Annotated in this window: 93 protein-coding genes and 2 pseudogenes (1 of these 95 running past the window's edge); 50 read left to right on the top strand and 45 right to left on the bottom strand. The window is 73.9% G+C overall.

The features are described from left to right. Positions 1-1265, bottom strand: partial view of a GNAT family N-acetyltransferase gene (locus ACZ6ZI_RS29955; RefSeq protein ID WP_469525947.1) — the 5' portion only. The gene continues 607 nt to the left of window position 1, outside the view; 1265 of the gene's 1872 nt are visible here — the first part of the coding sequence; its start codon is at positions 1263-1265; the stop codon falls past the left edge of the window. A gap of 115 nt (positions 1266-1380) precedes the next feature. Here ACZ6ZI_RS29955 and ACZ6ZI_RS29950 point away from each other — a divergent pair, with 115 nt between their 5' ends. Continuing rightward, on the top strand, positions 1381-1803 hold the full coding sequence (locus ACZ6ZI_RS29950) for a DUF350 domain-containing protein (protein WP_363064095.1): 423 nt from the start codon (positions 1381-1383) through the stop codon (positions 1801-1803). Positions 1804-1902: 99 nt separating this feature from the next. On the opposite strand, the gene ACZ6ZI_RS29945 is transcribed toward ACZ6ZI_RS29950, so the two are convergent. Continuing rightward, the gene (locus tag ACZ6ZI_RS29945) at positions 1903-3141 is read right to left on the bottom strand and encodes an acyltransferase family protein (protein ID WP_469525945.1); all 1239 of its coding nucleotides are present in this window, start codon (positions 3139-3141) and stop codon (positions 1903-1905) included. Beyond that, positions 3138-4190: an alpha/beta hydrolase gene (locus ACZ6ZI_RS29940; protein ID WP_469525944.1), complete on the bottom strand. Its 1053-nt coding sequence runs from the start codon at positions 4188-4190 to the stop codon at positions 3138-3140. The genes ACZ6ZI_RS29945 and ACZ6ZI_RS29940 overlap by 4 nt, the downstream gene beginning before the upstream one ends. A gap of 184 nt (positions 4191-4374) precedes the next feature. Here ACZ6ZI_RS29940 and ACZ6ZI_RS29935 point away from each other — a divergent pair. After that, positions 4375-4737 (top strand): annotated as a pseudogene (locus ACZ6ZI_RS29935) (tyrosine-type recombinase/integrase); the annotation flags it as partial. Between the two features lie 145 nt (positions 4738-4882). Here ACZ6ZI_RS29935 and ACZ6ZI_RS29930 read toward each other — a convergent pair. The 3 genes from ACZ6ZI_RS29930 to ACZ6ZI_RS29920 form a co-directional block, all read right to left on the bottom strand. After that, positions 4883-5311 carry a hypothetical protein gene (locus ACZ6ZI_RS29930; protein ID WP_469525941.1) on the bottom strand — a complete coding sequence of 143 codons (429 nt, stop codon included), beginning with the start codon at positions 5309-5311 and terminating at the stop codon, positions 4883-4885. 555 nt (positions 5312-5866) lie between these two features. After that, positions 5867-6337 (bottom strand): NUDIX domain-containing protein, encoded by a 471-nt coding sequence (locus ACZ6ZI_RS29925; RefSeq protein WP_385860431.1) that lies wholly within the window; start codon positions 6335-6337, stop codon positions 5867-5869. A 2-nt stretch (positions 6338-6339) separates the two neighbouring features. Continuing rightward, positions 6340-7086: a helix-turn-helix domain-containing protein gene (locus ACZ6ZI_RS29920; RefSeq protein WP_469525940.1), complete on the bottom strand. Its 747-nt coding sequence runs from the start codon at positions 7084-7086 to the stop codon at positions 6340-6342. A gap of 258 nt (positions 7087-7344) precedes the next feature. Between ACZ6ZI_RS29920 and ACZ6ZI_RS29915 the strand changes: the two genes are divergently transcribed. Both ACZ6ZI_RS29915 and ACZ6ZI_RS29910 read left to right on the top strand, forming a co-directional pair. Continuing rightward, positions 7345-7587, top strand: a complete 243-nt coding sequence (locus tag ACZ6ZI_RS29915) for a hypothetical protein (RefSeq protein WP_385860429.1) — start codon at positions 7345-7347, stop codon at positions 7585-7587. Further along, positions 7575-7820 carry a DUF7848 domain-containing protein gene (locus ACZ6ZI_RS29910; RefSeq protein WP_469525938.1) on the top strand — a complete coding sequence of 82 codons (246 nt, stop codon included), beginning with the start codon at positions 7575-7577 and terminating at the stop codon, positions 7818-7820. Before ACZ6ZI_RS29915 ends, ACZ6ZI_RS29910 begins: the two co-directional genes overlap by 13 nt. Before the next feature lie 633 nt (positions 7821-8453). On the opposite strand, the gene ACZ6ZI_RS29905 is transcribed toward ACZ6ZI_RS29910, so the two are convergent. Then, positions 8454-8882, bottom strand: coding sequence for a winged helix-turn-helix domain-containing protein (locus ACZ6ZI_RS29905; protein ID WP_469525936.1), 429 nt, complete (start codon positions 8880-8882; stop codon positions 8454-8456). 307 nt (positions 8883-9189) lie between these two features. Between ACZ6ZI_RS29905 and ACZ6ZI_RS29900 the strand changes: the two genes are divergently transcribed. Genes ACZ6ZI_RS29900 through ACZ6ZI_RS29890 form a run of 3 tightly spaced genes read left to right on the top strand, consistent with a single transcriptional unit; the run spans position 9190 to position 12412 of the window. After that, positions 9190-10944: a replication initiator gene (locus tag ACZ6ZI_RS29900; protein WP_469526162.1), complete on the top strand. Its 1755-nt coding sequence runs from the start codon at positions 9190-9192 to the stop codon at positions 10942-10944. Next, a complete protein-coding gene (locus ACZ6ZI_RS29895; RefSeq protein ID WP_469525933.1) occupies positions 10941-11132 on the top strand; it encodes a helix-turn-helix domain-containing protein in 192 nt (63 codons plus the stop codon). The genes ACZ6ZI_RS29900 and ACZ6ZI_RS29895 overlap by 4 nt, the downstream gene beginning before the upstream one ends. Then, positions 11132-12412, top strand: coding sequence for a tyrosine-type recombinase/integrase (locus tag ACZ6ZI_RS29890; protein WP_469525931.1), 1281 nt, complete (start codon positions 11132-11134; stop codon positions 12410-12412). Before ACZ6ZI_RS29895 ends, ACZ6ZI_RS29890 begins: the two co-directional genes overlap by 1 nt. Positions 12413-12589: 177 nt before the next feature. Here the strand turns inward: ACZ6ZI_RS29890 and ACZ6ZI_RS29885 are convergent, their stop codons facing one another. After that, entirely contained in the window at positions 12590-13111 is a 522-nt protein-coding gene (locus tag ACZ6ZI_RS29885) for a DUF4259 domain-containing protein (RefSeq protein ID WP_469525929.1), read from the bottom strand. 6 nt (positions 13112-13117) lie between these two features. Beyond that, the gene (locus ACZ6ZI_RS29880; protein WP_469525927.1) at positions 13118-20461 is read right to left on the bottom strand and encodes a polymorphic toxin-type HINT domain-containing protein; all 7344 of its coding nucleotides are present in this window, start codon (positions 20459-20461) and stop codon (positions 13118-13120) included. A 576-nt stretch (positions 20462-21037) separates the two neighbouring features. Here ACZ6ZI_RS29880 and ACZ6ZI_RS29875 point away from each other — a divergent pair. Next, positions 21038-24070, top strand: coding sequence for a DNRLRE domain-containing protein (locus ACZ6ZI_RS29875; protein ID WP_469525924.1), 3033 nt, complete (start codon positions 21038-21040; stop codon positions 24068-24070). Between the two features lie 201 nt (positions 24071-24271). On the opposite strand, the gene ACZ6ZI_RS29870 is transcribed toward ACZ6ZI_RS29875, so the two are convergent. The 3 genes from ACZ6ZI_RS29870 to ACZ6ZI_RS29860 all read right to left on the bottom strand — a co-directional run bounded on the left by ACZ6ZI_RS29870 (position 24272) and on the right by ACZ6ZI_RS29860 (position 27417). Beyond that, positions 24272-25012: a class I SAM-dependent DNA methyltransferase gene (locus tag ACZ6ZI_RS29870; RefSeq protein WP_469525921.1), complete on the bottom strand. Its 741-nt coding sequence runs from the start codon at positions 25010-25012 to the stop codon at positions 24272-24274. A 174-nt stretch (positions 25013-25186) separates the two neighbouring features. Beyond that, positions 25187-25867: a response regulator transcription factor gene (locus ACZ6ZI_RS29865; RefSeq protein WP_363060237.1), complete on the bottom strand. Its 681-nt coding sequence runs from the start codon at positions 25865-25867 to the stop codon at positions 25187-25189. Further along, a complete protein-coding gene (locus tag ACZ6ZI_RS29860) occupies positions 25864-27417 on the bottom strand; it encodes a sensor histidine kinase (RefSeq protein WP_469525918.1) in 1554 nt (517 codons plus the stop codon). The genes ACZ6ZI_RS29865 and ACZ6ZI_RS29860 overlap by 4 nt, the downstream gene beginning before the upstream one ends. An 81-nt stretch (positions 27418-27498) precedes the next feature. On the opposite strand from ACZ6ZI_RS29860, the gene ACZ6ZI_RS29855 reads away from it, so the two are divergent. Both ACZ6ZI_RS29855 and ACZ6ZI_RS29850 read left to right on the top strand, forming a co-directional pair. Beyond that, entirely contained in the window at positions 27499-28446 is a 948-nt protein-coding gene (locus ACZ6ZI_RS29855; protein WP_469525916.1) for an AEC family transporter, read from the top strand. A gap of 83 nt (positions 28447-28529) precedes the next feature. After that, positions 28530-28925 (top strand): hypothetical protein, encoded by a 396-nt coding sequence (locus ACZ6ZI_RS29850; protein ID WP_363060243.1) that lies wholly within the window; start codon positions 28530-28532, stop codon positions 28923-28925. Here the strand turns inward: ACZ6ZI_RS29850 and ACZ6ZI_RS29845 are convergent. From ACZ6ZI_RS29845 to ACZ6ZI_RS29830, 4 genes are all read right to left on the bottom strand, one after another. Continuing rightward, positions 28879-30351: a hypothetical protein gene (locus ACZ6ZI_RS29845; RefSeq protein ID WP_469525914.1), complete on the bottom strand. Its 1473-nt coding sequence runs from the start codon at positions 30349-30351 to the stop codon at positions 28879-28881. The genes ACZ6ZI_RS29850 and ACZ6ZI_RS29845 overlap by 47 nt on opposite strands. Before the next feature lie 254 nt (positions 30352-30605). Next, complete coding sequence (locus ACZ6ZI_RS29840) at positions 30606-32159, bottom strand: FAD-binding oxidoreductase (protein WP_469525912.1); 1554 nt, start codon at positions 32157-32159, stop codon at positions 30606-30608. A 175-nt stretch (positions 32160-32334) separates the two neighbouring features. Beyond that, positions 32335-32988 (bottom strand): class I SAM-dependent DNA methyltransferase, encoded by a 654-nt coding sequence (locus ACZ6ZI_RS29835; protein ID WP_469525911.1) that lies wholly within the window; start codon positions 32986-32988, stop codon positions 32335-32337. Positions 32989-33021: 33 nt separating this feature from the next. After that, complete coding sequence (locus ACZ6ZI_RS29830; RefSeq protein WP_469526158.1) at positions 33022-34608, bottom strand: IucA/IucC family protein; 1587 nt, start codon at positions 34606-34608, stop codon at positions 33022-33024. Positions 34609-34718: 110 nt separating this feature from the next. On the opposite strand from ACZ6ZI_RS29830, the gene ACZ6ZI_RS29825 reads away from it, so the two are divergent. Beyond that, positions 34719-36278 (top strand): IucA/IucC family protein, encoded by a 1560-nt coding sequence (locus ACZ6ZI_RS29825; protein ID WP_469525908.1) that lies wholly within the window; start codon positions 34719-34721, stop codon positions 36276-36278. 177 nt (positions 36279-36455) lie between these two features. Beyond that, complete coding sequence (locus ACZ6ZI_RS29820) at positions 36456-37223, top strand: GntR family transcriptional regulator (protein ID WP_469525906.1); 768 nt, start codon at positions 36456-36458, stop codon at positions 37221-37223. A 186-nt stretch (positions 37224-37409) separates the two neighbouring features. On the opposite strand, the pseudogene ACZ6ZI_RS29815 reads toward ACZ6ZI_RS29820, so the two are convergent. Next, a pseudogene (locus ACZ6ZI_RS29815) lies at positions 37410-37691 on the bottom strand (MarR family transcriptional regulator); the annotation flags it as partial. Between the two features lie 145 nt (positions 37692-37836). Here ACZ6ZI_RS29815 and ACZ6ZI_RS29810 point away from each other — a divergent pair. From ACZ6ZI_RS29810 to ACZ6ZI_RS29800, 3 genes are all read left to right on the top strand, one after another. Continuing rightward, positions 37837-38787, top strand: coding sequence for a SigB/SigF/SigG family RNA polymerase sigma factor (locus ACZ6ZI_RS29810; RefSeq protein WP_469525903.1), 951 nt, complete (start codon positions 37837-37839; stop codon positions 38785-38787). 176 nt (positions 38788-38963) lie between these two features. Further along, a complete protein-coding gene (locus ACZ6ZI_RS29805; protein WP_469526156.1) occupies positions 38964-40103 on the top strand; it encodes a quaternary amine ABC transporter ATP-binding protein in 1140 nt (379 codons plus the stop codon). Next, on the top strand, positions 40103-41899 hold the full coding sequence (locus tag ACZ6ZI_RS29800; RefSeq protein ID WP_363060259.1) for an ABC transporter permease/substrate binding protein: 1797 nt from the start codon (positions 40103-40105) through the stop codon (positions 41897-41899). The genes ACZ6ZI_RS29805 and ACZ6ZI_RS29800 overlap by 1 nt, the downstream gene beginning before the upstream one ends. A 118-nt stretch (positions 41900-42017) precedes the next feature. On the opposite strand, the gene ACZ6ZI_RS29795 is transcribed toward ACZ6ZI_RS29800, so the two are convergent. Then, complete coding sequence (locus tag ACZ6ZI_RS29795) at positions 42018-44255, bottom strand: MMPL family transporter (protein ID WP_469525900.1); 2238 nt, start codon at positions 44253-44255, stop codon at positions 42018-42020. A gap of 276 nt (positions 44256-44531) precedes the next feature. Here ACZ6ZI_RS29795 and ACZ6ZI_RS29790 point away from each other — a divergent pair, with 276 nt between their 5' ends. The 4 genes from ACZ6ZI_RS29790 to ACZ6ZI_RS29775 all read left to right on the top strand — a co-directional run bounded on the left by ACZ6ZI_RS29790 (position 44532) and on the right by ACZ6ZI_RS29775 (position 47231). Further along, complete coding sequence (locus tag ACZ6ZI_RS29790) at positions 44532-45710, top strand: sensor histidine kinase (protein WP_469525898.1); 1179 nt, start codon at positions 44532-44534, stop codon at positions 45708-45710. Then, the gene (locus ACZ6ZI_RS29785; RefSeq protein ID WP_469525895.1) at positions 45707-46378 is read left to right on the top strand and encodes a response regulator; all 672 of its coding nucleotides are present in this window, start codon (positions 45707-45709) and stop codon (positions 46376-46378) included. Before ACZ6ZI_RS29790 ends, ACZ6ZI_RS29785 begins: the two co-directional genes overlap by 4 nt. Before the next feature lie 141 nt (positions 46379-46519). Beyond that, on the top strand, positions 46520-46747 hold the full coding sequence (locus ACZ6ZI_RS29780; protein WP_363060267.1) for a hypothetical protein: 228 nt from the start codon (positions 46520-46522) through the stop codon (positions 46745-46747). A 136-nt stretch (positions 46748-46883) separates the two neighbouring features. After that, positions 46884-47231 carry a hypothetical protein gene (locus ACZ6ZI_RS29775; protein WP_469525892.1) on the top strand — a complete coding sequence of 116 codons (348 nt, stop codon included), beginning with the start codon at positions 46884-46886 and terminating at the stop codon, positions 47229-47231. 41 nt (positions 47232-47272) lie between these two features. Here ACZ6ZI_RS29775 and ACZ6ZI_RS29770 read toward each other — a convergent pair whose 3' ends face one another. Together ACZ6ZI_RS29770 and ACZ6ZI_RS29765 are read right to left on the bottom strand one after the other, a co-directional pair. Continuing rightward, entirely contained in the window at positions 47273-48010 is a 738-nt protein-coding gene (locus ACZ6ZI_RS29770; RefSeq protein WP_469525891.1) for a hypothetical protein, read from the bottom strand. A gap of 82 nt (positions 48011-48092) precedes the next feature. Then, complete coding sequence (locus ACZ6ZI_RS29765) at positions 48093-49409, bottom strand: MFS transporter (protein ID WP_469525890.1); 1317 nt, start codon at positions 49407-49409, stop codon at positions 48093-48095. 114 nt (positions 49410-49523) lie between these two features. On the opposite strand from ACZ6ZI_RS29765, the gene ACZ6ZI_RS29760 reads away from it, so the two are divergent. From ACZ6ZI_RS29760 to ACZ6ZI_RS29745, 4 genes are all read left to right on the top strand, one after another. Beyond that, complete coding sequence (locus ACZ6ZI_RS29760; protein WP_469525887.1) at positions 49524-50603, top strand: AI-2E family transporter; 1080 nt, start codon at positions 49524-49526, stop codon at positions 50601-50603. Positions 50604-50749: 146 nt separating this feature from the next. Then, a complete protein-coding gene (locus tag ACZ6ZI_RS29755; protein WP_363060276.1) occupies positions 50750-50995 on the top strand; it encodes a DUF6158 family protein in 246 nt (81 codons plus the stop codon). 171 nt (positions 50996-51166) lie between these two features. Continuing rightward, complete coding sequence (locus ACZ6ZI_RS29750) at positions 51167-51748, top strand: TetR/AcrR family transcriptional regulator (protein WP_469526154.1); 582 nt, start codon at positions 51167-51169, stop codon at positions 51746-51748. A 46-nt stretch (positions 51749-51794) separates the two neighbouring features. After that, the gene (locus ACZ6ZI_RS29745) at positions 51795-53321 is read left to right on the top strand and encodes an MFS transporter (RefSeq protein ID WP_469525884.1); all 1527 of its coding nucleotides are present in this window, start codon (positions 51795-51797) and stop codon (positions 53319-53321) included. A 57-nt stretch (positions 53322-53378) separates the two neighbouring features. Here ACZ6ZI_RS29745 and ACZ6ZI_RS29740 read toward each other — a convergent pair whose 3' ends face one another. Continuing rightward, the gene (locus ACZ6ZI_RS29740) at positions 53379-54767 is read right to left on the bottom strand and encodes a helix-turn-helix domain-containing protein (RefSeq protein WP_469525882.1); all 1389 of its coding nucleotides are present in this window, start codon (positions 54765-54767) and stop codon (positions 53379-53381) included. Positions 54768-54918: 151 nt separating this feature from the next. Here ACZ6ZI_RS29740 and ACZ6ZI_RS29735 point away from each other — a divergent pair, with 151 nt between their 5' ends. Further along, entirely contained in the window at positions 54919-56289 is a 1371-nt protein-coding gene (locus ACZ6ZI_RS29735) for a M64 family metallopeptidase (protein ID WP_469525881.1), read from the top strand. A gap of 37 nt (positions 56290-56326) precedes the next feature. On the opposite strand, the gene ACZ6ZI_RS29730 is transcribed toward ACZ6ZI_RS29735, so the two are convergent. After that, a complete protein-coding gene (locus ACZ6ZI_RS29730) occupies positions 56327-58018 on the bottom strand; it encodes a carboxylesterase/lipase family protein (RefSeq protein ID WP_469525880.1) in 1692 nt (563 codons plus the stop codon). A gap of 243 nt (positions 58019-58261) precedes the next feature. On the opposite strand from ACZ6ZI_RS29730, the gene ACZ6ZI_RS29725 reads away from it, so the two are divergent. Further along, positions 58262-59737 (top strand): hypothetical protein, encoded by a 1476-nt coding sequence (locus ACZ6ZI_RS29725; protein WP_469525878.1) that lies wholly within the window; start codon positions 58262-58264, stop codon positions 59735-59737. Between the two features lie 81 nt (positions 59738-59818). On the opposite strand, the gene ACZ6ZI_RS29720 is transcribed toward ACZ6ZI_RS29725, so the two are convergent. Genes ACZ6ZI_RS29720 through ACZ6ZI_RS29710 form a run of 3 tightly spaced genes read right to left on the bottom strand, consistent with a single transcriptional unit; the run spans position 59819 to position 62516 of the window. Further along, positions 59819-60850, bottom strand: coding sequence for an NAD(P)/FAD-dependent oxidoreductase (locus ACZ6ZI_RS29720; RefSeq protein ID WP_469525876.1), 1032 nt, complete (start codon positions 60848-60850; stop codon positions 59819-59821). Further along, a complete protein-coding gene (locus ACZ6ZI_RS29715; RefSeq protein WP_469526151.1) occupies positions 60847-61398 on the bottom strand; it encodes an isoprenylcysteine carboxyl methyltransferase family protein in 552 nt (183 codons plus the stop codon). Before ACZ6ZI_RS29715 ends, ACZ6ZI_RS29720 begins: the two co-directional genes overlap by 4 nt. A gap of 56 nt (positions 61399-61454) precedes the next feature. Next, positions 61455-62516 (bottom strand): type III polyketide synthase, encoded by a 1062-nt coding sequence (locus ACZ6ZI_RS29710; protein ID WP_469525874.1) that lies wholly within the window; start codon positions 62514-62516, stop codon positions 61455-61457. An 88-nt stretch (positions 62517-62604) separates the two neighbouring features. On the opposite strand from ACZ6ZI_RS29710, the gene ACZ6ZI_RS29705 reads away from it, so the two are divergent. After that, positions 62605-63495, top strand: a complete 891-nt coding sequence (locus ACZ6ZI_RS29705; protein WP_469525871.1) for a UbiA family prenyltransferase — start codon at positions 62605-62607, stop codon at positions 63493-63495. 53 nt (positions 63496-63548) lie between these two features. On the opposite strand, the gene ACZ6ZI_RS29700 is transcribed toward ACZ6ZI_RS29705, so the two are convergent. The 3 genes from ACZ6ZI_RS29700 to ACZ6ZI_RS29690 all read right to left on the bottom strand — a co-directional run bounded on the left by ACZ6ZI_RS29700 (position 63549) and on the right by ACZ6ZI_RS29690 (position 66085). Further along, positions 63549-64592 (bottom strand): PHP domain-containing protein, encoded by a 1044-nt coding sequence (locus ACZ6ZI_RS29700; protein ID WP_469525868.1) that lies wholly within the window; start codon positions 64590-64592, stop codon positions 63549-63551. A 69-nt stretch (positions 64593-64661) separates the two neighbouring features. Further along, positions 64662-65411 (bottom strand): VOC family protein, encoded by a 750-nt coding sequence (locus ACZ6ZI_RS29695; protein ID WP_469526150.1) that lies wholly within the window; start codon positions 65409-65411, stop codon positions 64662-64664. Between the two features lie 104 nt (positions 65412-65515). After that, on the bottom strand, positions 65516-66085 hold the full coding sequence (locus ACZ6ZI_RS29690) for an HPP family protein (RefSeq protein WP_469525867.1): 570 nt from the start codon (positions 66083-66085) through the stop codon (positions 65516-65518). 276 nt (positions 66086-66361) lie between these two features. On the opposite strand from ACZ6ZI_RS29690, the gene ACZ6ZI_RS29685 reads away from it, so the two are divergent. The 11 genes from ACZ6ZI_RS29685 to sigJ all read left to right on the top strand — a co-directional run bounded on the left by ACZ6ZI_RS29685 (position 66362) and on the right by sigJ (position 76770). Further along, positions 66362-66916, top strand: a complete 555-nt coding sequence (locus ACZ6ZI_RS29685; RefSeq protein WP_469525864.1) for a cupin domain-containing protein — start codon at positions 66362-66364, stop codon at positions 66914-66916. Positions 66917-67203: 287 nt separating this feature from the next. Further along, positions 67204-68169, top strand: coding sequence for an isopenicillin N synthase family dioxygenase (locus tag ACZ6ZI_RS29680; protein ID WP_469525861.1), 966 nt, complete (start codon positions 67204-67206; stop codon positions 68167-68169). 81 nt (positions 68170-68250) lie between these two features. Next, positions 68251-68784 carry a GNAT family N-acetyltransferase gene (locus tag ACZ6ZI_RS29675; protein ID WP_469525860.1) on the top strand — a complete coding sequence of 178 codons (534 nt, stop codon included), beginning with the start codon at positions 68251-68253 and terminating at the stop codon, positions 68782-68784. Between the two features lie 189 nt (positions 68785-68973). Then, entirely contained in the window at positions 68974-69594 is a 621-nt protein-coding gene (locus tag ACZ6ZI_RS29670; RefSeq protein WP_469525856.1) for an ankyrin repeat domain-containing protein, read from the top strand. Beyond that, the gene (locus ACZ6ZI_RS29665) at positions 69591-70724 is read left to right on the top strand and encodes a YncE family protein (protein ID WP_469525854.1); all 1134 of its coding nucleotides are present in this window, start codon (positions 69591-69593) and stop codon (positions 70722-70724) included. Before ACZ6ZI_RS29670 ends, ACZ6ZI_RS29665 begins: the two co-directional genes overlap by 4 nt. 139 nt (positions 70725-70863) lie before the next feature. After that, positions 70864-72225, top strand: a complete 1362-nt coding sequence (locus ACZ6ZI_RS29660) for an FAD-dependent oxidoreductase (RefSeq protein ID WP_363060308.1) — start codon at positions 70864-70866, stop codon at positions 72223-72225. A 208-nt stretch (positions 72226-72433) separates the two neighbouring features. Further along, the gene (locus ACZ6ZI_RS29655; RefSeq protein ID WP_469525851.1) at positions 72434-73096 is read left to right on the top strand and encodes an NADPH-dependent F420 reductase; all 663 of its coding nucleotides are present in this window, start codon (positions 72434-72436) and stop codon (positions 73094-73096) included. Positions 73097-73317: 221 nt separating this feature from the next. Beyond that, positions 73318-73521: a cold-shock protein gene (locus ACZ6ZI_RS29650; RefSeq protein WP_007268031.1), complete on the top strand. Its 204-nt coding sequence runs from the start codon at positions 73318-73320 to the stop codon at positions 73519-73521. Positions 73522-73670: 149 nt separating this feature from the next. Next, positions 73671-75119, top strand: coding sequence for a VWA domain-containing protein (locus ACZ6ZI_RS29645; RefSeq protein ID WP_469525848.1), 1449 nt, complete (start codon positions 73671-73673; stop codon positions 75117-75119). 82 nt (positions 75120-75201) lie between these two features. Further along, positions 75202-75846 (top strand): HutD/Ves family protein, encoded by a 645-nt coding sequence (locus ACZ6ZI_RS29640; RefSeq protein ID WP_469525847.1) that lies wholly within the window; start codon positions 75202-75204, stop codon positions 75844-75846. Between the two features lie 123 nt (positions 75847-75969). Next, complete coding sequence (sigJ, locus tag ACZ6ZI_RS29635) at positions 75970-76770, top strand: RNA polymerase sigma factor SigJ (protein WP_469526148.1); 801 nt, start codon at positions 75970-75972, stop codon at positions 76768-76770. Position 76771: 1 nt separating this feature from the next. Here sigJ and ACZ6ZI_RS29630 read toward each other — a convergent pair whose 3' ends face one another. From ACZ6ZI_RS29630 to ACZ6ZI_RS29620, 3 genes are all read right to left on the bottom strand, one after another. Further along, positions 76772-78028: a hypothetical protein gene (locus tag ACZ6ZI_RS29630; protein ID WP_469525844.1), complete on the bottom strand. Its 1257-nt coding sequence runs from the start codon at positions 78026-78028 to the stop codon at positions 76772-76774. Between the two features lie 101 nt (positions 78029-78129). Beyond that, the gene (locus ACZ6ZI_RS29625; RefSeq protein ID WP_469525841.1) at positions 78130-78723 is read right to left on the bottom strand and encodes a YdeI/OmpD-associated family protein; all 594 of its coding nucleotides are present in this window, start codon (positions 78721-78723) and stop codon (positions 78130-78132) included. A 47-nt stretch (positions 78724-78770) separates the two neighbouring features. Then, the gene (locus tag ACZ6ZI_RS29620; RefSeq protein ID WP_469525839.1) at positions 78771-79004 is read right to left on the bottom strand and encodes a DUF6296 family protein; all 234 of its coding nucleotides are present in this window, start codon (positions 79002-79004) and stop codon (positions 78771-78773) included. Positions 79005-79136: 132 nt separating this feature from the next. On the opposite strand from ACZ6ZI_RS29620, the gene ACZ6ZI_RS29615 reads away from it, so the two are divergent. After that, positions 79137-79547: an MmpS family transport accessory protein gene (locus ACZ6ZI_RS29615; RefSeq protein ID WP_363060324.1), complete on the top strand. Its 411-nt coding sequence runs from the start codon at positions 79137-79139 to the stop codon at positions 79545-79547. 8 nt (positions 79548-79555) lie between these two features. Here ACZ6ZI_RS29615 and ACZ6ZI_RS29610 read toward each other — a convergent pair whose 3' ends face one another. Then, a complete protein-coding gene (locus ACZ6ZI_RS29610; RefSeq protein ID WP_469525837.1) occupies positions 79556-80998 on the bottom strand; it encodes an MFS transporter in 1443 nt (480 codons plus the stop codon). A gap of 85 nt (positions 80999-81083) precedes the next feature. Then, entirely contained in the window at positions 81084-82091 is a 1008-nt protein-coding gene (locus ACZ6ZI_RS29605) for a LysR substrate-binding domain-containing protein (protein ID WP_469525835.1), read from the bottom strand. A gap of 124 nt (positions 82092-82215) precedes the next feature. Here ACZ6ZI_RS29605 and ACZ6ZI_RS29600 point away from each other — a divergent pair, with 124 nt between their 5' ends. Together ACZ6ZI_RS29600 and cynS are read left to right on the top strand one after the other, a co-directional pair. Next, positions 82216-82824 carry a carbonic anhydrase gene (locus tag ACZ6ZI_RS29600; protein ID WP_469526146.1) on the top strand — a complete coding sequence of 203 codons (609 nt, stop codon included), beginning with the start codon at positions 82216-82218 and terminating at the stop codon, positions 82822-82824. A 30-nt stretch (positions 82825-82854) separates the two neighbouring features. Then, positions 82855-83325, top strand: a complete 471-nt coding sequence (cynS, locus tag ACZ6ZI_RS29595) for a cyanase (protein WP_469525833.1) — start codon at positions 82855-82857, stop codon at positions 83323-83325. Positions 83326-83367: 42 nt separating this feature from the next. Here cynS and ACZ6ZI_RS29590 read toward each other — a convergent pair whose 3' ends face one another. After that, positions 83368-84645: an amidohydrolase gene (locus ACZ6ZI_RS29590; RefSeq protein WP_469525830.1), complete on the bottom strand. Its 1278-nt coding sequence runs from the start codon at positions 84643-84645 to the stop codon at positions 83368-83370. Positions 84646-84874: 229 nt separating this feature from the next. Here ACZ6ZI_RS29590 and ACZ6ZI_RS29585 point away from each other — a divergent pair, with 229 nt between their 5' ends. After that, positions 84875-85048 (top strand): thiazolylpeptide-type bacteriocin, encoded by a 174-nt coding sequence (locus ACZ6ZI_RS29585; RefSeq protein ID WP_007268044.1) that lies wholly within the window; start codon positions 84875-84877, stop codon positions 85046-85048. A 124-nt stretch (positions 85049-85172) separates the two neighbouring features. Here the strand turns inward: ACZ6ZI_RS29585 and ACZ6ZI_RS29580 are convergent, their stop codons facing one another. The 11 genes from ACZ6ZI_RS29580 to ACZ6ZI_RS29530 all read right to left on the bottom strand — a co-directional run bounded on the left by ACZ6ZI_RS29580 (position 85173) and on the right by ACZ6ZI_RS29530 (position 103116). Continuing rightward, positions 85173-87140 carry a TOMM precursor leader peptide-binding protein gene (locus tag ACZ6ZI_RS29580; RefSeq protein WP_469525827.1) on the bottom strand — a complete coding sequence of 656 codons (1968 nt, stop codon included), beginning with the start codon at positions 87138-87140 and terminating at the stop codon, positions 85173-85175. Next, positions 87137-87892 carry an ABC transporter permease gene (locus ACZ6ZI_RS29575; protein ID WP_363060336.1) on the bottom strand — a complete coding sequence of 252 codons (756 nt, stop codon included), beginning with the start codon at positions 87890-87892 and terminating at the stop codon, positions 87137-87139. The genes ACZ6ZI_RS29580 and ACZ6ZI_RS29575 overlap by 4 nt, the downstream gene beginning before the upstream one ends. Then, the gene (locus tag ACZ6ZI_RS29570) at positions 87889-88881 is read right to left on the bottom strand and encodes an ABC transporter ATP-binding protein (protein ID WP_469525825.1); all 993 of its coding nucleotides are present in this window, start codon (positions 88879-88881) and stop codon (positions 87889-87891) included. The genes ACZ6ZI_RS29575 and ACZ6ZI_RS29570 overlap by 4 nt, the downstream gene beginning before the upstream one ends. 126 nt (positions 88882-89007) lie before the next feature. Next, positions 89008-90096, bottom strand: coding sequence for a peptidase M50 (locus tag ACZ6ZI_RS29565; protein ID WP_469526144.1), 1089 nt, complete (start codon positions 90094-90096; stop codon positions 89008-89010). Between the two features lie 8 nt (positions 90097-90104). Further along, positions 90105-91238 carry a lantibiotic dehydratase C-terminal domain-containing protein gene (locus tag ACZ6ZI_RS29560; protein ID WP_469525824.1) on the bottom strand — a complete coding sequence of 378 codons (1134 nt, stop codon included), beginning with the start codon at positions 91236-91238 and terminating at the stop codon, positions 90105-90107. Then, positions 91226-94147 (bottom strand): lantibiotic dehydratase, encoded by a 2922-nt coding sequence (locus ACZ6ZI_RS29555; protein ID WP_469525822.1) that lies wholly within the window; start codon positions 94145-94147, stop codon positions 91226-91228. Before ACZ6ZI_RS29555 ends, ACZ6ZI_RS29560 begins: the two co-directional genes overlap by 13 nt. Before the next feature lie 29 nt (positions 94148-94176). After that, positions 94177-95805: a nitroreductase family protein gene (locus tag ACZ6ZI_RS29550; protein ID WP_469525820.1), complete on the bottom strand. Its 1629-nt coding sequence runs from the start codon at positions 95803-95805 to the stop codon at positions 94177-94179. 42 nt (positions 95806-95847) lie between these two features. Then, positions 95848-97791 (bottom strand): TOMM precursor leader peptide-binding protein, encoded by a 1944-nt coding sequence (locus tag ACZ6ZI_RS29545; RefSeq protein WP_469525817.1) that lies wholly within the window; start codon positions 97789-97791, stop codon positions 95848-95850. After that, complete coding sequence (locus tag ACZ6ZI_RS29540) at positions 97781-100006, bottom strand: TOMM precursor leader peptide-binding protein (protein ID WP_469525815.1); 2226 nt, start codon at positions 100004-100006, stop codon at positions 97781-97783. Before ACZ6ZI_RS29540 ends, ACZ6ZI_RS29545 begins: the two co-directional genes overlap by 11 nt. Before the next feature lie 262 nt (positions 100007-100268). Continuing rightward, positions 100269-102032: an AfsR/SARP family transcriptional regulator gene (locus ACZ6ZI_RS29535; RefSeq protein ID WP_469525814.1), complete on the bottom strand. Its 1764-nt coding sequence runs from the start codon at positions 102030-102032 to the stop codon at positions 100269-100271. A 463-nt stretch (positions 102033-102495) separates the two neighbouring features. Then, positions 102496-103116, bottom strand: coding sequence for an L-threonylcarbamoyladenylate synthase (locus tag ACZ6ZI_RS29530; protein WP_363060352.1), 621 nt, complete (start codon positions 103114-103116; stop codon positions 102496-102498). A 153-nt stretch (positions 103117-103269) separates the two neighbouring features. On the opposite strand from ACZ6ZI_RS29530, the gene ACZ6ZI_RS29525 reads away from it, so the two are divergent. From ACZ6ZI_RS29525 to ACZ6ZI_RS29485, 9 genes are all read left to right on the top strand, one after another. Next, positions 103270-104811, top strand: coding sequence for a L,D-transpeptidase (locus ACZ6ZI_RS29525; protein WP_469525811.1), 1542 nt, complete (start codon positions 103270-103272; stop codon positions 104809-104811). A gap of 133 nt (positions 104812-104944) precedes the next feature. After that, complete coding sequence (locus ACZ6ZI_RS29520) at positions 104945-106285, top strand: MFS transporter (protein ID WP_469525809.1); 1341 nt, start codon at positions 104945-104947, stop codon at positions 106283-106285. Beyond that, complete coding sequence (locus ACZ6ZI_RS29515) at positions 106282-107460, top strand: anhydro-N-acetylmuramic acid kinase (RefSeq protein ID WP_469525806.1); 1179 nt, start codon at positions 106282-106284, stop codon at positions 107458-107460. Before ACZ6ZI_RS29520 ends, ACZ6ZI_RS29515 begins: the two co-directional genes overlap by 4 nt. 119 nt (positions 107461-107579) lie before the next feature. Continuing rightward, positions 107580-108248: a response regulator gene (locus tag ACZ6ZI_RS29510; RefSeq protein WP_469525804.1), complete on the top strand. Its 669-nt coding sequence runs from the start codon at positions 107580-107582 to the stop codon at positions 108246-108248. Between the two features lie 200 nt (positions 108249-108448). After that, complete coding sequence (locus ACZ6ZI_RS29505) at positions 108449-110503, top strand: sensor histidine kinase (RefSeq protein WP_469525802.1); 2055 nt, start codon at positions 108449-108451, stop codon at positions 110501-110503. Between the two features lie 97 nt (positions 110504-110600). After that, positions 110601-110864: a hypothetical protein gene (locus ACZ6ZI_RS29500; RefSeq protein WP_469525799.1), complete on the top strand. Its 264-nt coding sequence runs from the start codon at positions 110601-110603 to the stop codon at positions 110862-110864. 243 nt (positions 110865-111107) lie between these two features. Further along, on the top strand, positions 111108-112580 hold the full coding sequence (locus tag ACZ6ZI_RS29495) for a multicopper oxidase family protein (protein ID WP_469525798.1): 1473 nt from the start codon (positions 111108-111110) through the stop codon (positions 112578-112580). A 42-nt stretch (positions 112581-112622) separates the two neighbouring features. Continuing rightward, positions 112623-113549, top strand: coding sequence for a zinc-binding dehydrogenase (locus ACZ6ZI_RS29490; protein WP_469525797.1), 927 nt, complete (start codon positions 112623-112625; stop codon positions 113547-113549). Positions 113550-113708: 159 nt separating this feature from the next. After that, positions 113709-115226 carry an alpha/beta hydrolase gene (locus ACZ6ZI_RS29485; RefSeq protein WP_469525794.1) on the top strand — a complete coding sequence of 506 codons (1518 nt, stop codon included), beginning with the start codon at positions 113709-113711 and terminating at the stop codon, positions 115224-115226. Positions 115227-115343 lie beyond the last annotated feature (117 nt).

The raw sequence follows: 115343 nt of genomic DNA, 5'->3' as shown, positions 1-115343 counted from the left end.
GACCCGTCCACGAACCCGTCGTACGTCAGGTCCCGGGGCCCGTCCGCCCCGTCCGCCGGGCCCTCCACGTACTCCTCCACCAGCAGCGGGCCGCGCGGCAGTCGGCGCACCACCGCGCGGGCCCCGCCCGCCGCCCGTACCTCGGCCGCGCTCCACACGCTGGTGCCCGAACCCCCCACCCCGTGCTCCGACTTGAGGACGGTGCCGGCACCGGCCCGGGTGCGCGCGGCCAGCATCCGCGCGGCGGAGCGGCGGCCGGGAACCCGCCACTGCCCGGGCAACACGATCCGGGGGTGTCCGCCGCCCGCCAGGATCCGGGCGAACAGGGCGTGCGCCGCCGACTTCGACTCGTACCGCAGCTCCTCGGGCCGCCAGGGCAGGCCCGCCAGCCGGGCGAAGGCCTCGGTGCGCCCCCACGGCACGAGGGGCAGCCCGCGCTCCGTGACCCGCCCGACCAGCGCCGGCCGGGCCGCGATCCGCTCCGACAGGCCCGGCCCCGGGCCCGCGAGGCCGTCGTAGACCTCCACCGCGGGATCCCAGCCCAGCCGGCGGCCGACGAACTCCGCCCAGCCGGCCGGCACCGGTCGGGGCAGCAACAGGGCCGCCGGACGGGGGCTGTAGAAGGCGGCCAGGCAGGCGTAGTCGTGCGCCGGTCGCTGCCCGGCGTCCAGGGAGGGGTCGGCGAACTGGGCGTTGAACTCCCCGACGTTGCCCACGTGGACGGCGGGCGTCCCGCCCGTCCAGGCCCGCGCCCAGTCGGCCAACGGCGCCGGGGCCACCTCGAAGCGGACCAGGCCGGGCGGAGAGCCCGTGGCGCCGCGCGCGCCCATCGCCCGGTAGAAGCCCGCCGCGTACGGGTCGGAGTCGATCAGCAGCCTGTCGACCCCCAGCGCGACGGCCCGGCGCACCGCGTCCAGGTACAGCAGACGCCCCACGCCCCGGTCCATCGCGTCCGGTTCCACGAACAGCGACCCGAGCCGCGCGACCCGCCCGCCCCCCGACCCCGGACGCTCACCCTCGTCCTGCGGCTCGTCCTGCGGCTCGTCCTGCGGCTCGTCCTCCAGGGAGGCGAGCCCGAGGAGGCGACCGCGCACGTCCTCGGCCACCACGATCCGCCGGGCCGCCACCTCCTCCGCCCGGACGCGCAGCTGCGGCGCGCACGCCGCGAGGAAGGCCGCGTCGTAACCCCAGGACGCCTTGGACCGCATCACCAACGCCGTCAGCGCGCCGGCCTCCGCCGGCAGCGCGGCCCTGACCTTTGCCATTTCCTGACCTCCCCATGGTCCCGGACCAGGGCGTGCGATAGATTCGGCCTCCCCACGGCCCCTTTGGCCGGTCCTGGTCCATCCCTATCCCACCCACGCGGAGACAGGCTTCTCAATGAGCGACATCGTCAACGGACTTGGCCGCACCAGCGCCTACGGAGCCCTCGGACTCGTGCTGCTCGTCCTCGGCATCGTCCTGGTGGACGTGCTGACGCCCGGGAAGCTCCCCAAGCAGATCTGGGAAGAGCGCAACCGCAACGCGGCCCTGATGCTCAGCTCGGCGCTCCTCGGCATCGGCGGCATCGTCTTCACCTCGATCTGGACCACGTACGACGACTTCGGCAAGGGCCTGCTGTCCACCGCGGCCTTCGGCGTCCTCGGCCTCGTCCTGATGGCGGTGGCCTTCCTCGTGCTGGACCTGGTGACCCCGGGCAAGCTCGGGGCCATCGTCGTCGACCCCGAGCCGCACCCGGCCGTCTGGGTCACCGCGGCCTGCAACCTCGCCGTGGCGGCGATCGTCGCCGCGTCCATCGCCTGACCCGGCGCCCCTCCACGACGTGAGCGTGGCCCCCACCCTTCGGTGGGGGCCACGCTCACGTCGTTCCCGGGCCGGGTCGGTCGTCGTGCCCGCCCGCGCTCAGGCCAGACCCAGCGCGAAGGCCGTGAAGCCGACCGCCAGCAGGCCCGCCGCGGCGCGCCGGACCGCCGAAGGGCGCCGCCCCGGCCGCGCCGGATGCTCGAACCGCCGGGTGTGGCGGGCCAGGAGCACCAGCAGCCCCGCGAACACCGGCAGCCACGCCAACCGCGCCCCCAGCCAGAGGAGCGTCTCGGGCGCCGTCGTCAGGCCCGCCACCTCGCCCGCGAACGAGGCCGGTACGGCCGCGGCGAGCATCGCGCTCTGGTGCCAGCACAGGATCGTCATCGCCGACAGGTTGACCACCACCACCGGCGCCCACAGCGCCGGTCGGGCCAGCAGGGCGCCCAGACGGTCCCGCAGCAGGATCGCCGCCCCCGACTGGGCCGCGGCCAGCGCCAACACCAGCAGCGACGGCGGGTGCGAGTTGGTCCGCGCCTCGCCCGGCACGCCGACCATCGACGCCGGGTAGTGGAACACCAGCAGCAGCGCCGCGAAGAGCACCGACCCGCCCACCAGCAGCAGCCACGCCCCGCGCCGCCCGATCCGCCGCTCGCCCCAGTCCACGCCCAGCTGGTACGCGAACAGCCAACCCGGCAGGACGTTCAGCAGGGACAGCCACGAGGGGACCCCGCCGGCCAGGGGGCCGTAGCGCAGGAAGTCCACCACCGCGACCGACGCGAGCAGCGGAACCGCCGCCCAACCGCCCAGCCGGCGCGAGGCCCGCACGCAGTACGGGGTCAGCGCCGTCACCACCACGTACACCCCGACGAACCACAGCGGCTGGACCACCAGCTTCGCCCCGGTCCGCAACGTCGCCTCGGGCACCCCCGCCGCGTACAGCACGGGAGCCGCCAGCGCCCACACCACCGTCACCCCGAGCACCGGACGCCCCAGTCGGACCACGCGCCCCTTCAGCCAGGCTGCCGTCGATCCGGAACGCCGCCGGTAGGACAACACCGACGCGTGGCCGCCGACCAGGAAGAAGACGCCGAGCATCTGCAACAGCCAGCTCGCCGGGGCGAGCCCGCCGAAGGTCGACAGCGGACTGGCGTTGTGCAGCCCGCCTTCGGCGTCGAGCGTGAAGCCGCCCAGCATCCAGTGCCCGAGCGGTACGGCGACCAGCGCGAGCGCGCGCAGCCCGTCGAGGGCCCGGTCGCGGTGCGCGGGGGTCTTGCGGTCGACGCGCTCGGCGCCCGCGCGCAGTCGGGTCAGGGCGCTCCGCTCGGTCAGGGTGCTCATCGGACCTCGCCCCCCTCGCCCTTCGCGATCGCGGCGAACGCCCCGAGGGACCGGGTGCCGGGCGTGAAGTAGCCGGTGTGGCCCGGGACGTCGGAGGCGGGCACCCGACGTGCGCCGAAGGCGGGGGAGGTCGGGTCGGCGCCGTGGCCGAGCCCGGCGAACCGTACGTTCGGGACGTCCGCGATCCAGTCGGAGGGGCCGCGGGCCGCCCAGACCCGGGCGCGGGTGTCCAGCCCGGCCACGCTGCGCGCCCGCATCCCGGGGGAGCCGAACACGACGAGGTCGGTGGCGTCGAGGTGCCGGGCCGCGAGCCCGCAGACCACCGAGCCGTAGCTGTGGCAGAACAGGACCGGATCGGGGGCGCCGACCGCGTCGAGCCCGGCCGTGAACCGGGCCAGTCGCACCGCGCCCGCCTCGGCCAGCCGGCCGGTCGCCGCGTCCACCCCGACCCCCATCGGGGTGGTGTACCCCGTCCACGCCACGACGGCCGTCCCCTCGCCGGCCGCGGCCAGCAACGAGCGGGCCATCCCGGCCGGACCGGTGTGCGGCGCCCGCGCGGCGTCGTGCGTCCCCGCGTCGTTGTCCGAACCCGGCACGATCACCGACACGTGCGCGGCGCGCTCCGGGTCGCCGAAGACCTCCGCCACCTGACCGCGCCCGCGCGGGTCGAAGGCGAGGATCAGCCGCCCCGGAGCGGCGAGCGAGGCGTAGCGCGCCTCGCCGGTGGCGAGGACGGCGATCCGGTTGGCCTCGTACCGCAGGGCGAGGGGAGCGCCGTCCAGATTGCCCACCACCGAGGGGTGCGCCAGGAGCAGCTCCCGCCGGGTCGCCGCGTCCAGACCGGCGAAGAACCGGGCCACCTCGTGCGGGTCCGCCCGCTCCGGATCGGGCAGCGCCCGCCCGGCCTGCGTCGCCGCCCGCCAGGCGGCGGCCCCCGGCGGCGGCCCCGTGACCGGTTGCTGCGCGTTCCCCGAGGCCCAGCCCGCCGTCCCCGCCACGACGGCCACCGCCAGCGCGGCCGTGACCATCGTCCTCCCGAAGCGGCGCATGCCCCTTCCCCTCTCCTCGTGACCCGTCCCGTGACGAGGAGGAAGGTAGAAAGGAGGCACCCGCCGGCACGTCGCACCGGGGAGCCAACCCGGATGTCATACCCCAGTAGGGGGTGGAGGAGACGGCGCCCTTCTTTGCCGTCAGGAGGCGCTCAAAGCAGCCCCTTCAGTGAGCCCTCTGAAGCAGCACAGCGGGCACGTATTCACCACACCCCAGGGAAGACCGCTCGACCCGGTCAACCTCACACGAACCTTCACCACGCTCCTACGCCGTGCCGACGTCGGCCGCATCCGCATCCGCTTCCGCGACCTCCGCCACTCCACCGCCACCCTGCTCCTCGAACAGGGCGTCGAACTTGTTGTGATCAAGGAACTCCTCGGCCACGCCCACATCGGCGTCACCGCCGGCGTCTACGCCCACGTCCGACTCCGGCTCCAGCGCGACGCCATCGACACCCTCAGCACGGCGCTCCGCGGCCCGGCAACCACCGAGACGGCCCACGGCGACGGCGGCGAACCGCCACCGTGCGCCTCAGTCGTCCGCTGACGTTGCCGTCAACTACTGCCGTCACAGCACGCAGAAGCCCCGCCAGGACGCACCCGGCGGGGCTTCGAATTTGCTACTGCATTGCTGCGAGAGGGGGTTGATGCTCACGGCACCGTCGGTGGCGAGTCCCGGAACTATTCCCCGATCAGGATGAATTTCCCCTCAGGTCGGACGCGACCCTCCTGGCCGCCTCGAGCGGACCAGAGAGCAGCTTCTTTCGTTTTCCCCATCCCTCTGCCCTGGTGATGGCCTCATCGAGAAGGTCAAGCAGTTCTGCTCGCGCATCCCCCTCGGGATGCCTTGGGAGTGCTACCTGAACAACCAGCGATCGAAACTCCTCCAGGAATGACCCAACTCTGACGCCGGAGAATTTCGGACCGTAGGTTTCTCCTGGGGTGAAGAAGGTAACCGTCAGGTTGAACGGAATATCAGACGGTGTATCGATGCCTGACGGCGCCCCCCTAAGGGAGTCGAGTGCAGAGGTCCACCGCTTGTCCTCAAGCCCTCCACCGATGATTGACTTCAGAGACAGGGCGACGAGAGGCGCGTTCGCTCCTCCATCAATTTCTGACATCACAACCCCAGATCCAATTTTCCGGCATGCGATTCCTTATTGAATGGTCCAGGCCAACGCTGTACGATCCACTTCTCCAGATCAAGCATATTTGAGCGTGATCCGCTAGTCAGAACGTGCATGCGATCTGCGCCCATCGCAGCCATATCCCTCGCCGAATACCGACCTGCCGGGTCTTGGGTGATACCGGTCTTAAGGTAACCCCCACTTGCGTCCTCCAGAACGTACAGGTAGTTCGTCGCGGTACTGTTGCGCGAGTTTCCGTGAGTGGATGGAGCTGGCGTCGGCCGCGGGTTGAGACTGGGACCCATCTGGCCGTTGGCCAGCCTGGGCTGAGCCCCAGTAGCGCAAGCGCAAGCAGTCGAGTGACCTGCGGTGCTGCCTCCGCAGTTGTGAACGAGCACTGGCGTGGCGCCAGCCAGCACATAGTACGTGTGCTGCGCGGCCCCCTCTACCTGCTTCTTCGCAGGTCAAGTGCAGTTTGCTGGTCCGGTGACGTGCGTGGGTGTCCGTGGTTGTGTGGGGTTGTTGCCGTCGCTACTGCCGTCAGACGGTTCAGCCGAGGTACGGCTTCTCGCGGTGTTCCAGGAAGTGCTGGAGCCTGAGCCGTTGGGTGTGGTGCATCGGCAACTGCTCGATCTCTTCGGGCGGTACGAATCGGAGTTCGGTGGATTCGTCGGAGATCTCCAGTTGGCCGCCGGTGATGCGGGCGGTGAAGCAGACATTGAACTGGCGGCGGACCTCGCCGTCGGTGTAGGCAATGATGTGTTTCGGGTCGGTGTAGGTGCCGACCAAGCCGTTGATCTCGACGTCGAGGCCGGTCTCTTCCTTGACTTCGCGGATGGCGGTGCCTGGCAGGGAGTCGGTGAGGTCCATGCCGCCGCCGGGCAGCGCCCATAGGTCGTTGTCGCGGCGGCGCTGGAGGAGGACGCGGCCGTGGTCGTCGGTGACGACGGCGGATGCGGCGACGACCATGCTGTTCGGCTTGGGTGCGGTGGGGTCGTCGTAGTACTCGGTGCGGGCCACGGTCAGCCTTCCTCTCGTACGGGCGTCGCCGTCGCCCACACCGCGTCGAAGCTCTCGGCGTAGGTGTCGAACATGCCACCTGTCTCGTGTCGGCGAAGATGCCACACCGGAGCGGCGTAGGCGTTGACGCCCCAGACGTGTGCGTTGACGAGTTGCTGGTCGTCGGCGCGGTAGAGGGAGTTATAGAGCGTGGTGCCATGGGTGCGGACTTCGATGCCGGGGGTATTGGCAAGTGGCCTGTAGTGCATGAGTGCGAGGCGGCAGCGGGATTCGATGCCGTGGCCGAAGCGCTCCTCCTGGCCACGGGCTTGGACGTTGTCGCTGTCGGCGTCTCCGATCGCGATGCGGACGGTGCAGCCTTCGGCGGCGCGTTCGGCGAGGAGTTCGTTCAGCCGCGGGTACGCCTCGTGGAGGAAGACGGCCGCGTAAACGAGGATGTCGATCCGTTCCCGGGCCTGGGCCATCAGGTCGGTGAACGCCGAGACGGGGATGTCGGCCCGCTGTTCGTAGAGCGCGACCAGTTCGGGGCTGATGGCGCGGGCGGGGCGGGCTTGGCGGAGCGCCGGCCAGAGTGCGTGCACGTCTTCTCCCAGGGCCTTGGCCGCCTGGAGGGCTGTGGCACGGCGTGGGGTGCGCCCGAGGTTCACCCAGCGCTCGACCGACTTGGGGTCGACCTCAACCTCCTGGGCAAGGGTCGCGTACGTCCAGCCTCCGGCCGCCATGACGGCTCGTAGTCTCTCGTTCGGCATGAGTCTCCCCCTTCGTCTGAGGACGGCACCAGGGACGTTCTACAGGGTGCGGGACGTCCCGGAGTGGGGTTTGGTGGAGGTTCCTTCGTCCCGGTGACCGGCGTGAGGATCGGTGCCGACCCTGTGGCACCGACGGGCCCGGGGGCACGCATCCACGCCGCCGAGGAGCGTCACCGTGCGAAAGAGCACCACCTCATGTGTTCCCGCCCTGCGACTGGACGCCCGGTCGCGCACCGCCTCGCCGCCGGGGTGGTCACGATGACGGCCCGCAACCCTGATGCGGTCGAGCACACCGCCTCGCCCGGTGTGGGCGCCGTGATGGTCGACCGGCGGAACGGCAAGGTGGGCGTGGTGATGGGGCATGTGGGGCCGTACGTGCAACTTCGGCCACCGCGCGGTGGCCGGGAGTGGGACGTGCCTCCCGACGAGGTACGTGCGCCCACTCCGACGGAGGAGTTGAGCGCGAAGGTGGCCGTGGCCAACCGGAGGTGGGGACGGTGACCCCGCGCTCGGTCCTGCGGTACGAGACCTGGACGCTCCAGCCCGACCGCGAGCCGGACGCGGAGCCGGTCCTGTACTCGATGCAGTGCGCCGTGGACGGCGAGACGTCGCCGACGAGCGAGGACTTCGCCGAACCGCAGAACTGGGTGCTGCGGCACTGCGGCCAGAACCCGTCCCACCACACCTACCGGGAGATCATCAGCCGGCCCTGGCGGGCCTGGCGGCAGATGTGACCCGTCCTGCTCGCCCAGGCGCCGCCCCGCGCTGACCCACCCGACTCCCGTCCCTGCCGGGCGCGACCGATCGAGGCTCCCCCGTCCTCATCAGCCCGGCAGGGGCGGGCCTTTACGTGCGGGCCGTACTCATGGCGATGGTGTTCTGGCCGCCGAGTAGCCGAGGGGAATTGAGGCAGGCCGGGCGCCTTCCGGTGGCTCGGCGGTCGGCCGCCGGGTGGGGCCCTCGGTCAGCGTGCGGCGGGACTCGGGCAGTCTGGCAGCGCGGGAGCTGGGCCGGGAGCTTTGCTCCCCGCCGAAGGCGACGTCGGCCACCGCCCTCGGTGAGCCCGGCGACGGATGCTGAGGGTCGGCCCCCTGGTCGGCCCTTGCCTGCGATCCGGCCGTAGGACGGTCGTAGGCGATAGCTTGCTCCGCCAGGAGCCCAGTTACGGTCAGCCCGGCGATCAGCCGGTTGCCGCTCCCGCAGCCATGGATCACCCTGGCTGCCGGGGCGGCTCGCCACCTGTAGCGCAGACCGGCCGAGTGAACGGCGGGGCCGCCGGCGACGGCGGCCAGCTCCGGCGGGCGGGGCCCGCCTTGAACCTCGTAGAGAAAATCTGAACGCATGCCCCAGGCCACCTGGCGTGCAAGTCAGTCGCTCTGATCTCCGTCGCCCGCTTCCAGAACTGCGACGCGGGCGCGGAGCTCGGCGATCTGCTCAACCGCCTCGGCCAGCGCCCGCTCTAGCGCCTCGACGCGGGCCGCCATCCCGCGTGCGGGTGCGGTCACCTCCGGGTGATCGTGGTCATCCGCGTCGGCCTGGTCGTAGTGGGCGACGAAGGCACCCTTGCCGGGGCGCGAAACCGCCCAGCCGTCCTGCTTCAGCAGGGCCATGGCCTTCTGCACAGTGAGGCTGGAGGCCCCGAACTCCCGCATCAACGCGGTCTGCGTCGGCAGCGCGTCCCCCGGCTTCAACCGTCCGGAGCGGATCTGCTCCCGCAGGGTCTCGGCGATGACCTCGAACGTCAGCGGTACCCCGCCGGCCGCCGGCCTGCGCCGCGTCGTCACCACGCCTGCCACCCCCGCACTCCGTGCCCTTTACCAGCTATTTCCGGCCCGTCCAAGCCGGGAAACCGGCCCCACACTACCCGCGTCCCGCACCCCACAGAAAGGAATGAGGAGGGATGCACTTGAATGCGCCCGTGGGGCGATGTTAACGTCACGCACCCGCCGGTGATCACCACCGCGCCAGCGCCGACTGGGCCCCGCCGGCCCCGGCCTCCACGCCCAACTTCGAGGCGCCCCGTTCCCTGTGAGCCGATCACTTCGGCCTGCCCACCGTCACGTCGTGCTGCTTTCACACTCCCGCCGAAAGGCCCTGTTCCGCATGCCCTCACAGCCCCAATTCCCGTACCCCGCAATCGTTCCGACCGCTTCGCGCCCGTCGCAGGCGTCCACCACGCCGAGCGGCTCGGCGGACGTCACCACCCCGGCGGCAGGGCGGTCGGCGCTGGAGCGCCGCGCCAGGCTCACCGCCAGGCTGGCGAAGCTCGCCGCCACCGGCCACCTCGCGCCCCTCGCACGGCAGATATGCGGACTCGGCGGCTGCGCGCACCCGATCCGCCTCACCGGGCACCGAACCCGGCTGGACAGCGCGACCGGCGAGGTCCTCGACCACTTCGACTCCAGTCGGCTCCCGGCGGGCGAACTGCTGGTCCGTTGCGGCAACCGCCGGGCCACCCGCTGCCCCGCCTGCTCCACCGTCTACCGCTACGACACCTACCAGCTCATCGCCGCCGGCCTGCGCGGCGGCAAGACCGTCCCGGCAAGCGTCGCCGTGCACCCGCGCGTGTTCGCCACCCTCACCGCACCCGGCTTCGGCCCCGTCTACAACCAACCCGACGCCACCGGCCGCTGCCACTGCGGCCAGGTCCACCCCGACGACGACCCACTCCTCGGCACCCCACTCGACCCCGACCGCTACGACTACGCGGGCGCAGTCCTATGGAACGCGCACGCCCCGGCCCTGTGGGCCCGCTTCACCACCCACCTACGACGCGAGATCGCCAAAGCCGCCGGGCTCACCCAGCGCAGCCTGCGCCACCACGCGACGCTGTCGTACGCCAAGGTCGCCGAGTACCAGAAGCGCGGCCAGGTCCACTTCCACGCCGTCATCCGCCTCGACGGACTCACCGGCCCCACCAGCACCCCGCCCGCCTGGGCCACCACCGAGCTCCTCAACCAGGCCGTCCGCGCCGCCGCCACACGCACCCGCGTCCACCACGAGGGCGAACCGCCGAAGCAACCGCAGCCCGCCGGGGACGTCCACGCGTTCCAGCCCCAAGACTCAGACCGGGCACGGCGGTTGGTGTTCCGGTTCGGGCGGCAGATCGACGTCCGGGCGATCCGCAGCGCGGACTTCACCGGAGACAGCCCGGTCACCGACGGGCACGTCGCCGCCTACATCGCCAAGTACGCCACCAAGGGAGCCGAGACCACCACCGGCACCCTCGACCGCCGACTCCGCCTCCTCGCCGAACTCGCCCAGTACGACATCACCGACCACGCCCGCCGCATGATCCACACCGCCTGGCACCTCGCCACCCAAGCCCAGCACGCCCACCTCCGCCTGCGCCAATGGGCCCACATGCTCGGCTTCCGAGGCCACTTCTCCACCCGCACCCGCCGCTACTCCACCACCCTCGCCCATCTCCGAGCCGCACGCACCGCCTGGCGAACTGACCGACCCGACCCCCAGACCCCAGCCACGGGTGGGACGCAGGCCGGCCAGACGGACGGCACTCGGGTCAGTGACCGCGCCGGACACTCCACTGACCTGGCCGCAGGTCACCGACCCGGTCACGGTCATTTCACAGGCCACCGTCCCGGTCACCGTGATATCGCCGCACGGCCCGACGGTTCGGACACGACGCTGGTCATCTCCCACTGGCAGTACGCCGGAACCGGCCTCCTGCCCGAACTCGAACACCTCGCCGACCTCCTGGCCGCGAAACGGCAGACCCGACCCGAGCAACCGCCCCGAACCCGACCCTCGGAACACGCCGGTGACCGCGCCGGTCACCCGGTCGGTCACTCCACTGATCGGCTGACCAGTGCTGTCCGGGCAGGGGCCGTCGCGTGACCGCCGGCACGGAACTGCTCACCGTCCCCCAGGTCATGGCCCGCCTCCAGATCGGCCGCTCCGCCGTCTACGACCTCCTCCGCACCCGCCAGCTCGCCTCGATCACCCTCGGCCGCGCCCGCCGCATCCCCACGCACGCTCTGACCGACTTCATCCGCACTCGCCTCGACCAGGAAGCCGCCGCCTGATGACCACGCCCCGCGACACCCCCGCCTCCCGCCGCACCCGCGCCAACGGCGACGGAACCGTCTACCAGCGCAAGGACGGACGCTGGGAGGCCGCCGGATACGTCCTCGCCGCGGGCAACACCCGCAAACGCATCCGCGTCTACGGCACCACCCGCAAAGACGCCCTGGCCAAGCTGACCGAGAAGATCGCCGCCAGCAACCTTGGCCTGCCCATCGCAGCGGCCGAAAGCACGGTCAGCGCGTACCTGACGTACTGGCTGAACGGCGTCGCCGTCCACCAGGTGCGCGAGAACACTCACACCCGCTACGCCGCCTGCGTCCGCCTCCACCTCATCCCCGGCCTCGGGGCCAAGATGCTTGCCCGGCTCACCGCCCGCGACGTACGCACCTTCCTCGACGGACTCCGCGCCACCTGCCAGTGCTGCGCCCAGGGAAGGGACACGGCACGGAGGCAGTGCTGCGCCATCGACCGGTGCTGTGACAAGCGGCTCTCCCCGCTGACCGTGACCTACGTCCACTCAGTCCTCAAGTCCGCCCTGGAGCATGCCGTCCGCGAAGACGACCTGCCCCGCAACATCGCCCGGAACGTCAAAACCATCTCGCCCCGCCCCCGGCGCTTCCATCCCTTCACGGCCAGCGAGGCCCGGCAGTTCCTCCAGGCAGCCAGCAGTAACCGGCTCCACGCGCTGTACGAACTCGCCCTACGCACCGGACTCCGCAAAGGCGAACTCCTCGGCCTCCGCTGGGAAGACCTCGACCTCAACAGCGGCACCGCCAGCATCCGCCACTCGCTCCAGCGCACCCGCACCGGCGGCCTCACCCACCTACCCACCAAGACCCAGGCATCTGAGCGCCGTATCGCGCTCCCGACCGAATGCCTCCACTCCCTCAAGAAGCACCAGGAACGGCAGGACAAGGAGCGAGAGACCGCTGAGTCAGCCTGGCAGGAGAGCGGCCTCGTCTTCACCACCCCGACCGGCGGGCCTCTCGACCCGGCCAACCTCACCCGCCGCTTCCGCAGCTTCCTCAATCGGGCTGGACTCCGCCGCATCCGCTTCCACGACCTCCGACACTCAACCGCCACCCTGCTCCTGGAACAGGGCGTCGACCTCGTCGTGATCAAGGAACTCCTCGGCCACGCCCACATCGGCGTCACCGCTGGCGTCTACGCCCACGTCCGACTCCGCCTTCAGCGCCAAGCCATCGACACCCTGAACGACGCCCTCGGCCCGGCCGACGGCGGCCCTGACGACCCACCCGCCACAGCCGCCGTCCGCTGACGTTGCCGTCACCGTTGCCGTCAAACGACCCGAGGGTCCCCTCCGCGCAGGAGCGCGGAGGGGACCCTCGCATTTGCCGGACTATCGAATTCTCCATGATCAGATGACGTGACGACGTCACGGCTCACGCCTTCATGACCCTTCATTCAGCTGATTCAGATAGCCACCTTGAAGGTATTACCAAAGACCTTCCTGGATGGATTCATCCTCATGCGCAGCTCGTCTAGCCCTCTGTGGCCCTTGCTTTTGACCTTCGGCGCCTGGAGCGGAGAGGGGAGCCCCTGCAGCACTTTCTCTGTCAAGCACTGCTTTCAGCCTTCGGAGCATTGCAAGCCATTCAGCGCCTTCCTCCTCCACGCTCCAGTCGTCCCGCAAGTCATTGCTTGTGACGAGTAGGCGAGAAATCGCTTCGAGCGCCAGGGGTACCAGCTCTTTCGGAATCTGCGGAATCTCACCATTCGGCCCCCACGTCGCAGATTGAAATTCATCGCCGCCCTCAACCCCTCGGACTGTCAACGCAGCGGCAGCGATTGCCAGCTCTGCTCTTCCGCCATCGATATGCGGGCTGCCGTCGCCCGCCACCGAGGCAAGGGCAGCTCGGATCGCCTGAATCCGCCTAGACAGCGGAGTGGCATCCAAATCGCCAGCAAAGTCCGCGGCGCCATCGTTATCGAATGGCCCGTATCCCCATTTCCCCATATCGCCCTACTCGAACGGGAGCTCAGGCTGAGTCGCCTGGCGCTTGTTGTAGAGGTTTCGACCAAACCCCTCAATGCCACTACTGAGCTTAAAGCCCATTTTTTCGAACTGAACCTTCATGATGTGCTCTCGGATCCTGAGAGCGTTGTCATCTCCGCACACATGGATGCAAATGACAGGCCCATCCTTGTCTCGCCTGCCCAAGTCTGCGTGCTTGTTCAGTCGAACGTTAAAGTTGTTGGTCTTGCCGATATAAACGTGGCCAGGCTTCGACTTGTCGTCGAATATGTAGACGCCTTGATTCTTGTTGCAATTGTGGACCAGGACCGGAGTGGCCCCCGCCAGCACATAGTACGTGTGGAGGTCGGCCACTGTCAGGTTATAAGTGTCCTGTATTGTCCCATAAAGGTGCGTGCGCTTGACGGTGGCAGTGGTGCCCTGATCCGTGCGGAGGGATTCCCCCGGGCGGAGGTCGCGGGCTTCGATCCAAGCGTGCTTCGTCTCGGACCAGATGATGTGGTGGTCCGTTGCGGTGATGGTGCCACTGTCATCACCTGCTTCGATCTCGATGTCGACGTACTTCTTATCGTCCTCAGTGAAAATCGTCGCGGTGACGGTTTTCGCCAGGGTAGCCCCGGTCTCGGGGTCCGTGGCGATGACCTCGTCGCCGCTTCGGATGTCCTCAATGGGCTTGCTGGTGCCGTCCGCCAGGAGGACCTTGGTGCCGGGGGTGAAGCTGTCACAGGGCTTGAGCACCTTGCCGGCGGCCTTGCCTTCGCCGGCCGCGAGCTTGGCACCCTTGCCGACCATTCCCATCGGCACCGGGGCGAACCAAGAAGCAAGCTCGTAGTGCTTGTCCTTGGTGTCTACACCGAAGTGTTCCATCAATCGGTCGTAGGCCTCATCCGGTGACGGGATCCCGACGAGCGAGAGAGCCTGCGCGACAGGCCGCGGCATGGTTATGGACACCAGGTCCGCAACACCCTTGCCCAAACCCGCCACCATGAATGTGGCGGTCTTTTTGATGTTGTGGGCCGTGACGTACTTGATGTTGTGGTTGCTTAGGATCTGCTTCGTGATCCTGGTCGGGGACCAGTTGTCGCCGTTCCCGTTGTTGCCGCGGTAGTCCGGAGACGGGGCATGGGTCTCGTAGTACCGGCGCTGGTGTGACGGCGGCATATACGTGATCTCATGCGAATTCGATGCGGTGATGACCGTATGGCCGTTGCAGTTGTAGAGCGTTCCGCATTCTTCGGTGCGCAGGCCTGTGGGGTCCCAGTTGACGACCGGGTTTCCGCTGGCGTAGGTGTACCCGTTCATCTGGAGCGGGTCGGTGATGTCGATGATCGGGTCGACCGAGATGAAGCGGCCCGTGGTGGGCTCGTACTCCCGGGCACCGATGTGGGTGAGTGCCGTGTTGGTGTCGTCGATGCCGCTGCCGAGGAAGGAGCGATCGCCCGGCCAGCTGCCTGGCTGCGCGCCACGAGGGTTGCCGTACGGGTCCGACTTGCGTCGGGTGACTGTCTGGCCGGTGTTCTGGTCGACAGTGGTCGTCGCGGTGCCGTGGTGGTCGGAGAGTTGAACGCTGAGCTGGTGGTTGGTGGCCTTCCCGCTGGTCTGACGGACCGTGGTGGCGCCGGGGCCGCTGTAGTAGCGGACGGCGTTGAGTGCCTGGCCGGCCTTGTTGACGGTGACCTGAGTGCCACCGAGGTAAAGGGTGCGGGAGCTGCCGGTCTCCTCGATGAGCCGGTTTCCGGCGGCGTCGTAAAGGTAGGTGGTGGTGTTGTCGAATGTGAACTGCTGTGGGCCTGTCGCGTTGCAGGACCACAGCTGGAGGTCACTGCCGTCGGCAGCGTTGTTGGGCACGTCGACGCACTGGTTGGTGGCCGGGTTGTTCAGGGACTTGTCCCCGGCGCGGTAGACGAACTTCTGCTTGTCACCGCCGTCGCAGGTGGCCAGGACCAGTTTGGTGCCGCTGGTGGTGAGGCACTTGTCCAGGGCGCGGACGGTGTCGCCGGTCAGGCGCCACTGCTGGGCGCGGGTTTCGTTGCAGGGGTGGATCTGGACGGGGGTGCCGTCGTTGGTCCCGGAGCTCTCGACGTCGGCGCACTTGCCGGAGGCTCCGATGAGGGAGACGGCTCCGATGCCGGGGCTGGTGGCCGAGGTGACCTTGCCGCGGCGGTCCCAGTTCAGGGTCTGGGTGTCGCCGTCGATGCGCCGGCTCTTGGTGTTGCCGGCAGCGTCGTATTCATAGGTGGACAGGGAGTTGATGGTGGAGCCCGGCTTGCGGGTGGTCTTCTCCACCTTGGCCAGGGCGTGGGGCTGGGTCTTGAGGGGCGGCTGCGCACCGTTGGCGCCGATGGTGACGCCGTAGGTGTAGGTGGTTTCGTCGTCCAGTGCGCCGTTGGTCAGGTCGCGGTTGATCAGCTTGGTGCGGTTGCCGATGTTGTCGAACTGGTATTCCTGCCAGAAGCCGTCGCCGTCCGGGCCGGGTGTGACGTCGGTGAGGCTGGGGCCGGTGCAGGCCGCCGTTTTGCCGGTCCAGGCCTTGGTGAGTTGGCCTATCGGGTCGTAGGCGAAGCACTGGCGGTCCACTCGGTCGCCGGGCTGGCTGTCGGCGATGGAGGTGATGTTGCCAGCGGGGTCGTAGGTGTAGGAGACATCACTGATGCGGTTGGGAGCTGTTTCGCGGTCGCTGAGTTGGTTGGTGACCTGGCCGGTGTTCGGGTTGTAGTGGGTGGTGGTCCAGACCCGGTTGGGTGCGTTGCCGGTGGCCGTGCGCAGGATTTCGCCGAACGGGCTGTACTTGACGTCGGCGTTGTACCAGGCCAGGCCCGAGAGGCTCTTGGGCATGCCGTCGGCGTCGTAGCGGGTGACGAGTCTTTCCGCGGCCAGGCCGCCGGGGGTGGCGGGGAGGGTCGTGGATTGGACCTTGCCGGTCGGGGTGTAGGTGGTGGTCGAGGTGTAGGTGCCGGAAAGGCCCTTGGTGGCGGGGACGTCCGGGATCGTGATCTTCGATCCGGTGGGACGGTACTCGGCGTCGTAGCCGGTGATTTCGCTCTTGTAGGGCGCGCCGGCTTCGTAGCGGGTGGAGGAGACGGGCAGGCCCTTGGCGTTCGGCAGGGTGTCGAACACGAAGGACGCCACAAGCGGACCGTCGGCGGCGTTGTCACGCAGCTCGGTGGTTCGGCCGAGGGCGTCGTAGGTCGTGAACTGGGCGCGGCCCGAGGAGTCGGTGGTGGAGGTCCGCTGGTTGAGGTTGTCGTAGGTGAAGGTCGCCTTCCCCATGTCGGGGTCGTCGGACCAGGTCATGCGGCCGCGGGCGTCGTAGCCGTAGGTCCAGGCGTTGCCGGCGGGGTCCGTGACCTTGGAGAGGTTTCCCCGCTCGTCGTAGGCGTACGAGGTTTTGGTGGAAGTGGTCAGGTCGGTCGCCGTGAAGTTGGTGACCTCGGTGGTGCGGTTCAGGGCGTCGGTGCGGGCTTCAGTCGCGCGGCTGCCCTGGAGGGGGGTGGATCCGTCGGGGGACATGGCGGAGCGGGTACGGGTCCAGTCGCCGCCGTACTCCGTTGTCGTGGCGGTCTTCGCCACGCCGCCCTGAAGACTCGTGGTGCGGATGGTGCGGCCCAGGCCGTCGTAGGCGGTCTCGGTGGCGTTGGGGACCTGGAAGAGGCTTTCCGGGACGAAGACGGTCGTGCCCGGCTTGCCTTCCGCGAGGTATCCGTTGTTGGTCCGGCGTACGCTGCCGTCGGGGTTGTAGAAGGTGTCCGTGATGAGTCGGCCGCCTCCCAGGGCGTCCGCCTGCGTCTGGCGCGGGCGAAGCAGGCCGTCGTAGAGGGTGACGGATGTGTTGTAGGTGCCGTCGTCCTTGAGAGTTTTGGTCGTGACGGTAGGCGCTTCGTGCTCGGACACTCGATAGGTGAAGGTCCGGGCCGGTTTGTCCGTCGTCTTCTGGGACGGGGTCCAGGTCGCGGTGAGTCGACCGACGTTGTCGTAGGTGGAAACGATCTTGCGACCGTTGATGTCGGTCGTCTCCAGGGCACTTCCACGAGCAGGATCAATCTTGGTCGATCCGGTCTGCCCCAAGGGGTTGGACTCTGTCAGGGAGAAAGCAACGCCGGTGGCGGGGCTGAAGGTCGTGGAGGTGGCCTTGCCCGCCGCGTCGAAGCTCTTCGTACGTCGGCCCAGGGAGTCGTACTCGACTCGGCCGGAGGTCACCCACCCGGTGCCCGCCGCGTCGATGGTGTCGATCTGCAGGGCCAAACCGAGGGTGGGCGCGGTCCCGAAGGCGTTGAGTGCGTCGTAGGAGGTGCGTACGTCCTGAAGGACGGCGCCGGTCGACGCGTGGGCGCAGTCCCCGGTGGTCTTGCGGACGCGCTGGGGCAGACCTACAAGGTTCTTCGCGGGGTTGTGGACGTAGCTGGTCGTGGTGCAACTCTGCTGGACGGTCGTCCACGCGGTTCCGTTGTGGGACAGCACGTCCGTCTGTTGGGTGAGCGGCAGCCCGTTCGCCGGGTCGTAACTGCCGACCGTGCGGATCATGCGGGACTTGCCGCCACTGACGGCCTGGATCTCGTCCGTCCGCGCGGTGCCGCCGCGGTGTGCGTCCAAGGGGGTGGTTCCGTCGCGGGTCCGTGAGGCGGTCTTCTGGCTCCAGGGCCAGGTCAGCACTCGGGAGACGACCGCCCCGCCCGCCTTGGTGTAGGTGAGCGTCTCGGCGACCAGACCTTGGTATTGGGGGAGGTCCTCGCCCAATTCCTCCACACCTGCGGAGTCCTTGACGATCGCCTTAGGCCGGCCTGCATCCGCCGACATTCCGCGGAAGTAGCGGTGACGTGACTGGGATTCCTCTGTCGCGTCGCTCTTGCCGGTGTTGGCCGTGGCACCCCGCTTGGTGACGACGCTCGCGTAGCCGCGCCACTGGCTGTAGGTTCGCAGTTCGGGCTTGGTGAACTCGTCGGTGTCCTTGGCCCAGGCGGCGTCGCCCTCGTAGGTGTACGACGTGATGACATCGGTCTGTCGGGCGACGCGGTCCTTGTCTACGACTTTGTCGACGACATACTTGTTGAACCACTCCAGCGGCGGCTTCTCCAGATCAGAGTCCGGAGACCAATGAACCGGGAAGCAGCGAGTGGTGTTCTCCTCCGGTTTGGGGTGCGTGCTGCCGACCGCGCATGGCGCCGAGTAGTCGACGTACGTCTCGCCGCCAGTTTCGGTGCGGATGGTCTCCACACGCAGACGGTCGAAGTCGGGTGTCGCGTCATTGGGTCCCGTCGCGACACGGTTGGGCATGTCCTGGACGTTCGCGAGGAAGGCGACGGGCGGCAACGGGGTCGATTCCTGGTTGCCGGCGTCGTCCTTGCCCGTGCCGTAGCCCGTGCGGGTGATGGACTCCAGCCACAGCGGCGGATGGGTGTCCGTGCGCTGCTTGGGGAACGACTGGGTGAGGCTCCACCGGTCCACCAAGGAAAGGGCGGTGGAGCCCTCGGTGCGCTGGCCGTACGTGGTCACCGAGGTCAGGCGCTTGCGCGTCCAGAAGGTCGGCGAACCGACATAGCAGTCCTTGGCGTCCGCCTTGCAGTGCAGGGTGGAAGGCGTATCCCACCAGGGCTGCTTGCCCCCGTAGTTGTTGCCCTCGAACTCGGCGTCCGAGCACTGCGTGGTGCCTTCCTTGATGCAGCGCTCGGCGACCGTGAATTCGACCTTGCCCGCCGGCGCGCCGGCGAGGTTGTCGCTGCGCAGCCCGTAGCTGATCTGCGTCGGATGTCCGCCTCGGGTGTAGGCGACCTTCTCCTTGAACTTCTCGTTCTTGGCGTAGCGGTTGGTCTCCTTCGCCCAGTCGATGACCATCGCGTTGCCGTGGACGTCCTCGACGTAGTCGAGGTTCCAGCGCCAGGCCTGGTCACAGGACGAGGCCGCGTACGAGGTCTGGTAGCAGGGCTCGCCGGGGTGGTTGCCGAAGACGGGCACGGTGAAGACGGAGTTGGTGACCGCGCGGGTTCCGGTGCCGTCCACGTCGTGCCGACCGAAGTGGTAGCGGGTTCCATCACGCGTGGTGACGACCCAGTACTCGCCGTCCTTGGCACCGTTGGCGATCGACGAGTCGGTCTTGCGCTCGACCTTGGACCCGTTGTCCGATGCGGGTACCCACTGGCCGCTGGCCGCGTCGTGGACCAGCTCGGTGGTGCCTCCCGCCAGGGAGAGGGTCAGGCTGTCGCCGGCCCAGCACAGGTCGCCCTTCTTCTTGTCCCCGCTGTTGTCGTTGTTCGGCTTGGCGGGAGTGGCCTTTCGGTCATCGGCGCACGAACGATAACGGCGCTCGATGAACCCGGGGTCGTAGCCCCAGCCGTCGCCGATCCAGGATGCCTGGCCGTTGCTGACGGACGTCTTGCCGTCGACGGCCTGGGACGAGTACGAGAACGCGATGGATGGGGTCGGCCCAGCAGGAGCCGCGGGGAGGGTCAGGGGGTAGGTCCACGAGAAGCCGCCACTGCTGCCTCCCGCGCTCCAGCTGCCCGATGCGGCCAAGGGGGTCGCCTTGTACGTACCGCCTGCGCCCGAGGCGCCGTCGGAGGCGGCCAGGACCATCGGGCCGCCGCCTCCGACGGCCATGGTGCGCAGGCCCTGGCCCGGTGCGGTGGCCGGGTCGACGGTGGCGCGGACGGTACCGGTGGCGGGGTCGTTGGTGCTGGGGACGTCCTTGGAGACGGTGCACTCGGGAAGGTTGGGCGTCTCCAGGAAGCAGGCAGGGAGCTGCTTGAGTTCCAGGCGGGTGGCCCACTCGGTGCCGTAGAGGTCCTTGAACTGCTTGTAGTCCAGCTGGACGTCGACCGGTGTCGCGGCGGCGTCGGCCGGCGGGGTGACCTTGATGAGGGCGCCGTCGACGTTCGCGGCCTCGGTCACCGCGCGGTTCTCGACGCCGACCGTCCAGGTGCCGGAAGGCTCCGGCGGTGTCGGGTTCTCCGGGGTCGGCGAGGCCTTGCCGATGCTGACGGGCAGCGTGCCCGCCTGCTTCAGTTGGTCGCCGGCCAGCGGTACGGGGACGCTGCCCGCGGCCGGGGGCGTCACCTTCGTCGGTTCGTACTCCGGCGGCGACTGGACGGGAGCACCGGCCCAGCCTTCGAGTTTGGCCGCCTCGACCTTGTCGAGTTTGGCCTTCATGTCCTGCTGAAGACCGGGCAGCTGTACACCGTCCCGGGAGCCAGGCGGTGCGGCCCAGGCCTGGATGGGCAGGAGTGATGCGATCAGCGCCACCGAGACGGTGACGCCGGTGCGCCCGGCGAGGCGCGCGCGTTTCTCGCGCGACCTTCTGTTTCCGGGCAGGTGGAAATGATGCGCCGAGAACGGCGACATGTGGACCCCCCACGCTCTGCCCACGGTGATGACACACGTGTGGCAGGGAACTGACAAATAGTGCGCTGATTCTGCGGCCTGCGGCGGGCGAAATCCAGAGTCCGCTATCCGGTGTGGAATAAATCACTTACCGTCTGCATAGCTTATGACAAAAGGAATATAAAGGACCGATGGATGGTGTTGCCGCAGGTGACGTCGACCACGCGATGCGTCATGATCTGCTCGCACATTCCATGCGCGAACGCCGGTCGGGGAGCCGGTTCTTCGCGCTGCCCGACTGACGGGCTCATTTGCCTGCGAACACCCAGGGGTGGCGAAAAAACGCTCCCGAGGGGGGAGAGAAACATCGTGTCCGAAAACGAATCCTCGGAAGAGCATTCGCAACAGCCCTTCGAAAAACCTCCTGTTGACGCGGAAAGCGCTCCGCGCCGCTGGTACCGGCGACGCCGGGCCCTGGGTGGCGTCGCCGCTCTGCTCGCGGTTTCCGTAGCGGTTCCCGTCGCGCTCACCCAAGGCGGCGGTCGTACGTCGGCCGAGACCCGTCCCGCGCCCAAGGCGGATACGCCGCAGGGTCCGGTGAACGCCACCGAGGCGCGTCGGCAGGCGAAGGAGAGCGGTCGCGACGTCGAGGTGACCTCGGAGGCGAGCGCGCACACCACGACCTGGGCGCAGCCGAACGGTGTGTTCAAGTTGCGGGTGTCGAGCGTGGCGACCCGTGCGAAGGTCGGTGGTGAGTGGAAGCCGATCGACACCACCCTGGAGCGGGTGGAGGGTGGTTTCGCGCCGAGGGCCGTGAACGGGCGCGTGGTGTTCAGCGCGGGCACCCAGGCGCAGTCCGCCGCCGTCGGTGGGGGTGGGGAGCGGGCTTCTCGGGGCGTTTCTCGCGTGGCGCTGGTGCGTCCGGCCGCGGTGAAGGCGGATGGTCCGGTACCGCAGTGGAGTGATCTCGTACGGCTGAATCTGGACGGTCACGACCTCGTCGTGGGCTGGCCCGGGCCGCTGCCCGCGCCGGTGATTTCCGGCCCGCGGGCGCTGTACGAGAACGTCCGCCCGGGCATCGACCTGGTGATGACCGCTCAGGACGGCGGATACACGCACGTCCTGGTCGTCAAGGACAAGCAGGCGGCCTCCGATCCGCTGCTCGGCCGGTTGGACTACCGCCTCTCCTCCCCGGACCTGACGTTCCACCTCGACGGAGAGTCCCGTTCCGTCAGTGCCCGCGACGCCAAGGGTGAGGAGGTCGCCGGCTCCCCGACCCCGTACATGTGGGACTCGGCGGGCAAGGTCGCCGTCACCGAGGGCGAGCCACAGGCGAAGCCGGCGCCGGAGGCGAAGGACCACCCCACCCTGGCGCTGCCCGGTCTCAACGGGGCGGAGGGCAACCACGCGAAGGCGGCCGGGGCCGAGCTGTCTGCCGAGAACGTCCTGACCGTCAAGCCGAACACGCAGCTGCTGGAGGACGCGGACACTGTCTACCCCGTCTTCATCGACCCCTCCTTCAAGGGTCACAAGCAGAACTGGACCACCCTCTACAAGACGGAGGGCGGCTCGAGCTTCTGGAACGGGCAGAACTACAACAGCGGCTCCGGCACGCCCGAGGCGCGCGTGGGCTACGAGACGACGACGTACGGCACCTCACGGTCGGCGTTCATCTTCGACTTCGGCAGCCAGATCCACGGGACGCAGATCCGCTCGGCGCATCTGCGTGCCCTGCAGACCTACAACTGGGGGTGCGAGGCACGGCCGTTCGACGTCTACCACACTCCGTTGATCACCAGTTCCAGCACGTGGAACAACACCGGCGGCTTCTGGGGCAAGCGGATCGCCGGCGCGACCACCAATCACGGTTCCAAGAGCGCCTGCCCCGACGCCTGGGTCGGCATCGACATCAAGTCCACCGTCGAGGAGGGCGCCCGCGGCGCCTGGCAGAACCTGACCCTGGGCTTCCGTTCCCCCAACGAGAGCGACCCCAGCTACTGGAAGAAGTTCCAGGCGAACGGCGAGAGCGCCCCGTACATCGAGGTCGAGTACAACAAGGCCCCCGACGAGCCCACCCTGGCAGGCATGGACACCGTCCCCGGTGGTCTGTGCGTGACCGACGCCCCGTTCAACAAGGTCGGCAAGTCCGACGTCATGTTCGAGGTCCAGGGCCGCGACGGCGACGGCAACCTGCGCGCCGTCCAGATGCGGATGTGGCGCGTACGGGACGGCAAGGTCCTCTTCGACCAGGAGGTGACCCCCGATAGCTACGGCGTCGCCCGCACCACCCTGAAGTGGGAGCTGTTCACCGCGAACGACGCCTACTCGTGGGCGGCCGTCAGCATCGACCACGACGGCGCCCGCTCGCCCGAGGGCCCGGCCGGCACCGACAAGCCGTGCACCTTCACCGTCGACCACACCCAGCCCACCGCGCCGACCATACGCTCCGAGGACTTCCCCGCCCCCGGCCCCGACGGGGCGGAGTGGAGCAGGAACACCCTCGGGCCCGGCAAGATCACCGTCATCGCGGGCGGCACCAACCCGGCCGACATCCGCGAGTTCCAGTGGTCGCTGAACCACCCCGTCTACGACCAGAAGGCCGTCCCCGCCGCGGGCCAGGACACCGTCACCGTCGACGTGAACCCCGACAACGCGGGCCCGAACATCTTCTACGTCCGCATCGTCAACAAGGCCGGCAACGTCTCGGTCCCCTTCACCTACACCTTCTACGTCCGTCCCCGCCCCGGCCTCGACGGCGCGGGTGACGTCACCGGAGACGGCAAGGCCGACATCCTCGCCGTCGACGGCGCGGGCGACCTGCGCGTCTACCCCGCCGACGCCGTCGGCGACGTCGACGCCTGGATGCCCGCCGCCACCGACAACGGCAAGCCCGCCCCGGCCGGCTACTTCAAGGACGTCAACGGCCGCAGCGCCCTCATCTCGCACTCCACCGACTGGTACCCCGGTGACGGCATCACCGACCTGATCGCCCGCATGCCCGACGGCAAGCTGTACGTCTACCAGGGCGACGGCAACGGCCGCTTCGACATCAGCCGCCGCACCGAGGTCCTCCTGCCGGCAGGCGCGCCCGACCCGGCGACGTTCACGCAGATCGTGGTCGTCCAGGACGTCAACGGAGACAACTCCGAGGAACTCTTCGCCACCGCCGGCGACGCCCTGTGGGTCCTGACCGGCTACAGCGGCGCCACCATCACCGAAGCACGCCAGCTCTCCGCCACCAGCTGGACCTCACGCGACATCGTCAACGTCCGCGACATCACCGGCGACGCAGTACCCGACCTCCTCTTCCGCGACGACTCCAGCCCCGAACGCGGCCTGGCCCTGCGCCGAGGCAAGCCCGGCGCGAACGGTGGCGTCGACCTCAACTCCATCGCCCTCGCCGTCAACTCCGCCGACGGCAAGGACCTCACCTACGCCACCACCGGCTGGGACAGCGCCACCTGGCCCCTCCTGCGCGGCACCCCCGACGTCAACAACGACGGCATCCCCGACATGTACCTGACCCGCAACGACGGCACCCTGCACCTCTACCACGGAGGCCGCAGCACCATCGCCAACGGCTGGCGCGTCGAGGAAGACGACTGGAAGACCTTCCGCACCATCGGATAACCACCACTCCACAAGGCGTTGCCCGGCCCCGAATCACCGCGGCCGGGCAACGTCGTCCATCGGGCACGATCTGCCGCTCGGTGGTGACAGCTCACAGCCCACACAGCGGACCGTGGTGGTGACGTACGCGAACCGGGTCCCCGCCGCAACCCTCGTCCCACTCGGGTAGGGGGTGGAGGAGACGGCGCCCTTCCTCCGGTCTCAGGCCGGCTTGCGCCACACGGAGACGTGCTTGGCGCTGTCCTGGGTGAAGGGGGACCCGTCCCAGTCCGCGACGCGACGTTCGAGCGCGAGCCCGGCGAGCCGCGCCATCAGGTCGAGTTCGGCCGGCCAGGCGTACCGGTGCCGGGAGTTCTCACGGCGGTAGCGGCCGTCGTCGCCGTCGCGCGTGAAGTGGTGCGAGACGAGCACCTGCTCGACGAGGTCGAAGGTGTCGAAGCCGAGATGCCGCTCGGAGACGTCGAACGGCACCGCGACCTGGCCGGGCGGCAGGAACCGCAGCGGCGGCACGCCCAGCTCGACGACGAACCGGCCGCCGGGTTCCAGATGCCGTGCGGCGTTGCGGAAGCACTCGACCTGCTCGTCCTGCGTGAGCAGGTTCGTGATGGTGTTGTAGACGAGGTAGACCAGGCCGAAGGCGCCGGGAACCACGGTGGTGGCCATGTCCCCGATGACCACCGGGAGGACGCCTTCGTCGACCTTGCGCCGCAGCACCGCCGCCATGTGCTCGGACAGTTCGATGCCCACCACCGGCACGCCGCGTTCCCGGAGCGGGATCCCCACCCGTCCCGTTCCGATGGCGAACTCCAGCGCCCGGCCGTCTCCGGCGAGCTCGGTGAGGAAGTCGAGGGTCGGTCCGAGAACGGCGGCCGAGGAGGCCTCGGCCTCCTCGGCGTCGTAGCGGTCGGCGGTCGCGCGGGTCCACAGTTCACTGCTCGTCACGGGTGGACACTCTGCCCGGTCCCGAGTCGCGCTGTCGACGCGATTCTGGTGCTCCGCGGCTCGGCGCGCACCGCCCGCGACCCGGTGTCGCCTTCGGGCGATCGGGAGCCGGCGCCGGACGGGCCCCGACCTCCGGCCGGCGAACCGGGCGGTGGCGATGGTGGTGGCGATGGGTCAGGGGGTGTCGCCCGGGCGGACCAGGCCCGCCTCGTACGCGAAGATCACCGCCTGTGCCCGGTCGCGCAGGTCCAGCTTCCCCAGCACCCGGCCGATGTGCGTCTTCACCGTCTGCTCCGCCAGCACCAGGTGGGCGGCGATCTCCTGGTTCGACAGGCCGCGCGCGATCAGTTCGAGGACCTCGGTCTCGCGGGGCGTCAGCCCGTTCAGGCGCAGCGAGGGGTCCTTGCGCGGCGCCGGACGCTGCCGCACGAAGTCCGCGATCAGCCGGCGGGTCACCGACGGGGCCAGCAGCGCCTCGCCGGACGCGACGATCCGCACGGCGGCGATCAGGTCGGCCGGCGGGGCGTCCTTGAGGAGGAACCCCGAGGCGCCGGCGCGCAGCGCCTCGTAGACGTAGTCGTCGATGTCGAAGGTGGTCAGCATCAGCACCTTCGGCCGGTGCACCACCCCCGGCGGCGGGTCGAGCAGCTCGCGCGCCGCCGAGAGGCCGTCGAGCTCGGGCATCCGTACGTCCATCAACACCACGTCCGGGTGCGCGGTCCGCGAGACCCGCACCCCCTCGCGGCCGTCGGGGGCCTCGCCCACCACGTCGATGTCCGGCTGCGCCGACAGCAGGGCGGCGAACCCCGCCCGCACCATGGCCTGGTCGTCGACGATGATCACGCGGATGGTCAACTCGGTTCCTCGCTCGGGTCGGTGTGCGGGCCAAGGTCCCCGGCGGCCGTGTCCAGGGGCAGTCGGGCCGCCACCCGGAAGCCGCCGTCCGGCAGCGGTCCGGTGTCCAGCGTCCCGCCGGTCAACCGTACGCGTTCGCGCATGCCCACCAGACCGTGCCCGGTCCCCGAGGCCTCCAAGGCCACCACCTCGTCCCGCGCGGGTCCGTTGACCACCAGCACGAGGACCTCCGCCTCCTCGACGGAACGCGTCACCAACACCCGCGTCCGGGCCCCCGGCGCGTGGCGCACCACGTTCGCCAACGCCTCCTGCACGATCCGGTACGCCGACAGGTCCACGGCCGGGGGCACCCCGTCCGCGACCCCCGCCGCCAGGGACGACTCCACCGGCAGCCCCGCCCGTACGGTCGCCTCCACCAGTTGCTGGATCCGGTCGATGCCCGGCTGCGGGGCCCGTTCGCCCGACCCGCCGTCCGCGGCGTCGGACCCGTCGCCGCGCAGCACCGTCAGCAGCCGCCGCATCTCCGCCAGGGACTCGCGCGCGCTCGCCGCGATGGCCGCGAACTCCTCCCGCACCGGCTCCTCCATGCCCGGCAGCCGGTACGGCGCGGAGTCGGCCTGCACCGTGATCACGGACATGTGGTGCGCCACGACGTCGTGCAACTCCCGGGCGATGCGCGCCCGTTCCTCCAACAGGGTGCGCCGCGCCCGTTCCGCCTCGCTGATGCCGCGCTGCTCGACGACGCGCTGGCGGGCGTCGCCCAGACCCCGCAGCGCACCCGTCAACGCCAGGAGCGCGCCGCTCAGCACGAACAGCAGCGCCACGGTGTTGGTCACCCCGGCGGGTTGGAAGAAGCCCAGGACCACGCCGACGGCGCCGGTGGCCAGCCACACCCGCACGAGGGTGCCGATGGACTCGCGCAGCCCCAGACAGATCATCAGCACCTGGTAGCCGACGACCACCATCGGGGTCCACGGCCAGGCGTGGTCGGCCGTCCGGTCCGCGCCGGTCAGCAGCACCGCCCCGAGCACGTCGGCGCCGAGCACCATCGCCCAGGCCGGCACGGGCCGGGTGACGGCCAGCAGCAGCGGCACCGTCTGGGCCACGCCCAGGGCGCCGGCCCAGCCGCCGCCCAGGCCGTAGTCGTCGGTCAGCACCGCGATCGTGACCGGAAGCAGCGTCACGACGAAGAGGGCGACCACCGCGAACGGCAGCAGCCGCTGCCAACGCTTGGGAGCCCGGGCCAACAGCGGCTCCCCGGGCCGGCCGGGCGAGCGCAGCGCGATGGCGAGCTGGGCGAGGGTCCCGGGGCGCTCCGAGGCGTCCGGGCGTTCCGGCCCGGTCCGCCGCTTCGGTCGCTTCGGTCGCGTCGCCCCGGTCGGCCGTTTCGGCCGCCCGGCCCGGTCCGCCGCCCGGTCCGCCGCCCGGTCCGCCGCCCGGGCCTCGCCGGGCTCACCGGCCTCGCCGGGCTCGTCGGAGGCAGGCGCCGCGCGGGACAGACGCGCCCGCAGGGAGGTACGGGTCCGGGAGGCACGCGCTTTCAGGCTCATGATCGGTCCAGCCTATGCGCCGGACGCCCGTTCGCGGCGGACGGATAGGCTGCACGCGGTCGATCAGGGGAGCGGGTACGCATGGGCGGGGCGGCGGCACTCGAGAAGCTGGTGCCGGTCCTGCTGGCGTTCGGCGGCGGCGTCCTGCTCGCCCGCCGCAAGGCCGTCCCGGCCGAGGCCTCCAAGGCCTTCGCCGACTACGCCTTCCTCTTCGCCGTCCCCTGCTACCTCTTCGGCAACATCTACACCGCCGACCTCGGCGCCCTCTTCGACTGGCGCGCCGTCGGCGGCTACGCGGCCGCCGCCGGCCTCGCCGTGCTCCTGGTGGCCCTCGGCGCCGCCGTCCACGGGGTGCGCGACCCCCGGGCCGTCGCCCTGCGCGTGATGGCGGGCGTCCAGGTGAACACCGCCTACTTCGCCGTCCCCGTCTTCATCACCGTCTTCGGCACGGCCGCCCCGATCTTCCCGATCCTGCTGTTCCAGGTCTGCGTCCTGTCCCTCGTCGTCATCGCCGTGATGGAACTGGGCCGCGCCGGCCCCGCCCCGGGCGGGCCCGCCGCCCGCCTCGGCCGGGCCCTGCGCTCCTCCCTCGCCACCCCGCTCGTCCTCGCCTGCAACGCGGGCATCCTGCTCAACCTCCTGACGGTGCCCGTCCCGTCGGTGGCGCTCGACGCCGCCGCCTTCGTCGGCGACAGCGCCTCGCCCGTCGCCCTGTTCGCCCTCGGGCTGCACCTCGGCGCCGTGGGCCTGCGCCTGCGGGGAACCACCCGCGAGGAGATGGCCCTGATCGCCTTCAAGTGCGTGGCCTTCCCGCTGTTGGCCTGGGTCGTGTGCGGGCCCCTGCTCGGCGTCCGGGGCCACTGGCTCGCCTACCTCGTCCTGATCGCGGCCATGCCGACCCCGCAGAACCTGTTCGTCTTCGCCCAGCGCTACGACGTCGGCGTCGACCTCTCCGCGTCGATCGTGATCAAGAGTTCGCTGGTGTCCCTCCTGCTGCTCCCGCTGTGGTTGCAGACCGTGGCGGGGTGAGCCCGCGCGCACGCCCGCGGGACGGCGCGGCGATTCACGGCCCCGGCTCGTTCCTCCGGCGGGCCCCGCTCGTTGACCGGGGCATGGAGCTGCTGCCGACCATCGCGGCGCCGGGCGTCGCCGAACGGGCCGACGCCTCGGCCGACGCCGCCTGCCACCTCTACGACGCCGTCGTGCCCTGGGGCGGCGGCCGCCCCGGCGGGTGGAGCCGTACCGCCGCCGAGGACGCCGCCGAGTCGATCGAGACCACCGCGCACGCCCTCGCCCACATCCACCCCCGCGCCGAGGTCATCCTCGCCCCCGTCCACGCGGCGCTGGCCGATCTGCGCCGCCAGCTGGAGCTCTCGCCACCCGACCCGCTGACCGTCGACGAACTCCCGACGACCCCGCGCACGGTGGGCAACCCGCGCCGCACCCGCTGGGTGCGCGTGCTCACCCCACCCGCGCCCCGGCGACCGCAGCCTGATACAGCTTCCTGACCTCGGCTCCGAAGTAGGAGCTGTACGAGGTGTCCGGCGTCGGCCCGCCGGTCTTCCAGCCCCCGATGACGCCGACGACGTCCCCCGTCCCGCGCTTCGCGTCGTAGCGGACCAGGAAGGGCCCGCCGCTGGTGCCGCCCGGGTAGCCGGTGCAGTTGATGCGCAGGAACGATCCGGGACTCTTCACGTCCTTGCTGGTGAACTTGGTCGTCCGGTTCACGCAGATCCGGGGACGGGCCGCGGAGGACGGGTATCCGATCAGGGTGACCTGCGGGTGCGCGAACGTCGCCCCGGTGACGAGCCGGTTGCCGCCGACGACCTTCTCGACGGCCTTGCCGGAAGAGTTCGGGCCGACCCGCGCGAACGCCACGTCCAGGGTGGCCGCCTTCTCGGCCCCCTGGGTGCGGTACCGCTGGTGGATCCACACCCTGGAGCGGCCGGCGGCGTCGCGCAGCACCGGGAAGAGGCCGTAGGGCTGGGGTTTGGCCCGCGTGTAGCGCGGTACGAAGGCGATCTGACGGGTGTTCGCGCCCAGGAGGCAGTGCGCGGCGCTGATCACCAGGTCGCGGCCGGCGGAGGACACCACGCTCGCGGTGCAGAAATAGGCGCCGGACCCCTTCATCACGAACATCCGGCCTACGGCCGGGACCCCGCCGAAGTCGCGACCGGTGCCCGCGGACGCGGGGAGCGCCGGCGGGCGTACCGGTCGGGGGGCGGGCGACGGGACGCCGGGAGGGGTGGGGGCCGTGCCGGGGGCCGGCGGGGCCGTCGGGGGAGCCGGGACGCCGGGGACCGTGGGTCCGGCGTGGGGCGCGGGGTCGGTCGTCCCCGTCGGGGGCGCGGGGCTCGCGGGGAGGGGGGCGAGGGCGGCGGCCTCGGTGGGCGGCGTCGTGAGCGGGGGCACGGCGGCCGGCCCGGTGCCGGGGCCCGTGCCGGGGCCCGCAGCGGGGGGTGGGGCGGCGGCCGGGGTCGGCGACGACCGCGGTCCGGCCGCCGGGTCCGCCGCCGGGTCCGCCGCCGGGTCCGCCGCCGGGTCCGTGGCGGGCGGCGGGGCGGCCGCCGGGAGGGCCCCCGCGGCCGGGTCCGGGGCGGCGGCGGGATCCGCGGCGGGATCCGCGTCGGGGACGGCTCCCGCGCCCGGTGCGGCGTCCGGGACCGCTCCCGCGGCGGGCGCGGCGACCGGCTCCGGGGCGGGCCCCGCCTGCGCGTCCGCCGCCGGTACGGGCACCGACGCGGGGGTCGGCGGGTCGGGGAGCGGGATCGCGGCGGCCATCCGCTCCGGCGTCCAGAACGCGGCGGCCTCCCGCGCGGTCCAGTGCTCGACGGCCGCCTCCGCACCGCTCGCCCGCGCGACGGGCAGGGAGCCGCCCGGCAGCAGCAGCGCGGTGGCGGCCACGGCGGCCGCCACCATCGACGTGGGTCGCATGTCTGGCTCCAGTTCGGGTCGGGGGACTGGGTCGTGTCTCTTCCGGATCAGATCGGGCCCGCGAGGCCCTGCGCCGTGCCGCGCAGGGCCTCGCAGGCCCGACACCGCGCCGCGCGGCGTCCTCGTCGGTCGCCCGCGCTCCTCGGCGGCGGCCTCCTCGGCAGCGGCGGCCTCGGCGGCGGCCTCCTCGGCCCGCCGGTTCGCCCCGAGGCCCGAGGCCCGAGGCCCGTACGGCCCCGTTCGACGGCCACGGCCTAGACGGCCTGGGGAAAGCGGAAGAGCCGGTCGGGGTCGTGGGTCCGACGGACCTCCTCCAGCCGGGCGAGGTTCGGCCCGTAGTAGGCCTCGCGCCAGCCGGTGAGCAGCGGGTCGGCGTAGTTCTGGTAGGCGCTGCCGCCCGCCCAGGGCCGCAGATCCCGCCAGAGCCCGTCCAACCAGGCCCTGTGCCGGGCCACGTCCGGGGCCGGCGCCGACTCCGGCCAGTAGACGAGGTACTGGGCCAGGAAGGCGCTGTCGCGGTGCGCGAACGCGGTGGCCGTCGCGGGCACCCGGTTCACGGCGCCCCCGCACACCCCGTCGAACTGCACCACCCCGCGCCCGCCGCGCGGTACGGCCCGGGCGTGCCGCGCGACGGCGTCCAGCACGACCTCGATCGCGGCGTCCGGCAACCCGCCCCCGCCCCAGAAGTCGCTGCGCGCGGCGTAGGAGTCACGGGTCAGGGTGCCCCGCGGATCACGGCCGGGCAGGCGCCCCGGCAGCCGACAGGCGGCGGAGTCCGAGCCGGAGCAGCCCGCCATGGCCCGGACGGTGTCCCCGTAGCCGCGTACGACGACCCACGCGTCCCGGGGCTCGCGGGCCACCAGCCCGGTCAGCCGGGCCAGTTCCCGCTCCAGCTCCCCGCGCCCGTCCAGGGACAGGACGCGGACGGCCGGGACCGCGCCCGCGCCCCGCCCCCGCCCCTGCCCGGAGCCGGAGCCGGAGCCGGACTCGGAGGTGAACTCCACCTGGCTCCAGAACGGGTCCGGCAGCCCGGCCAGCCACCGCTGCCAGCCGCGCAGCACCGCCGGGGAGTCGCCGCCGGACCAGTGCAGCTCCGCGAACGCGGCCTCGGACACCGGGTGGGTACGGAAGCGGAACTCCGTCACCACCCCGAAGTTGCCGCCCCCGCCACCGCGCAGCGCCCAGTACAGGGCGGGGTCGTGGCCCGCGTCGACCTCGCGCACCACCGCGTCGGCGGTGACCACGCGGGCGCCGGTGAGCCGGTCGGAGGTGGTCCCGTGGGCCCGGGAGGCGATCCCGAGGCCGCCGCCGAGGGCCAACCCGGCGATGCCGACCGAGGGGCACAGCCCGGCGGGCAGGCCCAGGCCGCGTCCGGCGAGGGCCCCGTGCACGTCGGCCAACCGGGCCCCCGCGCCGACCCGTACGCCGTCCCCCTCGACCGTCACCCCGGCCATGGCCCCGGTGTCGATCACGAGCCCGGCCTCCACGGTGGACCAGCCCGGGTAGCTGTGGCCGCCGCCGCGCGGAACGACGGGGACGGCGGCGCGGCGGGCGAACTCCAGGCAGACGGCCACGTCCCCGGCGTGCGCGGGATAGGCCACGGCCCCGGGCCGGACGGAGTCGTAGCGGGGCTGGAAGAGCCTGCGGGCCTCCGGGTAGTCCCGGTCGGCCGGGAGCACGACGCGGCCGTCGACCGCGCGGGCGAGCGCGCCGAAGTCGGCGGCGGAGCGGGCGCGCGCCCCGGTGGTGAGCAGGGCGGCGGCGCCCGCTCCGGCTCCGGCGAGGAACCTGCGGCGGGGAAGGCTCATCCTTCCTTCCTGCCACCGCCCGGCCCGATCCCGGCGAAGGCGGGCCCGCCCGCGCCCCGCTGCCCCCCGAACGGCGCACGCCTCGAACGGGTAGGTCCTCGAACGCGCAAGCCTCGAACGGTCGTGCCTCCGAACGGCGCGCCCCCCGTCCGGGCCCGGTCCGCCCCGGCCCCGCCTACGGCGCGGGCGGTTTGCGGACCATCAGGAACCCCCGCGGGTGCGGTTCGTCGCCCAGCGGCCGGCGGACCAGGCGGGCCACCTCCGTCAGGCCCGTCCGCTCCAGCAGCGCGGCCATCCGGTCGGGCGGGGTGGCGTACACGTCGAGGTCGACCGGACGGCCGTAGGCGTGCTCCAGCCTGCGCCGGCCCTCGCCGGCCTCGAAGGCGATCAGCGCGTGCCCGTCGGGCCGCAGGACGCGGGCGAACTCGGCGAAGAGGCCCGGCAGGTCCCCCGGCGGGGTGTGCGCGGTGGAGTGCCAGGCCACGACCCCGCCGAGCACCCCGTCCGCCATGTCCAGCGGTGCCATCCGGCCCACCTCGAACCGCAGTCCGGGATGGTCGCGCCGGGCCACCGCGACCATGGCGGGCGACAGGTCCACGCCGAAGGCGCGTACGCCGAGGCCGGCCAGGTGGGCCGTCACCCTGCCGGGGCCGCAGCCCAGGTCGGCCACCGCCCCGCCGCCGGCGCCGCGTACGGACTCGGCGAACGCGCCCAGCATCGCCCGCTCCAGCGGTCTGGCCGCCAGTTCCCCGCTCAGCTGACGGGCGTAGTCGAGGGCGACGGCGTCGTAGGAGGCCCGGACGGCGCTCAGGCGCGAGGTCTCTGTCATGCCCCTGAACAGTAGCCCGCCCGACGGGCCGGCTCACCCCCCGATTCGGCCTCCTGTCGACGGACGGGGCAGGTCGGCCCACTGGTCGCCCGGCACACCCGGACTCAGCCGCATCAGCGTCAGCGCCTTCACCGGGAGGGGGCCGCGGCGCAGCGCCGCGAGGTCGGCGGTGGGCGCGAGGCCGTCCAGCGCCGCCTCCAGGTCCCCGGCGAAGGCCGCCGAGGAACCGGCGGTCGAGGCGAGCGCGCCGGCCGCCAGCGAACCGAAGAGCTTGCGCCGCAGCACGGTCTCGTCGTCGGTGACCAGCCGGCCCGTCAGGGGCGGGACCGCCAGACCGTGCCGGGCCAGGCGGGCCGGGCTGATCCGGATGTCGGCGAGGTCCCGGTAGACCAGCCGCACGGGCCGGCCGTCGGGGTCCAGGACCACCAGCAGGTTCTGCCCGTGCGCCTCCAGGGCCACCCCGAGGTCCAGCACCCGCAGGCACACGGACAGGGCGAGCCGGGCGAACTCGGCCCGCCAGGACGCCGACCGGGCCGCCTCCGTACCGGCCAGCGCCGCCACCGGCACCACCCGCTCGCCCGGGCCCGCGTACGCCTCCGGCGCCTCGCGCAGCACCGCCGCCAGGTCGGGGCTGTGCGCGGTGACCGCGCCCAGGGTGCGGGTGATGTGCAGGCGGCCCTCCAGCCGCTCGCCCAGCGACTGCGCGAAGGCCGAGACCACGGCCGCCGTTTCGATGGAGTAGCCGGAGATGTCCCGGACGGAGGAGGTCAGCCGGGTGCTGAGCGCCGTCTTCACGTGGGGGCCGCCGGCGACGGGGGCGAGGGTGCGCAGCGCCATCAGCGGGTGCGCCGCGATCCCCTCCCGGCCCCGGTCGCCTCCGACGGCCTCGCCCTTGAGGACGTGCTCGGCCTGCCAGGGGTGCACGGGGATCAGGATCCGGTCCCCTGCGCGCAGCCGGTCCGGCCAGTCCCCGCCGACCAGGCACTCCCGGGCGGCGACGGACACCGTGGGCAGGGTCACGACCGGCCGGTGCTCCGGCGCGTACGCCAACTGCTCGGCCACGGAGAAGCCGGGACGGGAGCGGCAGTTGGGGTGGTAGGGATGGCCGTCCACCACCCGCTGCTCCCACTCCCGGGTGGTGTCCGGTTCCCGACCCGACTCCCGCGCGTCCGGGGCGTACGCGCCCGCGCGCGAGAGCGCGAGGGAGGCGGTGCTGTCGTCCAACTCGGCGGCGAAGGCCGCGCCGTGGGGCACGCCGAGCGCCTCCACGAGACGGGCCGCCCGCCGGTGCGTCCGGCCGTCGAGCGACACCTCGCGCACGTACGCGTCGGTCGCGTACGGGTCCGCGGCGGGTCCCTCCAGCCGGCGGCCGTCGGCGAGCGAGAGGGTGAGCGTGCCGGGCCCGTGCTCCCGGCGCGCGATCCACGGCAACGGTTCGAAGGCCAGCGCCCGCCACAGCCGGGTCAGCACGGCGGCCCGCGCGCCGTCCAGGCGGGCCTCGTAGGCCGCTGTGAGCGCGGGCCGTACGTCGGCCAGCGCGACGGCGACGGCCTCCTCGGCCGCGGTGACGGGGCGGTGGCCGGCGGGGCCGGAGTCGGGGGCGTGCGTGCTGCCGTCCAGGGTCCCATTCCTTTCGGATCGCTTTGCCTGATGACCTGATGATCAGGTCATCATCGCGGATACTGAAGATCACGACCGGTGGTCCGCCTCACGCGCCTCCGGCACTCCGGATGGACCGAATGGAACCAGTGCACCCCCTCGCCGACGCCGATGCCCACGCCGCCGCCCCCCTGCTGAACTGCCTGTTGAGGGAGGCCGCGGACCCCGAGGACGGGCGGACGTACCGACTGCGCGGCAGCGGTCGTCTGCTGCGGGTCGGCGGTGGGCGCCGCCCGGCGGACCCGCGGCTGCGGGCGGAGGACGGGAGCTGGCACGGGCTCGACCACGCCGGGCTGGTCGCCCTGGTCCACGACGAGCTGCTGCGGTACACCGGCGTCCCCAACGACGAACTGCCCGGCGAGATCACCGACAGCCGCGACGTCGTGGCCGCGCTGCTGGCCGCGCGGGCCGCCGCCACGCCGCCCGCCGACCCGTACGTCCTGTCCGAGCAGGCCCTGGTGATGGGGCATCCGCACCACCCGGCGCCCAAGGCCCGGGGCGCCGAACCCGCCAAGAGCTGGCTCCCGTACGCCCCGGAGGCCCACGCCCGCTTCCCGCTGGAGCTGCTCGCGCTGCGCGAGGACCAGGTCGTGGAGGAGGGCGGCCCGGCCGTCGCCGACGCCGTCGACGCGCTCGCCGGCATCCTCGGCGGCCCCCGCCCGCCCGCCGGGTACGTCCTGCTGCCCGCCCACCCCTGGCAGCTCGACCTGGTCGCCGGACGGCCGCGACTGCGCGGGGCCTTCGCGGACGGCCGCCTCAAGCGGCTGGGCCCGACCCGGCTCCCGGTGTGGCCGACGGCCTCCGTGCGCACCGTGTACGCGGCGGACGGCGGCGCCGACCTGTTCGCGAAGTTCAGCCTCGACGTCCGCATCACCAACGACGTCCGCCGGCTGTGGCGCCACGACCTGGAGCGGTTGCGCCGCGTCGACTCCGCCGTCGTGGCGGGCTTCGCGGACCTGCGGCGGCGCACCGGGTCGCCGGCGGCGTGGCTCTCGGACCGGGGCTACCGCACCGCGGGCTTCGCCTTCGAGGAACTGGCCGTCCTGGTCCGCGACGGCCTGCGCGAGGGGACCGTACCCGGGTCGGGGCCGTTGCTCTGCGCGGCGCTCGCCGAGGGCTTCCCCGGCAGTCCGTTGGAGCGGGCGGCCGACCCGGCCGCCTGGTGGCGGGCGTACCTGGGCCACGTCGTCCCTCCGGTCCTGGACCTGTTCGCGCGGCACGGCGTGGTGCTGGAGGCCCACCTCCAGAACTGCCTGGTCGCCGTCGACGACCGGGGGACGCCGGTGCAGGCCCTCTTCCGCGACGCGGAGGGGGTGAAACTTCCCGGGGACAGTACGCGCGAGGCCGCCTGGCGGCGGTTGGTGTACTGCCTGGTCGTCAACCACCTGATGGAGGTCGCGGGCGCCCTGGCGCAGTGGCACCCGCGGACGGCCGCTTCCGTGTGGCCCGCCGTGCGCGAGGAGTTCCTGCGCTACGACCGCGAGCACGGCCTGCCGGAGGTGGCCGCCCTGTTGTCCGCCCCGTCCCTTCCGGCCAAGACGAACCTGTTGCTGCGGTGGACCCGCGCGGACGGGGCAGACGCCCGCTACCTGCCGCTGCCCAACCCGCTGCGCGGCCCGGACGCCCTGTGACCCGGCCCGTCCCGGTGGGGGACGGGCGGGACGGGCGGGGGAGGGGTGACGCGGACGGGAACGGGATTTGGCCAAGGTTCCCCAGGTCCGGGCCGACGCCGTGTCGAAAGGTATAGACCAATGCTAGGTTGGTCGGGCAGACCGCGCAGTCCTTGACCACCCGTCAGAGGAGAAGCCATGCCCTCCCCTTCGCGGGGCGGCGGCCCGGCCGCCATGCCCAAGTACCAGCGGATCGCCGCGGCGCTACGGGAAGAACTCGACCACGCCGCACACGCCTGTGACGGCCGACTCCCCTCGGAGCGCACGCTGGCCGCCCGTTACGGGGTCAACCGGCAGACCGTCCGCGCGGCCCTCCAGCAACTGCGCGCCGACGGCCTCATCGTCACCGGCCGCCGCGGCACCCGCGCGGTCGCCGCAGAGGAGGCGCCGCGCCGTTCGCCGAGCGCGTCCGACGGCACCGTCCCGTACGCGGCGCCGGCCGTGCCCATCCGCTCCCGGCTCGCCCTCGTCACGGTGCCGCCCTCGCTCGCCACCCTGCTCGGCATGAGCGGCGGGGCGGTGACCCTGGTCCACCACCAGCGGGCGTACGGCCCGGCCGGCGAGACGCTCCAGCACGCGGTGACGTACCTCTGCCCGCGCGTGGTCCGGGGGGCGCCGGAGCTGGCGCCCTACCTCGACCGCGCCGCGGCGGCCCGGGACGAGGACCTGCGGCCGCTGCACCGCTGGCTGGAGCGGGCGACCGCGCGCGGTCGCACCGCCGAGACCATCACGATGACCCGCACGAGCCACCCCGCCGCGCCGGCCCCCGCCTGCGGACTGTCCGTACGCCGCACCCTGCACGACGTCTCCGGCAGGCTGCTCGCCGTCACGGACCTGGCCTTCCCCACCTGGGACCGGCTCACCTTCCACCGCGAACCGGCCACGATCGGGTTCCGCGTCACCTGAGGCACGGCGCGCGCGGACCTACGCCGACGGCTCGACGAGGGGGGCGGCGACCGGGGCGCCGGTCGGGACCTCCGGCGCCGGCGCGGCCTCCTGAGCCTGTGGCGCCTCCTGCGTATGCGGCGCGTGTGGCGCGTACGGCGCCGGTGGCGCCGAGCCGGCCGGCTGTTCGGCGGCGGGCGCGCCGGTGAGCAGGGCCAGGAGGCCGGCCACCTGGACGCCCGCCTCGGCGGGGTGACGGAACACGGCGCCGGGGGAGATCTCGTAGCGGTTGCGCCGGCCGTCGCGCACGCGCCGCAGGTAGCCGTCCGTCTCCAGGTCGGCCACGATCGTCTGGACCGTCCGTTCGGTGAGTCCGCACACCACCGCGACGTCCCTCAGCCGCACGGCGGGGTCGCGCGCGATCGTCACCAGAACGCGTGCGTGGTTAGTCAGAAATGTCCAGTTCTGTCTGCGTGGTGTGCTCCCCATGCGGACATCCTGCGTCATGTGATTCCTGTGACACAAGACGTGAAATCCATTTCCTGTATTTCTTGACGTACGCGCGGAAGGGGTACAGAGTCGACCGGAGTCAAGGTCCCGCGCCGCAAGCCGACCAGCCCAAGGAGCGAACCCCATGCCGGTACCCGCCCCCCTGTCCCATACCGTCGACCCCGACACCCGTGACACCGCCGACCCCCGCGTCGCCGCCCTGCCCGCCCCCCGCCGCGCCGCCGAGGCCGCGGCCCACCGGGCCGGCCTGCCGCGGATCGACGAGCCCCGGGAAGTGGCCCCCGCGGACGCCCGCGAGCTGTCGAAGGTCTTCTTCCTGCGCCTGCGCGCACTCGACGAGGGCACTCCGGAGTACCAGTACGTCCGCAACACGCTCATCGAGATGAACGCCTCGCTCGTCCAGTTCGCCGTGCGCCGCTTCCGCGCCCGCGGCGAGGCCGGGGACATCGAGGACATCGTCCAGGTCGGCACCATCGGCCTGATCAAGGCCATCGACCGGTTCGACCCGGCCCGCGAGAACGAGTTCTCCACCCTCGCCATGCCGTACATCACCGGCGAGATCAAGCGCCACTTCCGTGACACCACCTGGGCCGTGCGCGTCCCGCGACGGCTCCAGGAACTGCGCATCGACATCGCCAAGGCGAAGGAGGAGCTGACCGTCCGGCTCGACCGCTCGCCCACCGTCGCCGACCTCGCCGCGCACCTCGACCTCACCGACGAGGAGGTCGTGGAGGGCCTCGTCGCCGCCAACGGGCACACCAGCGGCTCCCTCGACGCCCCGCACGGCGAACAGGGCGACGGCCGTGCCGAAGGTCACACCCTCGCCGAGGTCATGGGCGAGGAGGAGCCCGCCCTGGAGCTGGTCGAGGACGTCCAGACCCTCGCCCCGCTGCTGGAACGGCTCACCGACCGCGAGCGGCACATGCTCTCGATGCGCTTCGGCGAGGAGCTGACCCAGGCCCAGATCGGCGCCGTCCTCGGCATCTCCCAGATGCAGGTCTCGCGCCTGCTCACCCGCCTCCTCGCCCACCTGCGGGCCTCGATGCTGGACGACGGCCCGCCGCTCTCCGCGTGAGGTGGGTCACCTCGCCGTTTGCCCGCGCGAAGGCCGGGCATGCGGGCCGCTGGAGCGGAACCGCGTACTCCGCAGGCCGACAGGCCGCGGACGCGGCACGACGGGCGGATCCCGTCCCGCTCCGCGGACCGCCGCCCCGGCGGCGGCCCGGACCCGGTACGACCCGCGAGGTGCATGTGTCCACGCTCCAGGCCGAACACGTCTACAAGGTGTTCGGAAGACGACCCGACCGGCTGCGGGACGCGGTCCGCGCGCTCGAAGGCGGCAAGAGCCGCGACGAGCTGCGCGAGGAGGGGACGACGGCGGCCGTCATCGACGCCTCCTTCCGCGTCGAGCCCGGCCGGATCTTCGTCGTCATGGGGCTGTCGGGCTCCGGCAAGTCCACCCTCCTGCGCATGCTCAACGGACTCCTCGAACCCACCTCCGGCCGCGTCCTCTTCGACGGGGAGGACCTCACGACCCTGAGCGCGCGCGAACTGCGCCGCGTACGGTCCACCCGGATCTCCATGGTGTTCCAGCACTTCGCGCTGTTCCCGCACCGCGACGTCCTGGCCAACGCCGCCTACGGTCTGGAGGTCCAGGGCGTCCCCCGGGCCGAGCGCGAACGCCGGGCCGCCGAGGCGCTGGCGCTGTGCGGGCTCGGCGGCTGGGAGAACTCCTGGCCCGACGAACTCTCCGGCGGCATGCAGCAGCGCGTGGGACTCGCCCGCGCCCTGGCCACCGACGCGGACCTGCTCCTCATGGACGAGTCCTTCAGCGCCCTGGACCCGCTGATCCGCCGCGACATGCAGGACCAGCTCCTCGAACTCCAGCGGACCCTGCGCAAGACCATCGTCTTCATCACCCACGACCTCGGCGAGGCCATGCGCCTGGGCGACACCGTCGCCGTCATGCGCGACGGCCGCGTCGTCCAGCAGGGCACCCCCGAGGAGATCCTCACCCGCCCCGCCGACGACTACGTCGCCTCCTTCGTCCAGGACGTCGACCGCTCGCGGGTCCTCACCGCCGACGCGGTCATGGACGAGGCCCCCGAGGACGTCGCGGCCTGCGGCTGCCCCACGGTCGCCGTGGACACCCCGCTCGCCGAACTGTGCGCCGTCAGCGCCCGCGTCCCGCACCCGGTCGCCGTCACCGCCGAGGACGGAGCCGTCCTCGGCGCCGTGCCCCAGGACCGGCTCGTCGCCTTCATCGGCGACGAACAACGGCCCCCGATGGCCTGCTCCCTGCCGGGCCCCCGGCTCGATTCCGGTGCCGCCCCCGATTCCGGTCCGCGGCCCGATTCCGGTCCCCGGTCGCGCCGGGAGGTGGCCCACTGATGCCGCGCCTGCACCTCGGAGCCTGGGTGGACGGCGGAGTCGACTTCCTCCAGCGACACCTGTCCTGGCTGTTCGACACCATCAGCGCCCTCGTCGCCGGCCTCTACGACGGGGTCGACGCGGTCCTGTCCGCCCCCGCCCCCCTCCTCTTCGCCGGCATCCTCGCCGTCGCCGCCTGGTGGCTGCGCGGTCTGCTCGCCGGTCTGCTCGCCTTCGCGGGCTTCGCGCTCGTGGACTCCCTGGGCCTGTGGGAGGAGGCCATGGCCACCCTCTCCCTGGTCCTGGTCTCCACCCTCGTCACCCTGGCCATCGCGATCCCGCTCGGCATCCGGGCCTCCCGCTCCGAGCGGGTCAGCGCCGTCCTGCGCCCGGTCCTGGACTTCATGCAGACCATGCCCGCCATGGTCTACCTCATCCCGGGCATCATCTTCTTCGGCGTCGGCGTGGTTCCCGGCATCATCGCCACGATCATCTTCTCGCTGCCCCCGGGCGTACGGATGACCGAACTCGGCATCCGGCAGGTCGACTCCGAACTGGTCGAGGCGGCCGACGCCTTCGGCACGACCCCCCGCGAGACCCTCGTGCGCGTCCAGCTCCCGCTGGCGCTGCCGACGATCATGGCCGGCGTCAACCAGGTCATCATGCTCGGCCTGTCCATGGTCGTCATCGCCGGCATGGTCGGCGGCGGAGGCCTCGGCGGAGCCGTCTACCGCGCCATCGGCAGCGTCGACATCGGCCTCGGCTTCGAGGCCGGCCTGTCCATCGTGGTCCTCGCCATGTACCTGGACCGCATGACGGGCGCCCTCGGCCGCCAGGTCTCCCCCCTCGGCCGCCGCGCCCTGGCCCGCGCGCGGGCCGCCGCGAGCGGTCGGGCCCGCCTGTGGAACCACCGGCCCCAGCCCGCCCACGCCGTCACCGCCGCCGTCGTCCTCTCCCTCGTCGCCGGCGGCCTGAACGCCTTCGGCGGCCCCGGCGACCGGCCCGCCGGCGCGGGCGGCGAGGGGGACGTCGGCAAGGGCCGCACCGTCAGCATCGGCTACATCCCCTGGGACGAGGGCATCGCCTCGACCTTCCTGTGGAAGGAACTGCTGGAGCGGCGGGGCTTTCGGGTCGACGCCCGGCAGCTGGAACTCGGAGCCCTGTTCACCGGCCTCGCCGGCGGCCAGGTCGACTTCCAGACCGACGCCTGGCTGCCCGTCACCCAGGCGCAGTACTGGGAGAAGTACGGCGACAAGCTGGACGACCTCGGCGCCTGGTACGGCCCCACCTCCATCGAGCTGTCCGTGCCCTCGTACGTGAAGGACGTCCGCTCCCTCGCCGACCTCAAGGGCAAGGGCGACCGCTTCAAGGGCCGCATCATCGGCATCGAACCCAGCGCGGGCGCCATGTCCCTCCTGAAGGAGAAGGTCCTCAAGGAGTACGGCCTGGAGGGCGAGTACCAGGTCGTCGACGGCTCCACCCCGGGCATGCTCGCCGAACTCCAGCGGGCCCAGGCCAAGAAGGAACCCGTCGTGACCGTCCTGTGGTCCCCGCACTGGGCGTACTCCTCCTACGACCTGACCAAACTGGAGGACCCCAAGGGCGTCTGGGGCAAGGGCGACGGCATCCACACCCTGGCCCGCAAGGGCTTCGCCGCCGACGAGCCCGAGATCGCCTCCTGGCTGCGCTCGTTCAAGCTCGACGAGGAGCGGCTGACCGGCCTGGAGGCGAAGATCCAGCAGGCCGGCAAGGGCAAGGAGCAGCAGGCCGTTCGGGACTGGTTGAAGGACCACCCGGAGGTCGCGAACCTGCCGTGACCGGAGCGGAGCCGTGACCGGTCGACGGGCCGGGGCGCGCCGGACCCCTCAGGGTCCCGCGCGCCCCGGCCCGTTGCCGTACCGGCCCGTTGCCGCCCCGGCCCCCCGTCGTCCCGGCTCAGCCGACCGGCGTCCGCTCCGGGCTCCGCTCCGGATCCCCCTTCCGGTACGGGTCCGGGTGCGGAGCGCGGGCGTGGTGCTCACCGTCCCGCGCGCGCGGGCGCAGCGGCCACCACAGGGACCGGCCCAGCAGCGCGGCCAGGGCGGGCACCAGCACGATCGACAGCACGAAGGCGGAGAGCATGATGCCGACGGCCGTGGCGAAACCGACCTGCTGCGTACCGGGTTGCGGGCTGACGGCCAGGCTGCCGAAGGAGGCGGCCAGCACCAGCCCCGCCGTGGCGATCGCCGGGGCGGTGTGGCGCACGGCCCGACCGACGGCCGCCCGGGCGGAACCGGGCCGGTCCATCTCCTCCCGGATCCGGTCGCTGATCAGGATGTTGTAGTCCGTGCCCAGCGCCACCACGAAGAGGAACAGCACCAGCGGCAGGGTGAAGTCCACGCCCGGCCGCCCCAGCACGTGCTGGAACGCCAGGGTCGAGGCCCCGAGCGTGGCGGCGAAACCGAGCCCGACCGCGATCATCAGCACCACCGGCGCGAGCAGGCTCCGCAACAGCGCCAGCAGGATGATCCCGATCAGGGCCGCCGCCACCGGGAAGATCACCTTGAGGTCCTTGTCGACCGCCACCGCGATGTCGGCGAACACGGCGGCCGTACCGCCGACATGTGCCTCGGTCCCGGCCGGCCCGTTCGCCCGTACCGCCGCGCGGACCGGTCCGGAGACCAGGTCCCGGGACTCCTGGGTGCCCGGCGCGGTCGTCAGCAGCAGGTCGATGCGGGCCGCCCCGCGGTCCTCGCTGATCACCGTGGGGGAGACCCGGCCCACGCCCGGTACCCGGGCCAGCGCGCCGGCCAGCGCGGCCACCCGACGCTCGGTCATCGGCGCCCCGTCCGTGGCCCGTACGAACACCCCGGCCGGCTCGGAGGCACCGGCGGGCAGGGAGCGGGCGATCTCCGCCGCCGTCTCCGTGGCCGCGGTGCGTTCGCCGCCCGCGCCACCCTGCCCGTAGTCCACGCGCATCCCGACCAGACCCGCCGCGAGGGCCCCGAGCACCGCCACCGAGGCCAGGGTCAGCGCCACCGGACGCCGCTCCACCAGTCGACCCAGGCGGCCCGCCGAACCCTCGCGGGGAGCGGTGCGCAGGGTGCGCGAGGGCCAGAACATCCGGCGCCCGGTGACGGCCAGCAGCGCCGGCATCAGCGTCAGGCTGCCCAGCAGCATCACCAGCACCGCCACCGCGATGGCCGGACCGAGCACCCGGAACTGGCCGAAGGAGGCGATCCCCAGCGTGGCGAACGCGGCCACGATCGTCAGCGCCGCCGAGGTGACGGCCGTCCCGACCCGGCCCGCGACGAGCGCGGCGGCCTCGCGGCCCGACTGCTCCGGGTGGCGCCGCAGCTGTTCGCGGAAGCGGAACAGCAGGAAGAGGAAGTAGTCGACGCCGATCCCGATCAGCACGACGTTGATCAGCCCCGGGGTGGACGGGGCCAGGTCGATCCCGGTGAGCAGGGAGGCGCCGATCACCGCGCCGGCCGCCCCGCCGCCGATGATCGCCACCGCGACCAGGGGCAGCAGCGCCGCCGCCAGGCTCCGGAAGACCAGGACGTGCAGCAGCACGATCAGGGCCGTCATCGCGATGCCGACCACCATCGTCCGGGTCTTCTCGGCATCGGCGGTGTCCACCCCGCTCGCGAGCCCGCCGGTGAAGCCGGTGCGCAGCCCCGCCTCGCGGAACACGTCCCGGGCGTGGTCCCGGAAGGCCCGGTAGACGCCCTGGACCCCCGGATCCTGCGGGTTGCCGACGAACTCCACCGACAGCAGGCGGAAGGACCGGTCCGGAGCGGTCATGCCGGCGCCGATCGTCGGTACCTGCGAGTGGTCCTGGAGGAAGGGCGGGTCCTCCCGGTCCCTCGGCATGGTGATCCGGTCACGGCCCAGCTTCCCGGACAGCTCCTCGACGCGCCGTTCGTCGGCCGGCGACAGCTTCGCCCCGTCCGACCGGGCGACGAGGACCGTCAGCGGATCGGCGTCCGGGCGGGTGCCGAAGCTCTGCTCGGCGATCCGCAGCGCGGCGGCGGAGTCGTAACTCCTCGGCAGGAAATCGGCGTTGCCCGCCTGCGTCGCCCGGAAGACGAACACCTGCCCCAGGATGGACAGTCCGATGCCCAGGACCGCCCACAGGGCGATCACCTTCCACGGATTCCTCGTCGAGCATCCCGTCAGGGCGCGGATCACTTTTTCCTCCGGTCTGTGAGTCGTCCACCGGCGTGACCCGGCACCCCCCAAGACCATCAGCGCGCGGGCCGCGCGACATCCCGGCACAGGACGACTTCCCCGCCGGGACCGAGGTCCGCACACCGCCCCCGACCAGGACCGCAGTCCTGGTCCACGGCCCTCCCGGGGGCCCGTCGCCGGCGCCGCGCCCGATGCCACAATGGGTCCAGGAGACCGGCCGCGCGGCCGTCCGGGGACCACCCGGCGACGGCGGCCCGCGGGGGAGGACCGGCCAGGATGGGCATACGCGTCGACGGGCTGACGTGGACACGAAACGACGCGCTGGTGGCGGTGGGCGCCGCCGCCGTCGACCTGCTCGGCCTCTCGGCCGGCAGCAGCGGCGACAGCCCGCCCCTCACCCCGGCGGCGATCCTCGTCGTGCTGCTCTCCTCGCTGACCCTGCTGCTGCGCCGCCGGCACCCCGCCCTCGTGCACACGGCTGTGGTCGCCCTGGGCGTGGTGTTGAACCTGGTCTCCCCGGTCACCCCGAGCTTCACCCTCACCATGGCCGTGTCCCTGTTCACGCTGGCCCGCTCCCGCCGGCCCGCCGCCGTCGCCCTCGGCGCCCTCGCGGCCGTACCGCTGCCGCTGCTCGGCCGCGAACACGACATCGGCGACGTCTGGATCCCGCTCGGGGCCGCCGTCGCCGCGTCCCTCGTCGTCCTGTGCGCCGTCGCCATGAACCACCGGCAGCGCGAGGTCGAGGCCAACCGGATGCTCCTCGCCGACCGCGCCGTCGCCGAGGAGCGCCGGCGCATCGCCCGCGAGCTCCACGACATCGTGGCCCACCACATCACCACCATGCAGCTGATGGCGGGCGGGGCCCGCGCCAACCTGGCGCACGACCCCGAGGCCGCCCGGGAGGCCCTCGTCACCCTGGAGGGATCCGGCCGCATGGCCCTCGGCGAGATGCGCCAACTGCTCGACGTACTGCGGGCCGGGGAGGAACCCGAGCGGACCCCGCCCGCCCCGCAGCCCGGCACCGCCGACCTCGACCGGATCGTCACCGAGTCCCGCCTGGCCGGCATGGACACCGAGTTCAGCGTCGTCGGCCGGGTGCGCGCCCTGCCGCCGACCGTCGGCCTGACGGTGTTCCGCGTCGTGCAGGAGGCGCTGACCAACGCCCGCAAGCACGCCGTCGGCGCCCGCGCCCGCGTCCGGTTGACATACCGCCCGGACGGGGTCACCGTCGAGGTCCGCGACGACGGCCCGCCCGCCGCGTCGCCCCGGCGTCCACCGGCCGCACGCCCCGCACCCGGCGGGGGATACGGTCTGATCGGCATGCGCGAACGCGTGGCCCTCCAGGGCGGGACCCTGGAGGCCGCCCCGCACCGCGACGGCGGCTTCCTGGTCGCGGCCCGCATCCCGGTGGCGCTCGGAGCGGGCTCCCCCGAAGCAGAGGAGACCCGCCGATGATCCGCGTACTCATAGCGGACGACCAGCCGCTGGTCCGGCGCGGCCTCGCGCTGATCCTGGCGCCCGCCCCGGACATCGAGGTCGTCGGGGAGGCGGCCGACGGCGCCGAGGCCGTCGCACTGGCCGGCCGGCTGACCCCCGACGTGGTCGTCATGGACATCCGCATGCCGGTCCTGGACGGGGTGGGCGCCACCGCCGAACTGGCCCGCACCCTGCCCGCCTCCCGGGTCCTGGCCCTGAGCACCTTCGACATGGACGAGTACGTCGTCGCCGCGCTGCGCGCCGGCGCCCACGGCTTCCTGCCCAAGGACGTCTCCCCGGAGGAGCTGATCGACGCCGTCCACACCGTCCACACCGGCGAGGCCGCCGTCGCGCCGCGCCTGTTGACCCGCCTCCTCTCCACCTACGTACGGTCCGGCCGCCGCGAGACCCCGACCGCCCCGACCGACGTACCCGCCGGACTCACCCCGCGCGAACTGGAGATCTGGCGGCTGCTGGCCACCGGGCACGACAACGCGGCCATCGCCGGCGAACTGGACATCAGCGTCTCCACCGTCAAGAACCACCTCACCGGTGTCTTCGGCAAGCTCGGCGTCCGCGACCGGGCCCAGGCGGTCATCGCCGCGTACGAATCGGGCCTGGTCGAGGCGGGACGGAGGAGCACTTGATCACCAAGTGCCCCCAGAAGACCGGATCGGCCCTGGTGCGCACGGCCTGACCAGCCAGAACACTGGATGATTCGCCCGTGCGCGGAGGGCTCCGGTCATGGCACAGTGCCTGGAGTGCCACTTCCGGACCAGGGAGCCCCCATGCGTGACCCGCACACCGCGCCGCCGACGCTCACGGCCCTGCCCGAGTGTCGGACCCGGCCGGGGCCGCCGAGTCCGCTGCCCTCCTGCCCGCGCTGCGCCGGCACGCCGGAGCGGATCTCGTGGCGTCAGCGGCCCGGTGAGCCGGTGGTGTTGGTCTTCGAGCCCTGCGGTCACCGCCACACCTCGCCCGCCCCGCCCGTCCTCGCCGTCGTCGACCCGCTCTGACCGCGGAGCAGCGCCGCGCACCGCCGGCACGAGCGCCCCGGACCACCTCGTATCCTGCACGTGGTCCGGCCCCCGGGCCGCTTCGACGAGCCGCTCCCGCGCATCGCGCCGGGGCGGCGGGAAAGGGAGAACCCTGATGGACGTCCAGCACTTCGAGCGGATCACCGCGTTCATCGAGGCGCGGCTCACCCCGCTGTTCGCGGCGGAGAGCGGAAGCGACAGCGGCTTCGCGATGGACGACACCTCCCGCGCGCTGCGCGCCCTGCGCAACAGCGTCCTGGAGGCCTCGGCGGTCAAGGGCCTCATCGAGCGGCGGGCGACGGCCGAGGGGCGCACCCGCGCCGTCATCGACCAGTCCGTCGAGCACCACTGGGACGTCCTGCGCGGGATCGCCCGCCAGTGGGAGGACCACGCCGACTTCCGCCGCGAGTTCAAGCGGCACGCGTGGGAGCTCGACGAGACCCCCGCCCCCGCCGGAGTCTGACCTCGGCCACGCGCCCCCCGGCGACCCCGGGGGCGCGTGGGCTAGTGGCTCGGCGCCCCGCCGATCAGGTACTCGACCCGGCGGCGCAGGCCGGTCCAGCGCCGGTCGTGCCGGTAGGCCCGCCGCATGCTCCGGGCCCGTGCCCGGTGGCGCCGTCGGTAGAACCGGCGCGCCCACGGGGACACCGGCCGTGCCAGACGCACCGCCGCCACCAGGGCGATCAGCGGAACGACGACCCCGAGGACCGCCATCCGCGGTTTTCCCTTGAACAGGGCGACGATCGCCAACAGCAGGTTGAGCACCACGGTGCCCGTGGCCGTCAGCCGGTTCTGTTCCTGGTCCGGGGTCAGACCGTCCACCCCCAACGGGAGGAACCCGCACAGCAGCAGGGAGGCCAGGGCGGAGGTCATGATGACGACCTCGACGCTGAGCGTGCCCTCCTTCGTCCAGTAGACGTCGCTCAGGTGCAGGATCAGCGCGAACTCGTCCAGGACGAGGCCCGTCCCCATGCCGAAGAGCACCGCCGCGACCGCCGAACCCCACCCCGTCCGGCCGCCCCCGATGGCGGTGAAACCGCCCACGGTCATGAGGATCACCCCGGGGACGGCGTGGTGCACGTGCAGGCCGCCCGGCGTGACGTTGCGGAAGGGGCCCTTGCCGGCCCGGATCATCCGGGTGATGACCCGGGTCACGGCGAAGGTCACGACGAACGCGGACAGTGCCAGCAACAGCGGCAGTTTGCCCGGCTCCAGGATGTTGCGGTACCACCATGACCCCATGCCGTCACCCTCCCGGGAGGGCCGGGACCGCGCACCGCGAACACCGCCGTTCGGGCGGCGTGCGCGGTCCCGCGGTCCCGGGTCAGCCGGCCGTGACGGCGTTCTCCTCGTTCTCCTCGTCGTTCTCCTCGTCCGCGCGGGCGGCCCGGCGGCGCAGCGCGTCCTCGTCCGTGTCCGCGTCGTAGGAGATCAGCTTCGGCAGCAGCGCGGCCAGGACCGCCACCGACGCCACGCAGGCGAGACCGCCGCTCCAGAACGCGGGCCGGGTGCCCGTCCAGCCGGCCATGGTGCCCGCCCGGACCTGGCCGAGCTGCGGGCCGACGCTGTACGAGAGCACCTCGATGCCGGCGAGCCGACCGCGCAGCTCCTCCGGGATCGTCTGGTTCCAGATCGTCGCCCGGCCCAGGCCGCTGAGCATGTCGCCCGCTCCCGCGATCGCGAGGCACAGCAGCACCCACCAGATCCCGTGGAACCAGCCGGCGGCCGCGATCGCCAGGCCCCACGCCGTCGCGCCGAAAACCACCAGCAGGCCGTGGCGCCGCACCCGCGACACCCATCCGCTGGTCATGCCCAGCACCAGCGAACCCACGGCCCCGGCCGAGTACATCAGGCCCAGGGCCCACACCGCGTCCAGCTCGTCCGCGAGGAACGGCAGGATCGTGTTCGGGAACGCGAAGAACATCGCCGCCAGGTCGACGGCGTACGTACCGAGCAGGACCGGACGGCTCCAGGCGTAGCGGGCGCCCTCGGCGATGCCCCGCAGCGAGGGCCGTTCGCCGCCCTTGACCGGCGGCGCCGGTCGCAGCCGCGTGCACAGCACGACGGACACCAGGAACCCGGCGACCGTCACCGCGTAGGCCGACGCGTAACCGGCGTACGCGACCACCAGGCCGGCCAGCGCCGGACCGGCGATGGCCCCGAACTGGTAGCGCAGCCCGTTGAGCGCGGCGGCGGCGCTCAGCTGGTCGTGGGGCACGATGCGGGCCATCAGCGAGTCCAGCGCCGGCCTCTGGAGCCCCGTCAGCCCCGACACCCCGGCCGCCACCACGTACAGCGGCCACAGCAGGGGGTCCGGCAGCAGCGCGTTCACCAGCAGGACCAGTGCCAGGACGCCGAGGCCCGCCTCCGTCAGCAGGATCAGCCGCCGCCGGTCGACGGCGTCGGCGAGCGCGCCTCCGTAGAGCCCGCAGACCACCAGCGGTACCAGCTCGACCGCGCCCATCGCGCCGACCGCGAGCGGCGAGTCGGTCATGTGCTTGATCTGGAGCGGCAGCGCGATCATCGCCATGAACGAACCGAAGAAGGTGACCGTGCCCTGGTAGAACAACAGGCGGAAGTCCCGACTGGATCGCCACGGGGCGAGATCAGGCAAAACGGCGGCGAAACGGGAGGTACTCACAACGGGCCATCGTGCGGGTTCGCCCAAGGGGGGAGCAAACCGTTTTTCGCCCCGGACGGACGAATGCGCGGCCCCGCGCGTGGCAGGGCGCGCCCCGCGTGGCAGCCATGGACCATGCCGCCGGTGTCCCCGTTCCTGCGCACGGCCGCCGCCTACGCCTGGCGCCTGCTGGTCGTCGGCGTCGCCGTCTACGCGGTGTTCGCGGTGCTGGGCCGCTTCCACGAGATCGGGGTGGCGCTCTTCCTGGGGCTCGTGGTCACCGCCCTGCTCGCCGTCCCCACCCGGCGCCTCGCCCGCGTCCTGCCCCGCCCCCTCGCGGTCGCGGTGAGCCTGCTCGGCAGCGCGGTGCTGGTCCTCGGCGTGCTCTCCCTGGTCGGCGAGGCGGTGGCGGGGGAGAGCGCCACCCTGGTCCGGGAGTTCCGCGAGGGGCTGGCGGGCATCGAGGCGTGGCTGGCCGGGCCGCCGTTCCGGGTGAACCCGGGGGCGCTGTCCGACCTCCAGTCCCACATCGGCGCCTACCTGTCGAGCCACCGCTCGACGCTGATCGGCAGGGCGCTGAGCGGCGCCGGGCACGTCGTCGAGGTGCTCACGGTGCTGGCCCTGGCCGTCTTCTCCGCCGTCCTCTTCCTGCACGGCGGGGAGCGGCAGTGGTCCTGGTTCTGCTCCGAACTGCCCGAGGGGGCGCGGGGGCGGGTGGACGTCGGCGGTCGGGCGGCCTGGCGTACCTTCACCGGGTACACCCACGGGATCGTGGTGGTCGCCGCGACCAACGCCGTCCTGGTCGGGGTGGCCCTGTACTTCCTCGGCGTGCCGCTGGCCGTCCCGTTGGCGCTGCTGGAGTTCTTCGCCGCGTTCGTGCCCCTCGTGGGGTCCCCGGTCGCGCTCGCGATCGCCGCGGTGGTGGCGCTCGCCGCGAAGGGGCCGGTGATCGCGGGCGTGGTGATCGCCCTGATCGTGGTCATCGGCCAGATCGAGGGGCACCTGTTGCACCCGCTCGTGATGAGCCGCGCGGTGCGGCTCCACCCGCTGGTGGTGGCCGTCTCCGTGATCGCGGGGACCATCGCGGCGGGGGTCGTCGGGGCGGTGGTCGCGGTCCCGCTGGTCTCCGTGGTCTGGTCGGTGCGCACCGCCCTGCGCGCCCACGCCGGACCGGAGCGGGCCCCCGCGCCGACGGCGCCCGATCCCGACGACTGAGGCCGGTCCGGAGGACGGACGTCGCTCCGGAGGACGGACGTCGCTCCGGACGGCCGATGCCGGCCGCCGCCGGGCGGGCCGTGCGCCACGGGGCCGCTTACCTTGGGATGGGGGCGAGAGGGTCCACGGACGCGGAGGTGGTGGCCATGGCGGAGCACACGCACGGACCGGCGGCGAACGACCTGGAGGACGGTCGACTGCTCAAGGAGCTGGAGACCATCCACCGCACCCGTCACGAGACCCTCCTGCACGGGTCCGACGAAGCCCTGGCCACGCACTCGCACCGGCTCAAGGAGCTGGAGGAGGAGTACGTGCGCCGCCACCCCGATCGGGCCCGCACCGCCGCCCGCACCCGCTCGGGCGCCCGCGCCCGCGCCGCCGGCGAGGACTGACGCCCGCGCGGACCGGGACCCCACCCCGGACCCGGCCGCACCGTGTCCACCGCCCCCCTGCCACCCCGGCGCGGGGGCCGCTCCTGTGCGCCCGACCATCCCCGCTTATGAGCCACCTTTGCGTCGAGTGAGACAAAAATGTATCGTTCGAGGCGAAGGAGGCTCACCGTGATGCGTGAAGAAGAACTGCTCGACGCCGCCGCGCGTGTCCTCGCCGGCGACCACAGCGCCTCGATGGTGCAGATCGCGGCGGGCATCGGCACCAGTCGGGCCACCCTGAGCCGTCGCTACGCCACCCGCGAGGCCCTGCTCAAGGCGGTCGCCGTGCGCGCCATCCACGTGGTCGACGGCTGCCTGGCCCCCGTGGACCTCGACGCGGCCGGCGCCGACGGCGCCGCCTTCGACGCCGCGCTGGAGGAGCTGGTCGTCGCCCTGCTGCCCGCGGCCCACCTGTACGGGTTCACCACGCGCGACGCCACCGTCCTCGCGGACCCCGCGTTCCGCGCCGGCGTGGAACGCCAGGACCGGCGGGCCCTCGCCTTCCTCGCCCTCGGCCAGAGCCTGGGGCGGGTCCGCGCCGACCTGCCGCCCTACTGGATCTGGTACTCCCTGTGGGGCCTGCTCGACGCCGCCGCCGAGGGCGTCCGCGACGGCCACCTGGCCCCCCGCGACATCGGCCGGCTCGTCCTCACCTCCTTCCTCGGCGGCGCGCGGCCCCCCTGGCCGCCCCCGGCCCCCGCCCCCACCGCCTGAACCGCCGCCCCGAGCGGCACCCGTGCACGACACCGAACGGAATCCCATGCACACCCCCACGCCGGACCCGCGTCGCTGGACCGTCCTGGCGATCCTCTCCGGCAGCCTCCTGCTCATCTCGATGGACACCACGATCCTCAACGTGGCCTTCCCCTCGCTCGTCGCCGACCTCCAGCCCGGCGCCGTGCAGCAGCTGTGGATCATCGACGTCTACGCCCTCGCCCTGTCCGGGCTCCTCGTCACCGCGGGCGCCCTCGGCGACCGCTGGGGCCGCAAGCGCCTGCTCATGGCCGGCTTCGGCATCTTCTCCGCCGCCTCCCTGCTCGCCGTCTTCGCCACCGAGCCCTGGCAGCTGATCGCCGCCCGTGCCCTGCTCGGCATCGGCGGCGCGGCCATCATGCCGTCCACCCTGTCGATCCTGCGCGGCGTCTTCACCGACGCCAAGGAGCGGGCCTTCGCCCTCGCCGTCTGGGCCGCCGTCTTCGGCGGCGGCATGGCCTTCGGCCCCGTCGTCGGCGGGCTCCTCGTCCAGGACCACGGCTGGCACTCCGCGTTCCTCCTCAACCTGCCCGTGGCCGCCCTCATCGTCGCCGCCGGCCTGCGCTACCTGCCCGAATCGCGCAACCCGGCAGCGCGGAAGGGCCGCTGGGACTGGTGGGGCGTCGCCCAGTCGATCGTCGGCATGCTCGCCCTCGCCGGCGGCATCAAGCAGCTCGGCAAGAGCGGCGTCGGCTCCCCGCTGCCCTGGGCGCTGCTCCTCCTCGCCGCCGTCGCGCTCACCGTGTTCGTCCGACGTCAGCTGCGCGTGGAGCACCCGCTGCTCCAGGTCCGGCTGTTCGCCAAGCCCGCCTTCAGCGTGGCCGCGACCGCGATCTTCCTCCCGATGGTGGGCATGGGGGCGATCCTGTTCCTCGTCACCCAGTGGTTCCAGTACGGCCAGGGCTACACCCCGCTGGAGGCGGGACTGCGCCTGCTGCCCGCGCCGCTCGCGCTGATCTGCGCCTCGATCGTGGCGCCCGCCCTGATGCACCGCTTCCCGATCCGGCACGTGCTCGGCGCCGGACTGGTCGTCCTCGCCGTCGGCATGGCCCTGCCCTGGACCCTCCAGCAGTACACCGACCTCGGCTACCCGGCCTTCGCCGCCGCCCTCACCGTCATGGGGCTCGGCGCGGGCGTGGCGACCACCGTCGCGTCCGTGACCCTGGTCTCGACCGCCCCCGCCGCCGAGGTCTCCAGCGCCGCCGCCATCGAGGAGACCTGCTACGAACTGGGCTCCGCCATGGGCGTGGCCATCCTCGGCAGCACCGCCGCCGCCCTCTACCGCGGCAACCTGCCCGTCCTCGACCTCGACGGACCGGCCGCGCGGTCCGTACGGGACTCCGTCGGCGAGGCGGCGCACGTCGCCGACCGCATCGGCGGCACGGTCGGACAGGCCCTCCTGGACACGGCCTCGCACGCCTACACCCTGGCGATCACCCCGGCCTTCCTGATGGCCGGAGCCCTGGCGGTCGCCGCGGCGGCCACCACCTGGGCGCTGATCCCGCGCGACCTCCAGCCCACCGAGAACCACTGACCCGTCCGGCCCGCGCCACCCCCGGCCGGGCCCTCGACCCCGCTCCCGGACCCGCCCTCAGCGCGGTGCCGGGAGCGGCGTCGTGTACGCGCTCACCGCGGGCCCGAACGGCGGGGCCGCCGGAGCGGGCCCCAGGGTGGTCGTACCCGGCGCGGCCGCCCGGTGGCCCAGCCCCGTACGGTAGGCGTCCAGCGCGGCCTCCACCCGGCCCTCCCGGCGCAGCAGATCGCCCAGCAGCCGGCACACGTCCGCCAGGTCGCCCCCCGCGCCGCTGCGCTCCAGCAGCGCCAGCGCCCGTACGTAGTGCTCCTCGGCCGCCTCGACGTCCCCGCGCTCCTGCGCGATCAGCCCCAGCAACCGGTGCGCGCCGCCCGCGTGCACGGCCCCCGGAGCGGTCGCGCCCGCGCCCGACTCCAGCAGGTCGGTGACCAGCGCGGCGGCCTCCGCGGGCCGGCCCAGGCGCCGCAGCACGTCCGCGAGCTCCACCTCCACCTGCGCCGTGAAGAGCACGGCCCGCCGGGCCCGCAGCATCTCCCGGGCGATCCGCAACTCCCGCTCGGCCGCGTCGAGCTCGCCGTGCTGCGCCTGGACGTACCCGCGCATCCAGTGGCAGTGCGCCAGGTCCGTCCCCCACCGCAACCGCCGGTAGGCCTCCTGCGCCTTCGCCAACGAGGCGTCGGCGTCCGCGATCCGCCCCTGCGCCAGGAACGTCCGCGCCACCTGCCGGTGCATCCCCGCCACCAGCGCCGGATCCCCGACCTCGGGGGCCAGGGCCAGGGCCGACTCCGCCGCGTGGGCCGCGCGGGCGTGCGCGCCCATGTCGATGTACGGCCCGATCACCGCCGCGTACAGCAGCACCAGCGCCTCCGGATCGCCCAGACCGCCCGCGTTGAGGGCGTCGATCGTCGACTCCAGCAGGTAGCAGGCGTAGCGCAGTTCCCCGGCGAGCAGATGGGCGACGGCCCGACCCCGGATCGCGCGGACCCGGCGCGGCAGCGGTTCGGCCGCCCACAAGGACTCCGCCGCCTCGAAGCGGTCGGCGGCCTCGGCCAGCTCCCCGCTCTCCAGGGCGCAGTCACCCAGCCCGAGCAGCGCCTCGACCCGCTCGTTGACCAATTCCAGCCGCTCCGCCTCGGCGAGCAGCTCCCGGTAGCGCGGCGCCGCCTCGTCCGCCGACCCGGTGGCGAGGGCGCGCTGGGCGTCCGTCAGGGCCAGCCTCAGTTCGGTCGCCAGGCGCGGCGGCCGGCCGGTGGCCAGCTCCTCGTACGAGACGTCGAGCCGCTCGGCGAGGAAGCGCAGGGCGTTCTCGGACGGGCGGACCTTGCCCGACTCCAGGGTCGACACGTAGGCCGGGGTGTAGGAGGGCTCGGCCAACTGCCGCTGTGTGAGACCGCGTTCGCCGCGCAGACGCTGCACCCTGCGGCCGATCTCGACCGGTTCGTCCATCAAATCCCCCCGTGGCGGACCCTGTTGTCGCGACTCCCCAGTATTCAGCGGGAACCGGCCATTGCGCACGCCCTGGCCGGCACCTAGTTTAAGCAGCCGGTTCACTCTGCTTAACCACTTGATTAACTCCCCTTTTCCCATGGAGGACTTGATGGGACACGCCGTCCGACCGGGCCCGCGACGAGGCCCGCGAACCGGCCCGCGGGCGGTGCTCGCGGCCCTCTGCGCGGGTGCCGCGCTGCTCGCCGCCACCACCCCCGCCGCCGTGGCCGAACCGCACCGGCGCGCCGGTGTCGAGGTGGAGATACCCGGACCGGAGCACGGACCGGAGGCCGGCTCCGGCCACGTCGAGGTCCCGGCGGCCGGTCGGGCGAAGACCGCCTCGCCACCGTCCGCCGCCGCCCGCGCCGCAGACGGCGCCGTCACCGCCCTGGTCGAGACCGGCCCCAGTGCCGACCGTCTGGACGTCGTGGTGGTCGGCGACGGCTACACCGCCGAGGAACTGGGCAAGTTCCACGCCGACGCCCGCGCCAAGTGGGCCGAGGTCACCGCCGTGGAGCCGTACACCACCTACCGCGAGTTCTTCAACGTCTGGACCGTCGACGCCGTCTCCGCCCAGTCCGGGGTCTCCGGCGACCCCGGCCCCGACACGGTCCGCGACACCGCCCTCGGCACGTACTTCTGGTGCGAGCGGATCGAACGGCTGCTGTGCGTCGACCAGGACAAGGTGGACGCGTACGTCGCCCGGGCCCCCGAGGCCGACCTCGTCCTCGTCCTCGCCAACAGCGCCAAGTACGGCGGAGCCGGCTACAACGAGCCCAGCGCGACCCTCGGCTACGAGGGCATCTCCACCGCTTCCGCCGGACACCCCAAGTCCGGCCAGGTCGCCATCCACGAGACCGGACACTCCCTCGGCAAGCTCGCCGACGAGTACGACTACCCCGGCGTCCCCGACTACGAGCGCTACACCGGCCCCGAGCCCGCCGACACCAACATCACCACCCTGGACGCCGCCGCCCTGGCCGACCGCCGGGTCAAGTGGCACCGCTGGCTGGGCGAAACCTCCCCCGACGGCGGCACCGTCGGCGCGTACGAGGGCGGCGGCTACTACGTCACCGGGCTGCGCCGACCCACCGGCGAATCGCTGATGAGGATCCTCGGCAAACCCTTCAACCTGCCCGGCGTCGAGGCGATGATCGCGGGCTTCCACCGGCACGCGAACCCGGCCACCGCGCTCACCCCGACGGACCGGACGCTGCGCTCGCGCCACACCGCGAAGATCGCCGTACCGCGCCTGGCCGGCCCGGCCGGCAGCGCGCAGCCCGTCGTCCGCTGGTACCTCGACGGGCGCGAACTGCGGCGCTTCGCGGGGCGCGAGCAGGTGCGCGTGGCGGAGCTGTGGCTCTTCGACCTGCGTTCCCACCGCCTGTCGGTGACCGTCGAGGACCGGACGCCGGCCGTCCGCGACCCCGAGATCGCCCGCACCCTCACCTCCACCCTCACCTGGAACGTCCGGCTGTGACCCGGTCCGGGGCCCTTCCCGGGCCCCGGCCGCGCCGTCATCGCGCCGGTGGGGGCAGGGCGTCCCACAGGGCGCAGTGGTGCGCGGGCGCCGGGTCGACCGCCCGGATCGCGCCGGCCCGCGGGGCCAGGTTCAGCACCGAGGCGGGGGAGGAGGCGAACCGGGGCCAGACGGGGTCGCCCGGCGCGTTCGGCGAGCCGGTGCGCGCGAAGCGCGTCCAGTAGTCCCTCATCCGCTCCGACAGGGCGCGCTGGCGGTCCGTCAGCGCACCGGCGGTGAACAGGGAGGGCAGCTCGGAGCCGTGCGAAGCCCCCAACGGGAAGCCCGCGACCTTCGGGACCCCCGCGAAGTTCGGCGCGTCGCCGTCGCTGAAGAGGTAGCCGTACGTGGGGACGTGGCGCGCCAGGGCCCTGCTGTCGCGCAGCGTCGGGCAGACGAAGGAGACGTCGGACAACACGGCGGCCCAGGCGAGCGCGGGCGTCGGGTACGCGGTGCGCGGATAGGCCGCCTCCACGGCCGGGGCGGCGGCGCCGAAGGAGGCCCGCAGCCGTTCGCGGTAGGCCCGCGCGTCCTTCACGGGACGGGCGCCCAGGGTCAGGGCGACGAACACCCGCATCTCGTCCGTCGTGGAGCCCTGCATCACCGGAACCCGGTGGAAGCGTCCCTCGGCGAGCGCCCGGACCGGCTCGACGGGCAGCACGGAACCGCCGTACGCCAGTGCGGAGAAGCGTTCCATCAGCGCGGGCGTCACCAGCCGGTCCGTGCCCAGGGCGCGCAGGCAGTCGAGGACGGCCCCGGCCGGTCGGTCGCCGCAGCCCAGCTCGTCGGCCGCCGCCACCCCTTCGGCGACCGTACGGGCCGCCGGCACGAACGGCCGGTAGCTCCCGCCCGTCGCCGGCAGCGCGTAGGGGGGCATCGTGGTGGAGCAGGAGCCGCTCTGGACGATCGCCCGGGCGAACAGGCCGGCCGAGCCCGGTGCGGCCAGGTGGGCGCAGACGCTCAGTCCGCCCGCCGACTCCCCGAACACCGTGACCCGCCCCGGATCGCCGCCGAAGCGGGACGCGTTGGCCCGCACCCAGCGCAGGGCGGCCTGCTGGTCGGCGAGGCCGAAGTCGGGCGCGCCGCCGAGCTCGGGGTGGCCGAAGAACCCGAGGATCCCGAGCCGGTAGTTGACGGTGACGACCACCGCGTCACCGCGCAGGCTCAGCGGCTCCGGCCGGTAGAGGTCCCCCGCGCCCAGCCGGAAGCCGCCCCCGTGGAACCACACCATGACCGGGCGGCCCCCGCCCGCCCCCGCCGGGGCGGTGACGTTGAGGAACAGGCAGTCCTCCGACCCGCTCGGCCCGCCCGGCCCCAGGGCCGGCAGCTGCGGGCAGTGCGCGCGCGGGGTTCCGGCGTCGAGGACGCCCGTACGGCGCGGTGCGGGCCGGGGCGGCCGCCAGCGCAGCGCGCCGGTGGGCGGGGCCGCGTAGGGGATCCCGTCGAAGGTGTCGTGGCCGCCGTGCGCGCGACCCCGTACGGGCCCCTCGGAGGTCATCACCAGGGGGCGGGCCGAGGCGCCGCCGCCGGACACGGTCGAGGGCGGGCCGGAGCCGGCCGCGCAGAGCAGGAACAGCGCGGGCGCCAGGACCGCCGACAGTCCGCGCCCGAGCCGTCGGCGGCGGCCGGGAGGAAGGGGTCCGGGGCGGAGGCCGACGGTACCGGGGCGGGGCGGACGGGGGTCCGGCACGGGGCGACTCCCCTGATCGGCGGGTGGATCCCGCCACTGTGCCGCGCGGGTCCGACCCCGACCCCCGTTGATCGCGGCGTGTCCGCGCCGGCCGCCCGTACGACCGGGGAGACCCCCGTTTGCCCGCCCCGAATGGCGCAGTGCCGACATATGCCGCTGAATGTAACAGAGCGTGCGATTCCCATGACGCACGATGACCGGCGCGCGATGTGTAGACCCGCGCGTCGGCGAACGGAGCTTTCCATGAACGACCCCAGCACCCTCGCGGCGACGCAACACGACGACCGTGAAGGACCTTCCATCACTCCGGACCCGACCGTCGGTCACCTCCCCGACCCGCCGGCCGTCCCCCATCACCCGATCGTCGCCGGCCACGTCGCCGGCCACGTCGCGGTCCCCGATCACCCCGTCGCCCAGGGCCTTCCGGGCCTTCCGGCCGCACCCGACCTCCTTCCCGTCCCCGACGCCCCCGCCATCCCCGGCATCCCCGACCTCCCCGCCGCCCACGGCCTCCCGGCCGCCGCACCCACCGTCCCCCACACCCCCACCGTCCCCACCGCACCCGTGGTGCCGGCCGTCCCGGACGTGTCCGCGCCGACGACGCCGACGGCTCCGGCGCCCGTCGCCCCGGCCCCCGTGACCCCCGCGGGCCCGACCGCGCGCCGGCCCGAGCCCGAGCCCGAGCCGGCGGCCGAGCCGGTCTCGCGGGCCGAGCCCTGGCCCGCACCCGTCCCGGCGCCGGAGCCGGCCCTGCCGCCCGTCCCCGACACCGACCAGTCCACCGCGCCCATACGGACGTTGCTGGAGACGGCGGCCACCTGCCGGCCCGTCGAGGAGGTCACGGCGCTCGTCGGCCTCCTCAAGCAGAGCGGCCAACACCCCGACCCGGGCCACGACGCGCTCCGCGCCGCCGCCGTCTCCCGGCCCGTCCACGAGGTCCGGCACATGGTGTCGCTGCTGGGCGCGGCGCCGCACGAGGAGGTCGAGGCCGACGTGACCCTGCGCGCGGCCGCCGTCGGACGGCCCATCGAGGACGTGGCCCTGCTCGCCGGCATCCTCGCCGCCGAGGCCGAGGCCGCCCCCGAGGCCGCCCCCGCGCCCACGGCCGTCCGCGCCCCCGCGCCCGGCGCCGCCCGGGCGAGCGACGGCCGGGCGAGCGACCGCCGGGCCGCAGGACCGCCGCCCGCAGTGCGCCACCGCCCCGCCCCGGACCGCCCCGCACCGCGGCCGGCGGCGCGCGGCCGGACCGGATCCCCGCCCGCGGCCCCGGCCGGCGTCCCCCCGTCGAACCCGGAACGCCCCCCGACGCCCGTCGGCCTCCAGGCCGCGTCGCGCCACCTCCTGCGCTGGCCGACGGCCGCCGCGCTGCTGCTCTGCGGGGTGCTCCACCTCCCCGGGAACCTGGCCGAGGCCCCGGCACCCGTCCCCGCCGACCTGCTGCCCCTGGCCGCGTCGCTGCTGTGCCTCGCCCTCGGGGCCCTGCTGGCGGTACGGGACACCCCGCTCGTGTGGCGGGCCGCGGCGGTGACCGCCCTCGCGGTCGTCACCCTGCACGTCGTCGGCGGCATCGTGTTCTTCGACCCCCTCGACGGCTCGCTCGGCGGCCCCCACGGATGGGCCGGCGTCACCGTCGTCCTCGGCGCGGGGACCGCGGCCGTCCTCGCCGGCGTGGCCCTCATGTACCGGGCGCCCCGCGCCCGCAGGGGCGGCGAGGCCTGACCCACCCGCAGGACCGGACCCCGGCCGCGCGCCCCGCGGCCGGGGTCCCCCCGTACCACCGCCCCGCGCCCGCGCGCGGCCTCACCGCGCCAGCAGGTCCACGGCCCCGGCGAACACCCGGGGCAACCGCACCGCCAGCGGGACGACGCGCCGCGCCAGCGCGGGCCGGCGACGGGCCCACAACAGCGAGGACGTCAGGGCCCGGTACCCCCGCGACACCTCCCGCCAGGCCCGCTCGTACTCCTGCGGCCGGCCCGCCCGCACGCACCGTACGAGCTCCCCGGCCGCCGAGAGCGCCAGCGTCAGCCCCTCCCCGGTCAGCGCGTCCACGTACCCCGCCGCGTCCCCCACGAACAGCACCCGCCCCGCCACCCGCGTCCGCGCCCGCTGGAGCAGCGGCCCGGCGCCGCGCACCGCCGCGTCCGGCCCGGGCGCCGGCAGCCGGTCGGCCAGCAGCGGGAACCGGGCCAACTGCGCGTCGAACGGCGCCTGCCGCGAGGTGAGCACGGCCACGCCGATCCGGTCCGGGCCGATCGGCGTCACGTAGGCCTCGGACCCCGGCGACCAGTGGACCTCCACCAGGTCGCTCCACGGCGCGACCGCGTAGTGCCGGCGCAACCCGTACCGGGCGGGTCGCCCCGGGACGGCCGGCAGGCCCACCCCGAGGGAGCGGCGCAGGGGCGAGTGGAGGCCGTCCGCCGCCACCAGGTAGCGGGCCGTCAACCCGGCCGCCACCACCCGCCGTTCGTCCTGGACGACCTCCCCGACCCGTCCCCGTACGACCCGCACCCCGAGCTCCGCCGCCCGTCCGGCCAGCGCCGCCTGGAGGTCCGTACGCCGCGTGCCGCGCCCGGGGCCGGAGCGGAACAGCGCCTCCGCGCGCAGACCCGTCGCCCCGTCCACGTAGCCGATCCCGCGCAGCGGACGGCCCGTCACCGACACGCCCAGCCCGGCCAGACGGCGTACCGCCCCCGGCATCAGCCCCTCGCCGCAGGCCTTGTCGATCGGGGTCGGCCGCGGCTCGACCACCACCACCTCCAGCCCGGCGAGGGCGCCGTGGATCGCGGTGGCCAGACCGGCCGGACCGCCGCCCGCCACGACCAGGTCGATCACGGGGCGACCCCCGCCGGCACCGACGGCCGCGGCCCCGACAGCGAATCCAGCGCCGCGTCCTCACACCGGATCCGCACCCGCAGCAGCCAGGCGTTGGCCGCCGTGAAGACCAGGGCCGTCACCCACGCCGAGTGCACCAGGGGCAGCGCCACCCCCTCCACCACCACCGCCACGTAGTTGGGGTGCCGCAACCACCGGTACGGACCCGCCACCACCAGCGGCAGATCCGGCACGACGATCACCCGCGTGTTCCACCGCGGCCCCAACGACACGACGCACCACCACCGCAGCCCCTGCGCCGCGAGCACCAGGGCCAGCGCCGTCCAGCCCGGCGCCGGCAGGAACGGCCGGTACGCAGCCTCCACCGCGCAGCCCACCAACAGCGCCGTGTGCAGGGCCACCATGGTCGGGTAGTGGCCCCGACCGTACTCGCGGCCACCCCGCGCGAGGCTCCAGGCGGCGTGCCGGCGGGCGGTCACGAGCTCGGCCAGCCGCTCGACGGCCACCAGCGCGAGCAACAACAGGTACCAGGCGGTGGACGGGGCCACGGCGTTCACCTCGGGGAACGACGGCGGGGCGGCGGCGAGCGTCGTCGACACCGCGCTCACCACCGCAGCAGGACGAGTTCGGAGGCGAAGCCCGGTCCGAAGGCCACCATCAGCCCGACCGCACCCGGCGCCGGCGGCCCCGCCGCCCGGACGGAGCCCAGGATGTGCAGCACGGACGCCGAGGACAGGTTGCCGACCTCGGCCAGCGAGCGACGGCTCGCCGCGAAGGCCTCCCCGGACAGCCCCAACCCCCCGGCCAGCACGTCAAGGATCCTCGGACCGCCCGGATGGCACACCCAGACGTCGACGTCGGCCGGCTTGAGGTCATGGCCGGCGAGGAAGGACTCGACCTCCTCCACGACGTGCAACCGCACCAGCTCGGGCAGTTCACGGCCCAGCACCATGCGGAAGCCCCAGTGGCCGATGTCCCAGCCCAACAGGTGCCCCGTACCCGGATACAGCCGGCTGCGCGCGTCCACCACGAACGGCCCGGCGCCGGCCTCGTGCAGCGGGTGCCGCGCCCCCACCGCGACCAGCGCTCCCGCGCCGTCCCCGAAGAGGGCTCCGGCGACCAGACCGGCCATGGAGGCGTCCGACGGCTGGAGCGTGAGCGAACACAACTCCGTGGACAGCAGCAGGGCCGCGTCCGCCGGACGGCCCTCCAACAGGTCGTGCACCCGGGCGAGCCCCGCCGCCCCCGCCGCGCAGCCCAGACCGAACAGCGGCAGCCGCCGCACGTCGGGACGCAGCCCGCACCGCTCGGCGAGGCGGGCCTCCAGGGACGGGGTGGCGAGCCCGGTCACCGTCGTGGACACCACCGTGTCCACCGCGCCGGGCTCCAGGCCCGCGTCGGCGAGGGCCGCCCCCACGGCGGCGGCCCCGAGGTCCGAGGCCACCTCGACGAACCGGGCGTTGGTCGTGCCGAAGTCCTCGCCCGGTCCGTACTCCTCCAACGGGCGGGCCAGGTGCCGGGCCTCGACCCCGGCCGCCGCGTGCACCCGGTCCAACAGCGCCGGGTCGGCCCGCGGGGGCAGACACCCGGCGAGCGCCCGCGTGATCAGCGCCTGCGGATAGCGGTGGGGAGGGAACACGCTGCTCACTGCCAGGACACGTGTCATCGGGCCAACATAGGGAAGAAGCGCCGCCGCGCCGCGAAGGACGCGAGGGGTCCGCGAAGGACGTGCCGACACGGCGTAGCGTGACGGCGTGCCCGCCGCGACCCACCCCGCCCCGCACGCCGGACGCCGGCCGCCGCCCCCCACCCCACCGACCCGCCGCTCGCCCCTCGCCCGGGCGGGCGGCCTGCTGCGCGCCTGCCATCCGGCGCCCGCGGCGGCCGTGACCCTGTGCTCCGCCGTCCTGGCCGCGGCCGTCGGTCGAGGGGTCGCGGGCACCGCCGTCACGGCCGGCGCGGTCGCGGCGGGCCAGCTCTCGGTCGGCTGGTGCAACGACCGGGTCGACCTGAGCCGCGACCGGGCCGCCGGCCGCCGGGACAAACCCCTGGTGACGGGCGCGGTCCGGCCCGCCGACGTGACCGCCGCCGCGCTGACGGCGCTGCTGCTGTGCGTGCCGCTGTCGCTCGCCTGCGGGACGGCGGCCGGCCTCGCGCACCTGGTCGGGGTGGCGGCTGCCTGGGCGTACGACCTGTGGCTCAAGAAGACGCCCGGCTCCTGGATCCCGTACGCCCTCGCCTTCGGGCTGCTCCCGGCCTTCGTCACGCTCGGCCTGCCCGGCGCGCCGTGGCCGCCCCCCTGGCTGACCGGTGCCGCCGCCCTGCTCGGCGTGGGCGCGCACCTCGCGAACGTCCTGCCCGACATCGACGACGACCTCGCCGCCGGGGTACGCGGCCTGCCGCAGCGGCTGGGCGCCCGCCGGGCGGCCCCCCTCGCCGGGGTGCTGGTGTTCGCCTCGGCGGTGGCCCTGGTCGCCGGGCCACCGGGGCCGGCCTCCCCGTACGGCCTGTCCCTGCTCGCGCTGACCTTCGCCCTGCTCCTCGCGACGGCCCGCGCACCCGGCCGGATCCCGTTCCTGGCGGTCCTCGGCGTCGCGCTCGCCGACGTGGCCCTCCTGCTGCTGCGGGGAGCGGGGGTCGGCTAGGGCCCGTCCTCGGGGCCAGGGCCTGTCCTCGGGGCCAGGGCCTGTCCTCGGGGTCAGGGAGCGGGTGCGCGGCGGGTACGGGTCCAGGCGCGGAGGTCCCGTGCCGACCAGGTGTTGACCACCCGTTCCCGGGGCACCCCGCACTCCACCGCCCGCTCGCAGCCCACGATCTGCCAGTCCAGCTGGCCCGGGGCGTGGGCGTCGGTGTCGACGGCGAAGAACACCCCGGCCGCCGCGGCCGTGCGCAGCAGCCGGCGGGGCGGGTCCAGCCGCTCGGGCCGACTGTTGATCTCCACCGCGGTGCCGGACTCGGCGCAGGCCGCGAAGACGGCCTCCGCGTCGAAGGTGGATTCCGGGCGCGTCCGGCCCGTCACCAACCGCCCCGTGCAGTGCCCGAGGACGTCCATCAGCGGATTCGCCACCGCCTTCAGCAGCCGCCGCGTCATCGCCGGGGACTCCATCCGCAGCTTCGAGTGCACCGACCCCACGACCAGGTCCAGTCCGTCCAACAGCTCCGGCTCCTGGTCGAGGGAACCGTCCGGCAGGATGTCGCACTCGATCCCGGTGAGCAGCCGGAAGGGTGCCCAGCCCGCGTTCAGCTCCGCCACCGCGGCCAGCTGTTCGCGCAGCCGCTCCGGCGACAGCCCCCGCGCCACCCGCAGGCTCGGCGAATGGTCCGTGAGCACCGCCCATTCGTGCCCCAGCGCGGCGGCGGCCCGCCCCATGGCCTCGATCGGGCTGCCCCCGTCCGACCAGTCCGAGTGCACGTGACAGTCCCCGCGCAGGGCCGCGCGCAGGGCGAGGGCGGCGGGCGGCGACGCGGGCCGGTCGGCCGGCAGGGCCGCCGCCTCGTCCTCCAGGGCCAGCAGGTACGCGGGGATCGCCCCGCCCAACGCCTCCCGCACCACCTGCGCCGTCTTGGGCCCGATGCCCCTGACCGCCTCCAGGGATCCGGACAGGGCCCGCCGCGCGGCGTCCTCGGGGCCCAGCGCCTCCAGCGCGGCGGACGCCGTACGGAAGGCCCGTACCCGGTACGTGGGGGCCTGCGCGCGCTCCAGCAGGAAGGCGATCCGGTCCAGTGCGGCCACCGGGTCCATGGCCCACCTCCTCCCGACCCAGTGTCCCCACGGCCGCGCCGGCGTGCGACCGCGCCGGCCCGCCCCGCCTCAGTCGGCCGCGGCCTTCGGGATCCGCATGGTCAGGGTGAACAGGGCGCCGTCGGGGTCGCGCAGCGCCACCGACCGTTCGGAGCCGTCCTCGGTCACCACCGAGACGACGCGGCCGCCGAGGTCGAGCGCCGCCTCGATCGCGGGCTCCAGATCGGCGACGCGGAAGTGCACGTGCCAGCGGGGGCGGGTGTGCGGGGTGTACGCGCCCGGCTCGACCGGGCCGCTGTCGACGCGGGCCACCGGCTCGCCGCCCTGCCGCAGCACGACCCGCTCCTGTTCGTAGGAGACCTCGCAGCAGCCGGCGCGGCCCGTGGCCCACTCCAGGACCTCCCCGTAGAAGAGCGCCGCGTCGAAGGCGTTGCGGGTCCGCAGTTCCAGCCAGGCCGGGGCGGGGCCCAGCCCGACCCGCCAGCCGGAGGAGACGGGGCCGTCCCAGACCCCGAAGACCGCGCCGTCCAGATCGGCGACGAGCGCCGCCCGACCGCCCGAGGGGAAGGAGACCGGGCCCACCGCCACGGTTCCGCTGCGCTCGCGGATCCGGCTCGCCGCCACGTCGACGTCGTCCACCGCGAAGTACGGGGTCCAGGCCACCGCGATGGCCAGGTCCGTGGCGAGCGCCCCGATGCCCGCCACCGGCACCCCGTCCATCACCGCGATCGAGAACGCGTCCCCGAGCGGCGCCGGACGGAAGCTCCACCCCACCACGGCGCCGTAGAAACGCTGCGACGCCTCCAGGTCGCGGGCCATCAGACTCACCCAGCACGGCGCCCCGAAGACGTCCTTCGTAGAAATTGCCACGGCACAAGACTTACGCCCCGGCGCCCCCCGCCGCACGGCAGGCTCGCCGCAGGTCACCACCAGTAGGCGGGGTACCTCGGCGCTCCGCGACGGATCCGCGAGCCCGCGTAGCCGGTCAGCACCAGCAGCACGGTGGCCCCGAACAGCAGGGGGACGAAGCGGGCCGGATCCGGGCCCTGGAGCACGATCACGACGGAGGTGGCCACCGCCGGCGAGTGCGGGGTACGGGTGAGCGTCAACAGGAGCAGGGTCACACCGGCCCCCACGGCGGCGGCCCAGGCGCTGCCGCCCGCGGCGGCCAGCACCCCGAAGCCGACCGCGGCCCCCATCAGGTGACCGAGGATCACCCCGCGGGGTTGGGCCAGCGGCAGCGTCGGCGCGCTGTGCACCAGGGCTGCGCTCGCGGCCAGGGGCGGGATCAGCACCGGCTCGTGGAGCGCCGCGCCGATCGCCACGAGGCCCAGCAGGACGGTGGTCGCGGCGCTGACGCTGTGGAAGGCGGCGACGGCGCTCGGCCGGGCCGGGGCGCCGCGCCGACCGGGCGCGGGGGCCGGCACGGCGGACGCGGGCGGGGTGGCGCGGTCGGGGGAGGCGGGGGCGGACGTGGGGGCGGCGCTGTTCATGCGGGCAGGGGTTTCGGTGCGGGTGGCGGGCGGGACCGCGCGGGGCAGGGCAGGGGGGGGTGGCCGCGCCGTGACGGTGATCGACCCCCGGGCGGCCCGCGCGTCGGCGGCAGGGGTGGGCCGACGCGATCCGGCCACGAGCCTATCGGTCACGCGTACGAGGCCCATGATGGGGGTGGGACGGAAAGACCACGCGATGACCGGATCGCCCCCGAAGGACCCCCGGTGATCGTGTATGACTGCCAGGGCACGCGCTGAAGGCAGGGAAGGACCAGCATGACGACGCACCCGCACCTCGCCGGGTTCCCCACGGACCTCGACGCGGTGATCGCCGACGCCCCCGCCGAGGCGAGCGGCGCGCTGTGGCGGCTGACGGGGACCGGCCGCGGCCTGGACTCCAACCTCGTCAGGCTGCGCCCCGGCGCGGTCATCGCCGAACACGCGGAGCCCGTCCTCGACGTGCTCCTCGTCGTCATGGAGGGCGACGGGCGGATCGACACCGAGGACGGCCCGCACCGGCTGCGCCGGCACTCCGCGTTCTGGCTGGCCCGGGGGGCCCGCCGGTCGCTGACCGCCGGCCCGGACGGCATGACGTACCTCACCGTCCACACCCGGCGCCCGGGCCTGGGCATCGGCGGCGTCCGGACGGGCGAACAGGCCGGTCCCGGGAGCGGGGCCGGGGCCGTAGGGGGACGACCGGTCGACCCGGCGCCCGCCGAGGGCGGAGAGCCGGCCTGCCTGCTCCATCGGGTCTGCGCCGACTGCGGTCGCCCCGCCGCCGAGGCGGACGCCCGCTACTGCGCGCGCTGCGGCACGGCGCTGCCCGACTGAGTCCCGGGCCGCCCGGTCGCGGGCCCGCCCGCCTCCCGGTCGACCGCCGCCGCCGCGGTCCGCCCGCCGGCTCCCGCCCGCGCCTGCCGGCCGCCGCCCGGCCGGCCCGTCACCGCGGCCCGGCCGGAAAGCGTCCGCCGTCCGCCGTCCGCCGTCCGCCGTCCGCCGTCCGCCGTCCGCCGCGCCGCCCGTCCGGGCCGCGTCCCGCCGTGTACCGGGCCGGGGCGCCGCCGAACCCCTACGCTCGTACCGGACCTCCCGCCCCACCCCGGAAGGCAGGCACCGGCATGGTCAGTTCGCAGGTCCCCGTGATCGACCTCGGGCCGTGGCGCTCGGGTGGGCCCGCCGCGCGCGCCCGGATCGCCACCCGGGTCGACGAGGCCCTCCAGAGCGCGGGCTTCCTCCTCGTCACCGGCCACGGAGTGGACCCGGCGCTCGCCTCACGGATCCGGGAGGCCGCCCGCACCTTCTTCCGGCTGCCGCCCGCGCACAAACTGCCCTACGCGGTCGACGTCGGCGGACGCGGCTGGTTGGGCCCCGGCGCGGAGGCCAACAGCTACGCGGAGGGCCGCCCCTCCCCGCCCGACCTGAAGGAGTCGTGGTCCTGGGCCGCCCAGGACCCGACGGGCGTCCCCGAGGTCGACGCGCAGTGGTTCCGCCCCAACACCTGGCCCGCCGAGGTCCCCGAACTGCGGCCACCGGTCGAGGCGTACCTCGCCGCCATGCGCGCCCTGTCCGACGAACTGCTGGAGCTGCTCGCGGCGGCCCTGACCCTGCCCGACGACCACTTCACCCGCCACACCGGCCACCCCACCTGGGGGTTCAACGTCAACTGGTACCCGGGAACCGAGACCGTCGGCGCACCCCTGCCCGGACAGTTCCGCATCGGCGCGCACACCGACTTCGGGACCGTCACCGTCCTCGACCGCGAACCGGGCGCCGGCGGCCTCCAGATCCACACCGACGCCGAGGGCTGGCAGGACGCCCCCTGGGACCCGGGCGCCCTCACCGTCAACATCGGCGACCTCCTGGCCCGCTGGACCGGGGACCGCTGGCGGGCCGGCCGCCACCGCGTGCTGCCGCCGCCCGCCGACGCGCCGGCCGAGGAACTCCTCTCCCTCGTCTACTTCTACGAGTGCGACCCGCACACCCGAGTCGAGTCCCTGCCCGCCCCCCTCGGCCGCGTGGTCCACGAGCCCGTCGACTCGCACGCCTACCTGCGCGGGAAGCTGGACGCGATCACCGTCCGCTGATCCCGCGAGCGACGAGGGGCCCGCGGAGCCCGCCCCGGGACCCGATTACCCCTGGTCGGCCGCGTTCGGCAGGATGGGGGCATGACCGAGATCCGCACCCCCCGCCTCCTCCTGCGCCGCTGGAGCGACGACGACCTCGTCCCCCTCTCCGAGATCAACGCCGACCCGGAGGTGATGCACTGGATCGGCGACGGCTCCGTCCTCGACCTGGACGGGACCGCCGGGGCGATCGAGCGCTGGGAGGAGGAGTGGGACGACGAGGGCTTCGGAATCTTCGCCGTCGAACTCCTCGCCTCCGGCGAACTCATCGGGGCCGTGGGCCTGTCCGCCCCCGAGGGCCCGACCGAGCTGGAACACCAGGTCGGCATCAGCTGGCGCCTCGGGCGCCCCTTCTGGGGCCAGGGCTACGCCTCCGAAGCCGCCCAGGCCACCTTGGAGTTCGCCCTCCAGGACCGGGGCCTGGACCGGGTCGTGTGCGCCAACCGCGCCGGCCACGAGGCGTCCGCGAACGTGATCCGCAAGCTGGGCATGACCGAGGACGCCACCGTCCCCGACCCGGTGTCCGGCGGGCTCCTGACCCTCCACAGCATCGACCTCACCGAGTACGAGGGCTGACGCCCCGCGGACCCGCCGGGGCGCATCGACCGATCGGATGACCCCCGCGTCCACCGGAACGCCCCCGAGGCCTGGCCGCGGAGCGGACCGGTCGCCGCGGCGGGTGCGGCCACCATGGGGGAGGGGCGCGGGCCACCGGGGGCACGGGCCACCGGGCGCACCGCCCGCCCCGGAACCGGGAGGCACCGCATGAACCCGCACGACCGAGCGCTGTCGCAGGCCGCGGCCCGCGGCGACGAGTCCGCCGTGAGCGCGGCGCTCGCCGCCGGGGCACGGGTCGACGCGCGGGACGAGGACCTGCGCACCCCGCTCCTGCGGGCCGCCCTCGCCGACCACGTCGGCGTGGCCCGGCTGCTCCTCGCGGCGGGCGCCGACCCGAACGCCCCCGACGCCCGCGCCGACAGTCCCTGGCTGGTCACCGGTGTCACCGGCGGCGTCCGCATGATGCGGACGCTGGTTGCCGCGGGCGCCGACCTGACGCAACCGAACCGCTTCGGCGGCACCGCCCTCGTCCCCGCCGCCGAACGGGGCCACACCGCCTACGTCCGGGCCCTGCTCGCGGAGAGCGACATCGACGTGGACCACGTCAACCGGCTCGGCTGGACCGCCCTGCTGGAGGCGGTCATCCTCGGCGACGGCGGGCCGCGCCACGAGGAGGTCGTCCGGCTGCTCCTCGCCGCCGGCGCCGATCCCGAGCGGGGCGACCACGACGGCGTCACCCCCCACGCGCACGCCGTCCGGCGCGGTTTCACCGGCATCGCCCGCCTGCTGAGTCCCGAGGTCCGCGTCGCCGCCGGGAGGGCCTCGTGAACCGGGCGCGCCGCCTTCCCCGTACGGCGCTCACCGCGCTCGCCGCCGCCCTGCTGCTCGGGGCCTGCGCCGCCCCCGGACCCGGATCCCGGGCCGACGCGGACCGTCCCCGCCCGGCCGCGCCGCCCGCCGCGCCGCTGCCGAGCGCGAGCGCCACCCCGGCCGGCACGCTCCTCGTCGCCGACTTCGGCTCCGACACGGTCACCTTCGTCGACCCCGTGCGCGGCTCCCTGGCGGCCGTCCGCGTCGGCAGGGCCCCGTACGGCCTGGCCGTCGGCGCGGACGGGCGGGCCTGGGTGGCCACGGCCGAGGGCGTGGCGGTGGTCGACACGCGCACCCGGACCCGGTCGGCGCTCGTGCCGTACCGTACGGCGACCGGCCCGGTCACCGGCGGGGAGTACCGGGGCGGCGGCATGGGCATCGCCCTGTCGCCGGACGGCGCGCGGGCCTGGGTCGGGGTCAACGTCCCCGGCGGGAACGGCGTCCTGGAGGTGATCGACACGGCGACGAACCGGGTCACCGCCACCGTCCCGGTGGGCCGGCGGCCCTTCGACGTCGACGTGGCCGCGGACGGGTCCGAGGTGTACGTCACGGGCCACGACTCCTTCGACGTCACCGTCGTCTCCGCGCGCGATCTGACGCCGCGCCGGATCGAGGTCGCGCCGTACGGGACCGAGGGCGGCCTCGGCTCCTGGCTCAAACCGCACTACGCGGCGGTCCGGCCCGCCGACGGCCGGCTGCTGCTGCCCTTCGAGGGGGAGCGGCTCGCGGTCGTCGACCCGAGGACGGGTCGTGTCTCGGTCGAGGCGCTGACCGCCGACACCCACCAGCACGGGGCCGCGCTCGCCCCGGACGGGCGGCTGCTGGTCGTGGGCACGGGCGCCGTGGACCCCTCCGACGGCAAGGGGCCCTCGCTCACGGTCCGGGCCCCCGACGGCGGTGAGCGGGTGTACCCGCTGGAGGGTCCGCACGAGGACGTCACCGTCTCCCGTGACGGGGCCACGGCCTATGTGACCGGCGGATTCACCCGGGACGGCGGCTGGGACGGGATCACGGTCGTCGACCTCGCCTCCGGCGCCACCCGCCGGCTCGCGGCCGGCAGCCTGCCGCTGGGCGTCGCCGTCCTGTGAAGCCGGCCCCCAAGCGAAGCTTTGGAAAGCCATAAGATCGGGTTATGGGGTCATAACCGGGGGGCGGGTGCCGGGTTAGGGTGACCTTAGTTTAGGGTTGCCGTGATCAGTCAGATTGTCGGTCGAAGGGAACCCTGTCATGCCTCGCCCTCTGCGGGTAGCAATCGTCGGCGCCGGCCCCGCCGGTATCTACGCGGCCGACGCGCTGCTGAAGTCCGAGGCTGCCACCACCCCCGGCGTCTCCATCGACATCTTCGAGCGGATGCCCGCGCCCTTCGGCCTGATCCGCTACGGCGTCGCGCCCGACCACCCCCGCATCAAGGGCATCATCACCGCCCTGCACCAGGTGCTCGACAAGCCGCAGGTCCGCCTGTTCGGCAACGTCGACTACCCGAACGACATCTCGCTCGACGAGCTGCGCTCCTTCTACGACGCGGTGGTCTTCTCCACCGGCGCCACCGCCGACCGCGCCCTGAGCATCCCGGGCGTGGAGCTCGACGGCTCCTACGGCGCGGCCGACTTCGTCTCCTGGTACGACGGCCACCCGGACGTCCCCCGCACCTGGCCCCTCGACGCCGAGAAGGTCGCCGTCCTCGGCGTCGGCAACGTCGCCCTCGACGTGGCCCGCATCCTCGCGAAGACGGCCGACGAGCTGCTGCCCACCGAGATCCCGGCCAACGTGTACGACGGCCTGGCGGCCAACAAGGCCGTGGAGGTCCACGTCTTCGGTCGCCGCGGCCCGGCGCAGGCCAAGTTCAGCCCGATGGAGCTGCGCGAGCTCGACCACTCGCCCAACATCGAGGTCATCGTCAACCCCGAGGACATCGACTACGACGAGGGCTCGATCGCCACCCGCCGCTCCAACAAGCAGGCGGACATGGTCGCCAAGACCCTGGAGAACTGGGCGATCCGCGACATCGGCGAGCGCCCGCACAAGCTGTTCCTGCACTTCTTCGAGTCCCCGGCGGAGATCGTCGGCGAGGACGGCAAGGTCGTCGGGCTGCGCACCGAGCGCACCGAACTGGACGGCACGGGCAACGTCAAGGGCACCGGCGAGTTCACCACCTGGGACGTCCAGTCCGTCTACCGGGCCGTCGGCTACCTCTCCGACGAACTGCCCAAGCTGCCCTGGGACGTCGAGTCCGGCACCGTGCCCGACGAGGGCGGCCGGGTCATCGAGAACGGCGCGCACCTCGCGTCGACGTACGTGACCGGCTGGATCCGCCGCGGCCCGATCGGTCTGATCGGCCACACCAAGGGCGACGCGAACGAGACCGTCGCCAACCTGCTCGCCGACCACGCCGAGGGGCGGCTCCTCACCCCGGCCACCCCGGAGCCGGAGGCCGTCGAGACCTTCCTCGCGGACCGTCAGGTCCGGTACACGACGTGGGAGGGCTGGTACCGGCTGGACGCCGCCGAGAAGGCGCTGGGCGAGCCGCAGGGCCGCGAGCGCGTGAAGCTCGTGGAGCGCGAGGAGATGCTCGACGCCAGCGGCGCGTGACGCGCGGCCGGTGACGGAGCGATCAGCGTGGAGGGGCCCGCCGACGGCGGGCCCCTCCGGCTTTCGGCCGCGCCCCTCGGCCGGAATTCGCCCGTGCGCAAGCGCCGCGCGAATGCGGTGACGGAAAGGTCACGGAAACCGGAATGCGTCGGGCCCGCCTGTGGTTCGGAAAGACGCGATATCCGATTCCGTACGCACTGGAGAGCTCATGAAGATCGGCATCATCGGCGCCGGCAACATCGGCGGCAACCTCACCCGCCGGCTCACCGCCCTCGGACACCAGGTCTCCGTCGCCAACTCCCGCGGCCCCGAGACCCTGGCCGCCCTCGTCGCCGAGACGGGCGCCACCGCGGTCCCCGTCGCGGAGGCCGCCCGCGGAGCCGAGATCGTCGTCGTCACCATCCCGTTCAAGAACGTGCCGGACCTGCCCGAGGGGATCTTCGACGGGGCGGCCGAGGGCTTCGCCGTCATCGACACCGGCAACTACTACCCGCGGGTGCGCGACGGCCGCATCGCCGCCATCGAGGACGAGGGACTGACGGAGAGCCGGTGGACCGAGCGACAGATCGGCCACCCCGTGATCAAGGCCTTCAACGGGACCTACGCCGCCGACATCGTCGACCGGCCCCTTCCCGCGGGCGACCCGGACCGCATCGCCATCCCCGTCGCCGGTGACGACGAGAGCGCCAAGAAGACCGTCCGCGCCCTCATCGAGGAGATCGGCTTCGACACCGTGGACGCCGGCGGCATTGACGAGTCCTGGCGCCAGCAGCCCGCCACGCCGGTCTACGGCCTGCGCGCCGGCGTCGACGCGGTGACCGCCGCCCTCGCCGAGGCCTCCGCGGAGCGCACGGAGGAATTCCGGGGCTGAGACCCGCCGACGACTGCCGTGACGCTCCGCGTCCGGATCGTTTCTCTGTGCTACGGTGGCATCCAGTTGCGGGTGTGGTTCCCAAATATTTCAGGTGCGCCCACCGGATTCACCCGGCGGGCGCACTTTGTATTTCCGGATGATTTTCGGACGGGTCGAACATCACGGCGACGCCGGCGTCGCACGGTGCGGCACCGGGTACTGACCCCAAGGAGAATCCCATGGCTTCCGGCACCGTGAAGTGGTTCAACGCGGAAAAGGGCTTCGGTTTCATCGAGCAGGACGGCGGCGGCGCCGACGTCTTCGCGCACTACTCCAACATCGCCACCCAGGGCTACCGCGAGCTCCAGGAGGGGCAGAAGGTCAACTTCGACGTGACGCAGGGCCAGAAGGGCCCGCAGGCCGAGAACATCGTGCCCGCCTGAGCCCTCCGCCGAGGCGCCCACCGACCGGGGCCCGCACCGCGACGCGGTGCGGGCCCCGGCCTTGCCCCCGCCTCCCGCCCCGCGCGGGGCCCGCCCGATCGACCGGGAACCGCTACCCCACCGGTCACCCGCTTGGCAGACTGTCCCGCGTGACGACACTGAGCAAAGGCGCCAACCTGCCCGTGGTGGCAACCTCCGTCAGAGCGGTGCTCGGCTGGTCGGCCGGGCCCGGCGTACCGGACGTGGACGCCTCCGCGCTCCTGCTCGCCGCCGGCGGACGGGTGCGCTCCGACGACGACTTCGTCTTCTACAACCAGCCCCGGCACCCCTCCGGCACCGTCCGCCACCTCGGCAAGCGGCCCGGAGCCGACTCCCTCGACGTGGACCTCGCCGCGCTGGAACCGGCCGTGGAACGCGTCATCCTCTGCGCCTCCGCCGACGGGGGCACCTTCGGACAGGTCCCCGGGCTGCACGTGCGGCTGCTCGACGCGGCCTCCGGGGCGGAGCTGGCCCGCTTCGACATGGAGGCCGGGCCCGAACGGGCCTTCGTGAGCGGCGAGCTGTACCGGCGCGCCGGGGCCTGGAAGTTCCGTGCCGTCGGGCAGGGCTACGCGAGCGGGCTGGCCGGACTCGCCACGGACTACGGCATCACCGTGGACGACGCCCCGCCCGCCGCCGCACCCGCCGCCGCGGCCCCGCCCGTCCGGCCCGCCGCCCCCGTACGCCCGCTCCCGCCCGTCACCGTGCCCGCGCCGACGCCCACCCCGCCCCCCGTCTGGCCGACCCCGGCACAGCCCGCGCCCGTCGCGCCGGCGCCCGAACCCGCCGTACGCCTGGTCAAGGGGGAGGCGGACCTCCCCATGGACATGCGCATCCGGCTCTCCCTGCGCAAGCAACAGGTGGCGGTCAGCCTCGCCAAGAAGGGTGCGGGAGACGTCACCGCCCGGGTGATCCTCGTCCTCGACGCCTCGGGATCCATGAGCACCCTCTACGCGCGCGGCACGGTCGCCGGCGTCGTGGAGCGGATGGCCGCCGTCGCCGCCCAACTCGACGACGACGGCGAGATGCAGGCGTGGACCTTCGCCACCAACCCGGCCCGACTGCCCGACCTCACCATCGGCGACCTCCCGGAGTGGCTGCGCCTGCACGTGCGGGTCGGCCAGATGAGCGTGTTCGGACGCAAGAAGCCGCCGAGGGGCCTGGTACCCGGCCAGGTCGACATGCGGGCGGTCGGCTTCCAGAACGAGGAACAGAAGGTCATCGCCGAGGTCCGGGACTACGTCCGGTCCCACCCCGTCCCCGCCCCCACCCTGGTCCTGTTCTTCTCCGACGGCGGCGTCTACCGCAACGACGAGATCGAACGGGAACTGCGGGCGGCCGTCGAGGAACCGGTGTTCTGGCAGTTCGTCGGCCTCGGCCGGGCTGGATTCGGGGTCCTGGAACGCTTCGACACCATGCCGGGGCGGCGCGTGGACAACGTCGGCTTCTTCGCCGTCGACGACATCGACCGGGTCTCGGACCCCGAACTGTACGACCGCCTGCTGTCGGAGTTCCCCTCCTGGATCCGCGCCGCCCGCCAGGCGGGCATCCTGCGCTGACCCGGGAGATCGCCCCCGCGCGGCGGGGCGGGAGGGGGCGGGGATAGGGTCACGGACGTACGGACCCGAGGGAAGGACCCCCATGACCAGCGGCCCCGCCCACGTCCGGATCCTGCGCGCCGCCGAGCGCGCGGCCACGCCCTGGAAGAACGGCGGCGGAGTCACCCGTGAGATCGCCGGGTACCCCGAGGGCGCGGGAACCGCCGATTTCGCCTGGCGGGTCAGCCTCGCCGAGGTCGCGGCCGACGGCCCCTTCTCGGAGTTCCCCGGCGTCGACCGCACCCTCACCCTCGCCGAGGGCGCCGGCATGGACCTGACCATCGCGGGGGAGCGGCGGCTCCTCGACGAGCGGTACGCGCCCCGCGACCTCCCCGGCGACGTCCCCACCGCGTGCCGGCTGCTGGACGGTCCCGTCGTCAACTTCAACGTCATGTACCGGCGCGGCGAGGCGAGGGCGCGCACCGCCGTCGTCCGGGGCGAGTCCACCTTCGCCGCGGCGCCGGACGAGACCCTGCTCCTCGTGGCCCTGGACGGCCCGGCCGTCGTGTCCCCCCACGGGGTGTCCCCCCACGGGGTGTTCTCCGGCGGGGTGTCTTCCCGTCGGGCGGGCGTGGACGGAGCTTTCGCACTCGGCCCGTACGACGCGGCCCTGTTCGTCGGCCCCGCCGGCGGGACGGTCCGCACCGACGGCCCCGTCGCCGTCGTCGCCCTCACCCGGCGGGGGTGACGCGTGCGGCTCCCGCTTGCCGGTGTCCCCGGCCCTGGGCACAATCAGCCGGTGATCGCGACCGAAACCCAGACGGACCCCTTCGACGAGCACCGCGGGCTCCTGTTCTCCACCGCCTACCGGATGATGGGCACGGTCACGGACGCCGAGGACATCGTCCAGGACGCGTGGCTCGCCTGGCACAAGGCCGACCGTTCCGGGGTGCGCCACCCCAAGGCGTACCTCGTGCGGACCGTCACGAACCTCTCGTTGAACCGGCTCACCTCGGCCCGGGCCACCCGCGAGGAGTACGTCGGCCCCTGGCTGCCCGAACCGCTGCTCACCGAACCCGACGCGGGCCGGCGCGGGGAGGTGGCCGAGAGCGTCTCGACGGCGCTGCTCGTGGTCCTGGAGACCCTCACCCCCGTCGAACGGGCCGTCTTCGTGCTGCGCGAGGCCTTCGGCTACTCGCACGCCGAGATCGCCGACGTCCTGGACCGCCCGGAGCCGACGGTCCGACAGATCGCCCACCGCGCCCGCAAACACGTCCAGGCCCGCCGCCCCCGCTGCGACAGCGACGCCGCGCAGCGGGAGCGGGTCACCGCCCGCTTCATGAGCGCCTGCGCGGGCGGCGACCTGAACGCCGTGATGGAGCTGCTCGCCCCGGACGTGACCGCCTGGTCCGACGGGGGCGGCAAGGTGTCCGCCGCCCGCCGTCCGCTGCACGGCGTCGACCATGTCGCCCGCTTCCTGCTGGGCGTCCTGGCGAAGCCGGCGATGGCCGGGGTCACCATCGAAGAGGCCGTCATCAACGGCGAGTCGGGCATCCTCGCCCGGATCGACGGCGCGCCGCTCGGCGCGCTCACCTACGACCTGGAAGGCGGCCTGATGCGCACCCTCCGCTTCCAGGTCAACCCGGACAAGCTGGCGGGGCTGCGCACCTGAGTCACCGCGCCGGGCCCACGACCTCGCGCAGGTCCGCGTGGGCCGGGCCGGGGCGCCCGCCGACCAGGTGGAACAGGGCGCGGTCGGTGAGCGCCGTCGCCGTGGCGGTCTCCCGGTCCGCCGCTCCCGGCAGGTCCCGCGCGAGCCGGACCCCTTCGTCGAAGAGGGGGGCCAGCTCGATCACGGGGCGGTCCCCGTGCACGTGACGGAGCGTCACCGCGGCGGTCGACCGGCGGTGGGCGGCGAGCCGTTCGGCCGGGGATCCGGCTGCGGCCACCGCCGCTTCGAGGGCCGGGACGGCGTCGAAGTACGCCCGCCGGACGTGGTGCGACCAGGAGCTCGGGGCCTCGCCGAACGCGGGGCCCGCCGCGTCCGGGGTCGGCCGCGCCTCCCGATCCGCGGCCGACATGGCGAACAGGGCGGCCCAGAGGGCCGGGTCGCCACCCGTGGGCAGCTGCTCCCGCGTGCTCTCGGCGATCGCGCCGAGCAGGGTGAGCGCCTCCGCCTGCGCGGCGCGGGCCTGGGCGGGGCGGGCGCGGTGTTCCGACATCCTCGACAGGTATGCCAGTCGGTGGACCAGGTCGATCGTCGCCGATGTCGCCGCGCTCGTGGCCGCCGTCCCCGTCCCCGTCGTCGTCGCGGCTTCGGCCGTGTCCCGCGCGCGGCGGCCGGCGTCGACGAACGCCGCGAAGGTCTCCAGTGCCTCGGCGTGCCGGCCGGCGGCCTCCAGGGCGGCGGTCGCCGCGAGCGCCGGCCACCGGGCGGACGGGGCGCCGTCGACCTCCCGCCCCCACAGGCGCGCGGCGTCGGCGTGCCGGCCCTCCTCGGCCAGGACGACGGCCAGCCGTCCGTGCGGTTCCCGTCCCCGGGTGAAGCCCTCCCACCCCGATTCCACCGACTCCGCGCGCACGGCGCGGGCCTCCTCGTGCCGGTCCGCCGCGAACAGCTCGCGCTGGAGCCGGTCGAGGGCCTCGAACAGCAGCACCTCACGCTGCCCGTACGCCGTGTCGAGGTCCCGCGCCGCGTCCGCCGCGCGGCCGTACAGGGCCAGTTGTACGTCGGGGCGGTGCCAGAACTCGGGCGCGCCGCCGCGCCGCATCAAGGCCCGTACGAGTTTGGGCCGGTAGGTCAGGGGGCTCACGTCGGCGAGCACCCGGTAGGCCTCGATCTCGTTCAGCGGGCTGAGCGTCCCCGAGCCCAGCAGAGTCGTCCGTGCCCGCAGCACCGCGTCATGATCTACGTTTCCGGATGAATTCATGACGGTGATTCTGGGATCCGGACGTGCCCCCTCTCAAGGCTTCACGCGTGTGCCGTCCGTCCTACGAAAACGGCCTCTGACCTGTCATGATGGATACGTATTCACCCCTCTTCCGCCCCGCCGGACGGCTCCGGGCCGCGCAGGGCCGCGAGCGCGCGGTCCAGGCGGGTGCGCCGCGCGGCGGGGGTGAGGGCCTGGAGCAGCGGCAGGATCAACCGGTAGCGCCCGGTCCGGTCGAGGGCCTCGAAGGACTTCCGGGCGACCGGGTCGGCGTCGAGCGCGGCCTCCAGGTCCGCCGGTGTCGTCGCCGTCCGCTGCGAGGCGTACGCCGCCTCCCAACGCCCGTCCGCCCGGGCCCTGTCGACCTCGGCGAGCCCCGGCGCGCGCATGCGCCCGGCCGCCGTCAGCGCCTCCACCTTCTCGACGTTGACCCGCGACCACAGGCTCCGGGGGCGGCGCGGCACGTACTTCTGGAGGTAGTGCCGCTCGTCGTGGGAGCGGCGCTGCCCGGAGATCCAGCCGAAGCAGAGCCCCACGTCCACCAGTTCCTCGCCGCTCACGCTCGGGATGCCCGAACCCTTCTTCGCCAACAGGATCCACACGCCCTCGGCGCGCGCGTGGTGCTCCTCCAGCCAGGCCTCGAAGGCCCCGGAGTCCGCGAAGGCGACGATCTCCACACCGTTCGACTCGTCCATGGCGCCCAGGTTATGGCCGCGCGGAGCCCGGTGGGGCGGGGGAGGGGTCAGGCACGGGGGAGGGGGCGGGCCGCGGTGGGCGGGGTGAGCTTCTGGTGGGCTCCGGAGGCGAGCATGCGGACCTCGCCGCGGTCGCTGATCTCGGCGCGGACGATGCCGCTCCGGTCGGCGTAGACGGGGTGGCCGCCGGGGCCGACGCCCTCGGTCCGTTCCACCACCACCGTGTCCCCGGCCGCGCCGGATCCGTCGGGGAAGGTCAGCTCGTACCGTCGGACGTCCATCGGCTCGCTCCTGTCGCTGCCCGCATCTCCATCGTGAGCGGTGCCGGCCCGGCCCGCCTTTTGACTTTACCGGCGCTTTACGGTTGCTTGGGGTCGTAGCCGTTCCGATCAGCACCGTGAGGTTCCCCCGCCATGTCCCGCTTCGCCCGTACCTCCGTCCTCACCGCCGCGCTGCTGCTCGCGGTGAGCGCCTGCTCCGCCTCCGACGCCGTCGACCAGGTCGACAAGGTGGTCGACGAGACGTACGAGGTGACCTACGAGGTCACCGGCAAGGGCGTCGACTCCATCGAGTTCGCCGCGGGCGGCGGCACCGCGACGGAGCCGAAGACGGAGACCGTGCAGAACCCCACCCTGCCGTGGACCAAGACCGTCACCCTGCGCGGCATCATGCCGTCCTCCGTGGTGCCCACCGCGGCGGACGTGACCGGCGCCCAGGTCACCTGCAAGATCACCTACAAGGGCAAGGTCGTCGCCGAGCAGTCCGCCGAGGGCCTCGTGACCGCCGGCGGCTGCGTCGCCGTCTCCCCCGTCGCCGGCTCGTAGCCCGCGCCTCACGCCGCGTCCGGACCGCTGCCCGGGGGGTGCTCGGGCGGGCGCTCCGGGTCGCGGCGCACGACGGCCGCCATGGCGGCGGCCCCCAGCACCGCCAGGGCCGCGGCCCCGCGCAGCAGGGTCTCGATGGCGGCGCCGTCGGACGCGGCGCGGGTCGCGGAACCGCTGATGACCTCCAGCAGGGTGGAGGCGACGGCCACCGCGACGGCGCCCAGCAGCACGAGCGAGGTCAGGACCAGTCCGGACGCGGCGGCCAGCCGGCCGGGGGCGACGTAGGACTGGGTGGCGACGTTGGTCAGCGCCCAGGCGAGGCCGACGCCCAGGCCCACGACCGCGAAGACGACCGTGTACACCGCGAGGTCGGTCACCCAGGTCAGCGCGAACAGGCTGATGCCGCTCAGCAGCATGCCGCCCGCCATCAGGGTCTCGGGGCGGACGCGCTCCGCCAGGTGCCCGGACCAGTAGCTCGCGGCTCCGGCGCCGACCGACAGGGCCAGGAAGACCAGCCCGGAGTCGAGGGGCGAGAGCCCGCGCGCCTGCTGGAGGTAGAGCGCGGAGAACACCGCGACCAGGCAGTAGACGACGTTGGACAGCGATCCGGCGAGGGTGACGGTGACGAAGGGGCCGTTGCGCAGCAGCGCGAGGTCCAGGAGCGGCTGCGCCGAGCGCCGCTCCACGCGGACGAACACCGCCAGGAGCGCCGCGCCGAGGGCCACGCAGCCGAGGGTGGCCGGTGAGGTCCAGCCCCAGCGCTCCCCCTGGTCCACGCCGATCATGATGCCGGTGAGGCCCCCGGCCAGGGTCACCACACCGGGGAGGTCGGGCGCCCGACCGGCGCTCTCGTCGCGGGTCTCGGCGACGTGGCGCAGCAGGAGCAGGGTCGCGACCAGGCAGAACGGCACGTTCAGCAGGAACACCGCGCGCCAGCTCACGTGCTCGGCGAGGGCTCCGCCGACGAAGGGGCCGAGGGCCGTGCCGATCGCGCTGAAGGCGAGCACGGTGGCGACGGCGCGCCCTTGGCGCTCGTCGCGGAAGTACGCGGTGACCACGGCGACCGAGACGGGCATGATCAGGGCGGCCGTGCAGCCCTGGACGGCGCGCCCGGCGGTCAGCCACGCCGTGTTCTGCGCGGCGGCGCAGACGACCGAGACGACCGCGAAGCCGACGAGGCCGGTGACGAGGACGCGTCTTCGCCCCCACAGGTCGGCGGCGCGACCCCCGGTGATCATCAGCGCCCCCAGCGTGAGCATGTAGCCGCTGACCAGCCACTGGAGGTCGGTGGAAGGGGTGTCGAAGTCCCGCCCGATGACGGGCAGCATGAGGTTCAGCGCGAACCAGTCCATCTGCACGAGCAGCATGGAGATGGCGGCCGCGGCGATGACCGCCCGGTCGCGGCGGCCGAACCGGGGCCCCGCCCCCGCCGTTCCCGCGCGTGTGGTCATGGCGCCTCCTCCGGGGACTTCCAGTATCCGGTGGCCCCTCCGGGGACGCTCGCCCGCGGCCCGGGCGCCACTTCGACGACGGGGCCTACGCCTGCGCAGCCGGTCGGTAGCCGAGTGAGACCGCCAGGTCGCGGGCCAGGCCGGTGAACGCGCGCGCGGCGGCGCTCTCGTAGGCGCGGTCCCGGCGCAGCAGGACGACCGTGCGCGGGGGCAGCGGCGGGGCCAGCGGGATCCGCGTCAGCTCCGGGCGGCCGTCGGTGACGGCCTCGGGCAGGACGGTCGCCAACCCGGTCCGCCGGACCACCTCGATCAGGGCCTGGACCGAGCCCACCTCCACGGCGATCCGCGGCCGTACCCCGTGCGCCGCGAGGTGGGCGTCGACGTACGTCCGGGTGGCGAAGTCCGGTGTGAGCAGGGCGAGTCGACACTCCGTCAACTCGCCGACGGGCAGGGCGGCGTCGGGCAGGGCGGCGTCGGGCAGGGCGGTGTCGGGCAGGGCGGTGTCGGGCAGGGCGGCGTCCGGCAGGGCGCCGACGGGCAGGGCGCCGGTGGCCCGCGCGGCGAGGGGGGAGGCGGTGGCGGCCACCAGAACCGGCCTCTCGGTGAACAGGGCCGTCCCGGTGAGCCCCGCGGGGAGCGGGCCGTCGAAGGCGATGCCCAGGTCGACCTCGTCGGATGCCAGCGCGGCTTCGATCCGGTCCTGGGTCGCCTCCCGGACCTCCACCGTGATGCCGGGGTGGGCCTCGTGCAGCGCGGCGAGCAGGGGCCCGAGCAGGTAGGCGGTGAAGGTGGGGGTGAGGGCCAGGCGCAGGTGCCCGCGCGAGAGGTCGGCGACGTCGTGGACGGCCCGCTCGGCCGCCGCGAGGTCGCGCAACGCCCGGCGCGCGTGCCGCGCGTACGCCTCTCCCGCGTCGGTGAGCCTCACGGTTCGTCCGCCGCGGTCCAGGAGCGGTACGCCGACCGCCCGCTCCAGCTGCTTGACCTGCTGCGAGAGCGTGGGTTGGGAGATCCGCAGCTCCTCCGCCGCGCGCGTGAAGCTGTGGTGCTCGGCGACGGCGAGCAGGTAGCGCAGATGACGCAGTTCCGGGGCCATGGACCCGAGTATAGATGCCGTCGATAGATCGCATCGAGAACACGTCTTGGACTCTATAGGTGCTGCTCGTGCAGGGTGGAACACGTCAGCCCCACGGGGTGGATCCCACACGACGGGAGTGACCGTGCACGACCTCGACGAAGGACTCGCGCGCTTTCGGCGCGACGTCTTCCCCACCAAGGCGCGGCTGTTCGCCGAGCTCGCCTCGACCCACCGGCCGAAGACCCTGTTCATCGGCTGTTCCGACGCCCGCGTGGTGCCGGAACTGATCACCCAGAGCGAGCCCGGCGACCTCTTCGTCGTCCGCACCGCCGGCAACCTCGTACCCGCCTACGCCCCCGGACCCGAGGGCGTCGCGGCCGGCATCGAGTACGCCGTCGCCGTCCTCGGCGTCACGGACGCCGTGGTCTGCGGGCACTCCGCCTGCGGCGCCATGACCGCCCTCGCCGAGGCGCACGACCTCGACGGCGTACCGGCCGTCGCCGACTGGCTCCGCCACGCGGGCGCCTCCCCGGCCCGTGCGGCCGCCGCCGGCGCGGCGAGCGGCGGCGCGGACGTGGCGGCCCTCGTACGGGAGAACGTGCGCGCCCAACTCGTGAACCTCGCCACCCACCCCTCGGTGGCCCGCGCCCTCGCGGCGGGCCGCCTCACCACGCACGGCTGGGTCTACGACATCCCCACCGGTGCCGTGGAACGACTCGCCCCCGCCGGCGCCCTCGCCGCGACCGCCTGAACCACCCCACACGCAAAGGAAGTCCGTCCCGTGACCCACGCACAGTTCGAGACCACCGTCCGCGAACGCCTCGCCGTCGCCGCCGTCGAGTCGAAGATCCGCAAGGACCTCACCTGGCAGGAGATCGCCGACCACACCGACCTCTCCGTCGCCTTCGTCACCGCCGCGATCCTCGGCCGGCACCCGCTGCCCGCATCCGCCGCGCACGCCGTCGCCGACCTCCTCGAACTGGAGGAGGACGCCGCCATGTGGCTCCAGACGATCCCGCTGCGCGGCCCCCTGTCCGGCGGGACCCCCACCGACCCGACGATCTACCGCTTCCACGAGATGCTCCAGGTCTACGGGACCACCCTCAAGGCCCTGATCCACGAGCAGTTCGGCGACGGCATCATCAGCGCCATCAACTTCCGCCTCGACGTCGCGAAGGTCGCCGACCCCGACGGCGGCGAGCGGGCCGTGATCACGCTGGACGGCAAGTACCTGCCGACCAAGCCCTTCTGACGCCATCCGACCCCGCCCCCCCGCGTGCCCGAGGGGGGCGGGTCAGGCCCGCGGGGCCAGGCAGGTCAGGGCCGCCTCCGCCAGCGCGTCGACCGCGGCGGGCAGCGCCGTGCGGACGTCGGGGGCGAAGTCGGGCGCGTGGTTCGCGGGGAGCGCGGCCAGCTTCGCCGCAGCGCCCTCCCCGGGCGCCGCCGCCCAGGCCGCCGGTCCGATCACCCCGAGCATCCAGTACCCCAGGCGCACCCCCCGCGCCCCGTGCGTGGCGACGCCCGCGTCACCGAACAGCCCGAAGTCCTCCGTGGCCAGCGACGGCGGCCACATCGTCACCCGCTCCGGGCCGAACCGCGCCACGTGGGCCGCCCGCACCGCCGCCGTCGTCCCCGGATCGGGGTGGGTGACGGGGGAGGCGCTCTCGCGCACCACCTCCGGTTCCCGGGGGCAGCCCGAGGCGGCGCACTCGGCGCGTACGATCCGCTCCACCGCGTCCGCCGCGCGGGTCAGCGCGGCCTCCCCGGCGGCCCGTACCGTGATGCCCAACTCGGCCCGGTCCGGGACCACGTTCGCCCGCTCGCCCGCCCGGAACGCCCCCACGGTCACCGCCACCTGCTCCGACGGGGCCGCCTCCCGGGCCACCACCGTCTGGAGCCGGGTCACCACGTGGGCCGCCGTCACCACCGGGTCCACCGTGAGGTGCGGGGCGCCCGCGTGCCCGCCGCGCCCGTGCACCACGATCCGGAAGGTGACGCTCCCGGCGGTCATCGGCCCGTACGCGTGGGCGACCATCCCCGCCGGCAGCGGCGCCGCGTGCTGCGCGAGCACCGTGTCCGGGCGGCCGACCCGCTCGTACAGCCCGTCGGCGAGCATCGCCCGCGCCCCCTCCAGGGTCTCCTCCGCGGGCTGCCCCACCACGACGAGCGTGCCCCGCCACTTCGGCGCGTCCGGGCCGGCCAGCAGGGCGGCGGTCCCGGCGGCCGCCGCGAGGTGCAGGTCGTGCCCGCAGGCGTGCGCCGCTTCGCCCGCGCTCGCGTACGGCAGTCCGGTGGTCTCCCGCACGGGCAGCGCGTCCAGCTCCGCGCGCAGCATCACCGTCGGTCCCGCACCGCGGCGCAGGACCGCGGCCACGCCGTGCCCGCCGATGCCGCGAGTTGTCGCGTACCCGGCCTCCTCCAGCCGGTCGGCGAACCGTCCGGCCGTGCGGGCCTCCCCGCCCGAGAGTTCGGGATGGCGGTGCAGGTCCAGGTAGAAGGCCGTCAGGGACCTGAGCGACGCACCGGTCACCGGGGTCGGGCCGGCGGGTCGCGAGGTGGGGACGGTGGTCATGGTGACCATGCTCGGACACCGGCCCGGGAGCCCGGTGTCAGGCCGCTGACACTTCCTGTCAGCGGGCGCCGGCCGATGTCAGCGGGATGCCGGCGGGTAAGGGGGTGCGGTGACGGCGGGAACGGTTCTCCTGAAGGGGCACCGCACGTGACGGTCGTCCCTCGGGCGTCCGGCGGTCGAACGCCGCGCGGTCGCCCACCCGGCGACCGCCCCACCAAAGGAGTCCCCCATGGAGAAGTCCCCGCTCGCCTCGCTCGCGGACGAGATCCTGGAGCTGGAGTCGGAGACCTTCGAGATCTCGGACTACTCGGACGCCAGCGAGGTCGTGCTCGCCGGTTCCACGAGCTGCAGCTCCACCTCGACGTGTTCCTCGACCACCAGCACCACCTCCTGCAGCGCCTGACCCGAGCGCCGCGCCGCGATGCCCCGGCCCCCTCGCCACGCACGAGGGGGCCGGGGCATCCGGTCCGTCCGCGCCCCCGGGGATCCGATCCCGATCCCGACGGACGCCGGCGGATCACGACGGCTCAGGGGAAGGGGTGCGGCACCAGTCGCACCTCCGCGTCCGTGAGCGGCGCGGAGCGAAGTCCCGCCCGGTACGCGGCGGTCCGCAACCGCGGCAGGTACGGGGCCCGCTGCCGCGACCAGCCGAAGTCGATCGGCAACAGCCCCGGAACCACCGCGCAGACCGTCCGCAGCCCCATGCGCTCCTGCTCGGGGGTCGTCTGGTCCACGACGATCACGTCGTGCCCGGCCCCCGTCAACTCCGCCACGCAGAACAGCAGGTCGTCGCGGAGGTCTCCGGTCCGCGGCCGTCGCTCCGTCTCCCAGGACCGGTAGAGGTCCCCCATCGGGCGCACGGCCACCGGGTCCCGGTACGAGGCCGCGTGCGGGGCCATCGCCGGCATCCCGTACAGCTGGGCGTGGTCCTTCAGGTGCAGCACCCGCGAGAAGTCGCGGGACATGGCGTCCAGCTCGTCGCGCCGCTCGGCGACCTGACGCGGCAGGTGCGGGATGTAGGTGAGCACCTCGGACAGGGCGGCCTCCACCGCCGCCGCCGGATCGAGCGCCGCGCCCGCGCCGAAGGAGTACAGCCCCGGCCCGCCGTCGCGCCGGACGGCCAACCCGGTGACCACCGGCACCGCCAGGTCGATCCGGTTGTCGAAGGCGTGCACGTCGTAGCCCTGGAGGCCGGCCCGGTCGACCATCATCCGCACCGCCGGACCCGGCACGGAGTCCAGGTCGATCTCCGTCAGCCGCTGGTTCCCGTACCAGGCGAGCAGGAACGCGTCCCGCTCGATCAGTTCGAGCAGGGCGCCGAGCAGCGCCTCCTCCGCGCAGCTGCCGATCGCGCACCCGTTGGAGCACTCGAAGACGAAGTTGTCCGACTCCAACCCCGCGCTGTAGTAGGCGAGCCGGGCCGGCACCAGCACGGGACGGTCGTCGCGCAGCGAATGCCCGTACACCCACGGGATCGGCCGCTCGGGGTCGAAGGGCGACACCATCGGGTCGTCGCGGTAGGTCTCGGGCCGGTAGAACCCGCACTCCGCCGGGTCGAGCGCCCGCTCGCCCAACTCGGCGTAGGAGGCGGTCAGTACGGAGGTCCCCGTGCGGCGGTGGGTGCCGGCGTAGCGCTCCAGCCCCTCCAGGAAGGCCAGGTCGCGGCTGGACGAGAAGCTGTTGGCCTGCCCGCTCCAGGTCACGTCGGTGAGTCCCGCGTAGCCGCGCATGAACACGCTGCCCGCGACCGGGGCGGTGGTCGGCGAGGTCACGTTGATCCAGGTGCCCCCGCCGAGGACCCCGGTCACGGGATTGGCCAGCGCCGCCGTCGGCACCGGGTACGAGGAGGCCGCGCGCAGCCGCTGCGCCGCCGGATCCGGCTTGGGCCGCGCGGCGGGCGTGAGGGGTCGCGGGGCGTCGGTGCCGCCGGGCCCGCAGTCGGGGCACAGGGGATCGGCCGCCAGCGGGTACGTCCGCGTCCGCAGGGTCGCCAGGTCCAGCCGGGTCACCTGGGGCAACGTCCGGTCGGCCGCTCCCGGACCCGGGGCGGCGGCGCCCGGGCCGTCCGCCGCGAACAGTACGGCGTGCAGCGCGACCACCGCGTCCCGGGCGTACGGGGACAGCCGCGGCCACTCCGGCCCGACGGGCGTCGGCACCCGGCTGCCGGTCTCCAGCGCGTCGCGTTCGCTGCGGCTGCGCAGCCGCTGCCAGCGCATGGCCAGGCACCGCCCGCAGGCCGGGGCCGTGCCGTCGCCGCCCCACGGGCCGAGCAGGACGGCCTGGGCGCTGAGGTGGACGGTCGCCGCCGGGCGGACGGCGGCGAAGGGGTCGGCGGTGCGCGGCCCGAGGGCGTCGTGCACGCCGAGGGTCACCACGTGCGCGCCCTGCGGCGCCCCCGTCCGCGCCTGCGCGAGGGACCGCTCCAGGGACCGTCGCGCGCTCTCCATCGCGGTGCCGTCGGGGGCCCGGCCCCGCACCGCCTGCGTCGTCGTCATGACTGGTTGCTCCAGCGGAAGGTCTTCAGCCCGATCGCGCCGAACAGCAGGGCGAACCCGGCCAGGGCGGCGCAGCCGATCCCGATGCCGGCGAGCGAACCCGTGCCGGTCAGCGCCCCGCTCGCCGCGTCGTTGAGGTAGCGCAGCGGCAGCGCCCGGGAGAACGTCCGCAGCCAGGACGGCATCAGGTCGAGCGGGAGGAAGGAGCCGGACAGGAAGGCCATCGGCACCATGAGGCAGTTCGCTATCGCGGCGACGGCCTCGGGGGTGTTCGCGTACGTTCCGACGATCACCCCGATCGCCATGAAGGCGGTGACGCCGAACACCAGCGCGGGCAGCACCAGCGGCCAGCGCCCGTCGAGCTCCAGCCCGAAGCCGGGCAGCATCGCGACCGCGACGAACACGGCCGCCTGCGCCACGCCGACCACCAGCGACAGGACGTAGCGCGAGGCCAGCACGGTCGTGAGCGGGGTCGGGGAGAGCCGGATCAGGCGCAGCAGGTCGTCGCGGCGCCACTGCATCAGGGTGAAGGCGATCCCGAACACGGCGGCGTTGGCGACGCCCCAGGACATCACGCCGGGCGCGATGTACGAGATGTACGGGCGACCGCTCGCCTCCACGTCCTGGCCGCTGAAGATCAGCCCGAAGACCACCAGGAAGAGGAGGGGGAAGGCGAAGGTGAAGAAGAGGGTGGCCTTGTCCCGGACCTGGGCCCGGTAGCCGGCCTTGGTCAGTGCCGTGTACGCGCTCATGCCCGGAACTCCGTGGTCGGTGCGGTGGTGTCGGTGTCGGAGCCGCCGTGGGCTCCGGTGGGGGCGGGGTGTCCGGTCAGCTCCAGGTAGACGTCCTCCAGGGTCGCCGTGCGGGTCATCACCCCGTCGAGGCCCACGAGGGCGTCGACGGCCTGGAGCACGCGGCCGGGGGAGGAGGTCTCCAGCACCAGCGAGCCGCCCTGTTCGCTCACACGGTCGACGAACTCCAGCGCGGCCGCCCGGTCCGGGGCGATCCGCCCGGCCGGGATGAGCAGCCGGGCGGGCGCGCCGGCGGCGGCGACGAGCCGGTGCGGGGAGTCGAGGGCGGCGATCCGGCCGCCGACGAGGATGGCCACCCGGTCGCACAGGGCCTCGGCCTCGTCCAGGTGGTGGGTGGTGTAGACGATGGTGCGGCCCTCGCCCTTGAGGGCGCGCAGCACCTCCCACAGATCGCGGCGGGCCTGTGGGTCGAGGGCGGCGGTCGGCTCGTCGAGGAAGATCAGCTCGGGGTCGTGGACCAGTGCCGAGGCGATGGCCAGCCGCTGGCGCTGACCGCCGGAGAGGTTCTCGACGAGGACGTGGCCCCGGTCGGTGAGCCCGACCGTCTCCAACGTCCGGTCCGCCGCGGCCGCGTCCTTGCGGTACAGCCCGGCGACGGTGGCGAGGTGCTCGCGGGCGGTCTGGCGGACGAAGAACGCCGAGGCCTGGGTCTGGACGCCGATGCGCGGCAGCAGGGCCGTATCGCGGGGCCAGGGGCTGTGCCCGAGGACGCGCACGGTGCCGGAATCGGCCTGGCGCAGGCCCTCGACGATTTCCACGAGGGTGGTCTTGCCCGCGCCGTTGGGTCCGAGGAGGCCGAAGAACTCGCCCCGGCGGACGTCGAGGGAGATCCCGTCCACGGCCTGCCGGTCGCCGTAGCGCTTGCGGACCTCCCGTACGGACACGGCGAGTTCCGGGGAGTCGGGCGGAGGGGTGTGGTCAGTGGTCATGGGCGGTGCGGTTCCCTCGGTTCGGAGACGGTGCGGGGGGAGTGGAAGGTTCGGGGGGAGTGCAAGGTTTTTGGGCGGACGGGGGCGCGGACGCGGCCCCGGGCGGCGACGGGGGGAGCGGCGGGCTCACGGCGTCACCGCCACGACGACGCCGGTCACCAGAGCGCCGGCCAGGAGCAGGACCAGCAGGGTCGAGCCGATCCCGTAGAGCGCGTACACCTTTCGGGCCCGCGGCGGGTAGGCGTCCGCCGCGGGCCGGTCGCGCAGCCGCAGCCGCAGGTACGCCGAGCTGGCGGGGGCGAGCCGGGTCACGCGCAGCGCGTGCCCCAGCAGGGTGTAGCCGTCCATCGGCGGCAGCGGGACCAGGTTCACCAGCGCCTGCGCGCTGCCCAGCAGCAACAGCGCGCCCAGCACCCGGCCCGTGGCGTCGCCCGTCGGCAGCGCGGCCCACCAGAGAAGGAAGGGCAGCAGGAACAGCAGGTTGGCGAAGGCGCCCGCGCCGGCCACGAAGAGCTGTTCGCGCCGCCGCGGCAGGTAGCGGTAGTTCTCCACGGTGCAGTACATGATCGCGACGGGCAGTCGCCACCGCAGCCCGATCTCCCCGACGGTGCCCCCGACATGGCGGGCGGCGATCCCGTGCCCGAACTCGTGCAGCGCGGTGCTCAGCCACAGCAGCGTCGCCACGGCCAGCAGCGGCACCGGACGCATCGCCAACCAGATTACGTCCGCGAGGAGTTCACCGAACGAGAGCGCCAACACCACCTCCATGCCCAGGCATACGAGGACCAGCGCGCCCAGCACCACCGGCCGCAGGGCGGGCCGCAGCAGCCGGTGCAGCCGCCCCGTGGTGGCGTCGGCGTCGGCGACCAGCCGCAGCGTGCCGCGCAACAGGCCCCCGGTGCGCTGCGGCCCGGGGCCGGGGGCCGGCTCCGGGGCGGGCCCGCCCGCCAGGAGCCGCCGGGTCCCGAGCAGCCCGAGGAGCCGGCTCCAGTTCGCCTCGCCCAACCGGCGCCCGAAGGCCCGCCCGTACTCCTCGCCGATCTCGGCGAGGCTGCGCGAGCCGTCCAGGCGCGACAGCAGGAAGAACTCCTTCTGCCCGACCTCGAACGCGGCACCGGACACCGGGTCCTTGACGAGGTGGACGACGGCGGAGCCGTTCAGCAGGGGCGGCGACAGCAGGATCCCGGACCGCAGCGCGGGCCGGTGTTCGAGCATCCCGGTGCTCACGACCGGATCACCCGGGCCGCCGCCCCTTCGGGGTCCTGCGCCCCGTCCGCCCCGTCCGGTCCGTCCGCCCCGTCCGCCCCGTCCGGTCCCGCCGGGACGCCGAGGTGCTCGCGCAGCACCCGACCCAGCAGGTGGGCGAGGTAGGCCTCGTCCCGGATGGTCACGTGCAGCCGGTTGTTGGTCATGTGCATGTACGGGGACAGCAGTAGGGGCAGCGCCACCGCCGGATCGTCCACCCGCTCGTCCCGGCTCCCGTCCCAGGACCGGAACACCAACCGCTCCTCGCGGGCCAGCGCCACCGCGCGTTCCCGCAGCTCGCGGCAGTGCTCGGCCCATCCGGCGAGGAAGCCCGGCAGCCGGCCCGTCTCCCCGGAGTCGAGGGCCTCCAGCACCGCCGCGAACCGCCGCCCCAGCCCCGGGGCGGTCTGCTCGTAGGTGCGGTCGTACTCGGCGGACCCGATGAACCCGGTCCCGGGGAAGGCCTGGTGCCAGAACCGGTAGTACCGGTCGAGGTAGTCGCCGAGCTCGCGCCGATCGGGCAGGAACACGCCCGCCATCACCATCATCAGCTGCGCGGCGGTGCCCAGCAGCACGGTGCGCAGGTGCAGGTTCATGCCCCCGAACGCCTCCGTCACCAGATCGCTGGAGTGCGCGAAGTGCCACTCCGCGAGCTCCACCCCGTCCGGGCCGCCGTACTTGCCGTACTCCGGTTCGTAGGGCTCGTAGGACCAGGAGTTGTTGGGGCGCAGGTTCATCCGCCCGTCCGGGCCCATGAAGGCCGCCCGGTCGCCGTCCGGGAACTCCATGTCGAACAGCGTGTTGTAGAACTCGTTGAGGAAGCCGGAATCCACCTCGTACAGCGCCGGTCTCGCCTTCAGGAACGCCGTCACGGCCTCCTCCGCGCGCCGGCGCACCTCGGCCTCCGCGTCCGGGGTGACGGGCCGCAGCCGCAGCCGCACGTGGGGCCCCTCCAGCCAGTAGTTGATGAAGAAGTGCCCGGCCAGCAGGCCGTCCGTCGTCAGGGAGGCGATCAGCGGTCGCACGCAGTTGACCAGCAGGGGCTGCGGGTTGGCGGCGTAGAAGACGTGCATGGCCTGCCAGGCGCCGCGCGTCGGGCTCAGTTCTGACATCGGGTGCCGCCCTCCTGGGCCGGGATCTCGGTGACGGTGGTGGTGAAGGTCTCGACGGCCAGTTCGGCGACGTGCGCGCCGCGTGCCGAGCGGGTGTGCAGCGCGTCCGGGCCGGGGAGCATCTCGCGGAAGACCACCCGGTGTCCGGGCTCGCGCAGCAGCGGTTCGAACGCGGCCAACGACAGCAGGCTCGCGAAGTCCACGTACTGGGGTTTGGCGCCCAGCGCCGAGGGCCCCGCCGACACCGTCGCGAACACCCGCTCCGGCAGGCCGTGCAGCCGCCGCCACCGCTGCCACTCCAGGAAGTGGTCGGCCCCGCGGGCCCCGTGCGCGGGAAGCCGCTCCGCCGTGGTCGTCCAGCTGCGCCGGCTCACCACCACGTCCCCGTGCACGACCCGGGGCCGCGTGTGGACTCCGTCCCGCGCCACGCCCTCCGGCACGCCCGCCCACACGTCCAGCGGCGACATGGACGAAGGCGACAGGAGCAGCAGCGTCCGCGGCACCACGGGCAGCGCGAGCGGCACGAGGTAGCCCAGGTAGACCGGGATCACCTCGCGGCCGAGCCGCCGCGAACGCAGGCCCACCCGCCCCGTCGCGGGGACGTGTTCCGCGTACAGGTCGTCCAGGCGCAGCAGCCGGTCCTCCGGCAGGGTGCCGCTCTCGCCCGGGCAGACGATCTCGTAGTCGGTCAGCCGTCCGTGCAGGTTCAGGTTGGTGGTGACCGGACCCCCGGTGACCTCCGCGAACACGGCGCCGGGGGGAGTGGCCCGGTCGGCCTGCGCGCGCAGCTGCGCGTCGAGGCCGGGCCGGTCCGCGTGCTCCTCGTAGACGTGCGTGAACCGGCTGAAGGGGAAGGACAGTCCGCCGTACGAACGGTTCAGCACGGTCCGCGGCGCCCCGCCGGCCGGGTCGTGGGCGAGCTGGACGTGGTGGCAGCGCGGCGCGAAGGCCGGTACGACAGGCTCCAGTTCGCCCGCGACCTCGGCCAGGTCCGCCTCCGTCAGCCGCAGTTCGACCCCGTCCGGACCGCCCTGCGCGTGCCCGGCCGCCTCCTCGTACGCCGCCCAGTGCGCCCGCATCCGGCCCACGAAGGCGCGCCGGGCCGCGTCCAGGGCCCGGATCCCGGGCAGGCCGAGCCAGTTCTCCTCCGGCACGTACTCGCCCCGCGCGTCGAAGGGGGTGCGGCGCGCGGTGAACGACAGGTACTGGTCGAAGAAGTCCTCGTGGAAGTCGTGCACCAGGCCCAACAGGTCCTCACAACGGCCCCCCTGCCCGTAGCGGGCGGTGAAGAACCCCTCGAAGGTGATCCGTTGGGCGAGCGTGAGGTCGAAGGCGGGCAGGATCCGCTCCAGCGAACGCAGCGCGCCGCCGTCCGCTCCCGCCCGGGCCCAGGAGGGACGCGCCGCGGGCAGGTCACGGCCCGCGCCGACGTCCTCGTAGAGCAGGGTCTGGGGCAACGGCGCGTCGGCCGGGGCCCCCAGCTCCGCCCAGACCAGGCGCAGCCCCTCCCTCAACTCCCGCAACAGGGCGGCCCGTTCGGAGCGGTCCGCGTCGGGGTAGCGCTCCAGCACGCGGGCGGGCTCCGCCAGCAGGTCGGCGAGGGCGTCGGCCCACGGCCGCTCCAGCCGCGCCAGCGAGCGCCGGAAGGCGCGCACGGGATCCCCGCTGTGCACCTCGGTGTCCAGGCACGGCACCCGCACCATGCCGAGCTGGAGGAGGGCGTCGACGTACGCCTCGCAGTCGGCCGTGTCGGCCCCGTGTTCGGCCGCCAGCCAGTCGACCAGCTCGTGATGGCGCAGGTCGGCCCCGAACCCGGTGGACCCGGCCCCGGCCCCGGACCCGGATCCGGCCCCGGGCGGGGCCGAGTTCGCCGCCCGCTCCGCGAAGAGCGCCAGCAGACGGTCCAGGGTGCCGCTGCGGCGCAGGAAGAACAGCCGGTCCTTGACCGCGTCGAAGGTGACGGCGGCCGCGTCGTCCCCGGCCGTCACGGAACGGCGCACGTACCGGATCCGGTCGTCCTCCCGGCCCCAACCCGAGGCGGGCCGCAGCGGCAGGTCCCGGCGGCGGACCGGATCGGCGAGGACCAACTCGGCGAGCCGCGCCAACACCACGACGTTCAGCCGGACGTGGCTGCGCCACCGGTCCTCGACCCGGATTCCGTCCGCGCCGAGCGCGCCGTCCGCGCCGTCCGTGCCGAGCGCGCCTTCCGGGTCCTCCGGGGCGAACAGGCCGGTCGCCACCCCGGTGAAGGTGCTGAAGGGGCTGGTCTTGCACGCGGTGCGGTAGAGGTACGAGAGCACCGACCGTTCCGCCTTGCGGGCCCGCCCCCCGGGCTCGGCGCCGCCGGCGACGGCCGCCGCGTACGCGTCGAGCTGCCCCTCCAGGACCGGGGAGGCCAGCAGCAGTCCGTGCCGCAACCGGTCGTCCTCCAGCAACTTGCTCAGCGCCGCCCGGCCCGCGCGCAGGTCGGCGGCCAGCAGCGGCTCGCCCTCGGCCCGCAGCTCGCGCACTTCACCGACCCCGGCCAGCCACGCGGCCAGCCGTTCCGCCGTCCGGACGGCCTCCCCGGGTGCCGCGCCCGGCACCTCGCCGGATTCCGCCACGAGGCGCAGCGCGGCCTCGGGATCCTCGGGGGGCCTGCCGTTGTGGATCCGGCGGCGCAGCGCCAGCAGCTCCCGGCGCCGGACCGCGCCCGGGCCCCCGGGCTCCGGGTCCGTCGCGCCGACCGCGCGGTGCAGTGCCTCGCTCAGCCACTGCGCCCGTGCGCGCAGGGCCTCCTCGGCCGTCAGTACGTCCTCGGCCCAACGGCGCGCGGCCTCGCACCGCAGCGCGTCGGCCGACTCCAGGGGCAGGCCGGCCACGCGCAGCATGAACCGCTCGCCCGCCCGCCACTCGGTGGTGGTCTTCATCCTGTCTTCCCGCTTCTCTCGTCGGCCGGTCAGGCGATCTCGTGGCGGAAGTCGGCCGGCCGCGGCCGTTCGTGGCCGAGCAGCATCACCAGCAGCGGGGCCTCGTCGGTGTCCGTCAGCCCCAGCCGCTCGGCGTAGGAGACGTTGTCGAAGCCGAGCGCGACGCCCGCGCCCAGCCCGTGCGCGGCCGCGGTGGTGTAGAAGGTCTGCGCGACCGCGCCGACGGTGGCGCCCACCAGGCGGTAGCCCCGGTCGCCCACCGCGTCGAGCACCTTCGTGGTGCGGACGGTCGGCACCAGCACCGCGCCCGCCTGCTCCAGGTTGTAGTTGGACAGGAAGTAGTTGCGTTGGAGGAAGGAACCGGGAGCGCCCGCCACCACCAGCCGCAGCGCGTGGGCGACGGGATCGTAGGCGTAGGTCCCCGGCGCGACCCCCTCGACGTGGTTGACGAAGGCGTACAACGAGGTCAGGCGGGGCCCGTCGGGACGCTCGGCCTCGCTGCCCACCGACGTGGCCGCGCAGTCGGCCAGCGCCGCCGCCAACTGCGCGGCCCGAAGCGGCCGGCTCGCGTCGAACCGGCCGAAGCTGCTGCGCCGGGCCCGCAGCGCCGCGGCGGCCCCCATCGGCGCCTCGGCGGGGGCGGGCAGCGGCGCGGGCTCGCCGCCGCGGGGCGCGAACGCGGCCGCCGCGTCCAGCGCGCCCGGCGCGGGACGGTCGGCCGTGCGCCCCAGCGTGGCGCCGTGGATCAGTCGCAGCGTCTCGAAGCGCAGCACCGTACGGGAACGCTCCGCGTCGCGGTGGCGCACGGAGAGCCCCGAGGGCGGGACGGCGACCGGGGGGCGCCCGGCGGATGCGGACGCGGACGCCGATGCGGACGCGCCGGCGGTGGGGGCGGCGGCGGTGGGGGCGGCGCCCTCCCACTCCAGCGGGACCGCGGCGAAGATCCCCTCCTCCTCGGGCGCCACCCCGAGCAGACCGGCCAGCCGCTCCTCGTCGAACCAGAGCGTGGGCGCGATCCGCAGACCGCGCTCCGCCGCCCACAGCCGCCAGGTCTGGACGACCGTGCCGACGTCCATGCTCACGGCGTGGAAGGAGAAGCTGTTGTACTTGAACGCGTTCTGCCAGTACTTGACGCTCAGCAGCAGGTACTGGGTGGGCCCCTCCTCCCCGGCCCCCAAGGCCGCGCGGACGTCGCCGGTGACGTCGCCCGTCAGCAGCCGGCGCAGCCCGTGCACGTGCGGGGCATAGTGGTACACGCCCGGGGTGAGGGGGCCGCCCGCGCCCGCCGCCCAGTACACGCCGACCGGGTAGAGCCCGCCGCCGGAGGCCGTCCCGCGCGACCAGTTGGCCTGCGGGTAGTGGGGGAGCGCGGCCAGGTCGGTGTTGGCCTGGACGCCGAGCCTGCGCCCCACCAGGCCGTACGAGTCCTGGAGCATCCCGGACAGCAACGTCAGGCTGAACCCGCTCGCGGCCGGCGCGCCCGGCACCGGCGCGCCCGGCACCGGCGCGACCGGCTCCGGCAGTGGCAGGGTCTCCGCCTGCGGGTAGTACTTCGCCTTGCGGGGGCGGTCGGCCCAGTCGGGCACGAAGTCCACGGGCTCCATCGGTATCCGGCCCCGGTGCAGGATGGCGCTCGCGTAGTCATGGGCGTAGCCCACGGATCCTCCTCGGTTCGTGTGGGGACAGGGCGGTGGCCCGCGTCAGGGGAAGGGGTGCGGCGCGACGTGCAGGTCGGCGGGGACCAGGTCCCGCTCGCGCAGCCCCGCCTCGCGCAGCGCCGTGCGCAGGCGGGGCATGCCGAGCGCCCGCTGCCGCGACCAGCCGAAGTCGATCGGCAGCAGCCCCGGCACCAGCACGCTCACCGTGTGCAGCCCCAGCACCCGCTGCTCCGGCAGCGTCTGGTCGACCACCACCACGTCGAACCCCCGGTCCGCGACGGCCTCCACGCAGCGCGCCAGGTCCTCGCGCACGTCGTGTGACACCGGCCGCTCGGGCGCCAGGTCGGCCACCGACCGCAGGGGGCCGCGGGGCCCGCCGCGCAGCAGGAAGTCGGCGTGCCGGCCCATCTCCGGCACCCCGTACACCAGCGGATGGTCGTGCAGGGCCGTCACCAGGGAGAAGTCGGCCGCCATCGCGCGCAGCCGCTCCCCGTCCCGTTCGGTGCGGCCGGGCAGGTTCACCGCGTCCGTGGCGATCTCGCACAGCGCGGAGTCCAGCGCCGACTCCGGATCCAGACCGGCCCCGGCCCCGAAGCACATCCGGCCCGTACCGCCGTCGAACCGCTCCGCGACGGCCGTCACCACCGGGATCGGGAAGCTGATCCGGGTGTCGAAGAACCGCGCCCGGTAGCCGTAGAGCGCGAGCCGGTCGACCATCGCCCGCGTCGAGGCCCGCGCACTGGTCGCGGGGTCGATCTCCGGCAGCCCTTGGCGCCCGTACCAGGTCAGCAGGAACGCGTCCCGCTCGACGACCTCCATCAGGCCGAAGTAGGCGGCCTCGGCCAGACTCCCGCCCGAGGCGCAGCCGTTGGAGCTCTCCTGGACGAACCGGTTCTCCAGACCCGGCGCGTGATAGTACGTCAGCACCTCGGGGACCAGTCGCGGTGTCTCGTCGCGCAGCGACCAGCCCCACACCCAGGGGATCTCCCGGTCGGGGTCGAAGGGCCGCACGTGCGGGTTGTCCCGGTGGAACTCCTCGTCGTACAGGCCGACGTCACGCGGGTCCACCGCCCGGTCGGCGAACTCCCGCAGGGAGCCGCGCACGCTCGTCACGCGCGACCGCGCCCGCATCCCCGCGTACCGCTCCAGACCCTCCAGCACCCCGACCCGGGCACTGCGTGCGAAGGAATCGGTGTGCCCGCCCCAGAACGTCTCGCGCAGGTACTCGCCCGACCGCATCGAGAAGCACCCGATGGTCGCCGAGGTCGAGGTCGACGAGACGTCCTGGACCAGGGAGGGACCCAGCGCCCCGCACAGCGGGTTCGCGAAGGCGGCCACCTCGATCCCGTACGTCTCCACGGGACGGGTACGGAACACCCCCGGCCGGTACTTGGGCGCCGGGGCGAACCCGGGCGCCTCCGGGGCGTCCACCACGGGCGTCGCGCACACCGGACACTCCGGATCGGGCACCAGGGGAAATCCGCGCACCGCACCGCCGCGCAGGTCCAGCGACCACACGACGGGGAACACCGCGTCGTCGACCGGAGCGGAGCCGGCGCGCACCACCAGCGCGGCCAGCGCGTCCGCCGCGAAGGCGTGCGCGTACGGCCACTCGCCCGCCGCCCGCGTGGCGCCGCCCAACTCCAGCGCGTCGCGCAGCGCGACCGAGCGGACGGCCTGCCACCGCCGCTCCAGGCAGTGGGCGCACCCCGCGGGGCCGCCCGCCGGGCCGCCCGTCGGCCCCACCACGGCCTGGTACCCGTACAGCCACACGGGGACGACGGGCTCCGCGCCCGCGTCCGGCGCGCCGGCGCCCGGCGCGAAGGCGTCGCGCACGCCCAGCACCGACAGGGCCACGGCCGGCCCCTCCAGGTCGGCCAGCGCCCGCTCCAGCAAGGCCGTGAACCGTCCGGCCGCCCCGGCCCCGAGCCCGGCCGCCACGCCGGCGTCGACCCGCACCGACGGGCCCCGGCCGCTACGCCTCATCGTCGGACTCCCGCACCGCCGTGAGCAGCACCCGTACGGTGTGTACGCCCACCCCGGCGAGGTCCGCCGACCCGGTGGACACCACGTACGCGTCCAGCCCGGCGTCCCCGAGCCGCTCCAGCACCCGCTGCCAGGACACGGCCGGGCCCTCCGCCACGGCCGCCGCCGGGCCGGAGGCGACCGGCAGGCGGGCGTCCAGATCGCGCAGCAGCGGATCACCGGTGTCGACCGGGGTGTCCCCGGTCGCCCCGTCGGCCTCGTACTGCACCGCGCCGAGCAGTTCCCGCAGCGCGTCGACGGCCGCCGTACGCCGGTCCAGGCCCGCGCCGAGCGCCCAACGCTCCCCGGAGCGGGCCAGCAGCACCTGCGCCCCGCTGCGCTCGCCCTCGCCCAGGTCCAGCAGCTCCGGGGTCATCCCGAGCCGGTCCGCCGACCGTACGAGGAAGGCCAGTTCCGCGTCGTCCCCGTCGGGCGCCGGCAGCGGCACCGCACCGGCCGCCGCACCCCGCACGACCCGCAGCAGCGCCGCGTGGCCCAGCGCGGACAGCAGCCCGGCGGCGGCCGCGTCGGCGGGGGAGGGGCCGGCGCCCGCCCCGGCCCGGGTCCGCTCGAAGAGCCGGTCGGCGTTGTGCGGGCCGAACGGCCGCACGGCGCCCGCCGGAACGAGCGCGGGTTCCTTCGTCAGCAGGGACACGGCCCGCTGGTACGCCGCCGGCTCGCCCGGTATCCCGGAGGCCGTGGCCAGCGCCGCCGCGGCCACCGGCGCGCCGTCGCCCTCGCGCGCGGCGGACCGGTCCACGACCCGCGCGGGCACGACGTGCTCCGCGTACACCAGGGCCGCCGCGTCGAGGGCCCGCATCCGCGCGCCGGCGACGTGGTGGATGTCGAAGGCGGCGACCGCGCGGACCCCCGCGTGGCCCACGCCCAGTTCGACCACGCCCAGCTTGAGCGGGATCTGCGTCAGCTCCTCGTCCGCGTACCCGGTGAACACCCCGGCCCGGGGGCGCACCGCGGCGGAGCGCCGGTTCAACTCCTCCACCAGCGCGTCGGCCTCGCGGGCCGTCTCCAGGGTGGGCAGCTCGGGCGCGCCCGAGGTACCGGCGGCGGCCAGGTCGACGGGCTCGACCTCCGGTTCCTCCGGCGGGGCGCAGAACGGGCAACGGGGGTGCGCGAACAGCGGCTCGGCGACCACGTCCAGCGAGGCGGTGTCCTGGACGAGGAGCCGGCCCTCGGTCTCGGCCGGCAGCGCGCCCGAGGCGGCGCGGAACACCTCGTACCCGAGGAGGTTGCCGAGCATCGCGGCCAGGGGCCGCCCCGGCACGCCGGCGGTCGACGCGGCCGCGTCGGGCAGGGCCAGGGAGCTCCACACGTCGGCGGCCCCCGCACCGCCGCGGGCCGCGCCCATCCTGAGGGCGGCGCACGACCAGCAGCCGGTCGTCCCGTGCGCCATCAGCGGCCCCACGACCGCGTCGTCACCGTAGGACCAGACGGGCAGCAGGGACCGCCCCTCGGGTATCCCGGCGCGCAGCAGGGGGAAGAGCCGGGCGGGCGCGGCGGGCCCGCCGGTGACCACGACGAAGTCGTAGTCCGCCAGCCGGTCCCAGTCCCACGCCCGGTCGTCCGACGGGACGGGCAGGGCGCGGACCTCCACGGGGCAGCCGTCGGCGCGGGTCTCGGCCGCCTCGGCCTCGACCCGCTCGGTGTCGGTGCCGGGCAGGACGCCGACGACGGCGCAGCCGTTGCGCACCAGGCTCAGCGCGCACCAGCGGGCCACGGCGTCCGTGCCGAGGACGGCGACCCGGGTGTGACGGAAGCGCAGGAAGCGGGCCTCGGCGTCGTCGGAGTAGTGGTCGGCGTAGGCGATCTGGGGGGCGAAGCGGCGGGCCACGTCGGGGGAGGGGGCCGGCCGGTCGGCGGTGTCCGCGCCCGCCTCCTCGACGGAGCGGGCGAAGTCCCGCTCGTACAGGGTCCTGACGAGTTCGCCGACCATCGCGCGCTGGGGATCGCCCATGCCCTGACAGAGCTCGGCGACGGAGTGTTCGCCCGTCAGGTGCGGGACGATCAGCGTGGCGAAACGGTAGGCGGTGCGCGCGGTGAGGCGGAATCCACCGTCGGAGTTGTGGAACAGCACCCCGTCGGGCGTCTCGGTGAAGAGCACGTCACGACGGATGCGGGGCCGGGTCGCGGCGACGGCCTGGTAGCTGGCCTGGGACATGGAACACCTCTGGGTGCGTCGGGGTGGGGCGAGGGCGTGAGGTGGGAAATGCCGGTGGAGCGCGGAACAGGGTGCGGTGGTGCGGGTGTGGTCCGTGGTGCGGGTGGTGTCCGGTGCGGGTGGTGCGGATGGTGCCGGTGGTGCGGCGGTGTGGTGGCTCGGTGGGGCTGGGCCGTACGGGACCGGGGTGGCCGGTCCGGGCGTACGGGCCCGGCGCGGCCGGGAGCGGGCCGCGGGCGGTGCGGCGCGGTGCGACGCGGGATCAGGGGTGGGCCGCGGCCGGGGCCGCGCCGTCGGCCTCCCGGGCCAGCCACCGCGCGCAGACCCGGAGGAAGGCATGGATCCGGTAGGGCTGACCGGGTGGGCCGTCCTCCAACATCCCCGCCTCCACGAGCTGTTCCAGGACGGTGGCGCTGCCCGCCGCAGCGAGACCGGAACCCTGCTTGAGCGAGCCCAACCGGAGGAACACCTCGCGCAGTTCGGGCGCGAGCGCGGCCACGGCCCGGCCCACGACCTCCGGGACCGAGAGCCGCGGGTCCTCCGGGAGGGCGAGCCGCCCCGGTGGGTCCTGCGCCAGCCAGGCCGCGCAGTCGGCGACGGACAGGGCGGGCCGGGTCAGCAGCCGGCCGGCGGCGATCCGCAACGCGAGCGGGAAGTACCCGCACGCTGCGGCGAGTTCGCGCGCGGCCCGCTCCTCGGCGGTGATCCGCTCGGCGCCGACGAGCCCGGACAGCAGCCCGAGGGCCTCCGCCGGTCCGAGGACGTCGAGCCGGTGCACGGCGCCGCCGTGCGTGGCCACGACCGCCGCCAGCGCGCGCCGACTGGTGATCACCACCGTGGCGGTCCCCGTGCCGGGCAGCAGGGGCAGCACCTGGCCGGCGCCGGCCGCGTTGTCGAGGATCAGCAGCCGCCGCCCGGGCTCGCGGGGTTCCGGCAGCAGCTTGCGCGCCTCCTCGACGTCCAGGGGGCTCCCGTCCGGCCGGGTGAGGTCCACGGCGAACACCCCGCCGGGGAAGGTCCCCTGGGCGGCGTACGCGCTCTGCCGCGCGAGCGCCGACTTGCCGATGCCGGGCGCTCCGGAGACGACGATCAGCCTGCATCCGTCGGGGTCGGTCAGGCGCAGCGCCATGGACCGCAGGTCCGCCTCGCGCCCGGCGAAGCCGGGGACGGGCGGGAACCCGCCGTGCGCGGGCGGGCCGGCGACCGTCAACGCGGGTCGCGCAGGAGGCGGTTCGACCTCCGGGGTGCGGGCGGTCGGGCCGCCCAGCTCCTCGGAGCGCAGGATCGCGAGTTCGAGGCGGCGCAGCCCGGGGCCGGGGTCCACGCCGAGTTCCTCGCGCAGCCGGTCGCGGACCGCCCGGTATTCGGCCAGGGCCTCGGCCTGCCGGCCCGTGCGGTAGAGGGCCTCGATGAGCTGTTCGGTGAAGCGCTCGCGGACGGGGTGGCGGCGGGTGGTCTCGTAGAGGTCGATCAGCACCTGGTGGCAGTTGCCTGCCGCCAGTTCGAGGTCGCAGACCCGCTCCAGCACCCGCAACCGTTCCTGTTCCAACGCGGGCGCCGCGTCCCGTTGGAGCATGCGCGAGGCCACGTTGGACAAGGGCTGTCCGTGCCACAGGGAGAGCGACTCCCGCAGGCGGTACAGTTCCTCGCCGCTCCCGGCGGCGGCCCGCGCGCGGGCGGTCAGTAACCGGAACAGGACGAGATCGAGGGTCTCTTCGTCGTTGCGCATGCGGTAACCGCCCGGCACCGCCTCGATGGTGGTCGCGGATATCCCGTATTTCTCGAATAGCCGGCGAAGGCGCAGCACACAGGTCTGGAGTGCGGCTCGCGCGGTGGCGGGGGGTTCCTCGTCCCATACGGCGCGCAGGAGATAGTCGGTGGAAACGACGGCTCCGGGATGGAGGAGCAGCGCGGCGAGGAGGCTCGTCGGTTTGGACGGTTTGAGAACCACCGTCTCGGGGCCCTGAGCGATGCTGAGCGGCCCCAGAAGCTGGAACCGCATCATGGTCCCCCCGTGTCGGGTCACGTGTGTCGCGTACGAACGCGCGGCGGGGACGCCGGCCCCGTGGGTCCGGGCGCCGCACCTGCGGCGGCTCCGGACGGGTTCCGGAAAAAGTCCGGACCATTACCGAGGGCTGTTGCCGCTCCCCGTCGAGCGGTGAATAGCTGGAACCCTACATAACGGATCTTGTGAAAGTCGAGCCGTCGAACCGATTCATTCACGCCAGGCCGGTGGACTTCTCCTCTCCGTTACTCGGGCGCCTCGTGGAGTTACTGTCGGTACGTCAATAATGTTCATATCTAAACGAGTAGCGCCATGAGCCGGGCTTGAGCGTGAATGGAGTAATCCCGACCCGAACGCGAGCCGGCCGGATTTCATACCCGGACGTGGCGGATTCCGATGGGAACCGGAATCCGCCGTGACGGCCGGAGCGGCGGGCGGGGGAAGGGAGGGGAGGAGAGGGGAGGAGAGGGGAGGGAGGCGGTGCCTATTCGAAACGGGCCGTGTCGCCCGCGCCCCGCCGGACGATCTCCGCCTCGCCGTCGGAGAAGTCGATGACGGTCGTCGGCCGGGTCCCGCAGTCCCCGGAGTCGACCACGGCGTCGACCAGGTGGTCGAGCCGCTCCTTGATCTCCCAACCCTGCGTCAGCGGCTCCTCCTCGTCGGGCAGGAGCAGGGTGCTGGAGACCAGGGGTTCGCCCAGCTCGGACAGCAGCGTCTGGGTCACGTGGTGGTCGGGGATGCGGACGCCGACCGTCTTCTTCTTCGGGTGCAGCATCTGGCGCGGCACCTCCGAGGTGGCCTTCAGGATGAAGGTGTAGGGACCGGGCGTCGCCGCCTTGATCGCGCGGAACACGTCGTTGTCCACGTGGACGAACTGCCCCAGCTGCGCGAAGTTCTGGCAGACCAGGGTGAAGTGGTGACGGTCGTCGAGGGCCCGGATCGAGCGGATCCGGGTCAGACCGTCACGGTTGCCCAGCCGGCACCCCAGCGCGAAGCAGGAGTCCGTCGGGTATGCGATGAGCCCACCGGCCCGGATGCTTTCGGCCACGCTGCCGATGGTGCGCCGCTGAGGATTCTCGGGGTGCACGTCGAAGTACTTCGCCATCCGCCGAGCGTACTGCTCCGTGCGGGTTCTCTTGCGGGTCCGTTCGGCGGCAGGGCCGGGTTTGTGATCATCGTCTTGGCTCCAGATCGTTTTGATGCTGCCATCCGGTCGGCATCCGGCCGCCGATCGGCGTACGAGATCTGGGAGGGCTGCGTGGCCACTTCGTGGAAGAGGACGTGGAGTACGGCGGCGGCGGTGACCGGCGCCCTGCTGGTCGTCGCGGCCGTCCCGGGCCGTTCCCCCGAAGCGGTCGCCGCACCCTCCGCGCCGCTCCCGGAGGCGGCGCTCACCCTGCTCGTCGGCCGCGCCGTGGAGGAGGGCGGGGAGGCCGGCTCCGCCTGGTGCCCCGTGCGCACCTTCCGCGCCGAGGCCTGCGGGACCTGGCGCGAGCGGCGGGTCGTCGCCACCGCCCGGGGTGCGGGCTCCCTCCTGCGCGACCCGGTCGCCGGGCGGGGGGAGACCCTCCCCACCGACCCCGGGGCGCCGTTGGAGATCGCGCTCGCCGACGAGCGGTCCGGCCGGCTCACCGACATCAGCGTCCGCGACGGACACGGCCGCCACCTCGCCGGCACCCTGGGCCCCGAGGGCACCCGCTGGCACAACACCGAACCCCTGCGGGCGGGGGAGGACTACACGGTCCGGGTCGACGCCCAGGACGGCGCCGGCGCACCGGTCGGCGTGACCATGGCCTTCCGCACGGCCCGGCCCGACGGCCACGCGAACGGACCCGGAGGCGGCGGGGCGGGCGCCCTCGACGACGGCAAGCCCGGAGCCGCCGGGCCCGACGGCGGACGGGGCCCGGGCGCCGGCGGCGCGGAACGCGACCGGCTCACCGTCGACTTCGGCCCGCGTCCCGGCACGTACGGCGCCGGGGAGATCGTCACCGCCGAACTCAGCCACCCCGTGCCCGCCGGCGACCCCGAGGCCCGCGCCCGCCTGGAGGGCGCCCTCGAGGTCACCTCCGAACCGCGGGTCGAGGGCGCCTGGCACTGGGTGGACGACTCCACCCTGCACTTCCGCCCCCGCACCTACTGGCCCGCGCACACCGTGGTCCGCGTCCGCAGCGGCCTCGACGGCGTACGGATCGGGGACCACGGCTACGGCGGCCCCTCCGAGCCCCTCCAGTTCACCGTCGGCGACCGGATCGAGGCCGTCACCGACTCCGCCGCGCACGAGATGACCGTACGCCGCAACGGACGCGTCATCAGGACGATCCCCGTCACCACCGGCAAGGCGGGCTTCCTGACCCGCAGCGGCGTGAAGGTCATCCTCGGCAAGGAGTACAAGGTCCGCATGCGCGGGGACACGGTCGGCATCAAGAAGGGCACCAAGGAGTTCTACGACCTGCCCGTCTTCTACGCGACCCGGGTCACCTGGAGCGGAGAGTACGTGCACGCCGCGCCTTGGTCGGTCGACGCGCAGGGGGAGGAGAACGTCAGCCACGGCTGCACCGGCATGAGCACCCGGGACGCGGCCTGGTTCTTCGAGACGGTCCGCGAGGGGGACATCGTCGAGGTGGTCAACAGCGGCGGGGCGAAGATGGCCGCCTTCGACAACGGCTTCGGCGACTGGAACGTGGACTGGCGCACCTGGCTGTCCGGCAGTGCCCTGGCCACCACCACGGCAGCCGCGGGCGCCGAGGACTCCGGCTCCGCCACCCCCCTCGCCGCCTCTCGCCTGCGGCCCACCACGTGAGACCACGCCCCGGACACTCCACGGCCGCCGCCCCCCGTGGGAACGTGCCGCCCACCCGGGCGGTGCCGGGGCGCGGTGGGGAAGGCGCGCGCCCGGAGGGGTGGCGGGCTCCGCGGGCGGGTGGCCGGCGGAGATGACCCCGCTCGCCCCGACCCCCGCGCCGCCGGCCATCGGCCGGTCCCGCCGCGCCCTGACGGCCGGCGCGGCCGGCAACTTCGTCGAGTGGTACGAGTTCGGCGTGTACGGCTGCTTCGCCACCGTGATCGCCGACCACTTCTTCACCCCGCCCCCCACGGGCGACGGCGCGGCGGCCGGCGGCGCCGGACCGCTGATCGCCACGTACGCCTCCTTCGCCGTGGCCTTCTTCTTCCGGCCGGCCGGAGCCCTCCTCTTCGGCCGGCTCGGCGACCGGCTCGGCCGCCGGACCGTCCTGGTCCTCGTCGTCGGCCTCATGACCCTCGCCACCACCCTGATCGGCCTGCTGCCCACCCGCGCGGCGGCGGGCGCCGCCGCCCCCGTCCTGCTCACCCTGCTGCGCGCCCTCCAGGGACTCAGCGCCGGCGGGGAGTTCGGCGGGGCCGTGGCCCTGATGACCGAGCACGCCCCGCCCGGTCGGCGCGGCCGGTACGGGGCCTGGCAGTCCCTCACCGTGGCGCTCGGACTGCTCGCCGGCGCGGCCACCGCCGCCCTCCTGGCCACCGTGTTGCCCCCGACCGCCCTGCACGCCTGGGGCTGGCGGATCCCGTTCCTGCTGGCCCTGCCCCTCGGGCTGACCGTGCTGTGGCTGCGCACCACCCTGCCGCACGACCCCGCGCCGCCGCCCCCGCCGCCCCCGTCTCCGCGGTCGCCCCGGCCGTACGGGCCGTACGGGACCGCGCGCGGGGCCACCGCGCGCGCCGTCGTCCTCGGCGTCGGGCGGGTCATGGGCTGGTCGGCGGCCGGGTACACCTTCCTCGTCGTCCTGCCCTCCTACCTGCAACAGACCCTCGGCGCGTCCTTCCGGGAGGCCCTCATCGCCACCGCCCTCGCCAACCTCGGCTTCGCCGCCTCGATCCTGCCCGCCGGCATGCTCAGCGACCGGATCGGCCGCCGCCCCGTGATGCTCGCCGGGGCCCTGACCGTCGCGCTCCTCGCCCTGCCCCTGCTCCACCTGATCCAGGACCCGGCCGCCCCCGCGCCGGCCAAGGCCGCCGCCGTCCTCGGCGCGGGAGCGGTCGTCGGCCTGCTCGCGGGCCCGGGACCCGCCATGCTCGCCGAGATGTTCCCCGCCCGGGTGCGCTGCACCGGCCTCTCGCTCGCCTACGCCCTCGCCAACGCCGTGTTCTCCGGCTGTGCGGGACTCGTCGTCACCGCGCTGATCGCCGCCACCGGCAACACCGACGTCCCCGCCCTGTACGCCGCCGGCGCCTGCGCGGTCAGCGCCCTCGCCCTGGCGTCCCTGCGCGGCGACGACCACCGAAGGCCGCTGCGGTGAGGGTCGTCGGCCTGATGTCGGGCACCTCCCACGACTCCGTCGACGCCGCCGCCGCCGACCTCGTCCAAGAGGGCGACACCCTGCGCCTGGTCCCGCTCGGCATGATCGCCGCCCCCTACGAGGCGCCCCTGCGGGCGGCCCTCGCCGCGGCCCTGCCACCCGCCCCCACCACCCTGGCGGACGTGTGCCGCCTCGACACCGGCATCGGACGGGCCTTCGCCCGGCTCGCCGCCCGCGCCGACCTCGAACTCTGCGACGGCGAGGCGGAGCTGATCGCCTCCCACGGGCAGACCGTCTACCACTGGACGGACGCCGGACAGGTGCGCGGCACCCTCCAGCTCGGCCGCCCCGCCTGGATCGCGGAGGCCACCGGCCGCCCCGTCGTGTCCGACTTCCGGCCCGCCGACGTCGCGGCCGGCGGCCAGGGCGCCCCCCTGGTCGGCCTGATCGACCTGATGCTGCTGCGCGGCCGCCCCGGCGTCCCGGCCGCCCTCAACATCGGCGGGATCGCCAACCTCACCGCCCTGCCCGTCGCCGGGCCACCGGTGGCCTTCGACACCGGCCCCGGCAACGCCCTCCTCGACGCGGCGGTGCACGACCTCACCCGGGGCGGGCGCGCGTACGACGAGGACGGGGCGCTCGCCGCCGCCGGGCGGGTGCACGAGCCGCTGCTGCGCCGGTTGCTCGCCGAGCCCTACTACGCCCGCCCCGCGCCCAAGACCACCGGCAAGGAGCACTTCCACCACGCGTACCTGCGCTCCGCCCTCGCCGACTTCCCCGCCCTGGACCCGCCCGACCTCCTCGCGACCCTCACCCGGCTCACCGCCCGCACCGTCGCCGACGCCCTGCGCCCCCTCGCCGTCACCGAGGTCGTCGCCTCCGGGGGAGGCACGAGCAACCCCGTCCTCATGGAGATGCTCCGCGCCGAACTGCCCGCCGGCACCGCCCTGTCGCGTTCCGACGCGCTGGGGCTGCCGTCCGCCGCGAAGGAGGCGTACGCCTTCGCCGTCCTGGGCTGGCTCACCCTCCACGGCCTGCCGGGCAACGCCCCGGGCTGCACCGGGGCGCGCGGCCCGCGCGTCCTCGGCTCCCTGACCCCCGGCCGGCGCCCGCTGAGCCTGCCGCCCACCCCGGCCCGCCCGCCGGACCGGCTGGTGATCGCATCCCGGCGATGACGATGACGATGACGAGGGCGGGGACGGGGCGCCCCGCCCCGTCCCCCACCCGGTCCCACGCTCCCGCACGCCCCCGCGATTTCGAAGGGCGACAACTTCGTAACTGTTAGTGTCGATCCGTGTCCGGAGAAGAGCCGCGCGTTCCCCGTGTCCTGATCGTCGACGACCATCCGCTGTTCCGCGAGGGCCTGAAGGCCGCCCTGGAGAGCACCCGGGGCGCGCTCGTCGTCGCCGAGGCCGAGACCGGCGGCGAAGTCGCCGGAGCGGTCGACCTGCACCGGCCCGACGTGGTCGTGATGGACCTGTCGCTGCCCGACATCTCCGGCATCGAGGCCACCCGCCGGCTCACCGCGAGCCACCCCGGACTCCCCGTCCTCATGCTCACCATGTCCGACGAGGACGGCGACCTGCTGGCCGCCCTCCGGGCGGGCGCGCGCGGCTACGTGGTCAAGGGAGCGGGCTCCGAGGAGGTGCTCCACGCCCTGCGCACGGTGGCCGCGGGCGGCGCCGTCATCGGTTCGGACCTCGCCGCCCGCCTCTCCGCCCTCCTGTCCGGCGGTCACCGGCGCGGCGCCGAGGCGTTCTTCCCCACCCTGACCGCCCGCGAGGTCGAGGTCCTCGAACTCATCGCCCGGGGCCACGACAACCGACGCATCGCCCGGGAGCTGGTGCTGTCCGAGAAGACGGTGCGCAACCACGTCACCCACGTCTTCGAGAAGCTCCAGGTCGCCTCCCGCGCCGAGGCCGTGGCCCGGGCCCGCGACGCGGGCCTCGGCGCCGAGGACTGACCTTCCCGCCGCCCGCCCGGCCGACGAGGTCGCCGCACGACACGCATGACGCGCAAGGCGCAAGGCCCACAAGGAACAAAGCCCCACAAGGCCCCACGAGGCACCGAGCGGCCCGGGAGGCCGGTATGAACCCAGCGCCCCGGACCGCGCCCCGGACCCCGCCCCGATCCGCGCCCCACCCGCCCCGCTCGGGGCCGGAGATGCTCCCCGCCTATGCCGTCTGCGTCCTGACCATGGCCTCCGCCGCCACCTGGGCCGTCATCACCCTCACCCACCTCGGCCACCCGGCCCTGAGCGGCGTCAGCCTGCACCTCGCCGCCGACCACGCCCTCGTCGGCCTCGGCATCGCCCTCACCGGCATGGTGTTCGCCGCCCGCCGCACCGCGCGCGTCCTGGGCGGCCTCATGCTCGGCGCGGGCTGCGCGCTGACGCTCGCCCAGACCGTCCCGCTGATCGCCGTGGTGCTGGGCGCGGGTCCCGGCGTCTTCACCGCCGTGGTCGTCCTCGCGATGACGGCGTACACCCTCATCAACCTGATCATCTACCCGCTGCCCCTGTGGCTGCCCAGCGGTCGCTTCCCCCGGGGCTGGGGCCCGCCGTACGCGGTCCTCACCGCCGTCTGGAGCGCCCTCCAGCAGTACCACGCCTTCACCCACCCCGGGTTCGTCTACTACGGCGTGCCCACCCCCATCGCCGACGGCGCCTGGGCCGGCCCGGAACGCCTGCTGACCCCCTGGATGGACACGGCCGTCGACTGGGTGCCCCCGATCCTCGTCGGCGTCGGCATGCTGATCATGCTGGTCCGTTGGCCCCGGACCCCCCGGTCCGAGCGGCCCTACGCGATCCTGGTCGTGCCCTACGTGGTGTGGATCGCGGTGATCTGCGTCAACCAGTACGCCGACGTCCCCGAGGGCTTCAGCGTCATCATCGTCTTCCTCGCCGCCGCGGCCTGGCCCGCCACCGTCGGGTACGTCCACATCCGCGACCGCACCTGGGCCCTCGACCGCGCGGGCCGGCGCATCCTGACCGCCTTCGTCCTCACCTTCGCCCTGTTCATGGCCTACGCGGGCGGCGCGTTCGTCCTGTCCTACTTCGCACCCGGATCCCTCACCCCCGAGGCCGGGCTGATGGCCGTCTCCACCCTGCTGATCGGCGCCCTGCTGCGCCCCACCGCCCGCCGCGCCGCCCGCACGGTCGACCGCTACTACTACGGCGAACGCGCCCAGCCCTACCAGGCGGTGCGCACCCTCGCCGACCGGCTCAGCCACACCCTCGACCCCGGGGACATGCCCCGGCTGGTGTGCGACGCGGTGGTGCGGACGCTGAAACTGCCCGGGGCCCGCCTGGTCATCGGCACCCGTCACGGCCGCCGCGAACTGGCCCGGCTGGGCCGCCCGGGCGAGTTCGACGAGGCCTTCCCGCTGGTCCACCGCGACCGGGAGATCGGGCACCTGTACGCCTCCCCCCGCGAGGGCGAACTCGCCCTCGACCAGCAGGACCGCGAAGCCGTGCGCGTGCTCGCCGACCACAGCGCCCCCGCCATCGCCTCCCTCCGGCTCTACGAGGACCTCCAGACGAGTCGCGAACGGATCGTGCTGGCCCGGGAGGAGGAGCGCCGCCGGCTGCGCCACGACCTGCACGACGGACTCGGACCCGCCCTGTCGGGGCTGCGCCTCCAGGTCGACGCGGCCCGTACGGCCGTGCCGTCCGACGCCGGGGTCTCGGACTCCCTCGCCGGCGTCTCCGAGGGCATCGGGCGGGCCATCGACGAACTGCGCCGCATCACCGGCGGGTTGGCGCCGGCGGCCCTGGACGGAGCCGACCTGCCGCGCGCCCTGCGCCAGTTGGCCGAACACCTGGGCCGCTCGCTGCGGATCACCGTGAGCCTCACCCCGGACCCCTTCCCGGGCCTGCCCGCCGCCGTGCAGGTCGCCCTCTACCGGATCACGGCGGAGGCCCTGAACAACGCCGTCCGCCACGCGGGCGCCGCCCACGCGCACGCATCCGTCGTCCTGACCCGGCGAGCGGTGTCGGTGGAGATCCGCGACGACGGCGCCGGGGTCGGCGAGGGCGGGCCGCGCGGCGGCGGCCTCGGACTGCGTTCCATGGCCGAGCGCGCGGAGGAGCTCGGCGGGACCTTCCGCCTCGTCAGCACGGAATCCGGGACCCTCGTACGGGCCGTGCTCCCACGCACGGTCGGGACCGGACCGGGACCCGGTGACCATGCGCCCGGGACACGGGGCTCCGTACGTTGAGGTTCCGAACCACGGACGGAACCGGATCGAATCCAACGGACCCGGAAGGACCGGGAAGAACGGGAATCCGGAACCGGCACCCGAAGGAGGAACCCTCATGTACACGAAGCTCCTGCGCACCGCTCCTGCGGCCGCCCTGGTCACCCTCGGCCTGATGCTGGCCGGCCCCGCGGCGTCCGCCGCTCCCCAACAGTCGACGGCCTCCGTGTCGGCCGAGCAGCTGCGCCCCAACGGCAAGCACGGCCCCTACTCCAGTGAGGGCTCCTGCAAGAAGGCGGGCAAGACCGGCCAGTCCAAGGGGCACTGGAAGCACTACCAGTGCCGGTACGACCACCACCAGTGGTGGCTCCACACCTCCTGAAGGAGGCCCCCACCCCCGGCCCGGCCCGGGACCTCGCGTCCCGGGCCGGGCCGCGCGCGCCACACCCGGCGAGCAGACGTCGCCCGCCGCACCCACCCCCCTCACCTCCCACCCCTCGCGCGACTCGACGGCCCCACCAGTCGCGCGCGACCGCGCCCGCGCACACTCTCTGCGTCCACCACCGCGTGCCCGCGCGCAGGGGAGTCGCCACGCGGGGACCGGGCCAGTACCCACGGGGGAAACGTGATCACTCGACGGACCGCACTCAGGGCGGGCGTGGCCGGAGCCAGCGTCCTCGGAACGGGCGGCATGCTGCTGCCCGTCGTGACCGCCACCGCCGACGAACCCCGCTCGGCCGCCGCCGACCTCGACCCGGTCGGCATAGCCAAGTTCACCCAGCGGATGCCGCTCGCGCCGGTGCTCCAGCCGTACCTGACGACCAACACCACCAGCTACTACAGCATGACGCTGAAGGAAGCCACCAAGGAGATCGTGCCCGGCCTGAACACCCCGGTGCGCACCTTCAACGGCTCCTTCCCGGGCCCCGTCATCAAGGCCGAATCCGGCCGCCGCGTCGTCGTCAAGCAGACCAACACCCTCTCCGACCCCACCTCGATCCACCTGCACGGCGGGCACGTCCCCCAGGACAGCGACGGCTCGCCGATGGACCTCATCGCAGCCGGCGGCGGCACCAAGACGTACACCTACCCCAACACCCAGCCCCACGCGAACCTGTGGTTCCACGACCACGCCCACCACCTGGAGTCGGAGAACGTCTTCCGCGGCCTGACCGCCACCTACCTGCTCACCGACGACGTCGAACGCCGCCTCGGCCTGCCCTCCGGCGCCTACGACGTCCCCGTGCAGCTGCGCGACGCCCGATTCGCCCAGAACGGCGAACTCGTCTACCAGATGGGCGACTTCCAGCACCGCAACGTCATCCTCGCCAACGGCAAGGCCTGGCCCTTCTTCGAGGTCGCCGCCCGCAAGTACCGGTTCCGCTTCACCAACACGGCCAACATGCGCTTCTTCGACCTGCGCCTCGCCGACGACTCGGAACTCGTCCAGATCGGCACCGACGGCGGCCTGCTGACCTCCCCCCACCGCACGAACTCCGTCCCGATCACCCCGGGCGAACGGGCCGACATCGTCATCGACTTCTCCCGCTACCCCGTCGGCAGCACCGTCGAACTCGTCAACAAGGCCGCCGCCCCGGGCGAGCCCGTCGACCTGATCGGACGCGTCCTGCAGTTCCGCGTCACCCGCACCGCGAGCGACGACAGCGTCGTCCCCGCCGCGCTGCGCACCCTGCCGCCGCTGGCCACCGCCACCGTCCAGCGGGACATCGAGCTGCGCATGGACGAGACCGGCGCCCCGAGCGACATGGCGTACATCAACGGCAAGACGTTCGACATGGACCGCATCGACACCGAGATCGCCTACGGCGCCACGGAGATCTGGACCGTCAAGAACGTCAACCAGTTCGTCCCGCACAACTTCCACATGCACCTGGTCCAGTTCAGGGTGCTGGAGCGCAACGGCGCGGCCGTCACCGCCGGGGCCGAGACCGGACTCAAGGACACCGTCGCCCTCATGCCCGGCGAGACCGTCAAACTCCAGGCGACCTTCACCGGCTACCGGGGCACCTACGTCTACCACTGCCACATGTTCGACCACGGAGCCATGGGCATGATGGCGAACATGCGCATCGCCTGATCGACCGACGCTCCCTCCGCACCAGCCGGAAAGGCACACCGGATGCACGCCCTCGTCCACGATCCGAACGCACCGATGCAACTCGCCCTCCACGAGGCCCCGGACCCCGCGCCGCGCCCCGGGCAGGCCCTGGTGGAGATCGCCGCGATCTCCTTCAACTACGGTGAGATCGCCTACCGTTCCCCCCGGACGCGGCCCGGCTACGTCTCCGGCTGGGACGCCGCCGGGGTCGTGGTCCGCCCCGCCGAGGACGGCTCCGGACCGCCGGCCGGGACCCGCGTGGTCACCTTCGGCTGGGGCGGCGCCTGGGCCCGGCTGCGCGCCGTCGACACCGCCGAACTCGCCGTCGTCCCCGACGCCGTCGACCTCGGCCTCGCCGCCGCGCTCCCGGTGGCCGGGGTCACCGCCCTCCAGGCCTGCCGCCGCCTCGGCTCGGTGCTCGGCCGCCGCGTCCTCGTCACCGGGGCCTCCGGTGGTGTCGGCCGCTACGCCGTCCAGCTCGCGGCGCTCGCCGGCGCGCACGTGGTCGCCTCGGTCGGCAGCCCCGCCCGGGCCGAGGGCCTGCGCGAGCTGGGGGCCGCCGAGATCGTCGGCGGCCCCACGAAGCTCACCGCGCCCGTGTACGGCGTGATCGACAACGTGGGCGGCGCCCAACTCGCCGAGGCCTTCTACCGCCTGGAGGACGACGGCGTCGTCCAGGCCATCGGCAAGGCCTCGGGCGAGTCGACCACCATCGACTTCGAGCACTCCCGCGTCACCAGCGCGCGCGGACGCCTGGAGAACTTCAACATCACCACCCCGCTCGGCGCCGACCTCGGCTTCCTGCTCCACCTGCTGGAACAGGGCCGCCTCGACGCCCAGATCGGCTGGCGCGGCCCCTGGACCCGGGCCGCCGAGGCCGCCGAAGGGCTCCTCGCCCGCCGGATCCTCGGCAAGGCCGTCCTCGACGTCACCCCCGTGACGGCCTGACCCCCGCACATCGCCCGACGGTTACCCCGCGCCCGCCCGCCCGTGCCGGGCGCGGGGGAACCGTACGGATCATCGGGGGACCACCGGGGGGATATCCCCACCCCGGTCCGACGGGCCTGCCGGATGGGTCGACGGCCGTGCCTGCACGAGGCTTTACCCATGACCACACACCGCAGCAAGGCCCTCCTGATCGCGCTCTGCACGGCCACCGCCGCCGCCGGACTCACCGCCGGTTTCCAGGCCCACGCCGAGGACGCGGCCCCGGCCGGCGCCGACCGCCCGAGCCTGACCTGGCGCCCCTGCGCCAAGCCCGGCGGCCCCGCCACCCAGGAATGCGCCGACCTGCCCGTCCCGCTGGACCACGCCGACCCCGACGGCCCCCGGATCAACCTCGCCGTCTCCCGGATCCGCAGCGACCGGCCCGAAGCCCGCCGCGGCACCCTCGTCGTCCTGCCGGGCGGCCCCGGCGGCTCCGGCGTCCAGCGCCTGACCCAGAAGGGCGACGCCCTCGGCCGGCAACTCGCCGGGACGTACGACCTGGTCTCCTTCGACCCCCGCGGCGTCGGCGGCAGCACCACCGCCGACTGCGGACTCGCCCCGGGCGACCGCTACCTCACCAGCCTGCGCGCCTGGCCCGCCGCCGACGGGGACATCACCGCCAACCTCGACCGCGCCCGACGCACCGCCGAGGCCTGCGACCGCAACGGCGGCGCCGTCCTCGCGAGCTTCACCACCGCCAACCAGGTCCGCGACCTCGACGCCCTGCGCGTGGCCCTCGGCGAGCGCAGGCTCTCCGCCTGGGGGGTCTCCTACGGGACCTACGTGGGCGCCGCCTACGCCCAGAAGTTCCCCGAGCGCACCGACCGCTGGGTCCTCGACAGCAGCGGCGACCCCGACCCGACCCGCGTCGCCCGAGGCTGGCTCGCCGACATGTCCCGGGGCGTCGACGACCGCTTCCCCGACTTCGCCGCCTGGGCCGCCCACGCCGACCGGGACCGCGACGGCCTGCGCCTGGCCGCCACCCCCGACGAGGTGCGCCCCACCGTCATCGCGCTCGCCGCCGCCCTGGACCGCGCCCCGCGGAAGTCGACCACCCCCGACACCCCCCTCACCGGCAACGGCCTGCGCCAGGCCCTGCAGAACGCGCTGACCTCCGACGCGGCCTTCCCGGCCTTCGCCCGCCTCGTCAAGGCCGTCCAGGACCCCGCCGCCACGCCCGTCCTGCCGCCGGAGCTGGCCCAGCCGCTGCGCGGCCAGGACGCCGCCCAGCTCATCGCCGTCATTTGCAACGACGTGACCTGGCCCGAGGCCGACGCCCGGGACCGCCAGCGCACCGTCGACGAGGACCGCGCCCGCAGCCCCCTCACCGGCGGCATGCCCGTCAACGTCCTGCCGTGCGCCTTCTGGAAGAACACCCCCGACGAGAAGCCCGTCCGCATCACCGACGAGGGCCCGTCCAACATCCTCATGATCCAGAGCCGCCGCGACCCGGCCACGCCCCACTCCAGCGGCCTGAAGATGCGCGAGGCACTGGGACGGCGCGCGGTGCTCGTCACCGTCGAACACGGCGGCCACGGCGCCTACCTGGGCAACGGCAACGCCTGCGGCGACCGTGCCGTCACCGGGTTCCTCACCACCGGCGAGCGCCCCGCCCGGGACCTGGAGTGCGCGAACTGACCCCCCCTCCCCGGGGGGGGGCCCCCCCGGGGGGGCCGCCCCCCCCCGCCCGGGGGGGGGGGGGGGGGGGGCCCCCCCCCCCCCCCGGGCCCCGGGGGGGGGGGGGGGGCCCCCCCC

The sequence above is a fragment of the Streptomyces sp. NPDC103540 genome (assembly GCF_055584445.1).
This window is presented reverse-complemented; position numbering and strand designations above follow the sequence as displayed.

Excerpts from the sequence above, each read along its gene's own strand:
- ACZ6ZI_RS29885 (WP_469525929.1), bottom strand. The coding sequence starts at position 13,111 with ATGGGGAAATGGGGATACGGGCCATTCGATAACGATGGCGCCGCGGAC.
- ACZ6ZI_RS29750 (WP_469526154.1), top strand. The coding sequence starts at position 51,167 with ATGCGTGAAGAAGAACTGCTCGACGCCGCCGCGCGTGTCCTCGCCGGC.
- ACZ6ZI_RS29790 (WP_469525898.1), top strand. The coding sequence starts at position 44,532 with ATGGGCATACGCGTCGACGGGCTGACGTGGACACGAAACGACGCGCTG.
- ACZ6ZI_RS29740 (WP_469525882.1), bottom strand. The coding sequence starts at position 54,767 with ATGGACGAACCGGTCGAGATCGGCCGCAGGGTGCAGCGTCTGCGCGGC.
- ACZ6ZI_RS29845 (WP_469525914.1), bottom strand. The coding sequence starts at position 30,351 with ATGCGACCCACGTCGATGGTGGCGGCCGCCGTGGCCGCCACCGCGCTG.
- ACZ6ZI_RS29780 (WP_363060267.1), top strand. The coding sequence starts at position 46,520 with ATGCGTGACCCGCACACCGCGCCGCCGACGCTCACGGCCCTGCCCGAG.
- ACZ6ZI_RS29660 (WP_363060308.1), top strand. The coding sequence starts at position 70,864 with ATGCCTCGCCCTCTGCGGGTAGCAATCGTCGGCGCCGGCCCCGCCGGT.
- ACZ6ZI_RS29915 (WP_385860429.1), top strand. The coding sequence starts at position 7,345 with ATGACGGCCCGCAACCCTGATGCGGTCGAGCACACCGCCTCGCCCGGT.
- ACZ6ZI_RS29605 (WP_469525835.1), bottom strand. The coding sequence starts at position 82,091 with ATGGCCCCGGAACTGCGTCATCTGCGCTACCTGCTCGCCGTCGCCGAG.
- ACZ6ZI_RS29860 (WP_469525918.1), bottom strand. The coding sequence starts at position 27,417 with ATGAGCCTGAAAGCGCGTGCCTCCCGGACCCGTACCTCCCTGCGGGCG.
- ACZ6ZI_RS29520 (WP_469525809.1), top strand. The coding sequence starts at position 104,945 with ATGACCCCGCTCGCCCCGACCCCCGCGCCGCCGGCCATCGGCCGGTCC.
- ACZ6ZI_RS29560 (WP_469525824.1), bottom strand. The coding sequence starts at position 91,238 with ATGTCAGAACTGAGCCCGACGCGCGGCGCCTGGCAGGCCATGCACGTC.
- ACZ6ZI_RS29565 (WP_469526144.1), bottom strand. The coding sequence starts at position 90,096 with ATGCTCGAACACCGGCCCGCGCTGCGGTCCGGGATCCTGCTGTCGCCG.
- ACZ6ZI_RS29735 (WP_469525881.1), top strand. The coding sequence starts at position 54,919 with ATGGGACACGCCGTCCGACCGGGCCCGCGACGAGGCCCGCGAACCGGC.
- ACZ6ZI_RS29950 (WP_363064095.1), top strand. The coding sequence starts at position 1,381 with ATGAGCGACATCGTCAACGGACTTGGCCGCACCAGCGCCTACGGAGCC.
- ACZ6ZI_RS29685 (WP_469525864.1), top strand. The coding sequence starts at position 66,362 with ATGACGACGCACCCGCACCTCGCCGGGTTCCCCACGGACCTCGACGCG.
- ACZ6ZI_RS29575 (WP_363060336.1), bottom strand. The coding sequence starts at position 87,892 with ATGAGCGCGTACACGGCACTGACCAAGGCCGGCTACCGGGCCCAGGTC.
- ACZ6ZI_RS29850 (WP_363060243.1), top strand. The coding sequence starts at position 28,530 with ATGGAGCTGCTGCCGACCATCGCGGCGCCGGGCGTCGCCGAACGGGCC.
- ACZ6ZI_RS29880 (WP_469525927.1), bottom strand. The coding sequence starts at position 20,461 with ATGTCGCCGTTCTCGGCGCATCATTTCCACCTGCCCGGAAACAGAAGG.
- ACZ6ZI_RS29490 (WP_469525797.1), top strand. The coding sequence starts at position 112,623 with ATGCACGCCCTCGTCCACGATCCGAACGCACCGATGCAACTCGCCCTC.
- ACZ6ZI_RS29625 (WP_469525841.1), bottom strand. The coding sequence starts at position 78,723 with ATGGACGAGTCGAACGGTGTGGAGATCGTCGCCTTCGCGGACTCCGGG.
- ACZ6ZI_RS29650 (WP_007268031.1), top strand. The coding sequence starts at position 73,318 with ATGGCTTCCGGCACCGTGAAGTGGTTCAACGCGGAAAAGGGCTTCGGT.
- ACZ6ZI_RS29890 (WP_469525931.1), top strand. The coding sequence starts at position 11,132 with ATGACCACGCCCCGCGACACCCCCGCCTCCCGCCGCACCCGCGCCAAC.
- ACZ6ZI_RS29920 (WP_469525940.1), bottom strand. The coding sequence starts at position 7,086 with ATGCCGAACGAGAGACTACGAGCCGTCATGGCGGCCGGAGGCTGGACG.
- ACZ6ZI_RS29540 (WP_469525815.1), bottom strand. The coding sequence starts at position 100,006 with ATGTCCCAGGCCAGCTACCAGGCCGTCGCCGCGACCCGGCCCCGCATC.
- ACZ6ZI_RS29580 (WP_469525827.1), bottom strand. The coding sequence starts at position 87,140 with ATGACGACGACGCAGGCGGTGCGGGGCCGGGCCCCCGACGGCACCGCG.
- ACZ6ZI_RS29770 (WP_469525891.1), bottom strand. The coding sequence starts at position 48,010 with ATGGGGTCATGGTGGTACCGCAACATCCTGGAGCCGGGCAAACTGCCG.
- ACZ6ZI_RS29620 (WP_469525839.1), bottom strand. The coding sequence starts at position 79,004 with ATGGACGTCCGACGGTACGAGCTGACCTTCCCCGACGGATCCGGCGCG.
- ACZ6ZI_RS29700 (WP_469525868.1), bottom strand. The coding sequence starts at position 64,592 with ATGGACCCGGTGGCCGCACTGGACCGGATCGCCTTCCTGCTGGAGCGC.
- ACZ6ZI_RS29590 (WP_469525830.1), bottom strand. The coding sequence starts at position 84,645 with ATGACCACCGTCCCCACCTCGCGACCCGCCGGCCCGACCCCGGTGACC.
- ACZ6ZI_RS29930 (WP_469525941.1), bottom strand. The coding sequence starts at position 5,311 with ATGTCAGAAATTGATGGAGGAGCGAACGCGCCTCTCGTCGCCCTGTCT.
- ACZ6ZI_RS29610 (WP_469525837.1), bottom strand. The coding sequence starts at position 80,998 with ATGACCACACGCGCGGGAACGGCGGGGGCGGGGCCCCGGTTCGGCCGC.
- ACZ6ZI_RS29545 (WP_469525817.1), bottom strand. The coding sequence starts at position 97,791 with ATGAGGCGTAGCGGCCGGGGCCCGTCGGTGCGGGTCGACGCCGGCGTG.
- ACZ6ZI_RS29800 (WP_363060259.1), top strand. The coding sequence starts at position 40,103 with ATGCCGCGCCTGCACCTCGGAGCCTGGGTGGACGGCGGAGTCGACTTC.
- ACZ6ZI_RS29840 (WP_469525912.1), bottom strand. The coding sequence starts at position 32,159 with ATGAGCCTTCCCCGCCGCAGGTTCCTCGCCGGAGCCGGAGCGGGCGCC.
- ACZ6ZI_RS29615 (WP_363060324.1), top strand. The coding sequence starts at position 79,137 with ATGTCCCGCTTCGCCCGTACCTCCGTCCTCACCGCCGCGCTGCTGCTC.
- ACZ6ZI_RS29725 (WP_469525878.1), top strand. The coding sequence starts at position 58,262 with ATGAACGACCCCAGCACCCTCGCGGCGACGCAACACGACGACCGTGAA.
- ACZ6ZI_RS29710 (WP_469525874.1), bottom strand. The coding sequence starts at position 62,516 with ATGACACGTGTCCTGGCAGTGAGCAGCGTGTTCCCTCCCCACCGCTAT.
- ACZ6ZI_RS29505 (WP_469525802.1), top strand. The coding sequence starts at position 108,449 with ATGCTCCCCGCCTATGCCGTCTGCGTCCTGACCATGGCCTCCGCCGCC.
- ACZ6ZI_RS29690 (WP_469525867.1), bottom strand. The coding sequence starts at position 66,085 with ATGAACAGCGCCGCCCCCACGTCCGCCCCCGCCTCCCCCGACCGCGCC.
- ACZ6ZI_RS29810 (WP_469525903.1), top strand. The coding sequence starts at position 37,837 with ATGCCGGTACCCGCCCCCCTGTCCCATACCGTCGACCCCGACACCCGT.
- ACZ6ZI_RS29695 (WP_469526150.1), bottom strand. The coding sequence starts at position 65,411 with ATGGCCCGCGACCTGGAGGCGTCGCAGCGTTTCTACGGCGCCGTGGTG.
- ACZ6ZI_RS29945 (WP_469525945.1), bottom strand. The coding sequence starts at position 3,141 with ATGAGCACCCTGACCGAGCGGAGCGCCCTGACCCGACTGCGCGCGGGC.
- ACZ6ZI_RS29485 (WP_469525794.1), top strand. The coding sequence starts at position 113,709 with ATGACCACACACCGCAGCAAGGCCCTCCTGATCGCGCTCTGCACGGCC.
- ACZ6ZI_RS29670 (WP_469525856.1), top strand. The coding sequence starts at position 68,974 with ATGAACCCGCACGACCGAGCGCTGTCGCAGGCCGCGGCCCGCGGCGAC.
- sigJ (WP_469526148.1), top strand. The coding sequence starts at position 75,970 with ATGATGGGCACGGTCACGGACGCCGAGGACATCGTCCAGGACGCGTGG.
- ACZ6ZI_RS29775 (WP_469525892.1), top strand. The coding sequence starts at position 46,884 with ATGGACGTCCAGCACTTCGAGCGGATCACCGCGTTCATCGAGGCGCGG.
- ACZ6ZI_RS29680 (WP_469525861.1), top strand. The coding sequence starts at position 67,204 with ATGGTCAGTTCGCAGGTCCCCGTGATCGACCTCGGGCCGTGGCGCTCG.
- ACZ6ZI_RS29755 (WP_363060276.1), top strand. The coding sequence starts at position 50,750 with ATGGCGGAGCACACGCACGGACCGGCGGCGAACGACCTGGAGGACGGT.
- ACZ6ZI_RS29570 (WP_469525825.1), bottom strand. The coding sequence starts at position 88,881 with ATGACCACTGACCACACCCCTCCGCCCGACTCCCCGGAACTCGCCGTG.
- ACZ6ZI_RS29760 (WP_469525887.1), top strand. The coding sequence starts at position 49,524 with ATGCCGCCGGTGTCCCCGTTCCTGCGCACGGCCGCCGCCTACGCCTGG.
- ACZ6ZI_RS29500 (WP_469525799.1), top strand. The coding sequence starts at position 110,601 with ATGTACACGAAGCTCCTGCGCACCGCTCCTGCGGCCGCCCTGGTCACC.
- ACZ6ZI_RS29940 (WP_469525944.1), bottom strand. The coding sequence starts at position 4,190 with ATGCGCCGCTTCGGGAGGACGATGGTCACGGCCGCGCTGGCGGTGGCC.
- ACZ6ZI_RS29855 (WP_469525916.1), top strand. The coding sequence starts at position 27,499 with ATGGGCGGGGCGGCGGCACTCGAGAAGCTGGTGCCGGTCCTGCTGGCG.
- ACZ6ZI_RS29675 (WP_469525860.1), top strand. The coding sequence starts at position 68,251 with ATGACCGAGATCCGCACCCCCCGCCTCCTCCTGCGCCGCTGGAGCGAC.
- ACZ6ZI_RS29825 (WP_469525908.1), top strand. The coding sequence starts at position 34,719 with ATGGACCGAATGGAACCAGTGCACCCCCTCGCCGACGCCGATGCCCAC.
- ACZ6ZI_RS29820 (WP_469525906.1), top strand. The coding sequence starts at position 36,456 with ATGCCCTCCCCTTCGCGGGGCGGCGGCCCGGCCGCCATGCCCAAGTAC.
- ACZ6ZI_RS29530 (WP_363060352.1), bottom strand. The coding sequence starts at position 103,116 with ATGGCGAAGTACTTCGACGTGCACCCCGAGAATCCTCAGCGGCGCACC.
- ACZ6ZI_RS29785 (WP_469525895.1), top strand. The coding sequence starts at position 45,707 with ATGATCCGCGTACTCATAGCGGACGACCAGCCGCTGGTCCGGCGCGGC.
- ACZ6ZI_RS29630 (WP_469525844.1), bottom strand. The coding sequence starts at position 78,028 with ATGAATTCATCCGGAAACGTAGATCATGACGCGGTGCTGCGGGCACGG.
- ACZ6ZI_RS29655 (WP_469525851.1), top strand. The coding sequence starts at position 72,434 with ATGAAGATCGGCATCATCGGCGCCGGCAACATCGGCGGCAACCTCACC.
- ACZ6ZI_RS29745 (WP_469525884.1), top strand. The coding sequence starts at position 51,795 with ATGCACACCCCCACGCCGGACCCGCGTCGCTGGACCGTCCTGGCGATC.
- ACZ6ZI_RS29585 (WP_007268044.1), top strand. The coding sequence starts at position 84,875 with ATGGAGAAGTCCCCGCTCGCCTCGCTCGCGGACGAGATCCTGGAGCTG.
- ACZ6ZI_RS29555 (WP_469525822.1), bottom strand. The coding sequence starts at position 94,147 with ATGAAGACCACCACCGAGTGGCGGGCGGGCGAGCGGTTCATGCTGCGC.
- ACZ6ZI_RS29640 (WP_469525847.1), top strand. The coding sequence starts at position 75,202 with ATGACCAGCGGCCCCGCCCACGTCCGGATCCTGCGCGCCGCCGAGCGC.
- ACZ6ZI_RS29835 (WP_469525911.1), bottom strand. The coding sequence starts at position 32,988 with ATGACAGAGACCTCGCGCCTGAGCGCCGTCCGGGCCTCCTACGACGCC.
- ACZ6ZI_RS29900 (WP_469526162.1), top strand. The coding sequence starts at position 9,190 with ATGCCCTCACAGCCCCAATTCCCGTACCCCGCAATCGTTCCGACCGCT.